Annotated in this window: 95 protein-coding genes, 1 tRNA gene and 1 riboswitch (1 of these 97 running past the window's edge); of the genes, 57 read left to right on the plus strand and 39 right to left on the minus strand. The window is 66.2% G+C overall.

The genetic code is table 11. The annotated features are described in order from the left end of the window. The 5 genes from AB0876_RS21650 to AB0876_RS21670 form a co-directional block, all read right to left on the minus strand. Nucleotides 1–201 carry the start of a FadR/GntR family transcriptional regulator gene (locus tag AB0876_RS21650; protein WP_526042918.1) on the minus strand. It extends 483 nt beyond the left edge of the window, so 201 of the gene's 684 nt are visible here — the first part of the coding sequence; it begins with the start codon at nt 199–201; its stop codon lies beyond the left edge, outside the window. Between the two features lie 82 nt (nt 202–283). After that, the gene (locus tag AB0876_RS21655) at nt 284–1,384 is read right to left on the minus strand and encodes a glycoside hydrolase family 76 protein (protein WP_526042919.1); all 1,101 of its coding nucleotides are present in this window, start codon (nt 1,382–1,384) and stop codon (nt 284–286) included. A 69-nt stretch (nt 1,385–1,453) separates the two neighbouring features. Further along, the gene (locus AB0876_RS21660) at nt 1,454–2,659 is read right to left on the minus strand and encodes an amidohydrolase family protein (protein WP_526042920.1); all 1,206 of its coding nucleotides are present in this window, start codon (nt 2,657–2,659) and stop codon (nt 1,454–1,456) included. Next, nucleotides 2,656–3,111, minus strand: coding sequence for a DoxX family protein (locus AB0876_RS21665; RefSeq protein WP_491837175.1), 456 nt, complete (start codon nt 3,109–3,111; stop codon nt 2,656–2,658). Before AB0876_RS21665 ends, AB0876_RS21660 begins: the two co-directional genes overlap by 4 nt. A gap of 27 nt (nt 3,112–3,138) precedes the next feature. Continuing rightward, nucleotides 3,139–3,840 carry an ankyrin repeat domain-containing protein gene (locus tag AB0876_RS21670; protein ID WP_526042921.1) on the minus strand — a complete coding sequence of 234 codons (702 nt, stop codon included), beginning with the start codon at nt 3,838–3,840 and terminating at the stop codon, nt 3,139–3,141. 83 nt (nt 3,841–3,923) lie between these two features. Between AB0876_RS21670 and cynR the strand changes: the two genes are divergently transcribed. The 3 genes from cynR to AB0876_RS21685 all read left to right on the plus strand — a co-directional run bounded on the left by cynR (nt 3,924) and on the right by AB0876_RS21685 (nt 5,932). Then, nucleotides 3,924–4,814 carry a transcriptional regulator CynR gene (gene cynR / locus AB0876_RS21675; protein WP_491837177.1) on the plus strand — a complete coding sequence of 297 codons (891 nt, stop codon included), beginning with the start codon at nt 3,924–3,926 and terminating at the stop codon, nt 4,812–4,814. Between the two features lie 115 nt (nt 4,815–4,929). Then, nucleotides 4,930–5,397 (plus strand): cyanase, encoded by a 468-nt coding sequence (gene cynS, locus AB0876_RS21680; RefSeq protein WP_491837178.1) that lies wholly within the window; start codon nt 4,930–4,932, stop codon nt 5,395–5,397. 25 nt (nt 5,398–5,422) lie between these two features. Then, nucleotides 5,423–5,932, plus strand: a complete 510-nt coding sequence (locus AB0876_RS21685; protein WP_491837179.1) for a nucleoside deaminase — start codon at nt 5,423–5,425, stop codon at nt 5,930–5,932. Here AB0876_RS21685 and AB0876_RS21690 read toward each other — a convergent pair. From AB0876_RS21690 to AB0876_RS21710, 5 genes are read right to left on the minus strand one after another with little or no spacing between them, the layout of a single operon-like run. After that, the gene (locus AB0876_RS21690) at nt 5,916–6,569 is read right to left on the minus strand and encodes a TrmH family RNA methyltransferase (RefSeq protein ID WP_526042922.1); all 654 of its coding nucleotides are present in this window, start codon (nt 6,567–6,569) and stop codon (nt 5,916–5,918) included. The two genes, AB0876_RS21685 and AB0876_RS21690, sit on opposite strands and share 17 nt — an antisense overlap. After that, entirely contained in the window at nt 6,562–7,452 is an 891-nt protein-coding gene (locus tag AB0876_RS21695; protein ID WP_491837218.1) for a hypothetical protein, read from the minus strand. Before AB0876_RS21695 ends, AB0876_RS21690 begins: the two co-directional genes overlap by 8 nt. 18 nt (nt 7,453–7,470) lie before the next feature. Continuing rightward, a complete protein-coding gene (locus AB0876_RS21700; RefSeq protein WP_526042923.1) occupies nt 7,471–8,247 on the minus strand; it encodes an SDR family NAD(P)-dependent oxidoreductase in 777 nt (258 codons plus the stop codon). Between the two features lie 35 nt (nt 8,248–8,282). After that, on the minus strand, nt 8,283–9,149 hold the full coding sequence (gene ttfA, locus AB0876_RS21705; protein WP_055110682.1) for a trehalose monomycolate transport factor TtfA: 867 nt from the start codon (nt 9,147–9,149) through the stop codon (nt 8,283–8,285). Between the two features lie 59 nt (nt 9,150–9,208). Further along, nucleotides 9,209–9,853 carry a TetR/AcrR family transcriptional regulator gene (locus AB0876_RS21710; protein ID WP_526042924.1) on the minus strand — a complete coding sequence of 215 codons (645 nt, stop codon included), beginning with the start codon at nt 9,851–9,853 and terminating at the stop codon, nt 9,209–9,211. Nucleotides 9,854–9,922: 69 nt separating this feature from the next. On the opposite strand from AB0876_RS21710, the gene AB0876_RS21715 reads away from it, so the two are divergent. Then, nucleotides 9,923–10,954, plus strand: a complete 1,032-nt coding sequence (locus tag AB0876_RS21715; RefSeq protein WP_526042925.1) for a Rieske 2Fe-2S domain-containing protein — start codon at nt 9,923–9,925, stop codon at nt 10,952–10,954. Then, on the plus strand, nt 10,951–12,030 hold the full coding sequence (locus AB0876_RS21720; RefSeq protein WP_526042926.1) for an NAD(P)H-dependent amine dehydrogenase family protein: 1,080 nt from the start codon (nt 10,951–10,953) through the stop codon (nt 12,028–12,030). Before AB0876_RS21715 ends, AB0876_RS21720 begins: the two co-directional genes overlap by 4 nt. On the opposite strand, the gene AB0876_RS21725 is transcribed toward AB0876_RS21720, so the two are convergent. Continuing rightward, on the minus strand, nt 12,020–13,357 hold the full coding sequence (locus AB0876_RS21725) for an alpha/beta hydrolase domain-containing protein (protein ID WP_491837219.1): 1,338 nt from the start codon (nt 13,355–13,357) through the stop codon (nt 12,020–12,022). The two genes, AB0876_RS21720 and AB0876_RS21725, sit on opposite strands and share 11 nt — an antisense overlap. Before the next feature lie 88 nt (nt 13,358–13,445). Beyond that, on the minus strand, nt 13,446–15,992 hold the full coding sequence (gene clpB / locus AB0876_RS21730) for an ATP-dependent chaperone ClpB (protein ID WP_526042927.1): 2,547 nt from the start codon (nt 15,990–15,992) through the stop codon (nt 13,446–13,448). A gap of 109 nt (nt 15,993–16,101) precedes the next feature. Between clpB and AB0876_RS21735 the strand changes: the two genes are divergently transcribed. The 8 genes from AB0876_RS21735 (at nt 16,102) to AB0876_RS21770 (ending at nt 22,405) form a co-directional block, all read left to right on the plus strand. Beyond that, on the plus strand, nt 16,102–17,274 hold the full coding sequence (locus AB0876_RS21735) for a macrolide family glycosyltransferase (protein WP_526042928.1): 1,173 nt from the start codon (nt 16,102–16,104) through the stop codon (nt 17,272–17,274). A gap of 67 nt (nt 17,275–17,341) precedes the next feature. After that, nucleotides 17,342–18,010 carry a GAP family protein gene (locus AB0876_RS21740; protein ID WP_491837187.1) on the plus strand — a complete coding sequence of 223 codons (669 nt, stop codon included), beginning with the start codon at nt 17,342–17,344 and terminating at the stop codon, nt 18,008–18,010. Nucleotides 18,011–18,047: 37 nt separating this feature from the next. After that, the gene (locus AB0876_RS21745; protein WP_491837188.1) at nt 18,048–18,671 is read left to right on the plus strand and encodes a CYTH domain-containing protein; all 624 of its coding nucleotides are present in this window, start codon (nt 18,048–18,050) and stop codon (nt 18,669–18,671) included. A gap of 82 nt (nt 18,672–18,753) precedes the next feature. Then, on the plus strand, nt 18,754–19,572 hold the full coding sequence (locus AB0876_RS21750; RefSeq protein ID WP_491837189.1) for a DUF2510 domain-containing protein: 819 nt from the start codon (nt 18,754–18,756) through the stop codon (nt 19,570–19,572). Nucleotides 19,573–19,707: 135 nt separating this feature from the next. Continuing rightward, nucleotides 19,708–20,025 (plus strand): ESX-1 secretion-associated protein, encoded by a 318-nt coding sequence (locus AB0876_RS21755; protein WP_491837190.1) that lies wholly within the window; start codon nt 19,708–19,710, stop codon nt 20,023–20,025. A gap of 100 nt (nt 20,026–20,125) precedes the next feature. After that, complete coding sequence (locus AB0876_RS21760; protein ID WP_491837191.1) at nt 20,126–20,713, plus strand: hypothetical protein; 588 nt, start codon at nt 20,126–20,128, stop codon at nt 20,711–20,713. Between the two features lie 25 nt (nt 20,714–20,738). After that, on the plus strand, nt 20,739–21,536 hold the full coding sequence (locus tag AB0876_RS21765) for a DUF2510 domain-containing protein (RefSeq protein ID WP_491837192.1): 798 nt from the start codon (nt 20,739–20,741) through the stop codon (nt 21,534–21,536). A 149-nt stretch (nt 21,537–21,685) separates the two neighbouring features. Continuing rightward, entirely contained in the window at nt 21,686–22,405 is a 720-nt protein-coding gene (locus AB0876_RS21770; RefSeq protein ID WP_491837193.1) for an EspA/EspE family type VII secretion system effector, read from the plus strand. A gap of 2 nt (nt 22,406–22,407) precedes the next feature. Here AB0876_RS21770 and AB0876_RS21775 read toward each other — a convergent pair whose 3' ends face one another. Further along, a complete protein-coding gene (locus AB0876_RS21775; protein WP_491837194.1) occupies nt 22,408–23,037 on the minus strand; it encodes a TetR/AcrR family transcriptional regulator in 630 nt (209 codons plus the stop codon). A 99-nt stretch (nt 23,038–23,136) separates the two neighbouring features. On the opposite strand from AB0876_RS21775, the gene AB0876_RS21780 reads away from it, so the two are divergent. From AB0876_RS21780 to AB0876_RS21790, 3 genes are read left to right on the plus strand one after another with little or no spacing between them, the layout of a single operon-like run. Further along, nucleotides 23,137–24,171 (plus strand): ABC transporter permease, encoded by a 1,035-nt coding sequence (locus AB0876_RS21780; protein WP_491837195.1) that lies wholly within the window; start codon nt 23,137–23,139, stop codon nt 24,169–24,171. After that, nucleotides 24,158–25,324 (plus strand): FAD-binding oxidoreductase, encoded by a 1,167-nt coding sequence (locus tag AB0876_RS21785; protein WP_491837196.1) that lies wholly within the window; start codon nt 24,158–24,160, stop codon nt 25,322–25,324. Before AB0876_RS21780 ends, AB0876_RS21785 begins: the two co-directional genes overlap by 14 nt. A gap of 19 nt (nt 25,325–25,343) precedes the next feature. Continuing rightward, the gene (locus tag AB0876_RS21790) at nt 25,344–26,246 is read left to right on the plus strand and encodes an aldose 1-epimerase (protein WP_526042929.1); all 903 of its coding nucleotides are present in this window, start codon (nt 25,344–25,346) and stop codon (nt 26,244–26,246) included. On the opposite strand, the gene AB0876_RS21795 is transcribed toward AB0876_RS21790, so the two are convergent. The 5 genes from AB0876_RS21795 to AB0876_RS21815 all read right to left on the minus strand — a co-directional run bounded on the left by AB0876_RS21795 (nt 26,243) and on the right by AB0876_RS21815 (nt 31,872). Continuing rightward, the gene (locus AB0876_RS21795) at nt 26,243–26,617 is read right to left on the minus strand and encodes a heat shock protein transcriptional repressor HspR (protein WP_055110692.1); all 375 of its coding nucleotides are present in this window, start codon (nt 26,615–26,617) and stop codon (nt 26,243–26,245) included. The two genes, AB0876_RS21790 and AB0876_RS21795, sit on opposite strands and share 4 nt — an antisense overlap. Beyond that, a complete protein-coding gene (gene dnaJ / locus AB0876_RS21800; protein ID WP_055110693.1) occupies nt 26,614–27,780 on the minus strand; it encodes a molecular chaperone DnaJ in 1,167 nt (388 codons plus the stop codon). The genes AB0876_RS21795 and dnaJ overlap by 4 nt, the downstream gene beginning before the upstream one ends. 37 nt (nt 27,781–27,817) lie before the next feature. Further along, nucleotides 27,818–28,459 carry a nucleotide exchange factor GrpE gene (gene grpE, locus AB0876_RS21805; protein ID WP_491837198.1) on the minus strand — a complete coding sequence of 214 codons (642 nt, stop codon included), beginning with the start codon at nt 28,457–28,459 and terminating at the stop codon, nt 27,818–27,820. Beyond that, nucleotides 28,456–30,309 (minus strand): molecular chaperone DnaK, encoded by a 1,854-nt coding sequence (gene dnaK / locus AB0876_RS21810; protein ID WP_491837199.1) that lies wholly within the window; start codon nt 30,307–30,309, stop codon nt 28,456–28,458. Before dnaK ends, grpE begins: the two co-directional genes overlap by 4 nt. Before the next feature lie 177 nt (nt 30,310–30,486). Beyond that, nucleotides 30,487–31,872, minus strand: coding sequence for an L-serine ammonia-lyase (locus AB0876_RS21815; RefSeq protein ID WP_526042930.1), 1,386 nt, complete (start codon nt 31,870–31,872; stop codon nt 30,487–30,489). Between the two features lie 53 nt (nt 31,873–31,925). Next, nucleotides 31,926–32,025, minus strand: a riboswitch (glycine riboswitch). A gap of 171 nt (nt 32,026–32,196) precedes the next feature. Here AB0876_RS21815 and AB0876_RS21820 point away from each other — a divergent pair. The 5 genes from AB0876_RS21820 to AB0876_RS21840 all read left to right on the plus strand — a co-directional run bounded on the left by AB0876_RS21820 (nt 32,197) and on the right by AB0876_RS21840 (nt 36,282). Continuing rightward, nucleotides 32,197–32,409: a TOBE domain-containing protein gene (locus AB0876_RS21820; protein WP_491837201.1), complete on the plus strand. Its 213-nt coding sequence runs from the start codon at nt 32,197–32,199 to the stop codon at nt 32,407–32,409. Nucleotides 32,410–32,535: 126 nt separating this feature from the next. Further along, nucleotides 32,536–33,381: an SDR family oxidoreductase gene (locus AB0876_RS21825; RefSeq protein ID WP_526042931.1), complete on the plus strand. Its 846-nt coding sequence runs from the start codon at nt 32,536–32,538 to the stop codon at nt 33,379–33,381. Then, nucleotides 33,365–33,991, plus strand: coding sequence for a TetR/AcrR family transcriptional regulator (locus AB0876_RS21830; protein WP_526042932.1), 627 nt, complete (start codon nt 33,365–33,367; stop codon nt 33,989–33,991). Before AB0876_RS21825 ends, AB0876_RS21830 begins: the two co-directional genes overlap by 17 nt. A 106-nt stretch (nt 33,992–34,097) precedes the next feature. Next, nucleotides 34,098–34,928 (plus strand): Abi-alpha family protein, encoded by an 831-nt coding sequence (locus AB0876_RS21835; RefSeq protein WP_491837204.1) that lies wholly within the window; start codon nt 34,098–34,100, stop codon nt 34,926–34,928. 31 nt (nt 34,929–34,959) lie between these two features. Further along, nucleotides 34,960–36,282, plus strand: coding sequence for a DUF445 domain-containing protein (locus tag AB0876_RS21840; RefSeq protein ID WP_491837205.1), 1,323 nt, complete (start codon nt 34,960–34,962; stop codon nt 36,280–36,282). On the opposite strand, the gene AB0876_RS21845 is transcribed toward AB0876_RS21840, so the two are convergent. Further along, nucleotides 36,279–37,286 carry a LacI family DNA-binding transcriptional regulator gene (locus tag AB0876_RS21845; protein WP_526042933.1) on the minus strand — a complete coding sequence of 336 codons (1,008 nt, stop codon included), beginning with the start codon at nt 37,284–37,286 and terminating at the stop codon, nt 36,279–36,281. The genes AB0876_RS21840 and AB0876_RS21845 overlap by 4 nt on opposite strands. A gap of 158 nt (nt 37,287–37,444) precedes the next feature. Here AB0876_RS21845 and AB0876_RS21850 point away from each other — a divergent pair, with 158 nt between their 5' ends. From AB0876_RS21850 to AB0876_RS21865, 4 genes are read left to right on the plus strand one after another with little or no spacing between them, the layout of a single operon-like run. Then, a complete protein-coding gene (locus AB0876_RS21850) occupies nt 37,445–38,770 on the plus strand; it encodes an aryl-sulfate sulfotransferase (protein ID WP_491837207.1) in 1,326 nt (441 codons plus the stop codon). Next, on the plus strand, nt 38,767–39,606 hold the full coding sequence (locus tag AB0876_RS21855; RefSeq protein WP_491837208.1) for an ABC transporter permease: 840 nt from the start codon (nt 38,767–38,769) through the stop codon (nt 39,604–39,606). Before AB0876_RS21850 ends, AB0876_RS21855 begins: the two co-directional genes overlap by 4 nt. A 1-nt stretch (nt 39,607) precedes the next feature. Then, on the plus strand, nt 39,608–40,366 hold the full coding sequence (locus tag AB0876_RS21860; RefSeq protein WP_526042934.1) for an ABC transporter ATP-binding protein: 759 nt from the start codon (nt 39,608–39,610) through the stop codon (nt 40,364–40,366). Nucleotides 40,367–40,392: 26 nt separating this feature from the next. Further along, nucleotides 40,393–41,364, plus strand: a complete 972-nt coding sequence (locus tag AB0876_RS21865; protein ID WP_491837210.1) for an ABC transporter substrate-binding protein — start codon at nt 40,393–40,395, stop codon at nt 41,362–41,364. 3 nt (nt 41,365–41,367) lie between these two features. On the opposite strand, the gene AB0876_RS21870 is transcribed toward AB0876_RS21865, so the two are convergent. Beyond that, a complete protein-coding gene (locus AB0876_RS21870) occupies nt 41,368–42,147 on the minus strand; it encodes a DUF3159 domain-containing protein (RefSeq protein ID WP_491837211.1) in 780 nt (259 codons plus the stop codon). Nucleotides 42,148–42,229: 82 nt separating this feature from the next. Between AB0876_RS21870 and AB0876_RS21875 the strand changes: the two genes are divergently transcribed. The 7 genes from AB0876_RS21875 (at nt 42,230) to AB0876_RS21905 (ending at nt 53,738) form a co-directional block, all read left to right on the plus strand. Next, nucleotides 42,230–42,949 carry an oxygen-binding di-iron domain-containing protein gene (locus AB0876_RS21875; protein ID WP_526043047.1) on the plus strand — a complete coding sequence of 240 codons (720 nt, stop codon included), beginning with the start codon at nt 42,230–42,232 and terminating at the stop codon, nt 42,947–42,949. 19 nt (nt 42,950–42,968) lie between these two features. After that, nucleotides 42,969–43,535 (plus strand): hypothetical protein, encoded by a 567-nt coding sequence (locus AB0876_RS21880; RefSeq protein ID WP_491837212.1) that lies wholly within the window; start codon nt 42,969–42,971, stop codon nt 43,533–43,535. A gap of 10 nt (nt 43,536–43,545) precedes the next feature. Beyond that, nucleotides 43,546–44,169 carry a TIGR03085 family metal-binding protein gene (locus AB0876_RS21885; protein ID WP_491837213.1) on the plus strand — a complete coding sequence of 208 codons (624 nt, stop codon included), beginning with the start codon at nt 43,546–43,548 and terminating at the stop codon, nt 44,167–44,169. An 87-nt stretch (nt 44,170–44,256) separates the two neighbouring features. Next, the gene (locus tag AB0876_RS21890) at nt 44,257–51,768 is read left to right on the plus strand and encodes an ATP-binding protein (RefSeq protein ID WP_526043048.1); all 7,512 of its coding nucleotides are present in this window, start codon (nt 44,257–44,259) and stop codon (nt 51,766–51,768) included. A 22-nt stretch (nt 51,769–51,790) separates the two neighbouring features. Continuing rightward, nucleotides 51,791–52,720 (plus strand): LLM class F420-dependent oxidoreductase, encoded by a 930-nt coding sequence (locus tag AB0876_RS21895; protein WP_491837214.1) that lies wholly within the window; start codon nt 51,791–51,793, stop codon nt 52,718–52,720. Between the two features lie 39 nt (nt 52,721–52,759). Further along, nucleotides 52,760–53,242: a hypothetical protein gene (locus AB0876_RS21900; protein WP_491837215.1), complete on the plus strand. Its 483-nt coding sequence runs from the start codon at nt 52,760–52,762 to the stop codon at nt 53,240–53,242. Nucleotides 53,243–53,261: 19 nt separating this feature from the next. Beyond that, the gene (locus AB0876_RS21905; RefSeq protein WP_526042935.1) at nt 53,262–53,738 is read left to right on the plus strand and encodes a hypothetical protein; all 477 of its coding nucleotides are present in this window, start codon (nt 53,262–53,264) and stop codon (nt 53,736–53,738) included. 65 nt (nt 53,739–53,803) lie between these two features. Here the strand turns inward: AB0876_RS21905 and AB0876_RS21910 are convergent, their stop codons facing one another. Next, nucleotides 53,804–55,669, minus strand: coding sequence for an Hsp70 family protein (locus AB0876_RS21910; protein WP_526042936.1), 1,866 nt, complete (start codon nt 55,667–55,669; stop codon nt 53,804–53,806). Nucleotides 55,670–55,723: 54 nt separating this feature from the next. Further along, complete coding sequence (locus AB0876_RS21915) at nt 55,724–57,214, minus strand: dynamin family protein (RefSeq protein ID WP_526042937.1); 1,491 nt, start codon at nt 57,212–57,214, stop codon at nt 55,724–55,726. A 126-nt stretch (nt 57,215–57,340) separates the two neighbouring features. Between AB0876_RS21915 and AB0876_RS21920 the strand changes: the two genes are divergently transcribed. Then, nucleotides 57,341–57,655 carry a hypothetical protein gene (locus tag AB0876_RS21920; RefSeq protein ID WP_491842024.1) on the plus strand — a complete coding sequence of 105 codons (315 nt, stop codon included), beginning with the start codon at nt 57,341–57,343 and terminating at the stop codon, nt 57,653–57,655. Then, nucleotides 57,652–57,942 (plus strand): hypothetical protein, encoded by a 291-nt coding sequence (locus tag AB0876_RS21925; RefSeq protein ID WP_526042938.1) that lies wholly within the window; start codon nt 57,652–57,654, stop codon nt 57,940–57,942. Before AB0876_RS21920 ends, AB0876_RS21925 begins: the two co-directional genes overlap by 4 nt. On the opposite strand, the gene iniA is transcribed toward AB0876_RS21925, so the two are convergent. The 3 genes from iniA to AB0876_RS21940 form a co-directional block, all read right to left on the minus strand. Continuing rightward, entirely contained in the window at nt 57,939–59,789 is a 1,851-nt protein-coding gene (iniA, locus tag AB0876_RS21930) for an isoniazid-induced dynamin-like GTPase IniA (RefSeq protein ID WP_526042939.1), read from the minus strand. The genes AB0876_RS21925 and iniA overlap by 4 nt on opposite strands. A gap of 91 nt (nt 59,790–59,880) precedes the next feature. Further along, nucleotides 59,881–61,002: an IniB N-terminal domain-containing protein gene (locus tag AB0876_RS21935; protein WP_055110714.1), complete on the minus strand. Its 1,122-nt coding sequence runs from the start codon at nt 61,000–61,002 to the stop codon at nt 59,881–59,883. A gap of 284 nt (nt 61,003–61,286) precedes the next feature. Beyond that, the gene (locus tag AB0876_RS21940) at nt 61,287–61,835 is read right to left on the minus strand and encodes an Rv0340 family IniB-related protein (protein ID WP_491842027.1); all 549 of its coding nucleotides are present in this window, start codon (nt 61,833–61,835) and stop codon (nt 61,287–61,289) included. Nucleotides 61,836–62,032: 197 nt separating this feature from the next. Between AB0876_RS21940 and AB0876_RS21945 the strand changes: the two genes are divergently transcribed. The 8 genes from AB0876_RS21945 (at nt 62,033) to AB0876_RS21980 (ending at nt 75,863) form a co-directional block, all read left to right on the plus strand. Beyond that, the gene (locus AB0876_RS21945; RefSeq protein ID WP_526042940.1) at nt 62,033–63,820 is read left to right on the plus strand and encodes an Hsp70 family protein; all 1,788 of its coding nucleotides are present in this window, start codon (nt 62,033–62,035) and stop codon (nt 63,818–63,820) included. 10 nt (nt 63,821–63,830) lie between these two features. Then, on the plus strand, nt 63,831–66,323 hold the full coding sequence (gene iniR, locus AB0876_RS21950; protein ID WP_491842029.1) for an isoniazid response ATPase/transcriptional regulator IniR: 2,493 nt from the start codon (nt 63,831–63,833) through the stop codon (nt 66,321–66,323). 175 nt (nt 66,324–66,498) lie between these two features. Next, the gene (locus AB0876_RS21955; RefSeq protein ID WP_526042941.1) at nt 66,499–69,486 is read left to right on the plus strand and encodes a (Fe-S)-binding protein; all 2,988 of its coding nucleotides are present in this window, start codon (nt 66,499–66,501) and stop codon (nt 69,484–69,486) included. Between the two features lie 158 nt (nt 69,487–69,644). After that, entirely contained in the window at nt 69,645–70,934 is a 1,290-nt protein-coding gene (locus AB0876_RS21960; protein WP_055110719.1) for a pyridoxal phosphate-dependent aminotransferase, read from the plus strand. 41 nt (nt 70,935–70,975) lie between these two features. Further along, entirely contained in the window at nt 70,976–72,205 is a 1,230-nt protein-coding gene (locus AB0876_RS21965; protein ID WP_135361921.1) for a YibE/F family protein, read from the plus strand. A gap of 42 nt (nt 72,206–72,247) precedes the next feature. After that, on the plus strand, nt 72,248–72,772 hold the full coding sequence (locus AB0876_RS21970; protein ID WP_526042942.1) for a (2Fe-2S)-binding protein: 525 nt from the start codon (nt 72,248–72,250) through the stop codon (nt 72,770–72,772). Continuing rightward, nucleotides 72,769–73,764 (plus strand): FAD binding domain-containing protein, encoded by a 996-nt coding sequence (locus AB0876_RS21975; protein ID WP_526042943.1) that lies wholly within the window; start codon nt 72,769–72,771, stop codon nt 73,762–73,764. Before AB0876_RS21970 ends, AB0876_RS21975 begins: the two co-directional genes overlap by 4 nt. Further along, nucleotides 73,761–75,863 carry a xanthine dehydrogenase family protein molybdopterin-binding subunit gene (locus AB0876_RS21980; protein ID WP_526042944.1) on the plus strand — a complete coding sequence of 701 codons (2,103 nt, stop codon included), beginning with the start codon at nt 73,761–73,763 and terminating at the stop codon, nt 75,861–75,863. Before AB0876_RS21975 ends, AB0876_RS21980 begins: the two co-directional genes overlap by 4 nt. A gap of 9 nt (nt 75,864–75,872) precedes the next feature. Here the strand turns inward: AB0876_RS21980 and AB0876_RS21985 are convergent, their stop codons facing one another. The 8 genes from AB0876_RS21985 to AB0876_RS22020 form a co-directional block, all read right to left on the minus strand. Beyond that, nucleotides 75,873–76,241, minus strand: coding sequence for a nuclear transport factor 2 family protein (locus AB0876_RS21985; protein ID WP_166908455.1), 369 nt, complete (start codon nt 76,239–76,241; stop codon nt 75,873–75,875). A gap of 18 nt (nt 76,242–76,259) precedes the next feature. Beyond that, nucleotides 76,260–77,012 (minus strand): maleylpyruvate isomerase family mycothiol-dependent enzyme, encoded by a 753-nt coding sequence (locus tag AB0876_RS21990; protein WP_526042945.1) that lies wholly within the window; start codon nt 77,010–77,012, stop codon nt 76,260–76,262. 1 nt (nt 77,013) lies between these two features. Next, on the minus strand, nt 77,014–78,330 hold the full coding sequence (locus AB0876_RS21995; RefSeq protein WP_491842035.1) for a cytochrome P450: 1,317 nt from the start codon (nt 78,328–78,330) through the stop codon (nt 77,014–77,016). Nucleotides 78,331–78,368: 38 nt separating this feature from the next. Next, complete coding sequence (locus AB0876_RS22000; RefSeq protein ID WP_491842036.1) at nt 78,369–79,700, minus strand: UDP-glucose dehydrogenase family protein; 1,332 nt, start codon at nt 79,698–79,700, stop codon at nt 78,369–78,371. Nucleotides 79,701–79,865: 165 nt separating this feature from the next. Further along, nucleotides 79,866–81,473: a DUF7159 family protein gene (locus AB0876_RS22005; RefSeq protein WP_491842037.1), complete on the minus strand. Its 1,608-nt coding sequence runs from the start codon at nt 81,471–81,473 to the stop codon at nt 79,866–79,868. A gap of 220 nt (nt 81,474–81,693) precedes the next feature. Then, entirely contained in the window at nt 81,694–83,037 is a 1,344-nt protein-coding gene (locus tag AB0876_RS22010) for an ammonium transporter (protein WP_526042946.1), read from the minus strand. A 350-nt stretch (nt 83,038–83,387) separates the two neighbouring features. Further along, on the minus strand, nt 83,388–83,957 hold the full coding sequence (gene dcd / locus AB0876_RS22015; RefSeq protein WP_491842039.1) for a dCTP deaminase: 570 nt from the start codon (nt 83,955–83,957) through the stop codon (nt 83,388–83,390). Between the two features lie 16 nt (nt 83,958–83,973). Continuing rightward, nucleotides 83,974–84,963: a DUF7159 family protein gene (locus tag AB0876_RS22020; RefSeq protein WP_526042947.1), complete on the minus strand. Its 990-nt coding sequence runs from the start codon at nt 84,961–84,963 to the stop codon at nt 83,974–83,976. Between the two features lie 361 nt (nt 84,964–85,324). On the opposite strand from AB0876_RS22020, the gene AB0876_RS22025 reads away from it, so the two are divergent. From AB0876_RS22025 to AB0876_RS22040, 4 genes are all read left to right on the plus strand, one after another. Then, nucleotides 85,325–85,398: transfer RNA gene (locus tag AB0876_RS22025), tRNA-Gly, on the plus strand. A 162-nt stretch (nt 85,399–85,560) separates the two neighbouring features. Beyond that, nucleotides 85,561–85,809, plus strand: coding sequence for a hypothetical protein (locus AB0876_RS22030; RefSeq protein WP_526042948.1), 249 nt, complete (start codon nt 85,561–85,563; stop codon nt 85,807–85,809). Nucleotides 85,810–86,066: 257 nt separating this feature from the next. Further along, a complete protein-coding gene (locus AB0876_RS22035) occupies nt 86,067–87,167 on the plus strand; it encodes a TIGR03857 family LLM class F420-dependent oxidoreductase (protein ID WP_491842042.1) in 1,101 nt (366 codons plus the stop codon). A gap of 44 nt (nt 87,168–87,211) precedes the next feature. After that, entirely contained in the window at nt 87,212–87,859 is a 648-nt protein-coding gene (locus tag AB0876_RS22040; protein WP_491842043.1) for a TetR/AcrR family transcriptional regulator, read from the plus strand. A gap of 51 nt (nt 87,860–87,910) precedes the next feature. Here AB0876_RS22040 and AB0876_RS22045 read toward each other — a convergent pair whose 3' ends face one another. Beyond that, nucleotides 87,911–88,699, minus strand: a complete 789-nt coding sequence (locus tag AB0876_RS22045; protein WP_491842044.1) for a rhomboid-like protein — start codon at nt 88,697–88,699, stop codon at nt 87,911–87,913. Between the two features lie 142 nt (nt 88,700–88,841). Here AB0876_RS22045 and AB0876_RS22050 point away from each other — a divergent pair, with 142 nt between their 5' ends. The 3 genes from AB0876_RS22050 (at nt 88,842) to AB0876_RS22060 (ending at nt 92,684) form a co-directional block, all read left to right on the plus strand. Further along, nucleotides 88,842–89,327 (plus strand): MarR family winged helix-turn-helix transcriptional regulator, encoded by a 486-nt coding sequence (locus AB0876_RS22050; RefSeq protein WP_491842045.1) that lies wholly within the window; start codon nt 88,842–88,844, stop codon nt 89,325–89,327. 112 nt (nt 89,328–89,439) lie between these two features. Then, nucleotides 89,440–91,959, plus strand: coding sequence for an arylsulfatase (locus tag AB0876_RS22055; protein ID WP_491842046.1), 2,520 nt, complete (start codon nt 89,440–89,442; stop codon nt 91,957–91,959). Between the two features lie 101 nt (nt 91,960–92,060). Continuing rightward, a complete protein-coding gene (locus AB0876_RS22060) occupies nt 92,061–92,684 on the plus strand; it encodes a maleylpyruvate isomerase family mycothiol-dependent enzyme (protein ID WP_491842047.1) in 624 nt (207 codons plus the stop codon). On the opposite strand, the gene AB0876_RS22065 is transcribed toward AB0876_RS22060, so the two are convergent. Genes AB0876_RS22065 through AB0876_RS22075 form a run of 3 tightly spaced genes read right to left on the minus strand, consistent with a single transcriptional unit; the run spans nt 92,681 to nt 96,176 of the window. Then, nucleotides 92,681–94,504, minus strand: a complete 1,824-nt coding sequence (locus AB0876_RS22065) for an ABC transporter ATP-binding protein (RefSeq protein ID WP_491842048.1) — start codon at nt 94,502–94,504, stop codon at nt 92,681–92,683. The genes AB0876_RS22060 and AB0876_RS22065 overlap by 4 nt on opposite strands. Before the next feature lie 25 nt (nt 94,505–94,529). Beyond that, nucleotides 94,530–95,444 (minus strand): hypothetical protein, encoded by a 915-nt coding sequence (locus AB0876_RS22070; protein WP_491842196.1) that lies wholly within the window; start codon nt 95,442–95,444, stop codon nt 94,530–94,532. A gap of 57 nt (nt 95,445–95,501) precedes the next feature. Next, nucleotides 95,502–96,176: a VldE C-terminal domain-containing protein gene (locus AB0876_RS22075; RefSeq protein ID WP_491842049.1), complete on the minus strand. Its 675-nt coding sequence runs from the start codon at nt 96,174–96,176 to the stop codon at nt 95,502–95,504. A gap of 306 nt (nt 96,177–96,482) precedes the next feature. Here AB0876_RS22075 and AB0876_RS22080 point away from each other — a divergent pair, with 306 nt between their 5' ends. Together AB0876_RS22080 and AB0876_RS22085 are read left to right on the plus strand one after the other, a co-directional pair. Beyond that, complete coding sequence (locus tag AB0876_RS22080; RefSeq protein ID WP_491842050.1) at nt 96,483–97,310, plus strand: helix-turn-helix transcriptional regulator; 828 nt, start codon at nt 96,483–96,485, stop codon at nt 97,308–97,310. A gap of 131 nt (nt 97,311–97,441) precedes the next feature. Beyond that, nucleotides 97,442–98,596 (plus strand): hypothetical protein, encoded by a 1,155-nt coding sequence (locus AB0876_RS22085; RefSeq protein WP_491842051.1) that lies wholly within the window; start codon nt 97,442–97,444, stop codon nt 98,594–98,596. A 50-nt stretch (nt 98,597–98,646) separates the two neighbouring features. Here AB0876_RS22085 and AB0876_RS22090 read toward each other — a convergent pair whose 3' ends face one another. After that, nucleotides 98,647–99,501: a helix-turn-helix domain-containing protein gene (locus AB0876_RS22090; protein WP_491842052.1), complete on the minus strand. Its 855-nt coding sequence runs from the start codon at nt 99,499–99,501 to the stop codon at nt 98,647–98,649. A gap of 186 nt (nt 99,502–99,687) precedes the next feature. Between AB0876_RS22090 and AB0876_RS22095 the strand changes: the two genes are divergently transcribed. Both AB0876_RS22095 and AB0876_RS22100 read left to right on the plus strand, forming a co-directional pair. Further along, the gene (locus tag AB0876_RS22095; protein ID WP_491842053.1) at nt 99,688–100,998 is read left to right on the plus strand and encodes a hypothetical protein; all 1,311 of its coding nucleotides are present in this window, start codon (nt 99,688–99,690) and stop codon (nt 100,996–100,998) included. Between the two features lie 413 nt (nt 100,999–101,411). Further along, the gene (locus AB0876_RS22100; protein WP_491842054.1) at nt 101,412–102,272 is read left to right on the plus strand and encodes an AraC family transcriptional regulator; all 861 of its coding nucleotides are present in this window, start codon (nt 101,412–101,414) and stop codon (nt 102,270–102,272) included. A 15-nt stretch (nt 102,273–102,287) separates the two neighbouring features. Here the strand turns inward: AB0876_RS22100 and AB0876_RS22105 are convergent, their stop codons facing one another. Beyond that, complete coding sequence (locus AB0876_RS22105; protein ID WP_463790444.1) at nt 102,288–103,004, minus strand: GntR family transcriptional regulator; 717 nt, start codon at nt 103,002–103,004, stop codon at nt 102,288–102,290. Between the two features lie 177 nt (nt 103,005–103,181). Between AB0876_RS22105 and AB0876_RS22110 the strand changes: the two genes are divergently transcribed. Genes AB0876_RS22110 through AB0876_RS22125 form a run of 4 tightly spaced genes read left to right on the plus strand, consistent with a single transcriptional unit; the run spans nt 103,182 to nt 107,558 of the window. Next, nucleotides 103,182–104,159 carry a phosphate/phosphite/phosphonate ABC transporter substrate-binding protein gene (locus tag AB0876_RS22110; RefSeq protein WP_491842055.1) on the plus strand — a complete coding sequence of 326 codons (978 nt, stop codon included), beginning with the start codon at nt 103,182–103,184 and terminating at the stop codon, nt 104,157–104,159. A 5-nt stretch (nt 104,160–104,164) separates the two neighbouring features. After that, a complete protein-coding gene (gene phnC, locus AB0876_RS22115; protein WP_491842056.1) occupies nt 104,165–104,977 on the plus strand; it encodes a phosphonate ABC transporter ATP-binding protein in 813 nt (270 codons plus the stop codon). After that, the gene (gene phnE, locus AB0876_RS22120; RefSeq protein WP_491842057.1) at nt 104,974–106,569 is read left to right on the plus strand and encodes a phosphonate ABC transporter, permease protein PhnE; all 1,596 of its coding nucleotides are present in this window, start codon (nt 104,974–104,976) and stop codon (nt 106,567–106,569) included. Before phnC ends, phnE begins: the two co-directional genes overlap by 4 nt. Continuing rightward, nucleotides 106,545–107,558 (plus strand): zinc-binding dehydrogenase, encoded by a 1,014-nt coding sequence (locus AB0876_RS22125; protein WP_491842058.1) that lies wholly within the window; start codon nt 106,545–106,547, stop codon nt 107,556–107,558. Before phnE ends, AB0876_RS22125 begins: the two co-directional genes overlap by 25 nt. Nucleotides 107,559–107,674: the final 116 nt, after the last annotated feature.

The following is a 107,674-nucleotide window of genomic DNA, read 5'->3' on the forward strand; positions in this document are numbered from 1 at the left end:
GCCCTGTCGCGATTCGAGCAAGCCGAGCTGGACGAGCGACCGCACCGCCTCGCGGACCGATGGGCGGCTCACCCCCAGTGCCTCAACAAGTTTCGCCTCGGTAGGGATCTTGCACCCGACCGGCCAACTGCCCTTGCGAATCTCGTCGCGCAATCTGTCGACGACGACGTCGACTATGGAGGTCCGTGCGACCCGTTCCATCTACAACTCACCTACTTCACTGTGCGCACACCATTGTTGTCTGACAAATTGCCCGATGGCGCGCAGATCTCGATGAGCGAGACTACTCGGACAGGGTGTGCGCTGCTTCCATCAACATCCACCCCGAAACCTGAACTGACAGATCACGTTCCGGGATCGCCGACGCGTTCACCGCGCCGTCGACAAACTGCGCTTCCTGACCTTCGGCCCCGGGCACCTCAGCGGTGCGGTCCCAGAACGGTCCGAACAACGGGAGTCCGTCGACGTTCTGGCGATTGTCCCATGCCGCCTGTGCGGACTTGAGCACGAGCGACCGGGACGTATCACGCGCGGACTGATCTTGCGCATCCTCCCCCGGCAACATGGTGGCCACCAGCGCCAGGTACCGCGCCAGGATGCTGTTGAACAACCCACCGTCGCCCCCGCCGGCGCCCTTGATGACACCGTCGGTGGCCATTTCCTTGTCCACCGCCGTCACCAGACGACGGACCCGCTCGGCGTGCCGGGTGTCGCCGGTCCGCACCGCCAGTTCGACCTCCAGGCCGAGCACCACGCCCTGGCAGTAGGTGTACTGCGCACGCACCATCGAGCCGGCCTTGATGCCGTCGAACACCAGGTGGGTCTCCGGATCGATCAGGGTGTCGTCGATCCAGTCCGCCATCTGCTGGGCCCGGCGCAGGCGGTCGTCATAACGCGCCAGGAAGATACCCGCCGGGCCATTGGCCGGGGCGTTGAAGAACTGGTCCTGCTTGCGCCATGGGATGCCGCCGCCGTCCTCGGGCACCCAGGCATCGACGAACTGCGCGCACAGCTTCCTGAGCGCATGGGCTTTTTCCACCCCGACCAGGCGACCGGCCCGCTCCAGGGCCAATGCCAGCCAGGCCATGTCGTCGTAGTAACTGTTGGTCCAGGACAGGTTGTTGCGCATCCAGTGTCCCCGGATCTGCCGCTCGATACGGGTTTTCCGCTCGGGCTGCGGATCCCGCACCTGCGCGTCGACCAGGGTGTCCAGCAGATGCGCCTGCCACCAGTAGTGCCAGGTTCCGAACTTTCGGTACTTCTTGGTCGCCGGCCAGGCCACCACTCCGAGTTGGGTACCCGGCAGACCCCAGAGCTTCGTCAGGTGTCGCTGGGTGATCGCAGCTTCGGCGCTGGCCGCACGGTTAGCCCATAGCTGATCCATGTTGACGATCCTGCCTTACCCGGCCTTCGAATTGTCGGCATGTCGAGCAGTTTCCGGGCCTGCGTCAGGTCAGGATGGGTGGTCCGCCGAGCGCACCACCCGGCCATCGTGCAGGACCAGCAGCCGCTCGGGATGACCGGCCACCGCCTCGGCCGGGTTTGCCGCGGCGATCACGACCAGGTCAGCTCGGCTGCCGGCTTGCACGCCGTAATCAGCGAGCCCGAGTGCGCCGGCTGCCGAGTCGGTGACCAGTGACGCCGCGTACTCGAGTTCGCCGTCGGTCATCAGGCCGCCTTCCAGACCGATAATCGTGGCTCGTTCGAGCATGTCGCCGGTGCCGTACGACCACCACGCGTCACGGATGTTGTCCGACCCGGCGAATACCACTACGCCGTGGTCACGCAGCCGTAGGACTGGTGGCATGGTCCCGGCCGGACCGTTCGTCATCAGCGATACCCCGGCGGTGGCCAGCGCCGTCGCGGTCCGGTCGACGGCGGCCTCGTCGACCTGGCCCAGGCAATATGCGTGACTGACCGTCACTTTGCCGCCGAGCCCAAGGGTTTTCGTCCGCTCGGCGATCGCGTGGAGTTGTCGGGTGCCGAGTTCGCCACCATCGTGGAGGTGGATGTCGATACCTGCCCCGTGCCGTTCGGCCAAACCGAACACCACGTCGAGTTGGCCGTCGACATCGCCGTCGAACCCGGCGGGATCGAGACCGCCGATCAGATCGGCCCCCTCGGACAAGGCCGCGTCGAGCAGGTCGGGCACACCGGGGGCGGTGACGACACCGCTCTGCGGAAACGCCACCAGTTGGATACTCAGCTTGTCTCGCAACGATTCACGGACTTCGAGCAGCTGATGCAGCCCGTCGAGATTCGCATCGGGATCGATGTCGACGTGCGATCGGACGTGCCCGGTACCCAGCGACACCATGTGCTCGGCCAACGCGGTCGCGCGGGCGGTCACGGGCACCCCGATCCGGGCGCGCAGTTCACGTTCGTTGGCAATGCGTTCCCGCAACGACCCCGATGCGACGTGCGGCTGCCACGGCGCTCCCCAGAAGGTCTTGTCCAGATGGCAGTGCCCGTCGACGAATGCGGGCATCACCAGGGCGCCGCCGCAGTCGACGACGTGCCGACCGGATCGCGCCGGTGTCGAATCGGGTTGTCCTCGATCGACGATCGCCTCGATTCGTCCGTCTCGCAGCGTGATATCGACCCGACGGCCGTCGGGCAGTGTGACGTCGACGAGCGCGTCGAGCGCCGGGCCGGTCATGACGGCTCCGAAGTGAGCGGTTGCGGGTTCGCGAAAATGCCTCGGTTCCACGGCAATCGGGTACCGAGCAGGCCGTCGACACTGAATCGGCCGGCACCGGTGACGATTAGCAGCAGCATCGGGGCTGCCAGGGCGAGCACCAGCTCGAATCCGCCCTTGGCGACGAACAGCCCGTGGCCCGTGTGTGCGATCAGGAACGCGCCGACCATGGTGGCGAACAGCAGGGCCGCCCAGACCGGTGTGGCCAGGCCGATGATCAACCCGATGCCACCCGCCAATTCGATGGTGGCGGCAACCACTGCCGACAGCTCAGGGGCCGGGGCGCCCATGGCCGCGAAACCCTGCTGGGTCGCGGCGATCCCGTTGGTGACGAACTTCTGCCACCCGTGGGCCACGAAGATGGCACCGAGCCCCACGCGGGCCAACAAGATCAGTACATTGCGGACGGTCATTCTGAAAGTGCTCCGTTTCTTGGGTTTTCATCGTGAGCGCAGGATGGCGGCGACCTGAAGCTGGCCGAGTCGCTCGGCGTTGTCAAGCGTGGTGCGCCCCGAGCCGTCTCGAATCGACTGATCGGCCCCGGCGTCCAGCAGCGCGCGCACCACCTGCTGGTACTTGACGGACCCGTCGCCGTACACGATGGCCTCGTGCATCGCTGTCCATTGCGGCTTGTTGACATGGTTCACGTCGACACCGGCGGCGATCAGTCGTTGCACCGTGCTCACATGGCCGTGTTCACTCGCGGGAATCAGCGCGGTCCCGCCGTAGCGGTTGACGCTGCGCACGTCGGCACCGTGAGACAACGTCAGTTCGAGGATGTCGTCGAGACCTTCGGCTCCGGCGTACAGATACGCCGAATCCTGTAGATCGTCTTTCGCGTTCACGTCGGCGCCGGCCTCGATCAGTGCCCGCGCAGCATCAGTGGCGCCGTTCTTGGTGGCCGCGACGAGCGGGGTGCGTCCGCGTTCGTCGCGCACCTCGAGGTCGGCACCGCGCCCGATCAGCTCGTGCACCCGAGCTGCGTCGTTGTTCGTTGCCGCAGTGAGCAGGTCGCTGCCGGGCACGGGCGCCACCGTGGTGGCGACGGTCGCGATGTCAGGAGTGGCGCAGCCTGCGGCGGTCGCGGCGATCACGGCAAGCGCGGCCGCGGCACCGCTGAAGATGCGAGGGGAATCAGGCATGGTTCCAACCTGCCTCGTGGGAGCCATAGTGTCCAAGACGCATTTCTCATCGCGGCAATAGACGTCACCTATACATTGGGCCGATGGAGTTGCGTCACCTCCGGTACCTACTGGCCGTCGCCGACCACGGCAACTTCACCCGCGCCGCCGAGGCCCTGCACGTGTCGCAACCCACCTTGTCGCAGCAGATCAAGCAGCTCGAACGGGAAGTGGGAGTCCCCCTGCTCGACCGCTCGGGACGCACCGTCCGGCTCACCGATGCCGGCGAGGCCTACGCCCAGCACGGACGACTGGCCCTGCAGGATCTGGACGCCGCCGAGCGGGCGGTCCACGATGTCCACGACCTGAGCAGGGGCCACCTGCGGATCGCGATGACACCGACCATCACCGCTTATCTCATCGGTCCGCTCGTGCGCCAGTTCCATGCCGAGCATCCCGGCGTCACCCTCACCGTCATCGAGACCACTCAGGACCTGATCGAAGCCGACCTGATCGCCGACCGTATCGACCTGGGCATCGCCTTCGCCGGCAACCACGCCGCGGGTGTGGCCACATCGGCGCTCTTCACCGAGACCCTCAGCCTGGTCGTGGGCGCCGCTCATCCCCTCCACCCGCGCGCCACGACGTTCGCGATCGCAGACCTGCCCACCCAACCGTTGGCGTTGCTCAGCCGAGACTTTGCGACACGCAACTACATCGACGAGTTCTTCGCCGCCCAGAACGTGAAGCCCCACATCGCGATCGAGGCGAACTCCATCAGCGCGCTGATCGAGTTCGTGCGCCTCGGCACGCTCGCCACGGTATTGCCGGACGCGATCACGCAGGCGCAGGCCGACCTTCACCCGATCCGGCCCGATCCACCGCTACCATCACGCGAGGTCGTGCTCCTACACCGGTCAGCGGGATATCAGTCGGCCGCAGCGCGGGCGTTCAGCGCGATTGCGGTGCACTACTCCAACCAGTACAAGTCATAGATGCCAGCTATCACTCCAATGGAAACTAAGTATTGGACGCTATAGCAATTCGCGCGCAGGGTGGTTGATACACCGCCAGTCACCCACGGCCGGCTCCCATCGAAGGGATGAACCCATGCACGCGCAGTTCGACCCGACCGCCCGACAGGCCCTGGCCATCGCAGCGGTCGAGGCCAAGACCCGCAAGGATCTCACCTGGCAGCAGATCGCCGACGCTGCCGAGCTCTCAACGGCATTCGTGACCGCTGCCGTCCTCGGTCAGCACGCGCTGCCTGCCGAGTCGGCCGTCGCGGTTGCCGCATTACTGGGTCTCGACGACGACGCGGCAATGCTGCTGCAGACCATCCCGACCCGCGGTTCGATCCCCGGCGGTGTCCCCACCGATCCGACGATCTACCGCTTCTACGAGATGCTTCAGGTCTACGGCACGACGCTCAAGGCGTTGGTTCACGAACAGTTCGGCGACGGCATCATCAGCGCGATCAACTTCAAGCTCGATGTGCGTAAGGTCGCCGATCCGGAGGGCGGGGAACGCGCCGTGATCACGCTCGACGGCAAATACCTTCCCACCAAACCTTTTTGATCGAGTCCGATATCGAGGAGGTCTCATGGACTTCGCACAACACACCATCGACATCGCGCGCCGGAACGTCGCCGAGGGCGGCCGTCCGTTCGCAACCGTCATCGTCAGAGACGGTGAGATCCTGGCCGAGAGCCCGAACCTGGTTGCCCAGACCCATGATCCCACCGCCCACGCGGAGATCCTCGCGATCCGCAAGGCGTGCACGAAGCTGGGCACCGAGCACCTGACAGGTGCCACGATCTATGTCCTGGCCCAGCCCTGCCCGATGTGCCTGGGATCGCTCTACTACTGCTCGCCGGACGAAGTCGTGTTCCTGACCACCCGGGACGCGTACGAACCACATTACGTCGACGATCGAAAGTACTTCGAGCTGAACACGTTCTACGACGAGTTCGCCAAGCCGTGGAATGAGCGGCGCCTGCCGATGCGCTACGAACCGCGCGATGCCGCGGTCGATGTCTACAAGCTCTGGCAGGAGCGCAACGGTGGCGAACGCCGGGTGGCCGGAGCTCCCACCCCTACCAGGCCTGCGTAAAATCCGCGTGGCGAGTGATCCACGCGTGCATGGCAATTCCCGCAGCGACACCGGCGTTGATGCTGCGGGTCGAGCCGAACTGGGCGATCGAGACCGTGACGGCCGCCCCGCCCTGCGCCTCCGGCGTGATGCCCGGACCTTCCTGACCGAAGATCAGCAGGCAGTCGCGGGGTAATTCGGTCTGCTCCAGCCGCACGGCGCCGGGCACGTTGTCCACCGCGACGACGGTCAGCCCGGCGTCGGCGGCGAACGCCAGCAGTTCGGCGGTGCTGTCGTGGTGACACAACCGCTGATAGCGGTCAGTGACCATGGCTCCCCGCCGGTTCCAACGGCGCTTGCCCACGATGTGCACGGTGTCGACCGCGAAGGCGTTGGCGGTGCGAACCACCGCACCGATGTTGGCGTCGTTACCGAAGTTCTCGATCGCGATGTGCAGCCGATGCCGCCGCCGGTCGATGTCGGCGATGATCGCCTCCCGGGTCCAATACCGGTAGGCATCAACGACATTGCGGGTATCGCCGTCGCGCAGCAGGTCCGGATCGTAACGCGCGGCCTCATCCCCGGCGGGCAGAGCGCCCGTCCAGGGGCCCACGCCCGGGCTCACGCCCCACTCGGTCGGGCCGACGGCGTCAGCCACCGGTGGTCCACAGGGCCGCGTGCGTGCCGATCACCGAAACCGACGCGTAGAGCAGCGCCGCCGTCATCTCCCCCTGGGTGCACAGCGAAGCCCGGACGTTGACCGCCTCACGGCTGGCTTCCGGCAGGAGCAGCACCGACGAGCCGTACACCGAGCAGAGATGACTGAGTCCCGGCGGCGGCAGCGTAGGGCCGGCCACCACCATCAACGGCCCGCCACGTCCCGCCGAATCCTCCGCGTAACGCTTTGCCGCACCGGCGATTTCAAGGCCGAGCAGCATGTAGCCCTTGCCGCTGAAAGCCGTGGGGTCACCGATCGCCGTCGGTGCCAATTGCCCGCCGTCGGCACTGAACCCGTCCACGCTGGAGGTCTTGACGGTGATGCCGGTGTCGTTGACATCAGTAGGCAGCATTCCCACCGGGAAGGCCGCCGGGTAGGCCACGGTGGTCTTGGGGATGCGCTCGCGCGGCGAGTACACGTAGACCCCGCGTACCTGGCTCTGGTCGCGTTGCGGCCCCAGACAGACTGTGCCGCTGAGCTTGTCAGGAGCGGAAGCGGACAGCGGCCGGATGCCCAGGTTGGTCATCGCGTCGCAGCCGTGGAGTGCGTCGGCCTCGATCGGATGCGCCAGGGCACCGTACAGACCGAACCGGATGTCCTCGGGTTTGGCGTGGGCGTCGCCGGCAGCCGAACCCTCGACGTCGACCAGCACGTGGTCAGAGTCGAATCGAAGATTCGACACCGTCAGGTTCCAGCCGAGGATGTCGAGCGACTTGCCGAGCGCTGCAGTCGAAGCCTCGTACGTGCGTCCCGGTTCATCGGATGTGCAGCCCGCGGTGACGACGAGAAGTACCGCCATCACCGCCGCGATCAGCGCCCGCACTGCCACGTCAGTTCTGTCCTAAGTTCTCCCACGACCTTTTCCCACTGCTTTTGTCATGGCGCGCACCAGGTTTCGCGGAGCCATCCGGCCCCCGGTGGTGAGCACCTTGTACTGCAGGCCGGGCACGATGACCACTTTGCCTGCGGCCACGTCGGCCAGGCATTCGCGCACCACGTCCTCGACCTGCAGCCACAGGAACGACGGTGTGCCCGCCATGTCGATGCCCGCACGGGCATGAAACTCGGTGTGGACGAACCCCGGGCACAGGGCATGCACCCCGACCCCGGTACCGCCGAGCCCGTTGGCCAGCCCCTCCGTGAACGAGACGACCCAGGCCTTCGACGCCGAGTAGGTCGACCCGCGCCCCGGCACCAGACCGGCGACGCTGGCCACATTGATGACGGTGCCGCGCCCGGCCTCGATCATCGACGGCAGCGCGGCATGCGTCAATTCCATCACCGCGGTGACGTTGACATCCAATTGAGCCTGGAGCTTGGCGAGGTCGGCGGTCCAGAATTCACCCGAGGTGCCGAAGCCGGCGTTGTTGACCAAGACCTGCACCCCGGCACGCAGCCGGTCGGCGACCTTGGCCCGGTCCGCGGCGGACGCCAGGTCCGCGGGGAGTACTTCGACGTCTACGCCGACCTCGTCGCGCAGTTCGGCGGCGAGTTGTTCCAGCCGTGCCGCGTCACGGGCCACGAGGACGAGGTCATAACCGTCGCGCGCGTACCGGCGGGCGAATCCGGCGCCGAGCCCGGAGGTCGGTCCGGTGATCAGCGCGAGGGGACGAGGCACGACCTAGAGGGTACTTATCTGCTCTGTTACGCCGGCTAGCGCTGGTAGTGCGGTGCGTGGCGCCCGTTGCGGGCCGGCGGCGGGGTGCGACGGATCGCATCCGGGCGGCCCGGCTCCTGCCGCGGCTGGGTGTAGCGGCTCACGTCGCCACGTCCGGGTGCCGCATCGGCCCGGCCCGGCGGCAGTTCGCGACGTCCGGCCGGGGTCGGCGCCAACGGGCGGCTGGGCGAGCTGGCGCGACGGGCCAGTGCAGCCTGGCTGCCCTGACCGGACTGTGGTGCCACGCCGTTCTGCGGAACCGGGGGCAGTACCCGCAGCAGGTCGTTGAACTGACGCACTGTGCGCAGACCCTCGTCCCACTGGGCACGGGTGCTCGTGACCGGCATGCTGACGAGCGTCCAGTTCTGCTCGTTCCACATGATCTCGGCACAGTCGGGAGCCGTGTGGGCGAACGTGACCATCCGGCGGTCGCACGCGCGACGGGCGGCATCGAGGTTGGTGGAGTACACCATCCGCGGACCGATCGCACCGAGCAGCCAGATGTCGCTCTCCCGGGGCTCCTTGATGCCCTTGAGCCGCAGATCGACGACGACGTTCGTGCCGACCTTGCGGTGCAGCGCTATCACTGTCGCGACTTCTTCGATGTCAAAGATGAACACCGCCTCGCCACGAATCTGGCCGAGGACGACGTTCTTGGCCGTGACGTCACCGACGGTCGACATCACCCCGCGCTTCCAGCGCTTGAGGATCTCGTGCGACTCGTGCTCGTAGTCGAAGCCATGCGACTTCGCCCACGACTTGCGGCGCCGTCCCAACCCACGCCGACGGTCGATGTCGACGTACAGCAATACGGCCGCACCCACGAAACAGAGTGCGGACAGCGTGAACCAGAGCGGGACCATCGGGCCTAGCCTACTTGTTGACGGCGGAAATGCCCCCACCTTGTGAGGTCACAACCCGGTTACTGGTGATCAGAGCGCTGTGACCGGCACTCTTCGAGGTAGGTCACGATGGCGTTCGTGAGCCCCCGCCGGGCCACATCGAGGTCGGTATAGGTGCCGAGTTGACGCTCGGAGGTGATGCCGCGCATTGCGCCGGGAATGAAGGATGCCACTTCACGGACCCGCTCGGGGTCCACGTCGAGGTCGGCGAAGGCCTGCTGACAGGTCTGCAACCAGCTCTGCCCCCACGACGAGAGTTCGCCGGCAGTCTTCGGGTAGAGCCGCTCGAGTTCGGCGTGGTCCCGCGGTAGGGCCGCGCGCAGGTTCTCGATCGCCCGCGAATCGCTGGCCGTCAGACCGTCATAGAGCAGGTCGATGATGCCGGCGACGCGCTGCCGCAGCGGCGCACCGTCGTCGCGCTGGCTCAGCATGCCTGCCCGGCGTTCAGCGGTGCGCTGCAGGACGGCCGCCCAGAAGCCGTCGATGTCGCCGAACTGGTACTTCACCGCGCCCCAGGTGGCACCGATCTCTTTGGCGATCCGGTTGGCCGACACCGCTCCCGGGTCGCCGGTGGCCAGCGCCTTGCGCGCGGCTTCCAGCATGTTCTCCCGCGTGGCCAGACCGCGTCGGTTGGTCCGCCGCGCACCCGCCTCGGTCTCGGTCATCTCGAGAGATTACCCCGTTTTCACAGAACCCTCTTCCAAAGTTTCACAGATCCTCCTACGATTCCGGTCATGGCTAAACCACCGTTGTCGATGAAACCGACGGGATGGTTCCAGGTCGCCTGGTCCGACCAGGTCGAAGTGGGTGCCGTGCATGCCATGAAGTACTTCGGCGAGGAGATGGTCGCCTGGCGCTCGGAAGCCGGGCAGGTGACCGTGATGAACGCCTACTGCGAGCACCTCGGGGCCCATCTCGGATTCGGCGGCCAGGTCGTCGGCGAGGTCATCCAATGCCCGTTCCACGGCTGGCAGTGGAATGCCGAGGGCCGTAACGTCTGCATCCCCTACCAGGACCGGCCCAACCGTGGCCGCCGGATGCGCACCTACCCCGTCACCGAGCGCAACGAGGCCATCTATATCTGGCACGACATCGAAGGGCGTGAGCCGTTCTTCGAGGCGCCCGACGTGTTCGCGTCGTTCGCCGACGGCAGCAGCGTCGCCGACTACTACCCCCAGCAGCGACTCGTTCGTGCCGGGCTCGAACTGCATCCGCAGTACGTGCTGGAGAACGGCGTCGACTTCGCCCACTTCAAATACGTTCACCAGACCCCGATCGTGCCGGTGTTCACCCGACACGACTTCGCCGCGCCGATCTCCTATGTCGACTTCACGATCACGTTCGAGGGCGATGACCAACAGTCGATCGACGATGTGCGCAGCGGTGTCGAGGCCATCAACGGCGGTCTGGGCATCGCGGTGACCAAGAGCTGGGGCATGATCGACAACCGCACCATTTCGGCGGTCACCCCTGTCGACGAGTCAACCTCCGACGTGCGATTCATGGTCTACATCGGCCGAACCCCCGGGAAAGATTCGGATCGTGCAGCCGAGCGCGCCGCCGAGTTCGGCGACGAGGTGATCCGCCAGTTCACCCAGGACATCCACATCTGGTCGCACCAGCGCTACTCCGATCCCCCGGCGCTGGCCACCGCCGAGTACGAGGGCTTCACCGCAATCCGCAAGTGGGCCATGCAGTTCTATCCGGACGGTCTGGGCGGATCCGCCGCAGACCTGGCAATTGTGAGGAAAAAGGACACCCTATGACTGAGAAGATCCGGGTTTTCCAGGTCGCCACCGGCAATGTCGGCACGGAGATGATCAAGCGCATCGGCAAGAGGCCCGATCTCGAACTGATCGGATTGCATTGCTACACACCGGAAAAGGTCGGGCGCGACGCCGGCGAGATCGCCGGCATCGATCCGATCGGGGTGACGGCCACCGGCTCGATCGACGAGATCATCGCGGCGCGTCCGGACGTGTTGACCTTTCACGGGGTCTTTCCCGACGAGGACCTCTACGTGAAAGTCCTTGAGGCCGGGATCGATATCGTCACCACCGCGGACTGGATCACCGGCTGGCACCGCGACACCAATCACCCGCACCCCTCCGGCAAGCCGGTGTCGCAGTTGCTCGCCGAGGCGTGCGAGAAGGGTGGGTCGACGTTCTATGGCACCGGTATGAACCCGGGCCTCAACCAGATCCTGGGCGTGGTGTGCTCGGCCGATGTCGCCGAGATCGAGAATGTCACCACCATCGAATCCGTCGACGTGTCATGCCATCACAGCAAGGACACCTGGATCGAGGTCGGCTACGGTCTGCCCGTCGACGACCCGTCGATCCCGGGCAAACTGCGCAAGTACACCGAGGTGTTCGCCGACAGCGTGTTGATGATGGCCGACTGCTTCGGATTGGAACTCGACGAGGTCAAGTTCACCTACGAGCTCGGCGCCTGCACCAAGGACGTCGACCTCGGCTGGTACACGCTGCCCAAGGGATCCCTCGGCGGCAACTACATCAAGTACCAGGGCATGGTCGACGGTGTCCCGCGCGTCGAGACCCATCTGGAATGGCAGATGACCCCGCACACCGATCCGAGCTGGGACATCAAGGGCTGCTACATCACTCAGATCAAGGGCGATCCCTGCGTCTACAACAAGCACATGATCTTCCCGAAACCCGGTGTGGACCTGTCCGATCCGGCCTCATTCGCGTCGATCGGCATGACCGTGACCGGGCTCCCCGCGCTCAACGCGATCGCGTCGGTGGTCAAGGCGCCGCCGGGGTTGTTGACGAGTGTCGACGTGCCGTTGCGCGGCTTCGCCGGCCGGTTCAACATCTAACTGCCGGGAACATCGCGGCGGCGAGCTCAAGGATCTCGGCGCGATCGGCGGACACGATGACGCCGGCCTCGATGGCCCGATCCAGGGCCGCGATGAATTGGTCCAGATACTCGGCGCTGCCTCCCGGGTAGAGCTCACCCAGCTTGGTGGCGTCGAACGGCTCACCTGATCCGAAGAGAAACGACATGGGGCTCTCGTCAGGGGCAAGACCCGACGTCCGGGCAATCGGGACATCGACCCATGGGGTGCGGACTCCGCCCACGGCAATACCGTTCGCGTCCAGCACGAAACGAGCCGGTTCGGCGTCGGTCAGCTCCAGTGGAGGCATTGGCGCGGGCGCCTCGCCCGCACGGACCCAGCGGGCGAGGCTCGCGACCGCGCCCTGCAGCACGTAGTGGTGTTGCGGGGCGAAATTTGTGAAGTACGACAACTCGACGCCCATCAACTCACTCGTGGGTGCATACGCCGCGACGATGTCTTCCAGCGCGGCTGACCCGTCATCGATGAAACCGACGCGCACGGTGTAATTGTCGGCGTGGGACGTTCCGGGAATCTCCCAGGCCCGAAAGTGCGCAGCGTCCGGACGGCGGGCACGGTGATAACCGGACAGATGGCCGTCCACCACGTCGGTTTCGGTGAGCACGGTGAGGACCGGGACCCGCGGATCGTTTCGGAACGGGGCCGGACGAGACGCATTGAGCGCAGTCGCTCCGCCGAGGGCGGCGGCAGGACCAAACCTTGAGTGCACCAGGAAACCGTCGAAGACCTCCGCGACGGGATCGACGTCATTCACGTACGTGGTCAGGAACATCGCCGATTGCGACTCCCCGACGGCCAGGGAGGTTTCGGGCCCAAGACCGTCGATGGCGCCGTCGCGCACGAGGAGGCCGACCTCGGTGAAGATGTCGTAAGCGAAGGCGTCGCCCGGATGATGCAGATCCGAATACCTTTCGGGTTCCTGCGTTTTCAGCGACATTTTGGCGCCGACGAGGCTGTCCCCGCCTTCGACACCCACGTATTGGGCCGACACCGCCACATATGCGTAGCCCGCCCGGACGATTTCGCGGTGTGCCATGAACCACACTGCAGGAGCGTCGATCCCACCACTGACGTTGAGCCACTCGACGAGTGCAACACCGTTGAAATGGGCGGCATCGGTCGGGCGCAGGACCACGATGCGTGTCGTGTAGTTCGCCGAGCCGGGTGGTTCATACGAGTGCGCTGTCCCGGAGACGAAGAACTCCTCGGCTCCGTATCCCAGGTTCGCCAAGTCGTAGGCTCCGAGTAGCAGATTGGGCTTGCCGGGGACCTTGGTGACAGAAGGGATCACCCGTTCATCTTTACGCCTACAGATACGAAACTGCCCATGCTCCGGGGGGAGCATGGGCAGTTTCAATGCCATTCAGCAGGTCGGGTCAGCCCAGGATCAGGCCTTCGCCGTCCGCGCTGACGTTTACGGGCACCACGTCGCCGTCGTGCACCTCTCCGGCCAACAACATCTTGGCCAGCTGGTCGCCGATGGCCTGCTGCACCAGGCGGCGCAGTGGGCGGGCACCGTAGAGCGGGTCGAAACCACGCTCGGCCAGCCACGTCTTGGCAGGCAGCGACACCTCGAGGGTGAGCCGGCGCTGTCCCAGCCGCTTCTGCAGCTGCTGCAACTGGATGTCGACGATCGACACCAGCTGCTCGGGATTCAGTGCGTCGAACAAGATCACGTCGTCGAGCCGGTTGATGAACTCCGGCTTGAACGCCGCCCGCACCGCCGCCATCACCTGCTCCTCGGTGCCACCGGCACCCAGGTTGGAGGTCAGGATCAGGATCGTGTTGCGGAAGTCGACCGTGCGGCCTTGTCCGTCGGTCAACCGTCCCTCGTCGAGCACCTGCAGCAGCACGTCGAACACGTCCGGGTGGGCCTTTTCGATCTCGTCGAACAGCACCACCGTGTACGGACGCCGCCGCACCGCTTCGGTCAGCTGACCACCCTGGTCGTAGCCGATGTATCCCGGGGGCGCACCGACCAGCCGAGCCACCGAGTGCTTCTCGCCGTATTCGCTCATGTCGATGCGGACCATGGCGCGCTCGTCGTCGAAGAGGAATTCCGCCAACGCTTTTGCCAGCTCGGTCTTACCGACACCGGTCGGGCCCAGGAACATGAACGAACCCGTCGGCCGGTTGGGATCGGCCACCCCGGCCCGGGTGCGGCGCACCGCATCCGACACCGCGGTCACCGCGGCCGTCTGGCCGATGACGCGCTTGCCCAGCTCCTCCTCCATGCGCAGCAGCTTGGCGCTCTCACCTTCGAGCATCCGGCCGGCCGGAATACCGGTCCACGCCTCGACCACCTCAGCGATGTCGTCGGGACCGACTTCCTCCTTGAGCATCACGTTCTCGCGTGCCTCGGCCACGGGAAGTGCGGCGTCGAGCTTCTTCTCGACCTCCGGGATGCGCCCGTAGCGCAGCTCGGCGGCCTTGGCCAGATCGCCGTCGCGCTCGGCCCGGTCGGCCTCACCGCGCAGGCTGTCCAACTGCTCCTTGAGCTCGCGGACGATGTCGATGGCGCCCTTCTCGTTCTGCCAACGGGTAGTCAGCTCGGCCAGCTTCTCCTTGTAATCGGCCAGCTCACCGCGCAGCTTCTCCAGGCGTTCCTTGGAAGCGTCGTCCTCTTCCTTCTCCAGCGCCATCTCCTCGATCTCGAGGCGACGGACGAGCCGCTCAACCTCGTCGATCTCGACGGGACGGGAGTCGATCTCCATACGCAGCCGGGATCCGGCCTCGTCGACCAGGTCGATGGCCTTGTCCGGCAGGAACCGCGAGGTGATGTAGCGATCGGAAAGCGTTGCGGCAGCCACCAATGCGGAGTCGGTGATGCGCACACCGTGGTGCACCTCGTAGCGGTCCTTGAGGCCGCGCAGGATGCCGACGGTGTCCTCGACGGACGGTTCGCCGACCAGTACCTGCTGGAACCGGCGCTCCAGGGCAGCGTCCTTCTCGATGTACTTGCGATACTCGTCGAGCGTGGTCGCACCGACCAGTCGCAACTCACCACGGGCCAGCATGGGCTTGATCATGTTGCCCGCATCCATCGCGGATTCACCGGTGGCACCGGCGCCGACGATGGTGTGCAGCTCGTCGATGAACGTGATGACCTGCCCGGCAGACTCTTTGATGTCGTCGAGCACAGCCTTGAGCCGTTCCTCGAACTCACCGCGGTACTTCGCACCGGCCACCATGGACCCGAGGTCCAGAGAGATGACGGTCTTGTCGCGCAGGCTTTCCGGAACGTCGCCGGCGACGATGCGCTGGGCCAGGCCCTCGACGATCGCGGTCTTGCCGACACCGGGCTCACCGATGAGCACCGGGTTGTTCTTCGTGCGCCTCGAGAGCACCTGCACGACGCGACGGATCTCGTTGTCGCGCCCGATGACCGGGTCGAGCTTGCCTTCCCGGGCGCGGGCGGTCAGATCGGTGGAGTACTTCTCCAACGCCTGGTAGCTGCCCTCGGGATCGGGGCTGGTGACCCTGGCGCTACCGCGCACCTTGGTGAAGGCCTCGCGAAGCGCCTCGGGTGAGGCGCCCTGCCCGGTCAGCAGTTTGGCGACCTCCGAGTCGCCGGTGGCCAGGCCGACCATCAGATGTTCGGTGGAGACGTACTCGTCGTCCATCTCGGTGGCCAGCCCCTGGGCCGTGGTGATCGCGGCGAGCGATTCCCGGCTCAGTTGGGGTTGACTGCTTGCGCCGCTGGCGCTGGGCAACTGGTCGAGCAGTCGTTGCGCCCCCGCGCGAATCGTCGCGGGGTCCACGCCGACGGCCTCGAGCAGGGGTGCGGCAATGCCCTCATTCTGAGTGAGCAGTGCCATCAAAAGATGGGCGGGACGGATCTCCGGATTGCCTGCGGAACTGGCCGCCTGCAACGCCGAGGTCAGCGCCGCCTGAGTCTTGGTCGTCGGGTTGAACGAGTCCACGACACCTCCCTTTTTCGATAGAGAAAATGCTTGTCGTGATCTACAACGTAGTCAAGGTTGAGTCTGTTCCGCTCAACTTTGAAAATTTTCGGTGGGCAGACTCGGTGACGTGCACATCGCCGTCGTCGCCGCCTCCGCCCCCAGCCATATGTACCCGCATTTGGCGGTGGTTCACGAGTTGGCGCGCCGCGGCCATCGGGTGAGCTACCTGGTCGGCGGCCATCTGGCCGGCCTGGTGACCCCGACCGGGGCGGACGTCATCTCCTGCACCTCGGTGCTACCGGGCGCGCTCGGAGCACCGACGAGCTTCGACGATGCCGACCCCGTGGCCGGCATGCAGATGTTCCTCGACGAGGCCATCCACGTGCTGCCCCAGCTTCACGCCGCGCTGGATGACGATCGGCCCAACCTCGTGCTCTACGACATCGGCGGCATGGCCGGTCCGGTGGCTGCCGAGCAGTGGGGTGTACCGGCCGCACAGTTGTCGCCCAGCGAAGTGGCATGGGAGGGCTACCACGAGGACATGGCCGAGATCCTCGGTCCGATCCTCGGCAGTCCCAGCGGCCTGGCCTACCGCCAGACGTTCGACGACTGGCTGACCGATTCGCGATCAGGTTTGACGTTCGACGAGGTGACCGGGGTACCGCGACGTTGCCTGGCACTGCTCCCCCGCGTGATGCAGCGCAACGCCGACCGGGTCGGTGATCGCTACCGGTTCGTGGGACCGTGCATCGATCCGCGCCGCGAGGATCCGGGCGACTGGAGCCCGCCGGACGGCGACGGTCCACTGGCCCTGCTGGCCTTCGGCACGGCCTACACCGACCGAGCCGACGTCTACCGCAACGTGATCGGGGCGCTGGACGGGCAGGGCTGGCGCCTGGTGCTGGCCGCCGGCCGCGCCGACGTCGGTCCAGTCCCGCCATGGGTTCAGGTGCACGAGTCCGTTCCACAGCCGGCGGTGTTGCAACAGGCGGACTGCTTCATCACCCACGCCGGAATGGGCTCGTGCACCGAAGGTTTGTGGTTCGGGGTACCGATGGTGGCGATGCCCCAGGCCGTCGATCAGCCGGCCAACGCCGCCCACTTGGAGGCGATCGGCGTCGGCCGTCACCTTCCGGATGATCTACCCGGCACGACGGAGATCCGCGACGCAGTACTCGGCGTCGCGAACGACCAGCAAATCCGGGTGAACCTCGACGCGATTCGCGACGAGATCCGTTCCCATGGCGGGCCCGGACACGCCGCCGATGCCGTAGAGGACGTTGCGACCGGACGTTGGTGAGCACTCAACTCCGAGGCGAGTCGATGCTTGCTAGGTTTTGCTCGGGGACTGCATCGAGAGGGCAGCAATGACAGAAAGCTGGGGTTCGGTGCTTACCGAACTCATCCCGCTGGCACTGGTGGTGGCGCTCTCACCGCTGTCGATCATTCCCGCAGTGCTGGTGCTGCACACCCCTCACCCCCGGCCAGCCGGCCTGGCGTTCCTCACCGGTTGGCTCGTCGGACTGGCCGCGCTGACCACGATCTTCGTCGGCGTCTCCAGCATGCTCGGCGGGCTCAACGCAGCCCCGACCTGGGCCTCGTGGTTACGCATCGTGGTGGGCGCTGCCCTCATCGTCTTCGGCGTCTACCGCTTCCTCACCCGGGCCAAATCCGAACACATGCCGGGCTGGATGACCAAGCTCAGCACGCTCACGCCGGTCAAGGCAGGAGCTGCCGGAGCGGTGCTCACCGTGGTGAATCCCAAGGTGCTGTTCATCTGCGCGGCAGCAGGATTGGCCATCGGTAGCGCCGGCCTGGGGCAACCCGGAGTGTGGGCAGCAGGGCTCTATTACGTGCTGGTGGCCGGATCGACCGTCGCGCTGCCGATCCTCGCGTATGCGGTGTCGGGAGAGCGCTTGGATCCCGCGCTGGTCCGGCTCAAAGACTGGATGGAACGCAACCACGCCGTGTTGGTTGCCGCCATTCTCGTGGTGATCGGCCTGCTCGTGCTCTACAAGGGAATTCACGCACTATAGGCGACGTATTCGGCGCAGGAGACGCTACGGTGTGCGCATGTCCGAATCCGGTTTCGGTGATTTCGAATTCGAGCGGAAGTTCTTTGTCCGCGAATTGCCCGCAGTGGCAGCATCGGATCCCGCACCTGCACTGATCGTCCAGGCATATCTGTTCGCTTCCGACGGATATGCCGTCCGCGTTCGCGTCCAGGGCCCCGCGCCCGCAGAATTGGGCGGCGCTCCCGCCGAACTCGTCGCGACGTTGGGGGACGAATCGCTCGGGACGATGACGGCGAAAGGTCCCGCCGTCGGCGGCACCCGATACGAGGCCGAACGCGAACTCGATCCATTGATCGCGGCGCAGATCGTCGGTCGATCCGAACATGTGATTGCCAAGGTTCGCTATTCGATGTGGCTCGGCGAGGACGGCTGGATCATCGACCAGTTCCTGGGCCGGAACGCACCCCTATTGCTCTCCGAAGTCGAGCGCGGCGGGCCGGTTGTCGATCTGGCCATTCCATCATTCTGCGTTTCCGAGGTTTCCGAGGACGACCGGTTCCGCAATGAATACCTGGCGCACAAGCCATTCGGCACCTGGGCCGACGAATACCGAGATGAACTCGACCGCCGCGGCCCTACCTTCGTGGATACCTTGGGCCAGAATCAGTTCGAGGGCAGCTGAGCAACGAGCCTTCTACCTTCCGCGGCAAGTGAATCCACACCACGGATAGCATCGGCGAAACTGGTGCGGCCGATCTTGGCAGATGCGAAGGAGTCGAATCATCGACAACAGCATTCCACCGGCCGGGCCGCCTGGTTGGTTCGACGATCCATGGAAGCCACGGCAGCGCCGCTACTTTGACGGCCAACAGTGGTCTCCCCACACCGCACCCGCCCCGGTGCCGCCCCCGGACTACGCCGGGGATACCGGCTACCCGTTCGGGGAGCAGGTTCTGGTCCTTCGCACCATCGCGACCGAATACGACGCCAGCATCACCTGCGGGGTAGAGAACGTACGCGGCGAGCAGATCGGGCTAATTCAACCCCGAGCGAGAATTCCGTGGACTACCCGCGCGACCGCCGACCTGCATTTCGTCATGGCTCGCCCTGACGGAACACCGTTGCTGTACTTGACGCGTTACGGAGGGTACAGCGGACATGTCATCCAGGTGAATGATGCCACTGGACACGACTTCGGCTGTTTGCGGCAAGCCGGCTCACGCTGGCGGGTTCTCCGCTTGACAATGGCGTTGGAGTTCAACGGACAGCGTCTCGGGCAGTCCAACATCGCCACCAGCGTGTTGCAGATGAACAAGAAGGTCAGCGAACCCATCTACGGTGCGGCTGACGCGGTGCTCGGCCACGTCGAACGTCGATGGCTGCCGAACTTTGGCTCACGCAACCCGCACTACGACTACACCCTGGACTGCTCGGCGCCAACACCACATCCACTCCCTGCGCTGATGCTGGCTACCGCATTCGCGCACTACATGTATGACCGAATCCAGATGGGCGGCCCACTCGGCGCCGGGGGCCGCACCGGCCGCAAGCAAACAACCAAGCGGCAAACGACTACACGGTGACCGTGTACCGAAATTGGTGCGACGAAGTGCCTCAGCGCGCTGTTAGGGTCTCCTCCAAGACCTGAGTGAATGCCTGCAGATGTGGCACTGGGACCGCGGTCGCCACCAACTGCGAACACGCACAAGGAGAAAAGCATGTCCGGCGAACTGCGAGTGATTACCTCACACGTGCTCGAACTTGCGCAAATGCAGGCTACCGCCGCGGAACAGATTCTCGCGGCTGCCTCTGCATCTCACGGTGTCAGCACGTCAATGGTGGTCAATCACGGTGTGGTCTGCTCAGCGGCCAACGCGGCTGTCGCGGCGGCAGAAGCAGCACGCGCTGCCGCCTGCGCCGGTTTGAACTCCGTCTCGACCAGCCTGTCGAGCAGGCTGGGGGTGGCAGCGTCACGTTACGACCAGTCCGATGCACAAGGGGCTGGCAAACTCGGTAAAGAGATGCATCCACGCTGAGACCACTACCAGCCGGCAACTTCGTCAGCGGTAACGTACGGATCAAAGCCATTTGTCTCGGCTCGCGCCGGCCGTCGATCAGAATCGGGACTTCAGATACGTGACCACACACGATCCGGACGATGAGTTCTTCCACTCCGACGACACGGGTTTGGATGCACTCGACTTCGACACACCACCCCAACCCGACGATGGTGGGTCGGGAATTGACGCACTGCCGGACTACTCCGTAGGTGAAATCGACCAGGGAACCCGCCTCGATGGTGTCGACGACTTCACCAGCGCTGACGTCGAAGACGATGAGGACGACATTTTCGGCGCGGTCGAGACCGACGCGGCTACCGCAGATGAGGCACAGGGCCCCGTGGTCCAGGCGATCAACCCGCCGGGCACCGTCTCGGTGACGGCCTATCTCGGCGGGTCGGTCGCCCAGGTCGATCTGGATCCAAAGGTAACCACCTTGACCGAATCCCAACTGGCTGAAGAGATCCGGTTCGTGGCAAGCGTGGCGGCCACAAAAGCTACGGCTGCCGTGCATGTCGGCGTGGTGAACATGCTCGTCGAGCAGGGCATGGATCTGCGCGACGCGCGGGATTTCGTGGAGACCAACATGCCGTTCGCCACACCGGAACAGGCCCACGAGGCCGACATCGCGCTCATCGCACGCCACACCGAGCGCGAAGACTGACCGAGGGGCGACCATCAACGAAAGCGTGCCACCACCGCCGCAGGCGGGATGGTTTACCGACCCGTGGAACATTCAGCAGATCCGGTACTTCGACGGCCGACAATGGACACCCCACGTGGCAGCTGGTTCGCCGACACGGCCGGCGACCGCGACCCAGGCCCCTGCCCCGCCGCTGATTTCGGGAGGGTACCCATTCGGGGAGCCCACCCTGTTTCTGCAGCCAATCCGCGGTGGATCGGGCTCCGATATCCGTTGCTCGATTACGAACCCGCGCGGGCAACTACTCGCGTTGATCCAACCACTTAAAGCACCCCCCCTGGCGGCTGAGGCAATAAGCGAACTCGTATTCGAGGTCGTTCGGCCCGATGGAACCCAACTGCTGCAGTTCATCCGATCCGTTGGATTCGCGGGTCGTGGCAAACATCGTCTGCACGTTCACGACCCCGACGGCCGTGAACTCGGTTGCCTTCGGCAGACCAGCTCGTATTGGCAATACTTCCGAACCCCCAAAATTTCGTTCGAGCTCGAGTATCAGGACCAATCGCTAGGCGCCACCAAAGTACGTTCCTATATCCCCAAGTTCACCAAGTTGGAACTCGACGAACCGATCTACGACACCAGTGCAGAGATCGGGCGGGTACATAGTCAACGGAACCAATCCAAGCTCGAAGCCATGTTCATGTACGCGACCTTCGATTACCGGCTCGACTGTGCGCATCCCACGTCCCCACCAATTCCTACGCTGCTGCTGGCGACCACTTTTGCACATTTTCTGTATGACCAGCTCGATTCGCTAGCGCCGTTCTCGCGGTGGGCCCGATGAGTGTGCCGTCAGCCTGGGCACCAGCCGTCAGTGCATCCAGTGTTGCCCCAGAGAACGCCAAAGGCGCGTTCGGAACACCCAAAATTGGTGCATAGCAACATGTTGAGACGCTGTTAGGCTCACCTCAACGAAGGAAGGACCAGCCAAGAATGAGCTTTTGGGATGCCGCGGAGAAGGTCAGCAAAACTCTCGGCAAGAGCGACGAGTTGGGCGATCTCGGGGATGCCAACACTCTGTGGTCCACGAAGTCTCATGCCGATGCCGGGGACAAGCTCGGGCTAGGTTCCGACGCAATTGGGCTCGTGCAGATGCTCATCGGGAAATCTGTCGCAACTCCCATCATCAATGTCGGCCTGTTGGGCATCCAAGGTATGACTCTCACTTGCGGAATCGGCAATCCGGATACTGGCGACAGGTTCGGGCAGGGCGCAGAGCAGTTGGGCCAAGTCCATGACACCCTGGAATCGGCGAAGCCGACCTCCGGATGGCAAGGCGACGCCTCGCAGGCCTACACAGGCCAAGACGCGAAACAACAGGAACGTGCGCGCACGATCGCAGAAGCGGACAAGGCCTTGGAAGCAATCGTGAGCAAACAGGCGAGTCAAATCAATCAGACCCGCTCGTTCCTCGGTACCTGCGCGACTGTGCTCGGCTATGCGATCCTGCCCGCAATGATTGCGAAGGTCTCCGGTCCGCAGGGTCCTGCTGTCGCAATGGCGATCGAGATAGGCGCGGTGGCCGGCTCAGTGCCTCTCGCTGCCGGCCGGACGTCCATGATGAACGCCAACTCGATGGCGAACGCCGTGGAGATCGGCCAGGCCATGGGGAAATACGCCAAGGTGGCCGCAAGCGCGACATTCGGCAAGTAGCACTACAGCTCCGGCAACCCCAGCTCGTCCGCATCCGCGGTGAGGTAGCGGGTCACCGTCGGCGCGAGTAGCCGCACGATCTCTTCGCCGGGCAGTGTCGCCATCGGTGGCACGGCCATCACATACCGCAGCATCGCGGTTCCGACAAGATTCGATGCGGCGAGCATGGCCCGCAATCGAGCCTGCTCGCCGCCACCCAGCACCCCCGACACCGCGGCGAGCACATAGTCCTGCATGAACGTTCGAAATGCCACGTGCGCATCGGAATTCGATGTCGCAGACTGCAGCATGACCCGCATGCTGGCTGCGGTGTCGGGTGATTCCCACATCTTCAGGTAGGTGCGGACCATCCGTTCGCCGATCTCCGCCTCGGGCCCTTCCAGGGCGGCCACCAGCACGTCGGGATCGAGGATCAGCCGCAGCGACTCCCGGAACAGATCGGCCTTCGAGCCGAACAGATAAAGCACCATCGACGCGTCGACGTGGGCGTCCGAAGCGATGGCGCGGAGCGTCGTCTTCTCGTACCCCTCGGCCGCGAAGCGCTGCTTGGCCGCCGCGAGCACCGCGTCGCGGGACACCGGGTCGCCCTGACGGCGCCCCCGACGCGTGACAGTTTTCCCTGGTGAAGCCATACATCGACACTATCATTTCAATGACTGTTGAAAACATTCGAACCGAGCGTTACCCTCACATCAACCGATTAATTCAACGTCGGATGAAAAGAGGGAATGATGCTCTCGACCCAGGCCACGGCACCCGTCCACCACGCAGCGCCCGAACACGACCCGCCCGCCGCGCTGCGCGCCATGGGTATCGTCGCCGCCCTGACCGTCGCGATCGCCATCGTGGCCATCGCGTTCGCCCTGCCCGCCTCACGCTCCAAGCCCCAAGAGATCCCGATCGGTGCGGCGGGCCCCCAGGCCGCCACCAGCCAGATCGCCGAAAAACTCGAACAGCAGGCCCCCGGTGCGTTCAAGGTCACCTACTACCCCGGCGAGAACACGTTGCGGGAGGCGATCCTCAACCGAAACGTCTACGGCGGCATCGCCTTCGGCCCCGATGGCCCGACCATGCTGACCGCGACCGGAGGCAGCCCGGCCGTCGCACAGCTGCTCACCCAGATCGGTGGCGGTATCGCGGCCCACTCGGGACTGACCCTGCACACCGAAGACCTGGCCCCGCCGACCGCCCAGGATCCGCGCGGGACCGGGCTGGCCGCCTCTGCCCTGCCGATCACACTGGCCGGGATGCTGCCTGCTGTCGCATTGACCCTGGCACTGCGCCGTGAGGTGTGGACCCGCCTGACGGCGACCATCGTGTTCTCCGCACTCGCCGGCGTCACGGTGGCAGCCCTGCTGCGTTACGTGTTCGGCTCCATCGACTCGAACTTGTGGGGGGTGGCCGCCGGCCTGACCTTGGGAATCGCTGCCGCCGGATTGTTCATGCTTGGCTTGGGATCGATGTTCGGCAAAGTCGGTTTGGGCGTGGGTGCGGCGCTGGCCCTGCTGCTCGGCAACCCGCTGTCCGGGCTGACCGCGGCGCCGGAGATGCTGCCGTCCGGCTGGGGCCAACTCGGCCAGCTGCTGCCACAGGGAGCCACCGCGACGCTACTGCGGTCCACCGCCTACTTCGACGGAGCCGGGGCCGACTCGGCGATCATCGTGCTCGGTTGCTGGGTCATCGTCGGCCTGTCATTGGTGATCATGGCCGCTTTACGGCGCCCGAGCCGCTCCGCGCCTATGATGCAGCTCCGTGGGCCTCGATGACCGTGCAGCACTGGAGACACTCCAGAACGCCGTCGACCTCGCGCAGGGCTCAGAGCCGCTGATCCGCGATTTCTACACCCGTTGGTTCGCCACCGACCTCTCGGCCCGCGATCTGTTTCCCCCCGACATGGACAGCCAGCGCAAGGTCTTCGCCCGCGCCCTGACCTGGCTGTTCGGGGAGTTGATCGCTCAGCGCGCCGAGGAGCCGGTGGCGTTCCTGGCTCAGCTCGGCAGGGACCACCGCAAATACGGTGTGACGCAGAGTCATTACGACTCGATGCAGGAAGCACTGTTCAACGCGCTGCACGACCACCTCGAGGCCGATTGGGACGACGCCCTGGCCGAGACCACCCGCGACGCGGTGGCCCTGATCATCGGGGTGATGCGCGGGGCTGCCGACGCCGAGGACTCCCCGGCCTACTGCGACGGAACGGTTATCGAGCACCATCGGGTCACCCGCGACGTCTCGGTGATCCGGCTGCAGCTCGACCAGGCGCTCTTCTACCACCCCGGCCAATACGTCACGGTCCAGGTGCCCCAGTGGCCGCGGCGCTGGCGCTACCTGAGCCCCGCCATACCCTCGGACCGCTCGGGGGCCATCGAGTTCCACGTCCGGTCCGTCCCCGGCGGCATGGTGAGCACCGCCGTCGTCGCCGAAACCAAGGTCGGCGACCGCTGGCGCCTGTCCAGCCCGCACGGCGGCCTGCAGGTCGACCGCGATGGCGAAGATGTGCTGATGGTGGCGGGCAGCACGGGCCTGGCCCCGCTCCGCACCATCATCATGGACATGACGCTGCACGGCGAAAACCCCCGCGTGCACCTGTTCTTCGGTGGCCGCTATCCGTGCGACCTGTACGACCTGAAGACGCTGTGGCACATCGCCTCGACCAATCCGTGGCTGTCGGTGACCCCGGTGTCGGAGTACAGCACCGATCCCCCGTGGGCCGGCCAGTATCCCGACGTCCGGCCGCCGCGCGGGCTGCACGTGCGCCAGACCGGCACGCTGGCCGAGGTGGTGACGAAATTCGGCAACTGGGGTGACCGGCAGATCCTCATCTGCGGTGGACCGGACATGGTGACCGCGACGAAAACCGCGCTGGTTGAGCGAGGCGCACCGGCCGAGCGCATCCAGCACGACCCGCTGACGCGCTGACGCGTGCCAGACTGGCGGCATGGCCGAGGTTCAACCAGTCACCTTGTCTGACCCGTCGTCGTCACTGACGGCCACCTATGTGCCGGGCGCGGGGATGATCTGCACGTCGTTGGCCGACGGCACCACCGAGTATCTGGGCCAGCGGCGCGGGCTGCAGGCCTACCTCGACGACGGCAAGACGATGGGCATCCCGATCCTCTATCCGTGGGCAAATCGACTGAGCGCCAACGAGTACCGCGTCGACGGCACCACTGTGAACGTGACACCGGGGGTCAACGGTGTGCGCGCCGACGCACACGGGGCGCCGATGCACGGTGTGCTGGCCGCCAATCCGGGCTGGCAGGTGATCGAAAAAACCAAGAACGTACTGGTGGCGGCATTGGACTGGAGTGCCCGGCCAGGCTTACTGGCGACGTTCCCGTTCCCCCACCGCCTCACGATGTCGGTGACGCTGGCCGACCGGACCCTCACGGTGGCCACCACCGTGACACCAACCGCCGAGCAACACGTCCCGCTGTGCTACGGCTATCACCCGTATGTGACGATTCCCGGTGTGCCGCGCGAGGATTGGCAGTTGCAGTCCCCCGCCATGCGGCACCTGCTCGTGGATGAGCGGGGTCTACCCACCGGCGAATCACGGCCGTGGCCGGGTGGGACGCAACGCCTCGGTACCACCGAACTAGACGACGGATTCGACGACGTCGGGCCGGGTGCCGTGTTCACACTGTCCGGTGGTGATCGCCGCGTGAAGGTCACCTTCGACGCGGGCTACTCCGCAGCGCAGCTGTTCGCGCCGGGCAGCGACGGCGTGGTGGGCATCGAGCCGATGACCGCACCGACCGACGCACTACACCGCGGAAATTACAAAATGGCCGCCCCCGGAAGTCCGGAGACGGCCACCTTTTCGATCAATATCGGCTAGCGTGCGCCCCTGCGCGGTTGCCACAGGACCACCGCTTTCGACGCCACCGAAACGTCGCGCCGCTGGTCGGTGAGTTGGTCGACCTGTTGGGTCAACTCGGCAACCCGCGTGCGCAGCGCGTCAACCTGATTGGTCAGTTCGATGATGCGCTTGATCCCGGCGAGGTTGACGCCCTCGTCCTGCGACAGCCGCTGCACCTCACGGAGCAGGTCGACGTCACGTTCGGAGTAGCGACGCCCGCCGCCGGAACTGCGCTGCGGGCTGACCAGGCCGAGCCGGTCGTATGTGCGCAGGGTCTGCGCGTGCATACCGGCCAGCTCGGCGGCCACCGAGATCAGGAACGTACGGGCTTCCTCTTTCCGCTGGCTCATATGTTGCCTGCCCATCCGGCCCGCGGGTCGAAACCACTGGCCCGTTCGGCTTTCGCATATGCCTCCAACGCCTCTGCCGCTTCACCTTCCAGGTTCGGCGGCACTGCGACCTTCACCGTGACCAGCAGGTCACCGTGGCCGCCGGAGCGCTTGGGCACCCCGCGCCCGCGCACCCGCAGGATCCGGCCGTCGGAGGTGCCCTTGGGCACCCGCACACCGACCTTGCCTTCCAGGGTGGGAACGGAAAGCGTTGTCCCTAGAGCCAATTCGTGGAAACTGACCGGAACGCTCACCGTCAGGTCGTCGCCGTCACGCCCGAACACCTTGTCGGGACGCACGTGCACGGTGACGTAGAGGTCACCCGAGGGAGCACCCCGTAGCCCGGCCTCACCCTGGCCGGCCAGCCGAATCCGCTGACCGTCCTCGACACCCGGTGGGATCCGCACGTTGATCGTGCGGGTCCGGGTGGTGACGCCGGTGCCCTGACATTCGGCACACGGGTGCTCGATGATCGAACCGCTGCCCCGGCATTCGGTGCACGGCTCGGAGAACCCGAACGCCCCTTGGTTGCGGTTGACCACACCGGAGCCGTTGCAGTTGGGGCATACCTTGGGGCTGGTTCCCGGCCGCGCACCGCTGCCGTGGCAGTTGGTGCACGGTGCCGGGCTGGTCAGCCGCAGCGGCATGGCCACGCCCTTGGTGGCTTCCAGGAAGGACAGCTCGGTTTCGGTTTCCAGGTCATTGCCCCGGCGGGGCCGGCTCGGCCGCGGTTGTGCACCGCGCCCGAACAGCCCGCCGAAGAGGTCACCGATGTTGGCGCCGCCGCTCTGGCCGGCCGCGTCGAACAGGTCGCCCAGGTTGAATTCGGCTCCGTCGGAACCGAATCCGCCACTGAAGTTCCCGCCCTGGTTGAACCGACGCCCACCCCCGGCGAACAGCCGGCGAGTCTCGTCATACTCCTTGCGCTTCGCGGGGTCCGACAGAACACTGTTCGCCTCGGAAACCGCCTTGAACCGCTCTGCCGCTCCCGCATCGGGATTGCGGTCAGGATGCAGTTCGGAGGCCAGTTTCCGGTAGGCCTTCTTGATCTCGTCGGCGCTGGCGTCAGAGGAGACGCCGAGTTCTTTATAGAAGTCCTTCTCGACCCACTCGCGTTGGGCCATGCGCCACCTCCTTACCTCTTCTCTCTAGTTGGATGGACTAATTGTCTGATTCTGCGGCCTGACCGCCTGCGGCGTCAGCGTTATCCGCTGTCCCCGACGGGGAATCACCGCTGGAGTCGGCCTCGGGCACCGTGTCGACCACGCCGACGAGGGCGTGCCTGACCACCTGGTCACCGATCTTGTAGCCGCGGCGCATCACAGTTCCGACGACGGGGTGGGTGCCCTCGCCCTCGTGCTGCACGGCTTCGTGCAGCGACGGGTCGAACTCGTCACCCTCCGCGCCGAACGCGGAAAGACCCTGCCCCTCAAGGGCACCGACGAGCTTGTCGGCAACCGACTTGAGCGGCCCGGATTCCAGGTCACCGTGGCTACGGGCCCGGTCCAGGTCGTCGAGCACACCCAGCAGCTGGCTGATGACGGTGGCCTTGGCCCGGTCGGCGGTGACCTGCTGATCACGCAGTGACCGCTTGCGGTAGTTGTCGTATTCGGCCTTGACGCGTTGCAGCGTGGACTTGAGCTCGGCAACCTCGTCGCTGTCGCTCGCCGGCGCACCGGCATCGGAGGCGGCGGACGCCGGCCCACCAGGGGCCGGCGCCTGCTCACGAACCTCACCGGTGTCGGGATCGATGCGCCGTTTGTCGGTGATGGTCACCGGCTCGTGCGAATCGTTCTCGCTCACTTGGTCTCCTGATCATCGTCGACAACCTCGGCGTCCACCACGTTGTCATCCGCGGCGCCGGCCGAATCTGCTCCGCCGGCGCTCTGCTCGGCCTGGGTGGCCTCGTAGATCGCCTGGCCCAGACCCTGTGACTCGACGCCGAGCTTCTCCATCGCCGCCTTGATCGCGGAGATGTCGGTGCCTTCCAGCGCCGACTTGGCCTCGGCGATCGCACCATCGACCTTGGTCAAGGTGTCCTCGGGAACCTTGGACCCGCCTTCGGCCTCACGCTGCTCCTTGACGAACTTCTCCGTCTGGTAGACCAGCGACTCGGCCTGGTTGCGGACATCGGCCTCTTCGCGACGCTTCTTGTCCTCGTCCGCGTGCGCCTCGGCGTCCTTGATCATCCGGTCGATCTCTTCCTTGGAAAGGCCGGAGCCTTCCTGGATCTTGATCGTGTTTTCCTTGCCGGTGCCCTTGTCCTTGGCGGTGACGTGCACGATGCCGTTGGCGTCGATGTCGAAGGTGACCTCGATCTGCGGCACGCCGCGGGGGGCCGGCGGGATACCGGTCAGCTCGAAGGAGCCGAGCAGCTTGTTGTGCGAAGCGATTTCGCGCTCACCCTGGAAGACCTGGATCTGCACCGACGGCTGGTTGTCGTCTGCGGTGGTGAAGGTCTCCGACCGCTTGGTCGGGATGGTGGTGTTGCGCTCGATCAACTTGGTCATCACGCCACCCTTGGTTTCGATACCGAGGGACAGCGGGGTGACGTCAAGCAGCAGAACGTCTTTCACCTCGCCCTTGAGCACGCCGGCCTGCAGCGCAGCGCCCACCGCGACAACCTCGTCGGGGTTGACGCCCTTGTTGGGCTCCTTGCCGCCGGTCAGTTCCTTGACCAGGTCGGTGACCGCGGGCATACGCGTCGAGCCACCCACCAGGACCACGTGATCGATCTCGCCGACCGAGATGCCGGCGTCCTTGATCACCGACTGGAACGGCTGACGGGTGCGGTCCAGCAGATCCTGAGTGATCTTCTGGAACTCGGCGCGGGTCAGCTGCTCGTCGAGGAACAGCGGGTTCTTGTCGGCGTCGACGGTGATGTAGGGCAGGTTGATCGAGGTGCTCTGCGAGGAGCTCAGTTCAATTTTTGCCTTCTCGGCGGCTTCACGCAGCCGCTGCATCGCCATCTTGTCCTTGGTCAGGTCGATGCCGCTGGTGGCCTTGAACTTGTCGACCAGCCACTCGACGATCCGGTCGTCCCAGTCGTCGCCACCGAGGTGGTTGTCGCCGGAGGTGGCACGCACCTCGACGACACCGTCGCCGATTTCCAGCAGCGAGACGTCAAACGTGCCGCCACCGAGGTCGAAGACCAGGATGGTCTGTTCCTTGCTGCCCTTGTCCAGGCCGTAGGCCAGGGCGGCCGCGGTGGGCTCGTTGACGATGCGCAGGACGTTCATGCCGGCGATCTGGCCGGCTTCCTTGGTGGCCTGACGCTGGGCGTCGTTGAAGTACGCGGGCACGGTGATGACGGCGTCGGTGATGTCCTCACCGAGGTAGGCCTCGGCGTCGCGCTTCAGCTTCTGCAGCGTACGCGCGCTGATCTCCTGCGCCGTGTAGTTCTTGCCGTCGATCTCGACGGTCCAATCGGTGCCCATGTGACGCTTGACCGAACGGATGGTCCGGTCGACGTTGGTCACTGCCTGGTTCTTGGCGGGCTGGCCGACCAGCACCTCACCGTTGCGCGCGAACGCGACGACGGACGGGGTGGTCCGGGAGCCTTCAGAGTTTGCGACGACGACGGGGTCGCCGCCTTCCAGGACCGCCACGCATGAGTTGGTGGTCCCGAGGTCGATACCGACCGCACGAGCCATGGTGTTGCCTCCTGATAGAGATAGGGGTCTGAGCGGACTGCGCTCAAGCTTGCTCCGGGCGACCCTTGCTTGTCAACCCAGACTTGAGTCTGTCGCACTCAACTTGCTGTCGATGTGGTCAACGGGGGTTTTGGCGGTTTTGTTCCCGGGATTCCGGGAAATTTTTCTCGACCGGGCTCAGCATTCGACGACGTTGACGGCAACGTTGACCGCCAGACCACCCATGGATGTCTCCTTGTACTTCGCGCTCATGTCCAGTCCGGTGGCACGCATCGTCTCGATCACCTGATCCAGGCTCACCCGGTGGGTGCCGTCGCCGCGCAGTGCCATGCGGGCCGCGTTGATCGCCTTACCCGCCGAGATGGCGTTGCGTTCGATGCACGGGATCTGCACCAAGCCGCCGATCGGATCACAGGTCAGTCCGAGGCTGTGTTCCATCGCGATCTCGGCGGCGTTTTCGACCTGCCGCGGTGTGCCGCCCAGGATCTCGGCCAGCCCTCCGGCAGCCATGGACGCCGCGGAGCCGACCTCCCCCTGGCACCCGACCTCGGCACCCGAGATCGAGGCCCGCTCCTTGTACAGCGACCCGATGGCGCCGGCCGTGAGCAGGAAGCGGACGGTCACGTCGTCCGGATCGGCAATTCCGGCCGGGGTGTAGCGCAACGCATAGTGCAGCACCGCCGGGATGATCCCGGCGGCACCGTTGGTGGGCGCGGTCACGATTCGGCCGCCCGAGGCATTCTCCTCGTTGACCGCGAGTGCCACCAGGTTCACCCAGTCCTCGGCGAAGGCCGGATCACGCTGTGGGTCTTCGGCATTGAGCCTGACGTACCAGTCCTTGGCTCGACGCCGGACCATCAGGTTGCCGGGCAGGTAGCCGTCCCGGGACATGCCGTTGACCTGACACGAGACCATGACGTCACGGATCCGCAGGAGACGGTCGCGCACTTCGGCTTCGCTTCGGGCCAGACATTCGTGGCGCATCATCACCTGGCTCACCGACAGTCCGTCGCGTTCGGTCAGGGCGACCAATTCGGCAGCGGTGCGGAAGGAGCCGTCGGCGTCTGGTCCAGCGGTCTCACGCCGGACCGGTTCGGATTCGGCGACGACGAAGCCGCCGCCCACCGAGAAGTAGGTCTCCGCGTAGACCGTGTCACCGCCGGATGAGAATGCCGTCAATGCCATGGCATTCGGATGCTGGGCGAGGCGGCGGCCCGGCTGCAGATGCATGTCGGATTCGGTCAGTCCGATGATGATTCGGCCGGCCAACAGGATCTTGCCCTCGGCGCGAATGGTCGCAAGGCGCCGTTCCATCTCGTCGGTCTCGATCGTCTCGGGCCGGCACCCCGCGAGACCCAGCAGGATGGCCGGCATCGTGCCGTGGCCGGCGCCGGTCGCCGCCAGCGAGCCGAACAGGTCCACCCTGACCGAGGCGACCTGGTCAACCACATTGCGACCGACGAGTTCGTCGACGAACATGCCCGCCGCCCGCATCGGGCCGACAGTGTGCGAGCTCGACGGACCGATCCCGATCGAGAACAGGTCGAAGACACTGACCGCCATGAGATGACTCCAATCCCGGGCATCGCAGCTACGTGATGCATCGTGTGGTGACACCTCCCCGCTCTGTCCTGAAACCTGAGAGTTTTCAGCGCTTGGCGCCTGTTCCCCTTCGGTACGCGCACGGTACGTACGCAGTTCTCCAGAGTTGCCTCGGCACTGCGGTATTGGGGCCTGAGAGTTTCCGGAGAGGATTTGCACCTACGGCACTCCGATATCGGAGGTTCTCCCACAATGCGTCATCGACGTCTTGAGTTGTGTAACGGATGCTACTCCGACCACATGCGGCTAACGTCGAACCAAATCCACCGATCGACGGAGGTTCCGATGCGCCTGTCCACTCGCAACCAGCTCACCGGGACCGTGACGGAGGTGTCCATCGGCGCGGTCATGGCCACCGTCAAGGTAAAGCTCGACGGCGGTGAGCAGATCGTCACGGCGTCGATCACCAAGGAAGCGGTGGAGGAGCTCGGGCTGACGCCGGGTACCCCGACGACGGTCCTCGTCAAGTCCACCGAAGTGATGTTGGGCGTCGACTGACGGCGCTTTTCTCTGCAATCTGAGCGCTGTGGAATACCCGCGCCCATCGCGCAGTTACACCGACCGTCCCACAAAACTAAACTGGCCGTACAGTTCAGTTCCCCTCCAGAATAGGTGGTCAAAGACATGAGCGTTTGGTTCATCACCGGAGCTTCCCGCGGATTCGGCTTGCAGATCGCCCGCGACGCACTGGGCCGCGGCCATCAGGTGGTCGCGACTGCGCGTGACGCGTCCGCCGTCACCGCCGCCCTCGGCGAGAACGACAACGTGCTGGCGGTGGCGCTGGACGTCACCAACGAGGAGCAGGCACAACAGGCCGCGCAGGCGGCCGTGGATCGCTTCGGCCGCATCGATGTCCTGATCAACAACGCCGGACGTGGGCTGCTGGGAGCTGTCGAGGAGGCCACCGACGCCGAAGTGCGGGCCGTGTACGACACCAACGTATTCGGGCTGCTGACCGTCACCCGCGCGGTCACCCCGGTGCTGCGGGCACAACGGTCGGGCACCATCGTCAACATCTCCTCGGTCGGCGGATTCGTCGGCTCACCCGGCTGGGGTGTCTACGCATCGACCAAGTTCGCAGTCGAGGCGATCTCCGAGGCCCTCAACGCCGAACTGAAACCGCTCGGCGTGCACGTCATGGTGGTCGAGCCCGGCTACTTCCGCACCGACTTCCTCGATTCATCGAGCCTGCAGACTCAGCGCAATATCATCGACGACTACGCCGACGGGCCCGCCGGACAGATGCGCGTCGCCGCCGGTGAGCGCAACCACGACCAGCCCGGCGATCCGGTGAAGGCTTCCGGCGCCATCATCGATGTCGTCGAATCCTCGCAGCCGCCGCTGCGCCTGCTGCTGGGCAACGACACCATCGCGGCCGTCGAGGCCAAGATCGCCCACGTCCAGGGCGAGCTGGCCCAGTGGCGAAGTGTCTCGGAATCAACGGATTTCGACGATGTCAGCCAGGACTGACGTACCGGCCAGTGGGGCGGGCGAGTTCGTCCGCCCCACCGGCGCACGCAGCGACCGAATCCACCAGGCCATCCGGGTCGCCACGGCCGAGCTGCTCGACGAGGGTGGATTCCCGGCAGCCACCATGGACGCGATCGCGGCGCGATCCGGCGCCAGCAAGGCCACCCTCTACAAACACTGGCCATCACGGACCGCCGTCGCGGCCGAGGCGTTCGGCACCACGATGGCCGAAGCGCTGCCCTTGCCCGATACGGGCAGCACGGCAGGCGATCTCACCGAACAGGTGGTCCGGGTCTCGTCGTTCTACGCCAGCCCCCGAGGCGAGGTGTTCGCCCAACTGCTCGCCGCCTGCGTCGAAGATGCAATGGGCGCAGCGTATTTCCGGGAGTACTTCCTGAGCGGTCGGCGCGCGGCCATCACCGAGCTGTGGCAGCGCGGAGTGGATCGCGGCGACGCCGACGCCGACACAGCCATCGACGATGTGATCGACATACTGTTCGGTCCGCTCATCTTCCGCCGGATGACGGGCCACTACGCGCTGACCGAGGAGCATGCCCGCCAACTGGCGACGACGGCGTTGCGCGGATTACTCCCCAACACCACCTCCTAGCTCACAAACCCCACCAACCACCTGCGACTTCGGCACCTCACAAGGCGACCAGGTACGGTGCCCACAGCTCGGGGACAGCGGTAGGTGGGGAGGCGATCGATCAGTCATGTCAGAAGAACTGTCGAAGAGGGGTCCGGACGACACGGCGTCCGATGACGCTCCGGCACGCCGCAAGAATATGCAGCGGCGGGCGTTCAAGTTCGCCACACCCGTCGGCGAGATCGCCATCGCGATCCGCACCCCACGCAACGAACGCCCACTTCTGCCGAAGCGCTACGACCCGTTCGGGATCGCCGATCGTGCGCTCGACGCCGCCAAGACCAGCATGAAGCTGGCGGCCTGGGGTGAAGAGCAACTGGCCACACTGGTGAAGAACCGGCTGGAGGCCATCGATTCGGCGGCGCCCCGACCGGTGACCATCGCCACGCCGGAGGAGCCGACGCCCGAATCGCTCAACACCAAGATGGACCGCCTGCTGGACCGGGCCCTGGATCAGAGCACGTCGGGCAGTCAGGTGGAGCTGTACCACCGGCTGCTCGACCAGCTGGTGGCCGACGAGGCGCGGATCCTCGGCGCGCTCTCCGAAGGTGACGCCTCGCCGCTGGTCAACATCCACACCTGGACCCGATCACGCACCCCAGGTCAGGCAGTGCTGGAGAACGCCTGCCTGATCGGCCGCACCGCCAATGTGGCGTTGCCCGCCATGGTCCCGCAGTACGTCGGTCATCTGCTGTCACTGGGTCTGGTCGAGACCGGTCCCGAGGACCCGTCGCAGAAGGCCGAGTACGAGGTGCTCCTGGCGGAGCCGATGGTGTTGCAGGCGATCAAGAACGGATCCCGCGGTCCCCTGGCCGCGCGGGTGGAGAAGCTGACCCTGTCGCTGTCGGGGCTCGGGCGCGGTTTGTGGGAGTCCGCGGTGCAACGGAACGGTTTGTGACGCCCAGCGAGAAGCCGAAGGCGGATCGCGCATGAGCACAACGGAGACAATCCTCGCCGTCCAGACCTGGCAGGAGATCAAGGCCGATTTCAGCGTCAACTGGCTGATCTACCTGTCCATGCCGTTCGTCGCTGCGTTCGTCGGCTGGAGCACCAAGATCGTCGCGCTGGAGATGATCTACCGGCCGATGGAGTTCAAGGGCGTCGGCCCGTTCGGCTGGCAGGGCATCGTGCCACGCCGGGCAGGCAAGGTGGGCTCGAAGACCATCGAGCTACTCACCCAGAACCTCCTCAAGCCGGAGGAACTGCTCGAAAGGGTCGACGCGAAGGAAGCTGTCAACGCGCTGCGCGAGCCGCTGACCCAGGTGGTCGACGAGATCTCCCGCGACCTCGCCGAGCAGATCCGCCCCGGGCTGTGGGACTCACTGCCCGATGCGGCGCGCAACGCGATCCAGGCCCGCATCCATGACCAGACCCCCAAAGTCGTGGAGAAGATGCTCAACGAGATGCGGGCGGACCTCAACAGGTTCGTCGACATCCAGTTCCTGGCCGTGACGACGCTGGTCCGCAACAAGGACAAGCTGAACAAGCTGATGCGCGGACTCGGTGACAACGCCATGGCGTTTGTCCGGCGCAGCGGCATCTACTTCGGCCTGGTGATCGGCGTGGTCCAGATGGTGGCCTGGGCGCTGTTCCAGAACCCGTGGATCATGCCGGCATTCGGTTTCGGAGTCGGCTTCATCAGCGACTACATCGCACTCAACATGTTGTTCCGGCCCGTCCACCCGACGAAGTATCTCGGCTTCATCCCCTTCCAGGGGTTGCTGCACGCTCAGCGCGACATCATCACCAAGGACTATGCGCGAATCCTGGCCGAGGACCTGTTCTCCCCCGAGATCCTGTTCGACGGCGTGCTGCGCGGTCCGGGTGCCGACAAACTGTTCTCACTCGTCGGCAAGGAGGTCGAGGCGGCCATCGACGCGCAGACCGGCATCGCCACCCCGCTGGTGAAGTTCGCGGTCGGCACGCAGCGCTACAACGCGTTCAAGGACAACCTGGTGCAGATGGTGCTGGAACGTCTCCCCACCACATTGGTCGATGCGCAGGACTACGCCATGGGCGCCCTCGATCTCGAACAGACCATCATCGACAAGATGGGCCAGCTCACCAATGAGGAGTACGAGTCGATTTTGCGGCCCGTGTTCAAGGACGACGAGCCGACCATGATCGCCGTCGGCGCCGTCCTGGGCGGTGTGGTCGGCGAGATCCAGGTGCAGGTCATCGAGCACTTCGGGCACGACCCCGAGTCGGCCAACGCGCTTCCTGATCTCGTCCGTACCGTCTTGCACCACTAGGCACAACCGCAGGTCTCCCCCACCTTCAGCGTCGGCGCGAAACCATCGTCGGGGAGCGGGGAATCGCCCAGTAACCGGCCGAGAGCCTGATGGGCCAGGGCGTCGACCGGTTGCTGCACGGTGGTGAGCCGCAGCCGTCCGTAGTCGGCAGCGCTGCCGTCGAACCCGACCACCCGGATGTCGTCGGGGATCCGCAGGCCCGCATCGGCGACCGCGCGGATCGTGGCGGCGGTCTGGCCGTAAGTTCCGACGACGAGCGCCCGGGGCGCCCGTGCACCACCACTCAGAAACGCGCTGACCGCACCGTAGGCGCCGGACGGGGTGAGATCCGTGCGGATGATCGGTAGATCCTGGTCGACGACGGAGGCGACACCTTCGAATCGCTGCTGCACGGTCTCCCGGTCGCCGTGGCACACATCGGCTTCGGTGAAACCGCCGACGAAAGCGAGGTCGCGGCAACGGTGAACGTCGAGCAGGTGCCGGGCGATGAGTTCGCCGGCATGGACGTGATCGATTCCCACGATGTCCGCCTCGACCGCACCCCGGATGTTGTGCATCCACACGACCGGAATGTGTTCTCGCCGACAGAGATTCGCTGTGCGCGGGGCGTTTGCCGCCCCGACCACCAGCAGCCCGTCGACACCGACCTCGGCGAACGCGGTGGCGAACTCGAGCTCACGCTCGGGGTCGTATCCGGTGTTGCCGATCAGGGTCAGGTGATCGCGCGCCCGGGCTTCCACTTCGATGCGCCCCACGAACTCACCGAACAGGGGCAACGTGAGGTCGGGAACCAGCAGTCCGATCTGCCGCCAGCGCCGGGGCCGACGCAACGCGCGGGCACGCCCATCCGGCCGGTAGTTCAGATCGTCGATCGCACGAAGCACCTTGGCCCGTAACAACTCTGATACTGGACGTGGCCCGTTGTTGAGGACATAGCTCACCACCGCCGTCGAGGTGCCGGCGCGGTTGGCCACGTCGGCCAGGGTCGGACGTTTACCACTCACAACGGCTGGAGCCTCCGCTCGTCGGTGACCGCTCGAAAGAGTTCGAATCACCACGATTGTGACGGTTCCATCCAGGTTTCGCCTGCCTCACGCTAATCGATTAGAACCGTAACGAGGAGGACCCGTGGTTGTAACCGGACGTTGGTGGAGTAACTGACATGGCATTCGTACGACTCACCGGAGTCACCTATCTCGACCCCGAACTCGCCTACGACAGCTACGTCCTGTTCACCGGTGCCGACGGGGTCACCCGACTGATCGACCTCAACGGCACCGTGGTGCACGAGTGGCCGTATGCCGGTGTGCCGCCCCGCATCCTGGATCCGGCTCTCAACGGCGGGCGCCTGGGCGACGTCGGGGTGCAACTGTCCGACAGCGACGACGCCCGCGGCGGCATCTACGCGAACGGCACCATCGGCCAACTCGACTGGGAGGGTGAGACCGTCTGGGAGTGGGGCACCCAGGCCCCCGGCGGCGCGGCCCGCCAGAACCACGACTGGGAGTTGCTAGCCAACGGCAACCGCCTGATCCTGACGACCGTTCCCCGGGTGGTACCCGGTCTCGGTGACCACACCGTCGGAGATCAGGGGCTCTACGAGGTGACGCCCGAGGGCGACGTCGTCTGGCAGTGGCTGGCCGGCAATCACCTCGACGAGTTCGGATTCTCCGAGGCAGGTTGGGATGCGTTGCGCCAGGCCGTGGCTCGCGATCCCGACGATCCGTGGGGCTATCTGGAGATGAACAGCGCCAAGACGCTCGGACCCAACCGGTGGCATGTCGACGATCCGTCGTCCGTGTTCCACCCCGACAACATCCTGATCAGCTTCCGCAAGGCCAACATCATCGCGCTGATCGACAAAGCCTCCGGGGCAATCGCCTGGAAGCTCGGGCCCTACCACGACACCGAGTTCGGCGCTCAGCATCAGCGTATCAACGTGCACAAGGTGCCACGCCCGGTCGATCAGACGTCCGGCCAGCACAACCCGCACATGATCGCCGCGGGCCTGCCCGGGGCGGGCAACGTCCTGGTGTTCGACAACCAGGGCGGCGCCGGATACCCGGCCGCTCCGCTGGGTATCTACGCCGGGTCCCGGGTACTCGAAATCGACCCGGCCACCAGGGAAATCGTGTGGCAGTACACCGCTGAGGACTCGGGTCTGCCGTCGTGGACCTTCTTCAGTTCGTTCGTGAGCAACGCGCAGCGTCTGCCCAACGGCAACACCTTGATCACCGAGGGGATGCAGGGACGGTTGTTCCAGGTCACCCCGGATGGTGACGTGGCGTGGGAGTACCACAGCCCTTATCAGGGCTACGGGGTGGCCGGTGAGCCCGAGGTCAAGCAGACCAGGGTGCCCGGGGTCGACCGCCTGACCCGCACGGCGCTGGTGTACCGGTCGCAGGCCGTGCCGTTCGACTGGGTGCCGGCGGGCACCCCGCGCGAACCGCTGCGGACCGTCCGGCCGGATCCGGAACTCCTTCCGTGACAGCCGGTTTAGCGGTCCGCACGCCCGCGGTAGGCCGCGCTCACCGAACACGTCCGGCCCGACTGCGGTCGGCGTTCGCTCGACTGGGAGTTCTCGGCTGGACGCTCGCCGGGTTGGGGATCGCCGCGGCTCTGTGGTCGTTGATCGTGGCGACCGGGCGGTTCCCGCGACAGCTGTTCCCGAGCGTGCCCGAGATCCTCGCCGCCGGTCACACCCTGTGGACCGAGGGTCTGCTGGCCGCCGACATTCTCGCCAGCCTGCAAAGGGCAGCAGTCGGTTTCGCCCTCGGCGCCGGTATCGGCATCATCGTCGCGATACTCACCGCGACGACAACTGCCGGCCGCAACCTGCTGCAACCGGTGCTGCGGGTGTTCTCGCCGATCCCCACGATCGGTCTCGTCCCGCTGGCGATCCTGTGGTTCGGGCTGGGCGAGAACAGCAAGCTCCTGGTCATCGCGCTCGGAGTGTTCGTCCCGGTGTGGATCAACAGCCACTCCGGGTTGGCGAGCACCCCGGTCGACTATCTGAAGGCCGCTCGCTGCCTGGGGGCCGGCCGTTGGCAGACCCTGTCGCGGGTGGTGCTGCCCGAGGCGGCTCCCGACATCGCGTCGGGACTGCGAGTGGGTGCAGCGATGGCATTCGTGCTCATCGTGGTGGCCGAGATGACGGGCACCACATCGGGTATCGGGTACCGGATCTCTCAGGCGCAGTTGTTCTCGCAGGCCGATCGGCTGATCTTCTGCCTGATCATCCTGGGCATCGTCGGTGCCCTGTGTGACCTGCTGGTCGCCTCGGCCACGTCCCCGTTCACCCGTTGGGCCCGAGAGGAGCGCTGAGATGGCCATCCAGACCCATGACCTCGTGGTGCGGTTCCCCGGCAAGCAGGAGCCGACCCTCAAGGGCATTTCGCTGACCGTCCCGGACGGCTCTTTCTCGGTTCTCGTCGGCGCCTCCGGCAGCGGCAAATCGACTCTGCTGCACTGTCTTGCCGGCCTCATCACCGCGACCTCGGGTTCGGTGACCGACAACGGTGAGACAGTCAGCGCACCGCATCCTCGTCGGGGCGTCGCCTTCCAGCGCGACGTGCTGTTCCCGTGGATGACCGTCGCGGACAACATCGACTTCGCCCTGACGGCCCGACGATTGCCGAAATCGCAGCGCCGGGACACCATTCACGAGTTGCTCGAGTTGGTGGGCCTGCGTGACGAGGTGGCCGCACAACGTCCCGGTGAGCTGTCCGGCGGCATGCGGCAGCGGGTCAGCATCGCCCGCGTGCTGGCCGGGGAGCCGACCGTCATGTTGATGGACGAACCGTTCGCGGCGCTCGACGCACTGACCCGGCTGCGCATGCAGGATCTGCTGATCGATCTGTGGACGCGGCTGAACCGCACGATCGTGTTCGTCACGCACGACATCGACGAGGCGATCCGGCTCGGAGACACCGTCAGTGTGCTGCGCGACGGGCAGATCGCCGATCAGATCACCAACCCGCTCAGCCGCCCCCGGCCGGCCGATGCGCTGGCAGACCAGGCCGGCTACAGCGAGATCCGCAAGACCCTGCACCACCAGCTCGGCATCGACCACGCAATGCGCTGACGTCCACCCACGAAGGAACCCATAACGTGAAGATCCCTTTCCGGCGCATCGTCGCCGCTGCAGTCGCCGCTGCCGCCCTCGCTGTGACAAGCACCGCCTGCACCGACCCGGGCACCGCGAACGCCGATCAACTCACCGTCGGGTTCGTCGTCGACCCGTCCTGGGCGCAGGTCCCTGTCGCCGCCGACACCGGCCTGTTCGGCAAGCACAACGTCAACGTCAAAGTGGTGAACTTCCAATCCGGTGTCGAGGCGCTGCAGGCCGCGGCCGCCGGACAGGTCGACATCACCACCGCGGCCGACGTACCCACCTCGGCCGCGCTGACCCGCACACCCACGCTGCGGGTGATCGCCGACGGATCCCGTTGGGAAGGCTCACGGATCGTCGCCCGGCGCAGCGCGGGCATCAACACCGTCGCGGATCTGGCCGGCAAGTCTATCGGCACTCCGCTGGGCACCAGTGCCGCCTACTACGTGTCGAATGCCCTGGCGCAGAACAACATCAACGCTGAGCTGGTGCAGGTCGCACCGTCGGCGATCGTCACTGCCGCCACCCAGCGCAATGTCGACGCGGTGTCGATCTTCCAGCCCTACCAGGCGCAGACCATCAAGGCTCTCGGCGACGACGCGGTGGCACTGAGCGGTGGAACCTACAACCAGCACAGCCTGTTCGTCGCGACCGAATCCGCCGTCGCAACCAAGGGCAAAGCGATCACCGCGTTCCTCACCGCCCTCGGTGACGCCGGCGCCGCCCTGTCCCGGCACGACAAGGCCGCCACCGACGCCGTAGCCAAAGCCACCCAGCTGGACCCTGAGCTGCTCGGCACCGTACTCGGCGAGTTCGACTTCACCCTGCAGCTGAATCCGGACCTGGCCGACAAGCTGGCCGAACTCGGGGCGTGGGCCAAAACCCAGAAGTCCATCGACCCCGGCACGCAACTGCCCGACTACGCGAAGTTCCTCGACAACCAGTTCCTGCCGCAGCTGAGCAAGTCCTGACAGCTAGGTGGCCCGAGCCCGCACGTCGCGTCGTCGCAACAGCGCCGTTCCGAATGCGCCGATCACCACCAGGTCAGCAGCCACCCCGCTGCTGACCGCGGCCAGCAGCCAGCCTGCGACACCGGTGGCCAGCACGAACGGCGGCAGCCACTCGAACACCCGCGACCATGACGGCACCGGATGCAGCGCATGTGCTGCATCCTTCGCGCGGGCGTAGTCGGGATAGAACTCGGTGACGGCCACCGCGAAGAACAGTGCCGCCAGCTGCAGAATCCAGCCGGTCCAGAAATTGTCGGTGCTGCCGAAGAACACATCCCCGAAGAAACCGACCGACGCCGAGAAGCCGAACGCGGCCGCCCACACCGCGGTCACCACCATGTTGGTGCGCTTGAACAGCGGCGTGTCCCAGCGGTCCGGCGGGGTGATGTCGCGTGCGTACGCCGTCGTGTACGGCCGGCCGATCATCAGGCTGGACAGGGCGAAAATCGCCAACGAGGCGTTCGTGATCTCCCCCGACCACATCTCCAGCCACGTCTTCTGCCCACGGGAGGCCACCAGGCCGACGGCGGCCAGCACCACGAAGAAGGAGACGCCGAGCACCTCCAGCACGTGTACCGGAATATTGCGGCGACGGTCCAGCGCCAGGACCAGCAGCGAGAAACCGAGCGCACCCCACACTGCGATCTCGTAGCGGCCCGGCCCGGCCAGAATCGCCATCAACGCCCACGGCACGATCCCGGACAACGGGGAGTCCAGAAACGCATCGAGGGCCTTGCCGAGCACGCGACGACGGTAGGTGACCCAGCTGGGAAAATCCCAAGACGTCGGGTTCCCGGGGGCGGACCATGGAGTTATGGCCTCCGACCTGGGAACCCGCGTCGACGAGATCGCCCCGGACATCTACCGGCTGTCCACCTGGATACCGGGGATCACCGAGCACGGCTTCACCTTCAATCAGTTCCTGCTGACCGGGGACGAGCCGTTTCTGTTCCACACCGGCCATCGGTTCCTGTTTCCGCAGGTGTCAGCGACCATCGAGCGAGTCCTGCCGCTGACCCGACTGCGCTGGATCTCCTTTGGCCACCTAGAGGCCGACGAGTGCGGCGCGGTCAACCAGTTCCTGGCGGCCGCACCGCACGCCGAGGTGATCCACGGTCCGCTCGCGATCATGCTGTCGCTGAACGACATGTGCGACCGTCCGCCGGTCGCCGCACCTGCCGAGGCCGCGCACGACATCGGTGGACATCGGCTGCACTTCATCGCCACCCCGCATGTGCCGCACAACTGGGAAGCGGGACTGTGGTTCGACGAGACCACGTCCACGCTGCTGGCCGGTGACCTGTTCACGCACACCGGCCAATGTCCGGCGCTCACTGAATCCGATTGCGTGGCACCGGCGTTGGAGGCCGAATCACTGTTTCACGCCACCGGCCTGACCACCAACCTGCTTCCCACCCTGGCCCAACTCGCCGAGCTGAACCCCACCACCTTGGCCCTGATGCACGGCGCGTCGTTCCGCGGTGACGGCGCCGGGCAGTTGCGGGAGCTGTCCGACGGTTACGCGGGGTTGTTCGGCGCGTCATAGCCGGCCGTGACCATGCGCGATGCGTAGCCTTGGCGCCGTGAAGGCGTGGCAAATCGTGAGCGCCCTACTGGCCGCCGGCGTCCTGCTGTCCGGCTGCCAATCGAGCATCGAAGGCACCCCGGCCACCAGTCCCCAGTCACCGACCGAGCCGAGCTTCCCGACCGCGCGGCCCACCCGGTCCAGCCCGGCACCCCCGCCGAGCACCACGGCTGCGGCTCCACCCAGCACCTCCCGCGCGCCGTCCGGCGCCACCCCACTGGAGCCCGAGAACGGGTACGTGTTCATCGAGACCAAATCGGGGAAAACGCGTTGCCAGCTGTCCAAGCAGGACGTCGGGTGCGAATCCGACTTCGCCGACGCCCCGGTGGTCGACGGTGAGCACGCCAACGGCGTCAGACTCACCGCCGACGGCCAGCTCAAGTGGGTGCTGGGGAACCTCGGCGACATTCCGGTGGTCACCCTCGACTATCGCAAGTACAGCGCGGTGGGCTGGACCATCGATGCGAGTGAAGACGGCACCCGGATCAGCAACGACGGCACCGGTCACGGGATGACCATCGCTGTCGAAGGCGTGAAAACCTTCTAGAGTCGAACTTATGACTGTCGCTCGGCGCGAACGTGCCGCACTGGTCGAGTCCATGCGTGCCGCGGGTCCTGATGCGCCAACCCTCTGCGAGGGCTGGACTGCCCGCGATCTGGCCGCCCATCTGGTGGTGCGCGAGCGGCGCCTCGATGCCGCTCCCGGCATCCTGGTACCTCAGCTCGCCGGCTACACCGAGCGCGTGCAGCAGAAGGTCACCGAGAGCACCGAATGGGACGACCTGGTCGATCAGATCGAGGCCGGTCCGCCGCTGTACTCACCGTTCAAGCTGCTGGACCCGCTGGTCAATGTGGCCGAGATGTTCATCCACAACGAGGATGTGCGCCGGGCTCAACCCGGCTGGGAGCCAAGAGATCTCGATGACGCCACGGTGTCCGCACTGTCCCGCGGCATCGGTGCGATGGCCCGCATGACGATGGGCAAATCCCCCGCCCGGGTGACCTTGACGACGCCGCAGGGCAAGACGCTGGCCACCGTCGGCTCCGGCCCGGAGGTCACGGTGACCGGCGATCCGGGCGAGTTGCTGATGTTCGCCGCCGGGCGCGAGCAGGCCCGGGTGACGTTCTCCGGCGACGACGACGCCGTCGCCGCACTGCGTGCCGCCGGCCGCGGACTGTAGAAACGCAGGTCATCCGCAGCTTTACCCGTTCTTGACCGTGCGTTGAATCGCCACCCTGACGATCAGCGCGTGAGTACGCTTTTATCGGTGGAGCTGGGGGTTTTGGGACCTCTTCAGGTCCGATTGGACGGTGCGCCCGTCGCAGTGCCGGGCGCGAAGCCGCGCGCCATCCTCACGATGCTGGGTCTGCACGGCGGTTCGGTGGTGCCGGCCGATGTGCTCATGGAGTTGCTCTGGGGCGACGATCCACCACGCACTGCCGCCAAGGCGCTACAGACTCACATCTCCTCACTTCGTCACACCCTCGGCGACGGCTTCGTGCTGACCGAAGGGACCGGCTGGCGCCTGAACACGGCCGAGACCGATGCCGCGCGGTTTCAGTCGCTCACGAAAGCGGGCCGGGACGCCCTGGCCGCGGGAGACACCAGCGCTGCGCTCATCCGGTTCGATGAGGCGGCGAGTTTGTGGCGAGGCGTCCCGGAACTTCCCGACGGACGGCGGGGTGTGTCCGAGAAGACCCGGTGGATCGAGGCCCATGCGGCACTGGTCGAGGACCGGGCCGACGCGCTCCTCGCGACCGGCCGTGCCGCGGAGGTCGTCGGCGACCTCGAGGCAGCGGTGGCGGATGCGCCGTTGCGCGAGCGACGTTGGGGTCAGCTGATGCTCGCGCTCTATCGGGCAGGCAGGCAGGGTGAGGCGCTCGGTGCGTACCGACGGGCCCGGTCGCTGCTGGCTGATGAGCTCGGTGTCGACCCGGGACCGGAGCTCCGGCGGCTGGAGGCCGCCATCGTCGCACAGGATACCGAACTCGATATCCCTGCGATCCAACATGTTCCGTCAGTGACGCGTGCCGTGACGTTCCTGTTGACCGACATCGAGGGGTCCACTGCCGCGTGGGAGGCCGACGCCGACGCCATGGCTGTGGCACTCGCCCGCCACGACGAACTCGTCGAACAGATCGTCACCTCTCGCGGAGGTCGGCTGATCAAGACGCGCGGGGAGGGCGACGCCACCTTCTCGGTCTTCGACCGCCCGTCCGCCGCCGCGGCTGCCGCGATCGAGTTGCAGGATGCCATCTTTCACGAGCCGTGGGCGCCGGCCGACCCCATGCGTATCCGGGTCGCATTGCACACCGGGGAAGCCGAGCTTCGCGACGGCGACTATTTCGGTCGGGCCGTCAACCGCGCCGCCCGACTGCGCTCGCTCGCTTCCGGTGGCCAGACCTTGTGCTCGGGCGGGACGGCCGAGCTGGTGATCGACTCCCTGCCCGACGACGTCGCGCTCGCCGACCTCGGCATGCGGCAGCTGAAGAACCTGACGCGCCCTGAGCATGTTTTCGAACTCCGTCTACAGACCGACGAAAATCCGCCGCCGGCAGGCGATACCACGATCGATCGGCCGATGATGCCCACAGTGCTCGGCGGACCCGGTCCTTTCGTCGGACGTAATCACGAGCTCGCAGAGCTTGTCGCCGCATGGCAATCGGCGCTTACCGGCGGCACCCGCGCGGTCCTGATCGCGGGCGAACCCGGGGTGGGCAAAACCCGTCTAGCCGGCGAATGGGGCCGGCAGGCCTACGAGCAGGGTGCGGTAGTGCTGTACGGACGTTCTGACGAGGACCTCGGCGCTCCGTATCAACCCTTCGCGGAAGCCCTGCGCACGCTCGTGCCCTGCATCGGTACCGCCCGCCTGCGCGGGCTGCGCGGCGTCGAGGCATTACTACCGCTGGTTCCGGGTTTGTCCGACGTTCTCCCCGATCTCGCGGCACCGCCGCGCGGCGATCCCGACACCGAACGCTATGCGCTGTTCGACGCGGTCGTCGCACTGTTGGGTCTCGCCTCGGTAGACGTGCCCATCGTCCTGGTACTCGACGACCTTCACTGGGCGGCCAAACCCACGCTCCTGCTCCTACGCCATCTTCTGCGCTTCGGCGAGCACGCCCGCGTCCAGATCATCGGGACGTATCGAAGTACCGACCTCGACCGGTCGCACCCCTTGGCGGCGATGCTGGCCCACCTTCACCGCGACGGCAGTGCTAATCGCATTGCCCTGGGCGGCCTCGACGAGGACGACGTCAGCGCGTTCGTCGCCGAGGCCGGATACGACGACGAAGAGTTGGCCCGCGCGTTGGCATCGGTCACGGGTGGCAACCCGTTCTTCCTCATCGAGGCATTGCGCCACGTGGAGGAAAGCGGTGGACACTGGGACCCGAGCACGCTGCCGCAGGGGGTCCGGGAAGCCGTGAGCCGCAGACTTTCTCGGCTCCCTGCGGAGACCAACAAGGCACTGGCCGCGGCTGCGGTGGTCGGAAGTCAGTTCTCCCTCGACCTGGTTGAGCACGTGATCGGCCAGGATCTCGTCGATGCGTTCGACGAGGCTTGCCAGGCTGGCATCGTCATCGAGGAACCCGGTGGTCTCTACCGCTTCAACCACGCCATCGTCCGGCAATCTCTGCTCGCTGAACTCGCCTCCGTACGTCGCATGCGGCTACACCAGCGGATCGCCACGACGTTGGAGACGATGCCGGGCGCCGACGCCGAGCTCTTGTCTGAGCTGGCTCACCACTACTTCGAATGTGCCTGGGCGGGAAACGCACTCAAGGCCGTCGAATACTGCCGCCGTGCCGCGGACCAGGCTATGGCACGACTGGCGTACGAAGGCGCCGCCGACCTCTACGACCATGCCCTGCACGCGCTGGACGAACTGGACGACGAGCTGCCCGACCGCGACGACCAGCGCGTCGAACTCCTGGTGGCGCGGTGCGAGGCGCTGCTGGCCGCGGGCGATGTGTCCTCGGCGACTAGTGCGGTATCGCAACTGAAAGAGGGCACACGCCATTCAGCGCGTCTCGCTGCATGGGCGACGTGCTTCGAGGGTCAGCTCTCGATGCTCGTCGACCCCGAACGCCTGGACGAAATCGAATGCGCGGTGGCTGAGGCTGCCGTCAGGCTGGCCGAATTACATGACGCCGCAGGGGAAGCGAAGGCGCACACCGTGCGGGCGGGATGCCTGGCGCGCCTCGGACATGTCGCCGACTGCGAGCTGGCTTTGGACAACGCGCTCACGGCGGCGCGCCAGGCACGTGAACACCGGCTGGTGAACGCGGTGCTGGCGGGTGCCCCTCTGGCGGCACTGTGGGGACCCAATCCCGTTCCGCGTGCAGGCGGACGATGTCTTGACGTAGTACGACTGCTACGGATTACAACCGATTCTCCTGCGGTCGAAGCAACGTCGACACGCTGCCAGGCTGTGTTGGAGGCGTTCCGTGGCCGGGCCGCAGCAGCTCGACGGATGATCGACTCCGCGGCGCGCACCGTGACCGACCTGGGCTTGCGCCACGCTCTCCTTGAAGTCGACCACTTCGCCGGCATCGTAGAACTGGTGCTCGGCGATCCCGCTGCAGCCGAGCTGCATCTTCGCCTGGCCTACAACGGCTTCCGCCGGATGGGCCTGGACGCCGACACGGCGGAGTCGGCCGCTCTGTTGGCACGCGCCTGCCTCTGGCTGGACCGGGACGTCGAGGCCGACGAATTGTGTTCGGAGAGTGAGCGACTTGCCGGGCACGCACTGAAGGCGTCGATCGCGTGGCGGACTGTTCGGGCACAGCTGCTTTCCCGCGCGGGCGCCCATGCAGAGGCCCGACGAGTAGCCGAAGAGGCCGTGGCCATTGCCGAACGCACCGACGCCTTGGTCGATCACGGTGACGCATGCCTGGCTTTGGCGACGGTGCTGGGCGACGCCGGCGACGTTGCGGGAGCACGGGCTGCAGCGGAGCGGGCGGCGGATCTGTACGGACGCAAAGGCGCTGTGGCGCTTGTGGAGAAGGCATGCCGTATTTTCGGGCACCAGGTTTCGCCGGCTTGGGACACTGCAGTTGAAGCTCCTGTCGCCGAACGGGACAACCAATGTTTGCGAGTGATCAGTCGGTTGCACGATGCTGTTGCACGCGGAGCCTGGGCAGAGGTCGAGCCGATGCTCGCACCCAACGTCACCGTTGAGAACCGGCGGCGGATAGTCGGGTTTGAGCGCGTCGACTGTCCACCCGGTGTGTGGGTACGGTCGGCACAAGGTTACCTTGACGCGGGTGTGGCTCGTATCGATCGCGTGGTGCTCGCTGTCCGAGGAGAACGGCTGGCACTCTTTCGATTGACGTTGGGCACGGTAGACGGCAGCCCCGGAGCACCGCAAGACGAGCTGCTTCGGCTGATGGGGATCGATGAGGACGACCGAGTATGTCTGCACATTTCGTTTGACCTCGACGACATCGATGCCGCAATGGCCGAACTCGACGCCCAGCACGCGCGATTCGAGGCGCTGCAACTAAACGCTAAGTCGCAAGTGCCCCAACGGTATTTGGATACTTCCTGCACACAGGCAAGCGGACGAGCGGTGGCCGCTATCGATGCCGAGGCGTGGGACGAATTTGAGGAGGTGTTCGCCCCCGAAGGCTACATCGAGAGTAGGCGCAAGCTCGTCGGCTTCAAGCGGACCGAGTTCGCACCGCGCGACGTGGTGCACCAGACGAGGTGCGATCTCGAGAACGGAGTCATGCGCGCGAGCCATGTCATTATCGCCGTACGAGGAGAACGCCTGGCTCTCGCACGGCTCACCTTGGGCACTGTCGATGAAAGCCCCGGCGCACCACGGGACGAACTGCTCCAGGTGTACAGCATCGATGAGGGCGGCCGAATCGCCGCGCAAACATGGTTCGACGTCGACGACATGGACGCGGCGCTCGCCGAACTCGATGCTCGATATCTTGCAGGTGATGCGGCGCCGTATTCCGAAACATGGTCCGTCATCTCGCGCGCGTTCGCCACACTGAACAGGCGCGAGGTTCCACCGATATCGCCGGATTGGGTCAACATCGATCACCGGCGCGGAACAGGTTTCGCAACCGGTGACCAGATTGCCTACATCCAAGCCTCCTGGCAAGACACACCCGATATCCGTATCCACCCCACCGTCGTGCATCGGCTGACAAAATCGGGAGCGGTCGTGGCGAGCATCGCGCGGGGCACATCAGACGACGGGTTCGACGCTGAGTGGAAGGGCGTGGAGCTTTTGATGGTCGACGGCGAGCTCATCACCCGCTGCGAAATCTTCGACGAGTCGGACCTCGACGCTGCATTGGCCAGGTTCGACGAACTCGGCCGGCGACCGGAGAACACAGCAAGTCGCGTGTACCGGAACATCTTGGCGAACTTCGCCGTTCGAAATTGGAACGCTATTCGGGAGATCCTGGCGGAGGACATTTCAACCGAGGATCGTCGTCGAGTGGTGAACGCCGGCCGCCAACAGGGACGTGACGCGGTGATCGCCGAGATTTCGAGCATTGCCGATGTCGGGGTCACGAAACTCCAGTTAGAAATCATCGCAACCCGTGGCGGACACCTCGCGTTGAGTCGGTGCCGTGCATCGGCGACAGACCAGCGATCCGAGTCCTTCCGCAGCGACCTTCTAGACATCATCGAGGTGAACGCCGACAACCAAGTTCTGGCACGTATTGTTTTTGATCCCGACGACTTCGACGCCGCGTTCGAAGAACTCGACGCGCGGTACCTCGCCGGTGAGGCGGCGGCGTGCGCACAAATGTGGTCGGTCATCGCCCGGAATGTGGCGGCTTTCAACCGGCGTGAGCCGTTGATGACGACACAGAGCTTGGTAACTATCGATCACCGGCGCGCGACAGCATTCGAACCCGGTGACATCACCCCGTACATCCATGCGACATGGGATGTCGCGCCGGACATCAACCTCTATATCGAGGCTGTACATCGGCACAGTGATTCCGGAGCGCTCTTTACCCAAGTGTTGAAAGGCACCTCGCAAGAGGGCTTCGACGCCGAGTGGCGGGACGTCATCATCCTCACCGTCGATGGCGAGCAGCTCAGCAGCTTGGAGGTCTTCGACGAGGCAGACCTCGATTCTGCGCTCGCACGGTTCAACGAACTCAGTCGCCCGGCACAGCCAAGCAACGCGGCGAGCCGCACGTACGAGCGCTTGCAGAAGTGTTTTATTGAACCGGATCTGGATGCGATGGAGGCCATGCTGGCCGACAACATGGTCAGTGAGGACCGCCGACACATCGTAAGCACCGGAATCCGTCGCGGTCGGGATGCCGCCCTCGAAGATGCCCGCGCGGTCGCTGGGCTCGGCGTCAGGAACACAGCGGCAACCGTCATTGCGACGCGCGGTGAGCGCCTCGCACTCAGGCGCTCCCGATATGCAAACCGCGATGAGCAGGTCGACGGGTTCCATGTGGAAATTCTCGAGATCATTGCGTTGGACGACCACGGGCTCATCGCCGCCGTCGTCACCTTCGACTCCGACGACTTCGACGCCGCACTCAAAGAACTCGATGCCCGCTACCTCGCAGGTGAGGCCGCGACCCATACGCAGACGTGGTCGACGACCATAAGCACATACGCTGCGCTGAATCGGCATCAGCTTCCCGCGGCCACACCAAATTGGACGGATGTCGACCACCGGCGAACAGTCGCTATCGCGGCCGGTGGTCTGGGAGCGTCACTCCGCGCGATCTGGGACATCACGACACAAGCCACCATCTACGTCGAGGCGGTTCATCGGCTCAGTGACGTCGGAGTGGTCGTCACTCATATGGCGACAGCAACCTCTCAAGAGGGTTTCGATGCCGAGTGGCGGGACGTTTGCATTTTGACCGTGGAAGGCGACCGAATCAGGCTCGGCGAAGTGTTCGACGAGGCAGACCTCGACGCTGCACTCGCGAGGTTTGATGAACTTATCCAGCCAGTGCCACGGCTGTGCAACTCGGCATCCCGCATATTCGAACGTATCCACAACAATTACGCCGCAGGTGACTGGGAGGCTGTGTCCGAAGCGCTGTACCGTGATGCCGCGATCGACGATCGCCGCCGGTTTGTGGGTGACGGTTCGCGGCACGGCCGTGACGCCGTGATCGCACACGGCCATGCCGTCGTCGACGTCGGACTGAAAACCGACGACGTCACAACCATCGCGATCCGTGGAGATCACCTCGCTCTCACTCGTGTTCAGGTGAGTAAGTCCGGAAGCGAGCCGGATCGATTCAGCATCGACGACTTGCAGGTGGTCGAGATCGACGCGAATGAGCGAATTTTGGCGATCGTCGTGTTCGACCTAGACGACATCGACTCTGCCCTCGCCGAGTTGGATGCCCGCTACCTCGCTGGCGAGGCTTCGGCCTATGCGCATACCTGGTCAGTGATCACACGAACCATCGCCGCGGCCAACCGTCACGAACTACCCTCGACCACGCCCGACTGGGTGAATATCGACCACCACCGAGCGACCTCCTTCGAGCCCGGTGGCCTGAACGCATACATCCGTTCTTCGTGGGACGACATGCCCGAAGGTCGCATCTACGTCGAATCCGTACACCGGTTGAGCGGCTGCGGCGCGGTCATCACTCATGCGGCGGAAGGGGCCACGCCCGAGGGCTTCGAGGCCGATTGGCGGGGGATCGACATCATGATGGTCGAAGGCGATCTGATCAGTCGCAGCGAGCTATTCGAAGAGTCGGACCGCGATGCGGCGCTCGCGAGGTTTGACGAACTCAGTCAGCAGCCGCCCACTTGAGATCGCCGATAGGCTGGCATCCGTGGATTTCCGTGTGTTCGTCGAACCCCAGCAAGGCGCTACCTACTCCGATCAGCTCGCGGTGGCCCGCGCCGCCGAAGCGCTCGGCTACTCGGCGTTCTTCAGGTCTGACCACTACCTGGCGATGAGTGGCGACGGGCTGCCCGGGCCGACCGACTCCTGGGTGACGCTGGCCGGCATCGCCCGCGAGACCTCGACGATCCGGCTTGGCACCATGGTCACCTCGGCCACCTTCCGCCACCCTGGACCATTGGCCATCTCGGTGGCACAGGTCGACGAAATGAGTGGTGGCCGTGTCGAACTGGGCCTCGGTGCCGGCTGGTTCGAGGCCGAGCACCAGGCCTACGCCATCCCGTTCCCGCCCCTGGGCGAGCGATTCGACCGGCTCGAAGAACAGCTGCGCATCCTGACCGGCCTGTGGGGAACGCCCGTCGGCGAGACGTTCGACTTCACCGGCAAGCACTACACAGTCGTCGACTCACCGGCCCTGCCCAAGCCCACGCAGTCGTCCGTTCCGATCATCATCGGCGGCATGGGCGCCAAGCGCACACCGGCGCTGGCTGCCGAGTTCGCGGCGGAATTCAACATCCCGTTCGTGCCGCTGGACACCCTCAAGACGCAGTTCGCGCGGGTGGCCGACGCGGTGGTCGCGGCCGGACGAGCCGCGGACTCCCTGACCTACTCGGCGGCGTTCGTGCTGTGCGCGGGCCGCGACGAGGCGCAGATTGCCGAACGCGCCGCGGCGATCAACCGCGAGGTCGACGAGCTGCGCAGCAATTCACCGCTGGTCGGTACGCCCGCCGAGATCGTCGACAAGCTGGGCCCCTTCCTGGAGGCCGGTGTGCAGCGGGTTTACCTGCAAATGCTCGACCAGTCGGATCTGGATCATCTCGAGCTCTTCGCCGGTGATGTCATCCGTCAGTTGAGCTGACCGAAGCCCGCTTCAGGGCCGGGCATAGTATCGGTGCCCGTGGCCGGTGACGAGGACGATCAGGGGCAGCCTCCCGAGGCGCCCTGGCATCACTCGACGCCGGCAGTCGCGGGGGCCAGCGCTGCAGCCCTCGCCGTGATCGGCTTGGTGCTGTGGGCGGTGATCTCGCTGACCAGCTCCGGAGGACCCGAGGACGCTCCCATCGATTTCGTCCCGCCCACCTATACGTCGACCTCGAAGACCACGAAGTCCACCACGACCCGGACCACCACCTCCCGCCTGCCGGTGACCACCGAGTTCGTCGTGCCGTCCGATACCACGACCACCACGCCGTCGGAGACGACCGAGACCTCGCCCACCACGTCGTCCGAGACCACCACTACGACGACAACGACGACCACCACGACAACGACCTCGCCGTCGTACACGCAGCCGGGCGCCGACTACGGCGAGTACCCCACGACGCACTACCGGCCGCGCACCAACGTGACACGCACGCTGTATCCCCCGCCGGGCGGCTGACCGCGCCTACCATCGGCGCGTGTCGAATTATTACGACGACGACGAGCCCACCCAGTACGCGCCCAGCTACGGCGAGTATTCCGAAGCGCCCGCGCCGCCCACTCCCGAGCCCGTCCCGTGGTACCGCAAGCCCGCCGCGCTGATCGGCATGGGCGCTGGGGGTGCAGTCATCGCCGCGCTGGTCATCTATGCCCTGGTGCAGCTGTTCTCGTCCGATTCCCCGTCGACGACCACCACTACCACCACGTCGACCACGTCGACCACGGCAACCACCACGACATCGGTCGCCACCTCGGCCCCGGTGGTTCCGGCGCCGACTCACACCGTCACCGAGACGGTCGTACCGACCACCACTGTCGAGGAAACCACCGCCACGACCACGACTACTGAGCCCGTCACGACGACCGAGACCACGACCACGACGACGGCCCCGCCGACGACAACCACGACTGCGCCGGTGACGACGACAACGGCGCCGCCCGCAGGCAACCCCTAGCTGGCTCGGCACTCAGTGCGGCGGATTGCAGTCACTATCAAGCAGCAATCCGCCACGTAAGCGGTTCAGGGCGCGGGCGCAGCTGAGGTGGGCGTGGCTGCGGGCGTGGGCTCGGGTGCCTTGGTGGGCTCCGGCGTGTGCGTGGGCTCGGGCGAATGCGACGGCTCCGGCGTATGTGTGGGCTCAGGCGTCGGCTCCGGCGTATGTGTCGGCTCTGGCGTCGGTGAAGGAGTCGGCGACGGGCTGGGCGCAGGCACCGGCGGCGTGAACGTCGGGATCGGCAACTGCGGAAGCGTGACGGGCGGAAATACCAACGGCGGCATCGGAATCGGCGGCAGTGCTACCGGAGGCGCAGGCAGCGGCGCGGGTGCCGGAGCGGCCGGCGGTGGCAGAGGTGCCTGCGGCGCGGGAACCACTCGCTGCGGAACAGGTGGACTCTGTGCGCTCTGCACCATCCGTGGCGCGGCCGCCGGGCGCGGCGCAGCCTGTGCGGGCTCACCACGACCAGTACCAGTCCCAGTGCCAGTGCCAGGACCTGGCCAGGATGGATCACGCACCACCACGGTCCGAGTCGGCGGTGCGGGCGCGGACTGGGCCAGCGGGGACTCAGCCGGATCCGTCTGCGGCGCCGTCAGTCCGGATACCGCGGAGTCGAGGCGGTCGGCGCGAGCCGACAACACCATGCCGACGGTGCCGACAACGGCCAGGAACACCGCCGCATAGGCCACCACGCCGCCGCGCCGGTACCAGGCAACACGCGCCGGAGCGGGCGCCACAGGTGGTTCGGAGAACACGAATTCGGGGCGGGCCGAATCCTCGGTCACCGATTCGGGAATGAACTCGGCGACCTCAGCCGCCGAATCTTCCACCGACCAGGCCAGGGCGGACGCGGCCACCGTGCCGGTCGCCGAAGCCCAAGCCGAGACAGCAGACGCAGCCACAGGAGCAGCCACCGGCCCAACCGCCACCTGCGTCGCGGTCTCGTCGACCCCGCGTCGGGCCAGCAGGCCGGCTCCGACCGCAGCGATCACCTGGGCCTGCGGCACGGTGGTGACCGGAAGCCGGAAAGCCGATGAAAGCCGTTGGGTGACAAGTGGTATCCGCGCTCCGCCGCCGACGGTGACCAACGCCGCAAGCTGTGCGGGGTGAATACCGTTGCGGCGCAGCAGGTCCAGCAGGACTTCGATAACGCCACTCAAAGGTCCGTCCACGACCGCGTCGAGCTCGGCACGGGTGAGCCTCATCGCGCTGCGAACTCCGGCCAGGCTGGTGGCGCTCTGATCGCTCAACCGTTCCTTGGCGTCGCGGCACTCATCCCGCAGCCGGGCCAGTGTGGTCACCGCTGCGGTACCGGCGGGTTCGGCCTCCAGATTGCGCAGGACGAGTCGCAGCAGTTCCTGGTCGATCAAATCGCCGGAAAACTCGTCGAACCGCACCGTCTGGCCGATGGTCGCGAATCCCGCGGCAGCGTCGGCCAAGGTCAGGCTGGTGCCGGTCCCGCCGAAGTCGCACAGGGCGACCGCGCCACGGGCGGGCAGACCCGGGTACGACTGAATGGCCGTCAACGCTGCGACGGAATCGGGAACCACCCGGACGCCGGGCATCGCCCGTCGCGCAGAATCGAAGGCCGCCGAGTTCCAATGCGCGGGCACCGCCACCACCGACGCATCCGGACGGTGCGCGGGGCTGACCTCACGCGTCAGCGCCTCGATCGCCGAGGCCAACAACTGCTCCGCGCGATGGGTCGAGCCGTCGGCGGCGACCAGCGGCACCGGATCGCCGACCCGTCCCACGAAATCGGTCAACACCAGCTCGCCATCGGCCGAGGACGGCGCACCGATCACCGGCCCACGATGCCCGGACACGGTGAGCACCGCCCGCCGCACCAACGGCGTGTGGTCGGCGATCGCCACCAGATTGGTCGCCCCCACGGACAACCCCAGGCAATCACGCATACCTCTATGTCGGCGGCGGGGCCCGATTCGTTAGTGCCGCGCCGAGTACTCGGCCACCAGCGCCTCGGCGCTGCGCACTGCGGCCCGACAGGCCCGCGTGGTGAAGGGGTCGTTGAGGGGATGCTCGGCACGCCGCCGCCAGCGCTGCGCCGCCGCGAAAGCCGCGCGGGGACCGTCGAACGGCGCATCGGGCTGCAGCCCGAGCCGGCTGGCCGCATCGGTGCCCGAGCCACCGATGATGCGGCGCAGCGACGCCATCTCGTCCTCGTTCAGCGTCGTGGGGCGCGAGCGCAACAGGCTGAGCAACCGCAGCTCTTCGAAGGCGTGCGTGTCGGCGAGCAGCGGGTCGATGTCGGCGAGGATGTAGGGCGTCGCGTAGATCGGGTTGTGCTGCACGAACTGCCGCAACGACAGCAGCGCCGTGTGCGCCTTGAGCAGCTCCGAACGTTGCGCGAACTGCTGGTCGATGACGTCGCGCAGGGCGATCAGGCCGCTGCGTTCCAGCAGTTCGTCGGCCAGGGCCACGGAGTCGGACACCCCGGCGTGCATCACCGCGATCGAGATCCGGATGCCGAACATGCCGAACCGGTCCAGCAGCGCCGCGCGGGTGGCTGCGTCGACCGGCAGCGAGCTGTCCTCACGCACGAACCGGTCCACCGAAAGCATGGCCTTCGTCAGCTGGGCCGGCTCGATGCCCGCGAGCTTCTGCAGCGCGACGAACTCGCTTTGCCGCAGGGTGCGGGCGGTCAGCGCCAGCAGGCCGGACACCGGGACCACGGCCTGGCAGATCCCGGTCTTGTCCATCTCCTCGGTGAACCGCTTGGCCACGTCCTTGGCCGACATCATCGCGTCAATGCGCCCGGCACCGATCTCGTCGGCGCGCGACGCCACCCCGATGACGCCGAGCGCACCGGACGACCCGCCGACGAGTTCGCCGATCTGTTTGAGCAGGGCGATGTCGGCGGCGTTGAGGGTGCGCAGCAGGAACACCACGGCATCGACGCGGGGCACGCCGTCCTCGGGCACCAGGAGCCGGTGGGTCCGCATCGACACGTCTCGCGACAGCGACGAGGTTCCCGGGGTGTCGATGATCGTGGTGTCGATGAGCTCGGCGGCCGGCCACTCGACGTCGAGATCGACTACGTCCTCGGGGTTCAGCCCGGCGAAGCTGAAGGTGAGACCGCGATCGTGCGGGTCCCGCGCGATCGGCACATTGGCGCGCCGCCCGCCGCGGTGGTTGGCGGTCACCTTGGGTGTGGGCCCATGCCGGAACCAGGTGACGATGCGGGTCGCCTCGGTGGCGTCGGTGGGCGCGATGTCCTCCCCGACCAGGGCGTTGACGAGCGTCGACTTACCCGCCTTGAGCGTGCCGGCCAACGCGATGCGGATCGGCTGGTTGAGCCTGCGCCCGATGCGGTCGAGCTCGTTGTGTACATCGGGCCGATTGCGGTAGGCCGGATCGCCCCGGTACGCCTTGATGGTGCCGCCCAGAATCGAGCGCACCTGATCGGCCGTGCTCACGCTGCGGGGTCCAACCTTTCGACGCTGGGTAACCCTTCGAGCTTAAATCGTGCCCAACACGCTTGAATATTCACCGAGGCGATCGCGCGGTCAGCCTCTCGGTCCGCCGGCACGGAGGTGCAGAACATGGAATCTGCGAGCAGCGTCAGTTCCGACACCTGGCGGACCGCCACCTGGTCGGTACCGCTGGTTTTCCAGTTGGTGATGGCCCTCTTCCTGTCGACCACCTGGGCGGCAGGAAAGTGGGTGTTTGACGGCGCCACATTCCGGACGACGATGTCGGCCGGGGCCGCGACGTCAACCGTGATCGCCCTCGTGATCAGCATCGTGCTCCTCAAAGACCGGTCATCCCGTTGGCGCGGCGTCGGTCTGGCTGTCGCCGGTTCGGCTGCAGCCGTGTTGATCGGCTGGATGGTCGCCGCATTCTGGATCTACGGATGACGGACAACCCCGCGCCGACCAAGTTCGGTCCTCTCAGCTTCGCGGCGGCTCTGGTCACCAGCCTCATATTCGAATTCGCCGCGGTGACAATGGGATACTTCGTGATCTTCCTGCTCTACTTCGTGTTGCCCGCGCTGCTGATCGCGGTCGCGATCGGAGGCCTGCTCTACTTCTCGGGCGGCAAGGCGACACAGGTCGGTCTCGGAGTGCTGATCGGTTGTCTGGCGGCTCCGTTGACCGCGGCGATTGCGGTGATCGTCATCGCTGTCTCCTACGCCGGAGCCTAGGCGCCCTCGCCCGCGAGATTCGTGGCGTGGTGGACGACCTGTTTGAGGATGTTCTGCTGACGTTCCAGTTCCGCGACGCGGGTATTGCGTTCGTTCTCCTCGACCTTCGCCGCCATTAGGGTGGCCTGCAGCGATTCGTTGAGTGAGCGCGTGGTCTGGTTGGCGATTCCGCGGTAGTGGTCTCGCAGTTGACGTTGGATGCCTTTGAGCCGGTCCCGGGATTCCTTGCCGACGACGAACGCAACGTCGTCGACGAATTTGCGGGTGTTGGTCTTGGCCTCCCCACGGACCCGCAGCATCCGGTTCTCCATGTCCTCCTTGTAGGCCTTGCGGCCCAGCACCAGGCCGGCGCCCAGGGACAGCGGGTTGAACATGCCCAACCCGGCGAAGGAGGTGAGCATGCCGAACATCAGCACACCGCCGTAGGAGCCGCGCATACCGGTGATCACCTTGTGCCCGGCCTTGATCGGCTTGGCCTCCAGCCGCGCCAGCGATTTCATCTCACCGAATCCCGCACCCATGTCGCGGGCGTCGATCTGCGGCAGCTGCACGGCCTCCAAACCGGCTTCGGTGAAGGTGCGGGCCACCTCGGCCGCGAGCGCCTCGGCCCGCTGGTACGCCCACACGAAGTTGTCGCCGACCGCGGTGGCCACCGCTTCTTCCAGTTCGGCGCCGATCTCGGCCCAGTGCAAGGTCGGGTCGCCGGAGTCGATGACCTTCTCGGTGTGCGCGGTGATGTTGCGGAACCGGTGGCGCAGATCGTGATCGACGTCGGCGGTCAGGTCGGCGATACCATCGTTGAGCACCTGCTGCCACAGGGCGGTCTGCTGCAGTGCCTCCTGAGCTTCCTCCTTGCGCCGTTCCAGGTCGGCGGTCAGCCGCTCCCGTTCACCGGGATCGTTGAACGCCGAGAGTTCGGAATCGACTGCCAGCAGAAGATGTTCTGCAGCCGAATGGATTTCGGCCACCACCTCATCGCGGACCCGGTCGTTCTCACGGGAGAGCACACGGTCGGACAGGAACTTCACGATCGCCGGGAAGTTCGACTCCTCGTTGAGTTCCTTGTCGTTGAGCTGGATCGCATGGCTGCGCAGTATTGAGGAGACTGGAGTAACCGGGGTCGATATACCGGCCCGTTGCAGGTGGCCGACATTGGCGCCGACGATTTGCCGCCAATGCGGGTACAGGTCGGTCTTGGTCGCGACAATCGTTGCCACCGGGCAGATTTCGATCGCCTGCCGGATGAAGATCATCTCCGGCTCGGTGAACTCCTGGCTGGTGTCGCTGACCATCAGCAGGGCATCCGCATCGGGCAGCAGGCCGAGGGTGGAGGACAGATGCGGTTGCCCATGGCCACCCACGCCCGGGGTGTCGATGAATGCCAGTCCGCCTTTGAGCAGCGGGCTGGGCGCGGTCACCTCGACGCGCAGCACTTCGCGTCCACCGGCTTCGGGCGCCCGGCGCAGATCCTTGGTCAGGTCCGAGGGCGGTATGGCGATCCGCTCGGGTTCCGCGCCGTCGGGCCGGGCCACCACCAGGTGCGCGGTGGGCTGGTCCCCGTAAGAGACGACGGTGGCCAGCACGGTGCTCTCGTCGTCGCCGACGCGCGCCACGGGGACGTTGAGCAGTGAGTTGAGCAGCTGGCTCTTGCCCTGTTTGAGCTGACCGGCGATGACCACGCGGATCTGCGGATCGTTGATCCGCACATTGGCCACTTTCAGCCGTTCCACCAGGTCACCGCGGTCCCGCGCGGCGGCGATCTTGGTGGTGTGGTCGATGAGCTCGACGATCACCTTGACCTTGCGCGGGTCACCCGGTTGCGTCGGCTGAGTTGTCGGTTGGGTCATTGAACGTTCCCTCCTGCGGAGTCCACCGTAGGCGCACGAACGGGGCGGAGACCCCCTGATGGGGTCTCCGCCCGTTGCGATGCAGTGCGGATCAGAAGGCGTCGAACCCGGTTTCGATCGGGTTGTGCGACGCCACGTCGGTGTGGGACTGCGAGTGCGAGTCGTAGCTGTTGCCCGAGCCGAGCGCGGTGTGCGACTCGTTGCCCGACCCGAACGCGGTGTGAGTCTCGTTGCCCGACCCGAGAGCGGTGTGAGACTCGTTGCCCGAGGCGATGTTCGACGAGTAGCTGGACGAGTTGTCCTCGACACTGTGCGTGGTCGACGTCGAGGTCGAGCTGTGCACCGACGAGTCGATCACGCTGCTATTACCGCTGCCCACGTCGTGACCGGCGGTGGTCTGGTTACCGCCAACAGCATGGTTGGAGCTGTCGCTGATCACGATGCTGCCCGCGTTGCCGCCGTCACCACCGCTGGCGTGTCCGCCACCGATGCCGAGCAGGCCGCCGCCACCGCTGGCGCTGGCGCCCCCGCCGTGTCCGCCGCTCATGTCGACATCGCTGATCACCGGGCCGTCGTTGCCGGAGATGACGTTGCCGCCTGCGTGCTGCGAGCTGTCCTCGATGGCGTTGCCCTCACCCACGTTGACGTGCGAGCCGGAGCCGGCCCAGACATCACCGTTGTTGACGGTGTTGCCGTGGCCGAGCACCGCACCGTCGCCGGTGACGATGGGCCCGTCGGCGTGGCCGGTGTTCACGACCGCACCGTTGGTGGCGGTGTTGGAGGTCTTGTCCCCCAGCGTGATGTCCCCGAAGCCCAGGTTGAACGCACCCTGCTGAGCGTTGGCGCCCGCGTCCTGGTTGGGGCTCATGACCGGCACGTTGTTGTGGCTGGCCAGATCGGTGGAGTTACCGCTCATGAAATCGGTGTTGGTCTCCGGTGCGAACGTCGGCTGCGAGGTGAAGGCCGTCTGCGGGGAGAACGGGGAGGCGATGCTGTGGTAGTCCGCCACGGCCCGCTGCAGTCCGTAGACCGGGTCGCCGTTGCCCAGCGCGATGCCGGCCGGGGCAGCCGATGCCGCCACGGAGGCGAGCTGGGCGGCCGACACGTTGGGCAGTCCCGCGTCCCGCAGTGCACCCTCGGGGTTGGCGACGTAGGACGCCGCGGCGGCCGGGCTGCGGAAGAGCTCGAGGATGAAGTCGATCAGAGTGGTCATTGCTCCAACCTTTCGGATGTTTCTGTGGAGTGTCTGGTGACTCCCCGTGCCGGGCTCTCCGGCGATCTGGAGACAACGTTATGGGCGCGCCGCAACACCGGAAACGGGGTCGATTCCCCTCCCCGCATCGCCCCCACCCGGGGTGCAGGGGGTTCCCCCAATAGGGGCATAGGGGATTGGTAGGGGCATAGGCCGGCGGCCCCAAATCTATTGACGTTTCCGCTGGTAAACGCAATAAGCGCGCGACCACATGGGTCGCGCGCTTATTGGTAGGTCGGCTGGTTTCAGTCGAAGATATCGAAGCCGCCTGGGTCGTCGGTGTGATGCTCGGTGTCGACGACGTGGTGATCCCACACCGCATCCGATACCGGATCGACGACGGGCACGTCCTCGATGACCGGCTCGTTGAGCTGCAGCGATACGTCGTCGAGCGGCTGTTGAAGGACGCCGACGTCGTCGATGACCGGCCCGGAGGACACCAGATGGTCCAGGGAGTCCGACTGGTCGATCACCTGACCCGCCGTCGTATCCCAGGCGTGGTTGGGGGCATCGACCGGTACGTGATCGCCGAAGGCGTCGAACGCCGCCGTGGCCGCGCCACTGGCCCAGACGTTGCCGCCCGGGTCGGCGGCACCCAGGTCGCCGAAGGCACCGCCACCGCCGGCAGTCGACAGCGACTCCGACACGACGGGAATCAGATTGTTGACGTCCGCGCTGGTCACATCGGTCAGATGCGCGTCGGCGATGGCCTGTGCCGGATCGGCGGCATAGTGGGCAGCAGCGTCAGGGTCGCGTACCAGCGACATCACAAAGTCCAACAATGTGTTCGCCATGCTCCACCTCCTCAACGGTTCGCTTCGAATGCTAGCCAGCTGTGAGGACGCTGGGATCGGTGCCGAACCCACCCCTGCCCGCCCACCATTAGGGGGGCGGACATTAGGGGATTGACGCCACTAGGGGAACAATGCCGGGCCCTGGATGCCTCAGCGGTTAGGGTGAGGGTCGGCCGAGACAACAGGAGTGACGCCTGATGACCGACTCACTGGGGTTGTCGATCGGGATGACCAATCTGGTGGCAGCCCGCGAAGGCCGCCAACCGGTGATCCGCCGATCGATTTTCACGCTGCACAGCGACCGCGCGCCGGACGTTGGCGAGTACACCGGCAGCGGGTTGCCGTTGGCCGGCTTCGTGGAACGCGTCGGCGACCCGGTCCCCCTAGTCGCCGCAGACGGGTCCCAGCACCGCGGTGAACTGGTACTGGCCGAGGCCCTGGACGTCATGGCCCGCACCGCCGGCGGTGGTGCGCCCGTGGTGATCGCGGTACCCGCGCACTGGGGTCCCAGCACCGTGGGCGCCTTGCGTGGCGCACTGCGCAACAAGCCCGCGCTGTCACCGGCCGGTGTGCCGCCGGGACTGGTGCCCGACTCCTTGACCGCGCTGGCGGCGCTGCAGGCCGATCCGGGATTACCCGCCGACGGCGTCGTGGTGTTGTGCGATTTCGGCGGCAGCGGGACGAGCCTGACGCTGGCCGACGCCGGCGCCAATTTCGCCACCATCGCACCGACTTTCCGTTATCCCGACTTCTCGGGCGATCAGATCGACCAGGCGCTGCTCAACCACGTGCTCAGCGGGATCGCGACCGCCAACGATGCCGACCCGGCGGGTACCGCGGCGGTCGGTTCTCTGGCGAAGCTGCGGGCCGAATGCCGTCAGGCCAAGGAGCGGTTGTCTGCCGACACCGCGACGGCGATTCCCACAGAACTGCCGGGCTTCAACTCCGATGTCCGGGTGACCCGCCCAGAACTAGAGCAACTCATGTCCGCGCCACTGGCGGGCCTGTTGGATGCCGTTGAAGACACCTTGCAGCGCAACAACATTGCGTTGTCGAGTGTGACCGCAGTCGCCACCGTCGGCGGCGGAGCAGCGATCCCACTGGTGACCCAGCGACTGTCCGAGCGGTTGCGCGCCCCCGTGGTGACAACCCAGCGACCACAACTCGACGTGGCCCTCGGCGCCGCTCTGGTCGCCGAGCGCGTCATCGACGCCGCTGCACCGACCGGCATGGCCCCCGAGGTGGCGGCTGCAGATGCTCCCACCGGCATGGCCCCCACCAGCCTCGGTCCGGCTGCCTGGGCGGCGGGTGCCACCATGGCGCAACCGTCGGCCAACGACGGGGATGCAGGGAGCGCCCTGGCCTGGTCGCAGGACGATGCACCTGGAAATGAACCGGTGCCCTATGCGGGCGGCGAGTACGAAACCGCTCCGGGCACGACCGCGGCGCGGCCACCCGTCCAGTTCAGCCATGACGAGGAGATGTTCGACGCCGCACCGGCGCCGCTGCCCTGGTACAAGCGCCCGGGGATCCTGTTCGGGGCTGCGGCCGCGGCTGTGCTGCTGGCCGCGGGCGGCCTCGCGGTGACGTTGACCAGTTCCGAGGGGGATTCCACCCCGCTCACCGAGACCAGCACCACCTACTCGATGGGTCCGTCCCCGGAAGGGCCGCCGCCCGAGCCGATCACGACCGTGACCGAGGGGCCCGACGGGGTCAAGACCACCACCGTCGTCGTCCCGCCACCACCGCCACCGCCGGAGACGACGACGTCTGCGCCGGAAACCACCACAACGACCAGTCCGACCACAACCACCACGACAACGACGACCACCACAACGACCACGACGCCGCCGACGACAACGACAACTACGACGCAACCGCCGACGACGACCACGCAGCCTCCGACGACGACGAAGCCGCCGACCACCACCCAGCCGCCGGTTACCACGACTGCGGCGGCGGAGGCCCCAGGCGGCGGAGCCTAGGTCGGCGCTGATGACCGCCCCGGCACCGGAACCCGTTCCGGAGCTTCCGTTGGCTGCCCGGTCGGCGATCGGTGCGGTACTGGCCGACCCGGCTGCGCCGGTGAAGCTGCTCCTGTCTGGCGGCATCGGAACCGGCAAGAGCACGGTGCTCGCCGAGATCCGTAGCGCACTGCGCGAGGCCGGCCGTACCGTGCTGACCCGCGCTCCGCGACCTGGCGATGCCGCCGAGGCGGCATTCGTCGTCGACGACGCAGACCAGCTGAGCGACGACGAAATTGACTGTCTTGCAGAGAAAGTCGCAGATTCGTCGGCGACGGTGGTGGCGGCGTGTGAGCCGTTGACCCACCGCCCGCCGTTGCATGCGTTGGCCACCGCGCTGGAGCGGGAGAACCCGGTACTGCGGCTCGGCCCCCTGCCGGCAGCCGAGGTGGGCCGGGTGCTGACCGCGGCGCTGGGATCACCGGCCACCGCGGAAACCGTGAGATCGGTGCTGGCCGCGACCGCCGGACTGCCGTTTCTGTTGCGGGCAGCAGCGGAAGCGGTCGAAGCCCCGGCCGACGCGGCAAAGTTCGCACTGCTGCACCGATTACGCCTGGTTGACGACGCCACCCGTGATGCGCTGCTGATCCTGTCGCTCAGCCACGATCTCGGCCCCGACGACGTCGCCGCGGCACTGCGGCTGACCGGCGCCGAGGCGTCGGCACTGGTGGATCGGGCTCGCGCCGGCGGCTTGGTGGAGCCGTCCCACGACCGGCGGTTCGTCCGGTTGGTACACGAATCGCTCGCCCAGATCGCTGGCGCCGCCCGCCACCACGACATCGAAACCTCCCTGCTCACTTCGCAACTCGAACTGTCGACCTTGTCTGCCGACCTCGCGGTACGCCTGGCCGAGCACGGACTGCGCGATGACCGGCTGGCCGAGGCGCTGGCCGAGCACGCCGCCCACAATCGGGCCCGGCCGGCGCGGGCGGCCCGGCTCTACCGCGCCGCGGTCACGGCCGGTGCTGCCGCGGTGAGCACGCGACTGGCCGACGCACTGGCGTTGGCCGGAGACTGCACCACCGCAGCCCGCATGGCCGATGAGTTGCTCGGCTCCGAGGACCCCTCCGAACGCGCCACCGCGGTGCGGGTCGCGGCCAGCGTCGCCATGCACGACGGCGGTGCAGCCCAGGCCGCCGACCTGTTCCGGTGGCTCGGCCCGTATCCGGACACCTTGATCAGCTCAGCCGCCGCGACCTCCTTCCTTGCCGCCGGTGACGCCGATGCGGCGCGGGCGTCGTCGAACTCGGAGGCGGCCGGACCACCCACCTCGACGGCGCGGGCAGCACGCAGCCTGGCCGAAGGTCTGGTGCTGTCACTGGATCAGCCGTTCGCCGTGACCGTGGCCCGGCTGGGACAGGCGGTCACGGCGGAATATCAGGCCGGCAGCGTCGCCCCTGATACCCCGGCGGCCCTGGTGACGTTGGCCGCCCTGCACGGCGGTGACTCGGTGCGGGCACGCAGCGTGATCAGCCGGGCGGTGCGGGCCGGCAGCGGCGATGAGGCGTTCAGCGCGGCTCGACACCGGCTGCTGTTGGGCTGGGTGAAGATGCAGGACGGCCAGCTCGGCGCGGCCGCCGCGGATGCTGCCGCCGCCGAAGTGGGTGAGGATCTGCACCGTCGCGACGCGTTGTGGGCGGCGGCGTTGCGTACCGCGATCGCCCGGCGAAGCGGAGACAGCGGCGCCGTCCAGAAGCACTGGTATGCCGCGGTCGAGGTGCTCGCCGAGTATTCGATCGACCTGTTCTCGCTGCTGCCGCTCGGTGAGCTGTGGGTGGCCGGCGCCAGAATGCGTCAGGTCGACCGCCTGGAACACACACTGTCCGAGGCGTGGAGCCTGCTCGCGGCGCTCGGTAATCCGGTGTTGTGGTCGGTGCCGCTGCACTGGGCCGGCGTGCACGCCGGGATCCTGGCCAATTCGCCCGGAGCCGTCGCCCCGCACGGACAGGCACTGACCGCGGCGGCCGGTGAGAGCGCGTTCGCCCGCGCGCTGGCCAATGCGGGGCGCATCTGGCTGCGGGTGCTGGCCAATCACGTCGACACCGATGAGGTCACGATCGCGGCCCGTGGGCTGTCGCAGTTCGGCCTGACCTGGGACGGCACCCGGCTGGCCAGCCAGGCCGCACTGCAGACCCCGGATCCCCGGGTGTCCCAGGCGATGCTGCAACTGGCCCGCGACCTCAAGCAGACCAGCGCGGTCGAGGAGGTCGAAGTCGTCTCGGCCCCGCCGCACGGCGCCGCTCCGCAGGCACCGGCTCCTTCGTCGACCAAGCTGTCCGACCGCGAACGTGAGGTGGCCGAACTGCTGCTGCTCGGCATGCCCTATCGCGACATCGGCAGCCAGTTGTTCATCTCGGCGAAGACCGTCGAGCACCATGTGGCCCGCATCCGACGGCGTCTGGGAGCCGAATCCCGCACCGAGATGTTGTCGATGCTGAGGGCGATGCTGGCGCCGCAGGGCTGAGATCCATACCACAGTGACCTCAAAGTTAGGTAAGCCTCGGTAGCGGCAAGAAACACCTAAATGTCACTATGAGCTGAAGGAAGCTAAGTTACTGACGGGTAACTATGCCCAAGTTACTCACGGGTAACATCCGAATGGAGGCGTTTCTGTGGAGAGTCTCGAACACACACTGGTTGTGTCGCGACTGATTCTCGGTGTGCTCGCAACGCTCGTCGTGCTGGTGTTCGCCGGCAAGCGCGTGCTGTGGCTGACCAAGCTGATCAGCTCGGGACAGAAGGTCGGCGACGAGCGTGGCCGCAAGGACCATCTCGTCCAGCGCTTCCTGAACCAGAACAAGGAAGTCTTCGCACAGTCGAAGCTGCTGAAGTGGTCCATCCCCGGCCTTGCGCACTTCTTCACCATGTGGGGCTTCTTCGTCCTGGCCACGGTGTATCTCGAGGCCTACGGCGTGCTGTTCAACCCCGAGTTCCACATCCCGTTCGTCGGCCGCTGGGCCATCCTGGGCTTCCTGCAGGACTTCTTCGCCGTCGCCGTGCTGGCCGGCATCATCGTGTTCGCGATCATCCGCATCCGCAAGAACCCCGAGCAGCTGGGCCGCGAGTCCCGCTTCTACGGTTCGCACAACGGTGGCGCCTGGACGATTCTGATCATGATCTTCCTGGTCATCGCGACCTACGCGGTGTTCCGCGGTGCCGCCGTCAACGTCCTGGGCGAGAACTTCCCGTACCAGTCCGGCGCCTTCTTCTCCGACGGCATGGCCGCTCTGCTGGCTCCGCTGGGCCACACCGCCAACGTCTGGCTCGAGACCATCGCGCTGCTCGCCCACCTGGGCGTCATGCTGGCCTTCCTGCTGATCGTGCTGCACTCCAAGCACCTGCACATCGGCCTGGCCCCGATCAACGTCACCTTCAAGCGTCTGCCCGACGGCCTCGGCCCGCTGCTGCCGATGGAGTACAAGGGCGACAAGATCGACTTCGAGGACCCCGCTGAAGACGCGGTGTTCGGCAAGGGCCGCATCGAGGACTTCACCTGGAAGGCCAACCTCGACATGGCGACCTGCACCGAGTGCGGTCGCTGCCAGTCGCAGTGCCCGGCCTGGAATACGGGTAAGCCACTGTCGCCCAAGCTCGTGATGATGAACCTGCGCGATCACCTGTTCGCGAAGGCCCCCTACATCATCGAGGGCAAGCCGCTGCCCGAAGAGGGTTCGGTCGACTTCGCCAAGCTGGGCGACAGCCTGCACGGACACGGCGTGCCCGAAGACGGCTTCGCCCGCATCGAAGGTTCCGGCCCCGAGCAGGCGCTGCGCCCGCTGGTCGGCACCGCCGAGCAGGGTGGCGTCATCGATCCCGACGTGCTCTGGTCCTGCACCAACTGTGGCGCCTGCGTCGAGCAGTGCCCCGTCGACATCGAGCACATCGACCACATCGTCGACATGCGCCGCTACCAGGTCATGGTCGAGTCGGAGTTCCCCGGTGAGCTCGGCGTGCTGTTCAAGAACCTGGAGACCAAGGGCAACCCCTGGGGCCAGAACGCCAAGGACCGCACCAACTGGATCGACGAGGTCGACTTCGACGTGCCGGTCTACGGCGAGGATGTCGAGAGCTTCGACGGCTTCGAGTACCTGTTCTGGGTCGGTTGCGCCGGCGCCTACGAGGACCGCGCCAAGAAGACCACCAAGGCCGTCGCAGAGCTGCTGGCCGCCTCGGGCGTGAAGTTTCTGGTGCTGGGCACCGGCGAGACCTGTACCGGTGACTCGGCCCGCCGCTCCGGTAACGAGTTCCTGTTCCAGCAGTTGGCCGCGCAGAACGTCGAGACCATCAACGAGCTGTTCGAGGGTGTCGAGACGGTCGACCGCAAGATCATCGTCACCTGCCCGCACTGCTTCAACACGATCGGCCGCGAGTACCCGCAGTTGGGTGCCAACTACACCGTCGTGCACCACACGCAGCTGCTGAACCGCCTCGTCCGGGACAAGAAGCTGGTGCCGGTCAAGTCCACCGGCGGCCCCGAGGTCACCTACCACGACCCGTGCTTCCTGGGTCGCCACAACAAGGTCTACGAGGCTCCGCGTGAGCTGGTCGAGGCCTCGGGCGTGACGCTCAAGGAAATGCCCCGCCACGCCGACCGCGGCCTGTGCTGTGGTGCCGGTGGCGCGCGCATGTGGATGGAAGAGCACATCGGCAAGCGCGTCAACGTGGAGCGCACCGAAGAGGCGATGGACACCGCCTCGACCATCGCGACCGGTTGCCCGTTCTGCCGCGTGATGATCACCGACGGTGTCGACGACGTGGCCGCTGCCCGCAACGTCGAGAAGGCCGAAGTGCTCGACGTGGCTCAGCTGCTGCTGAACTCGCTGGACAAGAGCGGCATCAAGCTGCCCGAAAAGGGCACGGCGGCAAAGGAATCCGAGAAGCGGGCCGAGGCACGCGCCGAAGCCGAGGCCAAGGCGGCAGCCGCGGCACCGGCTCCGGCACCCGTGGTCGAGGAAGCCCCGGCGGCTGAGGCGGCACCCGCTGCCGAAGCTCCGGCAGCCCCGGCCGCAGCTGCGGCCCCGGTCAAGGGTCTGGGCATGGCCGGTGGCGCCAAGCGTCCAGGTGCCAAGAAGACCGCGGCTCCTGCCGCCTCCGCTGCTCCGGCTGAGGCACCCGCCGCTCCGGCTGCTCCGGTCAAGGGTCTGGGTATCGCCGGTGGCGCCAAGCGTCCAGGTGCCAAGAAGACCGCGGCTCCTGCCGCCTCTGCTGCCCCGGCCGCCGAGGCGCCCGCCGCCCCGGCCGCACCCGCGGCGCCGGTGAAGGGTCTGGGCATGGCGGCCGGCGCGAAGCGTCCGGGCGCCAAGAAGGCTGCGGCCCCTGCTGCGTCGGCTGCACCGGCCGCTCCCGCCGCTGCGGCACCGGCTGCCGCTCCTGCGGCCGCCGAGCCGGCCAAACCGGAACCGCCGGTCGTGGGTCTGGGCATCGCCGCAGGCGCGCGTCGTCCGGGTGCCAAGAAGGCCGCTCCGGCTGCCCCGGCACCGGCTGCGCCTGCCGCACCCGCTGCCGAACAGGCACCGGAACCGGCAGCTGAGAAGCCCGCCGAGGCGCCTGCCGAGCCTGCGAAGCCGGAACCCCCGGTCGTGGGCCTTGGCATCAAGCCGGGCGCCAAGCGCCCCGGTAAGCGCTGAGCACGTCCGTAACGCACCGAACGGCCATCTCCGCAACGGAGGTGGCCGTTCGGCGTATCGGGGGCACGGTGCGATCGATATCGGGCCCGAAAGCCGGCGCGCCGTGACCCGCCGAGTGTGGCGGTGGCCACCTACCACATGGGCAAATTCCAAAATCAGTGGACGGTGATGAGACCATGGTGAGCGTGACTACCCATCAGTTGCCGTGGCAGACCGGTCAGCACCCGAAGCCGCGTACGTTCGCCCAGTCCACGAAGCTGCAGGACGTCCTGTACGAGATCCGCGGACCGGTACACGAGCACGCCTCACGGCTGGAAGCTGAAGGGCACCGCATCCTCAAGCTGAACATCGGCAACCCCGCGCCGTTCGGCTTCGAGGCGCCCGACGTGATCATGCGCGACATGATCCAGGCGCTGCCGAACGCGCAGGGCTATTCCGACTCGAAAGGCATCGCCAGCGCACGCCGCGCGGTGTTCACCCGGTACGAGCTGGTCGAGGGTTTCCCCAAGTTCGACATCGAAGACGTATACCTGGGCAACGGCGTCTCCGAGCTCATCACCATGACCCTGCAGGCGCTGCTGGACAACGGCGACCAGGTGCTCATCCCCGCACCGGACTACCCGCTGTGGACGGCCTCGACCGCGCTCGCGGGCGGCACCCCGGTGCATTACATGTGCGACGAGACCCAGGGCTGGAATCCCGACGTCGCCGATATCGAATCCAAGATCACCGAGCGCACCAAGGCGCTCGTCGTGATCAACCCGAACAACCCCACAGGCGCGGTGTACAGCCGCGAAACCCTGGAACAGATGGTGGAGCTGGCCCGCAAGCACCAGCTCCTGCTGCTGGCCGACGAGATCTACGACAAGATCCTCTACGACGACGCCAAGCACATCTCGCTGGCCACGCTGGCGCCTGACCTGCTGACCTTGACGTTCAACGGGCTGTCCAAGGCCTATCGAGTGGCGGGTTACCGCTCCGGCTGGCTGGTCATCACCGGCCCCAAGGAGCACGCGACCAGCTTCATCGAGGGCATCAGCCTGCTGTCGAACATGCGGCTGTGCCCGAATGTGCCTGCCCAGCATGCGATCCAGGTGGCCCTCGGCGGTCATCAGAGCATCGACGACCTGGTGTTGCCGGGCGGCCGGCTGCTCGAGCAGCGTGACACCGCGTGGACCAAGCTCAACGAGATCCCGGGAGTTTCATGCGTGAAACCGTCGGGTGCGCTGTACGCGTTCCCGCGCCTGGATCCTGAGGTGCACGACATCCACGACGACGAGCAGCTGGTGCTCGATCTGTTGCTGCAGGAGAAGATCCTGTTGACCCAGGGCACGGGATTCAACTGGCCCACACCGGATCACCTGCGCATCGTCACCCTGCCGTGGTCGCGCGACCTGGCCCAGGCCATCGAGCGCCTCGGTAACTTCCTGGCCAGTTACCGCCAGTAGCACCGCCGCCAACACTCAGCCACCCGCTCTACGCTGTCCGGGTGGCGCACACGCATTCCCACTCTCATTCCCTGGCCGGCCCGTCTCCCCTGGGTCCGCTGGCCGCCCGCATCGTCGTCGGCCTGTTGGTTGCCATCGGGCTCGCGATGCTCATTGGCGCCGCGGTGCTGTGGCCCAGCCACCAGAAGGTCGACATTCCGCTGCCCTTCCAGAACGCTGCGGGCGGCGCCGTCACCACCGAGGCCGGGCACGTCACATCCAGCACCCTGGCCGATTGCGGCAGCCCGTCGGCCGGAGGCGTGCTGACGTCGGCACCGAGACCCGCCGAACCCGGCGGCGGTACCTGCGTGCAGAACCTGGTGGCCATCGATTCCGGGCCCAACAAGGGCGCCAAGACGCTACTGGAATTCACCACCGGCCCCGGACAGCCGAATCTTGCTGCCGGAGACAGCATTCGGGTGAGCCGGCAGGTGGATGAGGCCGGCACGACAACCTATGCGTTCTTCGATTTCGAGCGCACCTGGCCGCTCATCGCTCTCGCGGTGGCGTTCGCGGTGGTGATCGTGGCAGTGGCGCGCTGGCGCGGACTGCGGGCCATCGTCGGCATCGTCGTGGCGTTCGCGGTGCTGATGATCTTCCTGCTGCCTGCCCTACGTGATGGCGCCCCGGCCATCCCGGTGGCCCTGGTGGCGTCGGCGGCCATTCTCTATGCGGTGATCTACCTGGCCCACGGCGTCAGCCTGCGCACGAGCGCGGCCCTGCTGGGCACCCTGACCTCACTGCTGCTGGCGGCGATACTGTCCTGGGCGGCAATCGAATTGGCCCATCTGACGGGACTGTCCGAGGACCAGAACAACGAGGTCGCGGCGTATATGGGCAACGTATCCATCACCGGACTGCTGCTGGCCGGGTTCATCATCGGCTCACTCGGTGTACTCAACGACGTGACCATCACCCAGGCCTCGGCCGTGTTCGAGCTCGCCGAGCACGGTGGCAGCCGGCGCTCGATCTTCGTGGGCGCCATGCGGGTGGGTAGCGATCACATCGCCAGCACGGTCTACACGCTGGTGCTGGCCTATGCCGGCAGCGCCCTGCCGCTGCTGCTGTTGTTCAGCGTGGCCAACCGGTCACTGGGCGACGTGCTGACGGGTGAGAGTGTGGCGATCGAGATCGCCCGCTCCGCGGTGGGTGGCATCGCCCTGGCGCTGTCGGTCCCGTTGACCACGGGGATTGCCGCGGTTCTGGCGACGCCGCAGACCAGCAGGCACTGAGCCGTCAGTTTTGGCCACCACCGGCCGGGGTACCCGGCGACGGTGAGCCAGCCCGATCACCATCACAGCGAGTTGACCCTCCAGGTCGACGGAACCCGTCGTGACCTGACGGTCGACAACCGCATGACGCTACTGGACGCCCTGCGTGAACGGCTGGGCGTCACGGCACCCAAGAAGGGTTGCGATCACGGCCAGTGCGGCTCGTGCACTGTGCTACTCGACGGACGGCGCGTCACCACCTGCCTGACGTTCGCCGTTGCCGCCGATGGGGCACAGATCACCACGGCGGCGGGCCTCGAGCAGAACGGTCAACTGCACCCGGTGGCGCAGTCGTTCTACGAAGAGGACGCCTTCCAGTGCGGCTACTGCACGCCCGGCCAGATCTGTTCTGCGGTCGGCATGTTGGACGAGGCCAAGGCCGGCGCTCCCAGCTTCGTCACCGACGATGTCGAACTCAGCCCGGCGCTCACCGACGAGGAGATCCGGGAACGGATGAGCGGCAACCTCTGCCGGTGCGCGGCGTATCCGAACATCGTCGCCGCGATCGGGCGGGCGGCGGCCCAATGAAGCCGTTCGACTACCACCGCGCGACGAGTCCCGCCGATGCGGTGGCCGTGCTGGCCGAGCACCCTCGTGGCGCCTATCTGGCCGGAGGGACAAATCTGGTCGATCACATGAAACTCGGTGTCGCACAACCTGATCTACTCGTCGACGTCAGCCGGCTGGATCTGACCGAGACCGTTCACACCGCAGACGGTGGCGTACGCATCGGCGCAAATGTCCGCAACAGCGATCTGGCGGCCGATCCGGTGATCCGCGCGCGATATCCGATGCTGGCCCGGGCCTTGTTGTCCGGTGCGTCCGGACAGTTGCGCAACGCTGCCACCACGGCCGGTAACCTGCTGCAGCGAACCAGATGCGTGTACTTCCAAGATGTCACGACGCCATGCAACAAGCGATCTCCCGGCACCGGTTGCTCGGCGCTCGACGGCTACGTGCGCTACCACGCCATCCTCGGAGCGTCCCCGCACTGCGTGGCCGTGCACCCTTCGGACATGGCCGTGGCGATGTGTGCCCTCGATGCGCACGTGGTGGTGCAGGCCCGAGATGGCGAGCGCCGGATACCGATCGACGAGTTCTACCGGCTGCCCGGAGACGAGCCAGACCGTGACACCGTGCTGCGGCACGGCGAGCTGATCACCGCGGTCGAGTTGCCCGCGCCACCGAACGGGGCGGCGTCGGACTACCGCAAGGTCCGCGACCGCGCATCCTATGCCTTCGCGCTGGTGTCGGTCGCCGCCGAGCTGACCTTCACGCCGACGTTCCAGATCAGTTCGGCGCGAGTCGCATTGGGCGGAGTGGCGCACAAGCCATGGCGGGCGTGGCGAGCCGAGCAGGTTCTCACCGGCGATCAGCCCTCTGCGGAGACATTCGCCGCTGCCGCCGACGCCGAACTCAGGCAGGCACAACCCCTGCCGGGCAACGAGTTCAAGGTGGACCTGGCCCGCCGCACGCTGATGGCGCAGTTGCGCATGCTCACGGAACGGAGGCGGCCGTGACTCTGGTCGAACCACACGCAATCGGAGAGCCATTGGCCCGCGCCGACGGCCGAGCCAAGGTCACCGGTACCGCCCGCTACGCATTCGAGCAGCAGGTCGAGCATCCGGCGTATCTGCATCCGATCCAGGCCACCATCGCCCGTGGCCGGGTCGCGGCCATGGATACCACCGCGGCCGTCGCCATGGCGGGTGTCCTCGACGTGCTGACCGTGTTCGACGCCCCGACGCTGGCCGATACCTCCGATGGTGAGCTGGCGATCCTGCAGGACGACCGGGTGCACTTCCGCGGGCAGATCATCGGCGGTGTGGTGGCCGAGACGGCTGAGATCGCCCGGGAGGCAAGTGCTCTGGTGCGGGTCGACTACCACCGAGAACCGCACGACGCGGAACTGACCGCGGACCACCCTGCCCTCTACACCCCCGAGTCGGTCAACCCGTCATTTCCTGCCGACACCGACGAAGGGGACGTCGAGGCGGCGCTGGCGGCGGCCGAGGTGACCGTCGACGCGACGTATCAGACTCCGATAGAGCACAACAACCCGATGGAACCGCACGCATGTATCGCGCACTGGGCGATGCGCGATGGCCGCCCGGCGGTGACGCTGTACGACTCGACCCAAGGTGTTCACGTCGTGCGCAAGACACTGGCACCGATGCTGGGCCTGCAGCCCGAGCAACTGCGGGTGGTGGCACCGCATGTGGGTGGTGGATTCGGGTCGAAAGGCGCGCCCCATGCCCACGACGTCCTGGCCCTGTTGGCCGCCCAACGGTCCGGCGGCCGTCCGGTGAAGCTGGCGCTCACCCGACAGCAGATGTTCGCCCTCGTCGGCTATCGCACACCGACCATCCAACGGCTGCGGCTCGGCGCGGACAAGAGCGGCAGACTGACCGCACTGGTGCACGACGTGATCGAACAGACCTCGGCCGTCAAAGAATTCGCCGAACAGACTGCCGTCACCTCCCGCAAGATGTACGCCAGCCCCAACCGGCGCACGACGCACCGCCTGGCCGCGCTCGACGTTGCCGTTCCGTTCTGGATGCGGGCACCGGGTGAGTGCCCTGGCACGTTCGCCGCGGAGGTGGCGATGGACGAGCTCGCGGTCGCCTGCCATCTGGATCCGATCGAGCTCCGCTTACGCAACGAACCCGACGTCGATCCCGAATCCGGCAAGCCCTGGTCGGGCCGTCACCTCGTCGAGTGCCTGAATCTCGGTGCGGAGCGGTTCGGCTGGGCTCCGCGGGATCCCCGACCCGCCAAACGCCTGGCCGGGCATTGGTTCATCGGAACCGGGGTGGCAGCTGCGACGTACCCCGGGATGGCAATGGACGGCAACACCGCCCGGGTCACGCACACCGGACAGGGCCGCTACACGGTCCAGATCGGTGCCGCCGACATCGGTACCGGCACGTGGACGGCCCTGGCCCAGATCGCCGCCGACGCGCTGGGTTGTGGCGTCGCGGCAGTCGATCTGCAGATCGGTGACTCCGATCTGCCGCAGGCGTCGGTGGCGGGCGGCTCGTCGGGCATCACGTCGTGGGGTTCGGCAATCGTCGCCGCGGCCAAGCAGTTTCGCCGGGAGCACGGGGATCACCCGCACATCGGTGTGACGGCGGAGGCCGACGCGCCGCAAAACCCCGACGCGGAGAAGTACACCGTGCAGTCGTTCGGAGCGCACTTCGTCGAGGCCCACGTCAATTCCGACACCGGCGAGATCCGGATCCCACGCATGCTCGGCGTTTTCTCGGTGGGCCGGGCCATCAACGCGCTCACCCTGCGTTCCCAGCTGATCGGCGGGATGACCATGGGCCTGTCCATGGCTTTGCACGAGGAGAGTGTGCGCGACTTCCGGTTCGGCCATGTCGTCACGCAGGATCTCGCGTCCTATCACTTCAGCGCCCACGCGGATGTGACTGGTATCGAAGCGATCTGGCTCGACGAGGTCGAGGAGCATCTCAACCCGATGGGGTCCCGCGGTGCCGGTGAGATCGGCATCGTCGGCGCCGCAGCCGCAGTGGTCAACGCCGTCCACCATGCAACCGGAGTCCGGGTTCGCGAGCTCCCGGTGACCCTCGACAAGGTGTTGCCGGGGCTGCCGTGAGCCGTCGGATCAGCCGACGAGATCCTTTTCGGTGAGCTCGGTGGCGGCCAGGGCGGCGGCCAGGGTGTCGTGGCGGAACGCCGACGTGACGTGATCGTGCACCACCCGGAACGCCGCGGCACCGGTGCGGGTGGTCCCGTCGGCCGCCATGATGGTCTGTTCGACGACGACCACGCCGTCGTGCACGAACATCCGCCCCGGCGTCACCGTGTCCCCACCGGATGCGGCCCATTCACGTAGGGCGGCGTGCCCTTGGGCGGCACCGTTGGCATCGCCCACCTCGATGTCATCGCTGGACAGTGCGATCAAGGTGTCGATGTCGTCTTCGTCCAGCGCGTCGTGCCAGGCCAGAACCGTGGCGATCTCGGATGTGGTCATGAACGAAACGTACGCCTCTCAGAACGGTGTGCGGTCGAGCCACGCATCCCAGGTTGCGGTGTCGCCGAACACTTCCAGTCCGAGGTCGGCAGCTGTGCCCCGCCGCGTGACCGCCATCAGCAGCTTCTGGGCCGGGCCCTTGAGCGCGACGGTGCCCTTGCCGTGGCTGTGGGACCACCCGAGCCCGTCCTCGTCGTGCTCGACGGTCCACTCCCCCGTCGGCCCCAGACCGTCCTCAGTCGCGTGCAGGTGGATGCTGGCACCCATCGGCAGCGGTTCTCCGTGGCGTTTCTTGGCCATGGCGGTGGCGATCTCCAGCCATTCACTGACCGCGTCGGCGGCAAGGTCGGCCGGCAGCACGAACTCGGTTCCCACGGCCAGCGCAGCGTCGGCGTGGTGTACCGCCGCCTCGTGGACGCGTCGCCGCACCCACCAACCCGCGGGTTTGGGGCCCAGGAAGGTCCAGATCCTGGCATCGGTACCGATCTGGTCCACGGACTTGAGGACCTGGGCCGCGCCCGCGTTGAGCCACTCGATGGCGGCGTCGGAATCGTCGGGCGGCTTCCCGTCATGGACCTCACGTGGATCGAGCGGTGAGACCCGGCGCTCGGAGATAATCTGTGCCGCCCAACGGTTTCCGCGCCCGACATGGCGGAACAGTTGTTTGAGCGTCCAGTCCGGGCACGTCGGCACCGGCGTCTCGGGATCGCTGGAGGCGATCAGCTCCCCGAAGCTCCGGGTCTGGTCGAGCAGAGCGGCTCGGAAGTCCACGTCACGAACCTACCGCTGTGCGTGCCTTTCCGAGTGTGATCGGCAGAGTCGACCAGCCGCGCAGGATTCGGGTGTCGCGGCGACTGCCTTCGCCGGCGGCCCGCGCGTCGGGGAAGCGGTCGAAGAAGGTCTGCAGACCCACCTGGCCCTCGGCTCTGGCCAGAGCCGCGCCGAGGCAGAAGTGACGGCCGCCGGAGAACGACAGGTGGCGTCCGGCGTTGTCGCGTTCGATGTCGAAGCGGTGCGGGTCGGTGAACACCGCGGGGTCACGGTTGGCGCCGGCCAGGTGAATGATGACGAGTTCGCCGGCCTGCACCGCGGTACCGGCCACCTCGGTGTCGCGCAGGGCAACCCGCGCACTCATCAGCACCGGTGAGTCCAGCCGCAGGATCTCTTCCACCGTGTTCGGCCACAGCTCGGGGCGCGCCGCCAGGGTGTGCAGATGCTCCGGATGGTCGAGCAGCATCCGGATGCCATTGCCCAGCAGGTTGACCGTGGTCTCGAATCCGGCGGCCAGCACCAGCCCGGCCAGCGCCCGCAGTTCGGACTCGTCGAGCGGTTCTCCGGCTGCGCCGGCATCGGAGGCGGCGATGATCTGGCTGAGCAGGTCGTCACCCGGGTTGCGCCGCAGGTGGCGCAGATGATCGGTCAGCCAGGTCTCGAATCCGTGGATGCCGGAGTTCACCTGCTGGTACTGCTGCCAGCTCAGTCCGATGTCGAGACTCGGCGCGCCGAGCTCACCGAAGCGCAGGACCTGGGGCCGATCGGCGTCGGGGACACCCAGGATGTCGCTGATCACCGCGACGGGCAGTTGCGCGCAGTAGCGGTCCACGATGTTGACCACTCCGGCGTCGCCGTCCATCGAGTCCAGCAGGGCGTTCGCGGTTTCCTGGACGCCTTCCCGCAGCCGGGCCACCGCGCGGGTGGTGAACACCGAGGAGACCAGCTTGCGGTAGCGGGTGTGATCGGGCGGCTCCGTCGCGAGCAGCGACGGCGGCAGCAGCGGGTGCAGCATCCCGGTGTCGGTCTTGTCGGCCACCCAGCGCAACGGCTTCGGCAGGTTGCCGCCGAGCCGCGACACCCGGAAGTCGTCGGAGCGCAGCAGGTCGGTGGCCACGTCGTGGTCGAAGGTCATCAGGAGGGCGCGGCCGCGCACAAGCGGTCCGTGCCGGCGCATCTCGTCGGCGAAAGGCGCCGGGTCGGCCCGCACCGCTGGGTCGGCGATCAACCGAGCCTGCGGATCCCCGCGACGTATGCCGACCGCAGAAATGCCTCTAACCACCCCGTGCAGGGCCATCCATCGGATTCGTTCCCGCATGGCCCGAGCCTACGACCGCGGAAATTGTTCTACAAGCGTCAAACAGTGGCGACGGGGCGTCCCAGCGCGTAGACCCGCCACCCGGCTGCCCGCCACCGCTCCGCATCCAGGCAATTGCGGCCGTCCACAACGACTTTGACCCGCACCGTGTCGGCCAGCTCGGCCGGGTCCAGGTCGACGAACTCGGCCCACTCGGTGAGCACCAGCACCGCGTCGGCCCGATCGCAGGCTTCGATGACCGAGGTGGAGTAGTTCAGCGTGGGGAACACCCGCTGCGAGTTGTCCATGGCCTTGGGGTCGTACACGTTGACCGCGGCCCCGTTCAGCTGCAGCATGCCGGCGACGTTGAGGGCGGGCGAATCGCGCACATCGTCGGACTCGGGTTTGAATGCCGCGCCGAGGACGGCGATGTTGGCGCCCAGCAGCGATCCACCACAGGCCCGGGTGGTCAGTTCCACCATGGCGGTGCGCCGACGCATATTGATGCTGTCGACCTCGCGCAGGAAGGTCAGCGCGTGGTTGGCGCCCAGTTCACCGGCGCGGGCCATGAAGGCGCGGATGTCCTTGGGCAGGCAGCCGCCACCGAAACCCAAGCCCGCGTTGAGGAATCGCCGCCCGATGCGTGGGTCGTAGCCCAGCGCGTCGGCCAGCAGCGTCACGTCCGCACCCGCGGCCTCACACACCTCGGAGATCGCGTTGATGAAGGAGATCTTGGTGGCCAGGAACGCGTTGGCCGACACCTTGACCAGCTCGGCGGTCTGCAGATCGGTGACCAGGAACGGCACGCCGTCCTCGATCAACGGCGCGTAGAGTTCGCGCACCGCGGCCTCGGCACGCAGCGAATCGTGCTGCACCCCAACCACAATGCGATCCGGGTGCAGAGTGTCGTGCACGGCGTAGCCCTCGCGGAGGAACTCCGGGTTCCAGGCCACCTCGACGTCGACGCCCGCCGGAGCGAGTCGGCGCGCCCGCTCGGCCAGGTCGGCGGATGTGCCGACCGGGACGGTCGACTTGCCGACGATCACCGCGTTGCGGCGCAGGCGTGGCACCAGGGTGTCGATGACGGCGTGCACGTGGCGCAGGTCGGCGCTGTATTCGCCCTTCTTCTGCGGGGTCCCGACGCCGAGGAAGTGCACATCGGCGAAGTCGGCGGCCTCGTCATAGTCGGTGGTGAAGCGCAACCGTCCCGCATTCAGGTTGTCGTTGAGCACCTTGCGCAGGCCGGGCTCGTAGAACGGGATGTCCCCGGCGGCGAGTTTGGCCACCTTGCCCGGGTCGATGTCGACCCCGATCACCTCGTGGCCGAGCTCGGCCATCCCCGCCGCATGTGTCGCGCCCAGATAGCCGGTACCGAATACGGTGCATCGCATACTGCCTGGATAGGCCGCGAGTATGAGCTAGCTGCTACGTGACACTGAGCGGCAGGCCAACGTCAGGTGACGGTTGGAGGAGGGGCCCTAGATCCACGAGATCAACGCCATGGTTGTGGTCGCGCGCTACGAACAACCATGCCGTTGCATTCGACGCGATTGGCGTCAGTGGCCGCCGAACGACGGGAACGGCCATAGCCCTCCGCCGTCACCGCCACTGCGCGAACCACCGGACCGGCCTGGGTTCCAATCGCCGGATCCCGAGCCACCCGGGTTCCAGTCGCCCGAGCCCCGGCCCGGGTTCCAGTCGCCGGACCCACCGGACCGGCCGGGATTCCAATCGCCCGACCCGCGGCCGGGGTTCCAGTCACCCGAGCCTGAGCCCGGCCACTGCGGGGTTTCGGGTTCGTGACGCGATGGCGGATCCCACGGCCGCTGACGCTGCGGCGGGTCCCACGGGGGACGGAAGATGTTCGGCAGCCGCGGCGCAGGCGGCAGCACGACCAGCGGCGGGATGTACGGCGCCGGCGGGTTGTAGATCGGGGCCGGCGGCGGCGCCACAGGCTCCGGGGCCGGCGGCGGAGCCTCGGGGGCCGGAGCGGGCGCCTCGGGCGCCGGAGCCGGAACAGCGGCGGGCTGCTCGACGTAGACCGTGCGCGGTGGCGCCTGCGGCGCCGGTGCCGGAGCCTCCTGGACCACCGGGATCGGGGCCTTGATGGTCTCGGGCGGCGGAGCCGGTGGTGGGGGTACCGCCGCTTCCGGCGGCGGTGCGGGTGCCGGGAGTTTGGCCGGAGCGCTGGGCGCCACGGCACCTTGAGCCGGGGAGGGCCGTTGATCGACCGTCGGCCGGATGCTCACCGCAAGCGAAATAACCAGGGCCACAACGCCAACCACGAACACAGAGGTCAACGCGGAACCGACGAGCAGGAACGGTTTGCGCTCACCTTCCATCGGCATCTCGTCGTTGACGAGCTCCACGACCGGCTCATCGCCCAGCGGGGCCATCTCGGTAGCCAGACCGGCCAGCGCGTAGGCGCTGCCCGCGGTGGTGCCGTCGGGATCCTGCGAATAGGCCAGCCCGACCGTGGTCGCCTCGAACGCGGGCGCATTGGCCGAGGCCAGCGCGGCGCCGCGGGCCAGCGCCATCTCCGGCTCGTCGGGGGCGCTGACCGGCAGCGACACCAGGTTCTCCAGATGCGCCTTCACCGAGGCGACATCGACACCTGAGCCCAGCACGAACATGCCCTGCGGCGCGGAGTCGGAAGCCTCGACCGCGGCGGCCATCTCGGAGAGGACGGCCATGGCGTCGGTGCTGTGCAACGACTGGGCCAGCACCTTGACCACCGAGCCGTCGTCGGTCTTCACCACCGACAAGGTCGCGGCGTCACGGTCGATGAACAGCAGCGCCGTGGTGTCGTAGCCGACCGCGCGGCCGACCGCCTGGGCCAGTGCCGCGGCGGCGTGACTTTCGGAGACCAGCATGACGTCGTCGATGCCGTGCGCAGACAGTGTGTCGCGCAGCGCCGCGGCGTCGGAATGGTCCGTCCAGGTGACGCCGATCGACTTCAGATGGTGCCCGCCCGAAGTGGCGCTCTCCTGGGTTCCGAGGATGGCCGCGACCACCTGATCGGACGCAGTGGTGGTTGCCGAATCATCACCGGCGGTGACATCGAAGACGTCGTGATCAACTGTGACCCCGTCGGCCTTCTCCCCCTCGACCAGCACCATGCGGACCGTCGTAGGTGCCATCGCCACACCCAATACGATGTCCACCAAGCCCTCCAATGTGTTTGCTGCACTGCTTTTGTCGCCATTGCGCACACATTCCGCACGAACCGACAACTAGAACCTTTTTCGGCGTAACCAGGTCGATCGTTACACCTGCCCGCATTAGCTGCGCCGCTAGATTCTGGTCGGACCGCGACGGCATGCTGCGCGCCGGCGCCGGTTAGTTAGACCCTACTCGGCATTACGACAAACAGCGCCGCCCGGTTCATCCCGCGCTGTCTTCCTCGGCGGGATCGGGGCGCTGCGTCAGGCCGCCGGGCTGGCCCAACTGGCCCAGGGTTCCACCGAACAAACCGGGCCGACGCTGGGGCAGATGCCCGTGCACACCTTCGGCGTAGGCGGACTCGGCGTGCTGGGTGAAATCGACGCCGGTGGTCTCGTCCTCGGGGCTGAGCCGGAAGCCCATGAACCGGTCGATGGCCTTGGCCAACAGGTAGGACATGGTGAAGGCGTAGGCCGCCACGACGACCGCAGCGAGCAGCTGCTTACCCAGCTGTGTCAGCCCGCCGCCGTAGAAGAGGCCCTGCGGACCCTGGGTCATCACCTCGGTGGCGAGGAATCCGATCAGCAGCACGCCGACCACGCCGCCGACGAAGTGCACGCCGACGACGTCGAGCGAGTCGTCGTACCCGAAGCGGAACTTCAGGCCGATTGCAAAGGAACACACCACACCGGCGGCCAGGCCGACGACGACCGCGCCGAGGGTGTTCACGGTGCCGCACGAGGGGGTGATCGCCACCAGGCCGGCCACCACGCCGGAGGCCGCGCCGAAGGTGGTGGGCTTGCCGTCGCGGACCTGCTCGACCGTCAGCCAGCCGAGCATGCCCAGGCAGCCTGCGACCAGGGTGTTGAGGAAGATCGCGGCGGCGGTGCCGTTGGCGGCCAGCGCCGAGCCCGCGTTGAAGCCGAACCAGCCGAACCACAGCAGGCCGACGCCGAGCAGCACGAAGGGCAGGTTGTGCGGGCGCATCGCGTCCTGCTTGAAGCCGATGCGGGGGCCGAGCACCAGGGCCAGCGCGAGGGCAGAGGACCCGGAGACGATCTCGACGACGAGGCCGCCCGCGTAGTCGAGGACGCCGAGGCCGGCCAGCCAGCCGCCGGGACCCCAGACCCAGTGCGCGACGACGGCGTACACCGCGACCGCCCACAGCGGGACGAACAGCATCCAGGCGGCGAACTTGGCCCGGTCTGCGATGGCCCCGCTGACCAGGGCGGCAGTGATGATGGCAAAGGTCAGCTGGAACGTGGCGAACAATAGCTCGGGTACCGCGCCGTGGGCAGTACTGGGCGTGATGCCGAGCATCCCGAAGTGCTGCAGGCCGCCGATCAGGCCGCCACCCGCGTCATCGGAGAACGCCAGGGTGTAGCCCACCAGCAGCCAGGCCACCGTGACCAGCGGGATCGAGATGAAGCTCATCATGATCATGTTGAGCACGCCGGTGGTGCGGACCATGCCGCCGTAGAAGATGGCGAGGCCGGGGGTCATCAACAGGACCAGCGCGGTGCTGGCCAGCAGCCAGGCAGTGGCAGCCGGATCGATCTCGTGCACGTCGGGCTCCTTCGGTTCCGACGAGAATGTCCGGCGCGCGTTTCAGGTGCGCGGCGAGCGTGTTTCCGGCGTGTTTCGTGTTGCGGTGTGGTTACTGAAAGTTCACCGGGCTATGTGTTGGGCGGGCTTCAGCGCGCTGAGCCTCGGCGCGGCCCGCTTCCACTGAGCCTCGACGCCGCTTTCCACACCTGGGCTGTTGATCGGCAAAATTCCACGACCCCCACGTAGAAAACGACGCACGCGGTGGGAGGGCTGGCCTCGCCCATCACGCCCAGCGGCCACTTATGGCACGCGGATCACCGGTCTGCGTGTCATAGGTGGCCGCTCGGCGGCACAGGCTCAGGCGCGGCCTAGGACTTGATGAAGTTCAAATGCGAGCGTGACGGCGTCGGACCACGCTGGCCTTGATATTTCGAGCCGACCTTGTCGCTGCCGTACGGGTGCTCGGCCGGGCTGGTGAGCCGCAGCAGGCACAGCTGGCCGATCTTCATGCCGGGCCACAGCGTGATGGGCAGGTTGGCGACGTTCGACAGCTCAAGGGTGATGTGCCCAGAGAATCCCGGGTCGATGAACCCGGCCGTCGAGTGCGTCAACAATCCGAGACGGCCCAGAGAGGACTTGCCTTCCAGTCGTCCGGCCAGGTCATCGGGCAGCGTGCACACCTCGAGCGTGGAACCGAGCACGAACTCGCCGGGGTGCAGCACGAACGGCTCGTCTTCGGCGGGTTCGACCAGGGTGGTCAGCTCGTCCTGCTGTTTGGCGGGGTCGATATGGGTGTATCGGGTGTTGTTGAACACCCGGAACAGGGTGTCCAGGCGGACATCGACGCTCGACGGTTGCACCAGGGCATCGTCGAACGGCTCGATGGCCAGGCGTTTCGCGGCGATCTCGGCCCGGATGTCCCTATCGGAGAGCAGCACCCGACGAGCGTATCGGTTAGCGACGGACCACCCCCGTCAACGGCGGCACAACGCTGTCGGCGTAGGGCGCGGCCAACGATTTCTCAGCCGCCCGACCGGCCAGGGGCACCACCTTGCGTACGACGACGTGCACGGGCGGCTCGGTCGGCGGGACCGGCGCCGCGTGTTCGGCCGGCGTCGACGCCTGCGGCGGAGGGCTGCCGTCCTTCCCGTGGACCGTGAGCGCCAGGAACACCGCACCCGCCACGATCAGCACTGCCGTGGTCAGGATCATGGTCAGGGTTCGCATCACCGGGTCGTACTTCGGAGCAGATGCCGCCTCGTCCCGAAACTCGGAGCTGGCGAGCAGCGCACCGCGCGCCAGCAGCAGCGCCGCGTCGTCGCCCAGCACGACGGGCCGCGACATCACTGAATTCACCTCTTCGACAAGGCTTTCCGCGTCTGGTGCGGATCCGGCGATGGCAACTTCGGCGATCGGCTCGGGGAAGCTCTCGCAGATGCCGCGCAGCGCCAGCACCGCCGTCGCCTCGTCAGCCCCGTCCAGGCGGCGGAAACGCAATCGGCGTGTGCCGTCCTCTTGCTCGTCGCCGATCACGGCCAGCATGGTCTCCTCGGGTTCCACCACGCACAGCGCGATGGAGTCACAGTCCGCCACCTGCACGGTGTATTCGGCGGCGGCTTCGAGCGCGTCGGTCGTGGAGACCACTGCCACGTTGGCGATGCCTTGCTCCGCGAGGGCGTCGAGCACAAGTTTGGCGTGAGCGTCGGCGGCGTCAGTCCAGGTCAGCGTGACGCGGGTGACGGTGTAGCCGTTCGCCGGCGCGTCGGCGTAGGTATCGAGCACCGCCTTGACGACGTACTCGTGAAAGCCAGGGTGCTCGACGCCGATGCGCGTGTCCGTGTCGAGCGAGTCGTGGTCGATCACCGCGCCGTCGCCATGAGTGCCCTCAACCAGGAGAAGCCGGGCGTCGCGCGAGGTCATGGCAATACCGATAACAACATCCATGGGTAGAACCCCTTGATTGGTTCGGCCCGTCGTGCGGACCTGTTCGCTCCATTCAGCGCCGGATGGAGCCCACGACTACCGACGGTAGAGGGGGCTCCTGAGAGCGACGGCCCGAGGTTTTACGTGACTCTCAGGGTCGGGCATGAACAGCAATCATGTTCTGGGGTCATATGTTTCGCCACACCGTCCGAGACTCAAGATCCACACTGGGCAGCCGCGCGTCGACTGCGCCTGCGACCTTCGCCAGTCGCCGACGATCACCCTCGGCGTGCACTGGCGTCAATTTCTTAGACTCACCGAGACGATGCCCGCCCGCCTTACCCACAACCCGGGTCGGGTTGCTATCCTTCGTCAGCACCACGCCGATGTAGTTCAATGGCAGAACATCAGCTTCCCAAGCTGAATACGCGGGTTCGATTCCCGTCATCGGCTCCATACATGCAGGTCAGCGACGCAGCTGCGCATCCAGACCCCGAACGCGGGCAATTGAACATTTCCACCGCACCTGGCTAATCCGGTGCGCGATCATCGGAAACGACCTGGACCACACGAGTAGCATTGGCACTTGTCGGGGGCCATCGGCCGGAGGTACCGATCATGTTCGACGCGACCCGCTTACTCGTCGTTTCTGCCGCAGCAACACTGACGCTGAGCTTCGGCGCCGCCGTCGCCAATGCCGACCCGCCGGCACCCGGCTCCCCCTGCGGCCCTGACAAGGTGATCACGTCCGTCAACACCTGCGAGCCGCTCAACTCATCGTGCACAGGGTATGACGGCATGGTGATCGGGCGGGTGGCCGCCGACGGCCGGTGCGTGATTCCGGGGCTCGACGGCACCCGGTGGTAAGCCGGACCGGTAGCGGGCGAGCCGTCACCGACTGGCGGTAATTGTCGCTGCTCCAGCACCAGGCGACCACGAGAGTGGTTGCAGCGCATTACTTCAACGAACGACTGCGGACGGCGTTCTTCACCGTCGTGCAGTTGCTTGATCTTGCCAGCGCCCGGCTCATGCCCCATCACCCTCCCATTCATTGAGAACCCTCATTGACAATTGCCCTCGCCGGGCTGACAGTGCTAGACGTCCGCGGAACGAAAGGCACGTCATTGAGCACGAACCAGCCCGAAGACCAGCTCAACGAGCTCGGCTACTACGCCGTGACCCGCCACCCCGCGGATGTCCGGGTGGTCCTGCCCGAAGCCCGGACCGCGGATGCGCTTGGCCTCGGCTCCTGCCACATAGGTGAACGCTTCACGGTGAAGGACCCGGCGGTCCTCTCGGGAGCGGTCGCGGGCGCCAGCACCACGCTGGGCATCGCGCCGTCGACGAATTACCACACGCGCCATCCCACGGTCACCGCGACGATCGGCTCGACGATGCACGCCCTCACCGAGGGCCGCTTCGCCATGGCGTTCGGCCGGGGAATGGCGGCGTACTGGCAGGCGATCGGTCTGCCGGTGGTGACCGAGGCCCGGCTGCGCGACTTCTTCGGCATCCTGCGCCGGCTCTGGGCCGGCGAGATGATCCTGGATCACGACGGCCCGGCCGGGAAGTGGCCGTTCCTGCGCCACGCCAGCGGCCTGCCCGACGGACCTCCGATCGGCCTGGTGGCCGTCGGCCCCAAGACGATGGAGCTCGCCGGCGAGATCGCCGATTTCGTTGTGCTCCACACTTTTTTCTCCGACGAGGCGACGACGTCATCCGTCGAGGCGGTGCGCCGGGGTGCGGAACGCGCCGGCCGGGACCCTGACAGCGTCCGCATCTGGGCGTGCCTTGCCACCGTCCCCGACGCGTTGTCGCCGGAGGATCAGATGCGCCGCGGGGTCGGGCGGCTCGCCACGTACCTGCAGGCGTACGCGGACGTGTTGGTATCGGCCAACGGCTGGGATCCCGCGGCGTGGGAGCGGATCAAGCAGACCGAACTGTTCGCCGAAGCGGCCGCCGCGGGGCCGATCGACGCCACTGCCTCGTTCGAGACGCTGCAGCGGATCGCCGACCTGATTCCCGCCGACTGGCTGGACTCGGTGGCCAAGGGATCGCCGCAGGACTGCGCGAAAACCATTGCCCGGCAGTATGACCTGGGCACTCACTCGGTCATCATGCATGGCGCGAGTCCGCACGAACTCGCGCCCGTCGTGCAGGCCTACCGGGACAACCGGCCGACGCTACGGCGCGCAGTCGCGGCGAACCCCGGGCGGTTCGCCTGAACTCCCACGAATCCCCGCAGGCCACCCGCGCCCGGGAGCAGTGGGTGGCGGCGGTCCCGTCTGCGGCCATCCAGTCGGCCGCCGGCACCCGGCTGAACAAGCGCGGCCTGGAAACCCGGGCACGCCTACTCGACGTCGCCATCCACTGCCTGGCCGACAGCGGCGGCGAGCCGGTGTCGGCCAATCGCATCGCCAAAGACGCGGGCGTCACCTGGGGCACGGTGCAGCATCAGTTCGGCGACCTGGACGGGCTGTGGGTAGCGGTGATCACCGAAATCCATTCCCGCAGTTGGTCACCCAATGCAGACAGGCCGGCGCGCACCGGCACCTTGCGCGAGCGGGTGACAGCAGCCATCGACTCGGTCTGGACATACCTGGACACCACCGAAGGTCGGGCACTCACAGCATTGCGCACCTCACTGCCCGCACGCCGTTCCGATATCGCCGCCGAGTATCCCTTGACGGCAGCAGCTTTCGCGGCGCGCGAACTCGACTGGATTCAAGGGTTCGACTACCTGATGGACGGACTCGATCTCGACCCGAACCAACTGTACCGGGTTCGGTGCCTGTTGCCCGCTGCGATCCGGGGACTGAGCAACGAGCGCCAGATCGGCTTTACCTCGGACCTGGAGATCGCCCGCGTGACATTGGCCGACGCGATCGTGGCTTTGTTGACCCAACAGCGGTCTTGATGCGCCCACCCCGGCACGGTTTTCCACACCCGGGCTGTTGACCGGCGGCGACTACGACCCTGCGGTAGAAACCGGCGCCGACGCAGGCCCCCGCCCCGCCCGAGCACCCCTCCGCGTGAGCGGATAACAGCACAGCCCGATCAGCAGCGCCGCCATATGTCCGATCGCGGTGAAGTTGATATTGCTGACCAGCGCGGCGCCGAAGTACACAAACGCCGCGCCGAGGTACACCCAGCGCCACGGGCGCGGCATGCGGTAGGCCAACACCGCCCCTACCCCGGCGAGAAAGTAACTAACCCCGACGTCGCGGACATGGACGAGCCGTTCGGGTGCGACGTGGTCGTGGATCGCCAGGAATAGCAGACCTTCGCTGATGTAGGTTGCCAGCACGTGCGCGATCAAACCGACTGTCAACCAACGGATCTGGCCGAGCCAGCGCTCTGCCGGGGCAAGTATCAGGCTAAACAGCACCAGGTAGGGCGTCCAATAGCGGCCGTCGATCCACAACAGGCTGGTGACCAACACGTAGAGCGGATCCGTGCCCAGGTGGTGAATATTGGTCGATCTCTCGACCAACAGAGCATGAAGCTCACGCCCGTGCATTTGGTGCTGAATAATCGTGGTGACCAGCAGCGCGGCCAGCCAGGCATAGGTCAGCGGGGCGCTGCGAACATATCTCCACACCGCCGCCGGCCATGCCCTCGGGCGCACGACATTCAGTATGTGCGCCAAACCTGGGCGTGCGCCGAGATTATGCAGTCCTGGATGGGCGGCGCCCCGTGGCAGCACCTCGCCCGGCGCCCGAAACCCAAAAGCGACCACAATCGTGAGCCGATTCATGTTTACGAATTAACAAGGCGCGCAATAATTTTGATCGATTCATGATGAACCGACCGGAATGCATTGAATGTATAGGCCAGAACATCAGGCCTCCACAGCAGACTCACAACCACCAGGCCCGTTCACATGGGATACTCCCTGGATGGGCAGCGCGCCGCAGCACGAGATGACCCGAACTCCGGTCGATGAACTATCGGCATTCGAAGTCGCAACCCGAGATCTGGTAGGCGTGGCGCTGCGCAGCGTCGACCAACTGGAGATCTCACTGCCGCAGTGCCGACTACTGCTCGTGCTCCAGGCGCGCGGGAAGTCGACATCGACGGAGTGCGCGCAGGCGCTCGGGGTCGTCGGGTCGACGGTGACGCGGTTGGCCGACCGGCTGGATGCCTCCGGCCATCTGACGCGCGGCTCCGACCCGAGCAACCGCAGTGTCGTCACACTGTCGCTGACCGACCGTGGCCGCAAACTGGTCCGGCAGGTGAACACCCGCCGCCGGCGGGAACTCAGCAAGGTACTCGATCGGCTCGATCCAGCCGAGCGGGCGGCCTGCGCATCGGCATTGCGCAGTTTCCATGAGCTACTCGCCGACGATGACGCCGACGATTTGAATCGTCCGATTCCACTGTAGGAATATCACCCATAATGGGTGATCTCTTGGCCCACAATGCAAATCAACTGTTAGCAACTCGTGCCGTCAGTTATCCGGACAATCTGTTCAATCGGGCATAGTGTCAGCGGACATGGAATCGAATACCGATGACATGGCCCAGTCCGAGGACAATAAGCGCGGCAAACTGTCGAGACGTTCGATGCTGGGGGGCATCGCTGCCACCGGAGTCGGAGTAGCCGCTGCCGGAGCGTTCGTCGCCGGATGCGATGACAACTCTGGAAAGCCGGGCGCCAGTACCAAAGCCGGCCCTCCCGACTACGGAACGGGCATCAACGAAGGCTTCGACGGCAAGATCGAACTGGATGTTCGTGACTCAAAGCCGGATTGGAAACCCTTCGAACTCAAGCATGCCCCGGAGGGCGCACCCAACGTCCTGGTGGTGCTCTTCGACGACACCGGTATGGCCTCGTGGTCGCCGTACGGCGGCCGGATCAACATGCCGACGTTGCAGAAGCTGGCAGACAACGGGCTCACCTATTCGCAGTGGCACACCACGGCGCTGTGTTCGCCCACCCGGTCCTGCATGTTGACCGGCCGTAATCACCACGTCAACCGGTTCGCGACCATCACCGAGGGTTCCGACGGCTTCCCAGGCGCGGCGGCACGACTGCCCGCGCAGTGCGCGACGGTCGGGCAGGTGCTGCAGGACAACGGTTACAGCACCTTCTGGGTGGGCAAAGACCACAACGTGCCCGAAGAGGACGTCTCCAGCGGCGGTAGCAAATCGGAATGGCCGCTGCAGAAGGGCTTCGACCGGTTCTACGGGTTCCTCGGCGGTGAAACCAACCAGTGGTATCCCGACCTGTCCGAGGACAATCGGTTCATCGATCAGCCGTACCCCCCTGAACAGGGCTACCACCTGTCGAAAGACCTTGCGGATCAAGCTATTCGGATGCTGCGTGACCAGCGCTCCAGTAACCCGTCCAAGCCTTGGTATATGTGGTTCTGCCCCGGCGCGAACCACGCTCCGCATCACAGCCCCGAGGAGTACTCCGCGAAGTACAAGGGCAAGTTCGACGATGGCTACGAGGCCTACCGGGAGTGGGTACTGGGCCGGATGATCGACAAGGGCATCATGCCCAAGGGCACCGAGCTGACCCCCATCAACCCGTTGCCGGCCGACGTGGCTTCGGAGGCCGATGCGGTGCGGCCGTGGGATTCACTCAATCCCGACGAGAAGAAGTTGTTCAGCCGGATGGCCGAGGTGTTCGCCGGTTTCTCCGAGTACACCGATGCCCAGGTCGGCCGGGTCGTCGACTACCTGGAGCAGACGGGGCAGCTGGACAACACCGTCATCTTCTACTGCGCCGACAACGGCGCGTCCGGTGAGGGTTCGCCGAACGGGTCGGTCAACGAGAACAAGTTCTTCAACGGCTACCCCGATGACCTCGCCGAGAACATGAAGATGCTCGACAAGCTCGGCACCCCCGACACCTACAACCACTACCCGACGGGCTGGGCGGTGGCATTCTCCACACCGTTCCAGATGTTCAAGCGGTACTCGCAGTTCTCGGGCGGCACCTGCGATCCGATGGTGATCCACTGGCCCAAGGGCATCAAGGCCAGGGGCGAGGTGCGTCACCAGTACCACCACGCCACCGATGTCGTCCCGACGATCCTCGACGTCGCGGGGATCGAGATGCCCGAGGAGTACCGCGGCATCAAGCAGTACCCGGTCAACGGGGTGTCGATGCGGTACAGCTTCGACGGCGCCGATGCCCCCACCACGAAGAAGCGGCAGTACTACGCGATGCTGGGTACCCGCGGTATCTGGCAGGACGGCTGGAAGGCCTCGGCACTGCACGCACCCATCAGCGGTAAGGGCCATTTCGATCAGGACAAGTGGGAGCTCTTCCACGTCGACGAGGATCGCTCCGAGGCCAAGAACGTCGCCGATCAGAATCCGGACAAGCTCAAGGAGCTCATCGACGTGTGGAACGAGGAGGCCAAGAACAACTACGTCCTGCCCCTCGACGACCGCACCGCCGTCGACCTGATCACCATTCAACGGCCCCAGTTCGAACCGCCTCGCACCCGCTACCTCTACTACCCGGACACCGCGCCGGTGCCCGAGGGCGTGGCGGTCAACATCCGTGGCCGGTCCTACAAGATCATCGCCGACGTGGATATGACCAAGGATGCCCAGGGCGTGCTGTTCGCGCACGGTTCCCGCTTCGGCGGGCACTCCTTGTTCATCAAGGACAACAAACTGCATTACGTCTACAACTTCCTCGGTATCAAACCCGAGCAGGTGTTCGTCTCCGGTCCGCTGCCGGAAGGCAAGCATGCACTGGGCATGGAGTTCGTCTGGGAGAAGAAGGGCGAACATGGTGAATCCCTGGGAACCACAATCCTTTACGTAGACGGCAAAGAGGCCGCGAAGGGACCGATGCGGGCCCAGACCGGCAAGTTCACCCTCGCCGGTGACGGGCTCTGCGTCGGATTCGACAGTGGCGACAACGTGTCCGATCTGTACCAGAACCCGGGACGGTTCACCGGCGGCACCATCAAGGGCGTCGCGGTCGACGTGAGCGAGGAGAAATACCTCGACCTCAACAGGGAGGCGCAGGCCGCGTTCGCGACCGACTGATCCACGGAGCCGACACTCTGGCCCAGCACCCGGTGCTGGGCCAGAGTGCTGTTTGCAGGCCCGACTAGTTTGTTCAGAGAACCCTGACGATAGGAGCGGCCATGGACTCCGACACGATCTGGCGCAATGTCGATGAACAGCGCGGACACCTCGCTGATCTCCTCGACACTCTCGAACCGCAACAGTGGGCCACCCAGTCACTGTGCGCGGGTTGGACGGTGCGCGAGGTGGCCATCCACATCACGCAGTCCCACGCGAGCATCGGCGAGATGTTGCCGGCGGCGCTCAAGTCGGGCTTCCGGTTCGACGCGATGGTCCGCCGGGCGGCGCTGGAGGACCCATCCGACCCGGCCGCTATCACTGCACGACTGCGCGCCATGGCCGGGTCGCGTAAACGCCCGCCGCTGACCAAAGAGGTCGATCCGCTGCTGGACATCCTGATTCACACGCAAGATATCTGCATCCCGCTCGGGATCGACCGGCCGATGCCCCCAGACGCCGCCGTCGCCGTCGCAGACCGCCTGTGGCACATGAAGTTTCCGTTCGCCCCGCAACGGGACCTACCGGGCTACCGGTTCGTCGCCACCGATGCCGACTACGCCGTCGGCCCGGAATGGGGCGGCCGGCGCGAGGTGCCGATCCGAGACATGGTGCTGATGTTCGCGCGACGACGCGACGTGCCCGACGCAGAACCCGAGGCCGACGACGAGACCCCAACCGACTAGCTCCCGTTCTGCACCTCGTGCAGCCGCTTGTACAGGCCGTCCTGGGCCATCAACTCTCGATGGTCGCCGCTCTGTGAGATGCACCCGTCCTCGAGTACCAGGATCCGGTCGGCTACCGCGGCAATGAAATCCAGATCGTGGCTGATCACCAGGCAGGTGCGCTCGCTGGCATAGCCGCGGATCACCCCGATCATGCGGGCCCGCTCATCGGCGTCGAGATTCTCGGTCGGCTCGTCGAGCAGCAGCACCTCGGGACGGCGCAGCAGACAGCGCGCGAGGGCGATCAGGCGTTTCTGCCCACCGGAAGGGATCTGGACATCGACCACGGTGTCGTAGCCGTCGTGCATCTTGGTCTCGATGACCGCATGGATATGGGCCTCGGTGCAGGCCTCTTCGATCTCGGCGTCGGTGGCCTGTGGGCGGGCCAACCGGATGTTCTCCCGGATGGTGTCCTTGGTGAAGAACGGGAACTGGGCGAGTTTGGACACCTGGTCGCGCAGTGAGACAAGCGTGACGGTCGAAATATCCTTGCCGTCCAATAGGATCCGCCCACGCTGCGGGTCGCGGAATCTCAGGAGCAGGTTGAAGACCGTCGACTTTCCTGACCCGATTCCGCCGACCAGTCCCACCGTCTCGCCCTCAGCGACCGTGAACGACAACCCGTCCAGTACGTTCTCGCCGGCGACATAGCCGAAGGTCACGTCCTCGAATACCAGGTTGCCGTGCACCTCGCCGAGCGCCACCGCGTCCTCGGCTTCGCGCACCGAAGGCTTGGTGTCGAGCAGCTCGTAGGTGGACATCACGTTCGGAGCCAACGACTGGTAGGTGGTGTAGGCGCCCAGGACTCGTTGCGCGGCACCGAACATCGCCGGAACCACACCCGCGAACACCAGCAGCCCGGCGAACGTCAGCCCGAAGTGCCCGCTGAGCCCGACACCGACCAGCAGCACGACGACGGTGCTGAGGGCGACGAAGATCTGCGAGCCATTGACGGTGGCCTGCATCCAGACCACCGAGGCCGCCGATCCCTTGGCGGCCTCCTCTGACACGGCATGAAACCGCTTGCTGCGGACTGGTTGCGCGTTGAACGTCTGAATCTCGGCGATCCCGCTGATCGTCTGCTCGACCTCGGCGGCCATCGCCCGCTCGGCGTTCATCACCCGCCTCATCACCTCCTGCACGTGGCGGCCGGCGAATTTGAGGGTGAGCAGAGCCAGGGGTGTCAGCACCAGCGCGGCCACGGTCATCTGCCACGAGATGGCCAACAGGTAGCTGATCACCACCACGAGCACCACCGCGTCGATCAACGGGGGCAACAGGCAGTCGGTCAGAAGTCGCTGCACACCAGCGGATTCCGTCATCACCCGGTGCATCAGCTCGCCGCTGCGCGAAGTCAGGAAGAAGTCCAGGGACAGCGACTGTAGGTGGTCGTGGACACGCTGGCGGATGTCGACCAGCAGGACCCGTTCGACCCTCGCTCCGATCCAGGCGTTGACGAAGTACATGAGCTGGGTCAGCACCAGGGAGGCCGCCCAGACCACGAGCAGCACCGCGAACGGCACCGGTCCGGCCAGCGCGTGCAGCAGGCCGTCCTGACGGGCGACCAGCGGTCCGCTCAGATCCCATACCCCGCTGAGGTTTCCGCTGTTGCCGGCCTCCGAGATGACCTGGACCATCGGCCCGAAGGCCGCCACGGTGACATAGGGCAGCGCCGAGGCGATCACCCCGATCACCAACAGTAGTGTCAGCACGCCCCGCACCGACCGCAGCATGCTCAGACTGCGCCGCACCAGATACAGCGACGATGCCACGTCGGCCACGCGCACCCCCTCTGTCCCGCGAAGGCTAACCTGCCGGGTCGTTGCTGTCGCGCGGACCGTCCGACGGAACGGGTGCTTGGTCGTCCTCGAAGAACCTGCGGATCGCGAGGAACCCGCCGCGCCGGTACGCCTCGTAGGCCCAGATCGCGGCGATGATCGGCAGTGGGCCGAACGCCACCCACCAGCGCGCTGAGGGCGGAACCAGTTCGGCGATCACCTGCGCGCTGGGTTGTCCGTCGACCTCGGCGGGCAGCCATTCGTGCAACAGGATGGTCAGCATCCGGGTGGCCTCGAATGGGCCTGCAACGGTGGACAGCACCCAGCTGAGCGAGGCGATGATCAGTGCCCACGGCCAGGCCAGCAGCAGGGACTGGTCATCGACGATGTCTGCGGCCGAGCGGATCGACTCGGCGATGAACGCAAAACCCAACGCCACCAACAGCACACCGATCTGCGCCGCCAGCAGGTCGTCGAGCACCGAATTGGCCAGTTCGTCCGCGGTCCGGGTCGGCAGACCGAACGCCAACGACAGCAGGCCGGCCAGCAGGGCCAGCAGCATCAGCGCCGAGGTGGAGTCGTCGATGCGCATGAAGGAGTCGGTCAGGATGCGCATCACCAGGCGCGAGGACGACGCCGGCCGGGTCCGGTAGAGGATCATCACCACCAACCCGGAGATGATGATCGAGATCAGCCAGGCCACCACGGCCACGCAGATGATCACCAGGGCCAGTGAGCCGATGACGGGGACCAGTTGCTCATTCGCGGTTTCCCCGTTGCGGACCACCAGGAGTGGCACCACACCGATGGCCACCACGCCCAGGGCACGCACCAGGATCGGCAGGGTGAAGCCGGCGATATCACCCGCGTCGAGGTCGGGGTCGCTGCGGCGGATCGCGCCGATCTCGGCGCTCATCACCGACCGCGCCCGGCGGAACGACATTCTGCGCGCCACGACGCGAATCTAAACGTCGTGCGCACCGGTGATCGGCCGACACGCTCAGCGCAGGTACTGCTCGCCGCCGGTCGGGTACCCGCCGCCCTTGGTGGTGAGGTGAACGTGGTCGTAATGCCCGTAGCCGCCGGCTTTCGCACCGCCGTCGGGCGTGTAATAGGTGCCGCGCCAGATCGCATCCTGCAGCGCGAACCGATCGGCGTTCTTCAGGGCATAGGCGACGATCCGGTTGCCGAGCGCAATGCCTTCAGAACTGCTCGGATTGGGGATCATCACGTCGAGCGCCAGGCCGTTGGGATGCCAGCGCAGCGCGTCCGGACGGACGCCGCCGATCTCGTGGATCTGAGGGAAATCGGCGTGGACGCTGCGGGCGGCCAGGATGGTTTTGACCTGCAGGCCACGCTCGGGTGCGATGCCGACGGGTAACAGCTGGGGAATGTTGAGGACGCGCCAGCGCGAGGCGGTGGCCGGCTGTGCCTGCGCCGCGCTCAACGAGAGAGTCTGTACCGAGGGAGCCGACGCGGACGCGGCCGATGCGGCCACGATCTCCATGCAGCACGGCGCAGCTTCAGAGGCCGCGGCGGGCTCGGCCACGTGCTCGACGGGATAGGGGTGGGCATCGCCGCCGGCGGCGAAGAACGCAGCGACCGGCGCAACGATCGCAGCCGCTACCGCCGGAAGTTTGCGCTGGCGGGGGCTGGCTAATGCATGTCGGCCCACACGGGCACCATACGGGTCGTTCTGTGACAACGCAGCAACCGCTCCCCGGATCTACGAGTTTCCTCAGAAACGTGTCAAGCATTTGCTCGGCGTGTTTTCGCAGGTCATTAGTCACAAATTGGTCACGGAATTAAGAGGTTTCTAAGACAACTTTGGTTGGCACGTACCGCGCTCCGATCGGTACTTCAAGGCGAAAACACCCACCCGCTCATCTCCGCATCGCTACGCTCCGAGCCGGATTGACGCAGCCGACAGCGCGCAGGAGGGACGCATGTGGCGATGAAGCCGTGGACCGGCGATCGGCCCATGACCCGACGTGTCGTGCTCGGTGAGCGGGCCGTCGCGACCCGCGGCTTGTCCATCCGGTACGCCACCGAGCAGATTCACGCGACGACCGATTGGTGCTGTTACGACGACGCCCGGCACCTGGTCTACGTCCACCGAGCCGGACAGCTGCGCTCGATGGAGACAGATCTCGATTGGGGCCCGTCGGGCCGGGCACTGCCCAGCGTGGGCGATATCTGGGTGGTGCCCGCCGGCGACAAGTGCGCGTCACTGGTCGTAGGCGACACAGCGGCGTACTGCGAGATCGCCATCCCCGATCAGCTGCTCGGCGAGACGACGTTGATTCCGCGCGTGAAGCACCGCGACCCGCTGATCCATCAGATGGTGGAGCGCATCTACGAAGTTGCCGATCGCGGCGATGCGCTCGCACGGCTGCTCACCGACTCCGTGAGCGAAACCTTGAGGCTGTTGCTCACCGACATGTACACGGCGGATCCACCGCGCCGGGTTGAGCGGAGGCCCGACACCCTGGATGCCGCCACCCGCTCGAAGATCATCGAGTTTCTCGAGGACGGCATGGACTCGGAGATCACTCTCGAAATGCTTGCGCAGCAAGCGAAGATGTCAGTCGGCGGCTTCATCAAGGCATTCCGGGCCGCATTCCACACCACGCCCTACCAGTACCTGCTTGATCGACGGATCGAACGCGCGAAATCGCTGCTGCTACATACCACTCGGACTGTCACCGAGATCAGCGCAATGGTGGGCTTCTCGACGCCCAATCATTTCGCCACAGCCTTCCGCCGCCGGGTCGGCATGTCACCCCGCAACTATCGCGCCCCTCGCTGATCAAGGGGAGCCACCCTCGCCGCGTCAACAATTCAAACGTCGAAAAGAATGCGAATGTTGTTCGGCGACTTTCCAGATACCTTCGCGCGGTCAGCAGTAGCTGGCATCCCGCTGTTGCGAAGGAGACCTTCTTGAACCTCGCTCTACGGCCATATATGACGGCCGGTGTCGCCTTGGTCGGCGCCGGCGTCATCGCAGTCACCCCGGTGGCCGCGCCCCCGCCCGAGATGCAATCCCACTCGATACAACTCAGTGCGGCGATCGATAACCCCATCGAGGTGTTCTCCCCGGTATTCACCAAGGCGAGCACCGTAATTCAGAATGCGATCCAGGCCGAGATCGACGACCCGTTCCCCATCATTGTCGGGCTGGCCGGCAAGCTCGCCGCGGACGGCAAAACGCTTGGCGATATTGCCAGTACCCTCGGTCAGTCCTATGCCGGGCTGGTGGCCGGGCTCCCAGGGGCATTGACCACCTACGCGCAGAAATTGGCGGCAGGCGATTTCACCGGAGCGGTCGGGGCGTTCATGCCCATCGCCATGGGACCGTTCATGACCACGTTCATGCAGCTGATGAACATCCAGAACTTCGTGAAGACCCAGTTCGATGTCGCGAGGGATCTGACCAACGCCGCAATCATGGGTGCCTGGTCCCTCGGCCCCGGACAGCTGCTGTCGGTGTACAGCGTCATCGGCGCGGTGACAGGCACCCTGGACAAACTCGTGAAGGCAGTGCCAACGGGTGATCCCGGCGAAATCGTCAACGTCATCCAGCATGGTGCCGCGAACATCGCAACCGCGGCCCTCGGTGTTGCCGACTTGTGGAGGTTCTCCCTCGACGACACACGTCAGAATTTCCGCGACATCCTGAACCCGCCGCCGCCAGACCCGGAGGAAGAGTTCCGGACCGCGAAACTGGTTCCCGATCTTGCAAAGTCACTGCCGGCCGCGCAAACAGTGCCAGTCGAGGCACCGTCGGTCGAAACACCGCAGGCGGAGCAGGAAACCAAGGCGGCGACTGAGGTCGTTTCGACCCCCGACGCGACGTCAGCGACAGAGGCGACGCCCGAGACGAAGCCTCTTGTTCGAGACAGTCTCGTCGCGGCGCCAGGGAAACCCGGCCTGAAAACGTTGAGGAACGCCCAGGCCCACAAGATTGCCTCAAGCGTGAGCGAACAAGTCTCGGCTACTGCCAACAAGATTGGCGAAGGGATCAAGTCAGCCCTTGGCAAGCCGGCCAAGAAGCCGGCAGGCGCATCGGGCGACAGTTCGGGGGATGCCAGGTAGTAGACGCCCCGTCCCCGCCCGGCCTCGGGCGGGGACGCTCGCTCAGGCACTCACGAACGCTGACGGTAACCGCTGGGTGAGACTCCCACCCGCCGCCGGAATGCCGTAGCGAAATGGCTCGGCGTCGAAAACCCCACTGACGAGCCGATTTCCGCGATCGTCTTCGAGGTGGTCAGCAGCAGCGTCTTGGCCCGATCGATCCGCAGATCCAACAGGAATTGGTAGGGCGTGGTGTGGAAGGCGCGACGGAAAGCACCGATGAATCCCTGGACCGGCATCCCGGTCAGCCGCGCCAGCGCGTCCAGGTGGATCTCGGAATCCAGGCTGTCGTTGAGGAACTCGACAAGCATCGCGCGAGTCGCGGTATCCAGGGTCCGGAGTTCGCGCTCCGCCGGCGGAGCCTCGGCATACTTGTCCCTGATCAGCAGCGCCATGGTCTCGGCCACAGAGTCGGTGAGCAACCGAGCGATCGCGTCGTCGCGGTCCGCGACGCTGTAGATCTCCTCGACCAAGTGGTGCATCAGCGGATCCCGGTATTTTATCCGGGGAAGCAGCGCGGTGTCGCCGATGATCCGGCGCGGCAATGCGATCTCGCAGTATCCTGCGATGCCTCCCTGGACCAAGGCCGCGCATGGGATGCCGGCGGGTTTCCACCAGACATCCCCCGCCGTCGGCAGCGTTTGCCCGGACGACCCCCAATCGAGGGCGGTCTGCATCGAATGCATTGCACCACCGCGGTATACGTACACCAGATGATGCGTGTCGCTGAAGCTGCACCAATCTGTCGGCTCGGATATCTGCTCAGTGCCGAAGGTGAATGCCAAGCCACGCGCCGCGACATCCTTCTGCTCCAACACAACGCGCGGGGTCAGCGGCCGGTCCCCATCCCATGGCTTCATACCCATCCGAGCAACCCCCAGGCAGCACCATCACGAACGGCGTCAGGGTACGCCCGCTGCCCGCCCCAGATCGACGATTTGGCCGGAGTAGCCACATCTCAACGGCGCCGGTCGGAATATTTCGAAAGCCAAAAAGAATGTGAATGCGCGTCCGCAGTCCAGTCCGTATTTTCGGCCGGTCAGTGATAGCTGATGCCCTCATCTGAACCGAAGGAGACCGAGTTGAACCTCGCTCTACGGCCGTATGCGACTGCGGGGATCGCCCTCGTCGGCGCCAGCGTCATCGCGGCCACGCCTCTCGCCCCACCCCCGGCAATCCACCCGCCTGCGCTGTCATCGCAGGCAGCGGTCGAACTCTCAGCATTCACAAACCCGCTGGACACGTGGGCCTCGGTACTGGCGGCGACAATAACCAACCTCGAAGTGCGCGGCCAGGTCATTATCAATAATCCAGCGCCGATCCTGCGCCAGGTGATCGCCAATCAGATGGCGAACGCAACCGCGCTGGCTGGTATCGGTCAGCAGGTGGCCACCAACATCGAGGGCCTGCTCGATCCCAGCAATCCGTACGGTTCAGTCGGCTGGCTGCAGAAAGCTGTCGACCAGGTTGCGGCAGGCGACGTCGGGAGCGCCATCGGAAGCATCTACCAAGCGCTCTGGTACTTGCCGGCCGCGAGCATCGGATTTCCTCTGCTCGGCGCTTTTAACATCGTGAACACGACGATGACGCACCTCCAGAAGTTCGTCGCGACGATACCGAACCTCATTGTCTCCGCCGGTCAGAACTTCGCCTTCGGCACAGGGGGCGCTGTCCAAGCGGCGCTATCGGACACTGCACAAGGACTCGTCGATGCGATTGAGGTGGGCGACGTCGAGACCGCAGCAAGCATCGCGCTCAATGCTCCTGCCGTGCTTGCGGGCGCCGTGCTGAATGGGTACGGCCCATACGGTCAGAGTGGGCTGCTCGGCGAATATGGCCCAGTCAAGTACGCCGTGAAGTGGCTGGAAACCGCAGCTGAGGCAATCGGGAAGCCTAAGCCGTCGATTACCTTCAATTTGCAGCCGGCCGAACTGCCCACTGTTCCGGATGCTGCCGCCGCAACCTCGGTAACCCTGGCGGCGGGACCGGCAGCCTCGGCGCCGAAAACTGACGCGGCACCAACAGCAGATCCTGTTGCACCAGAGGCCGATTCACTGGCAGCCGACGCCCCTGCGACCGCGAATGGGTCAACCGCGACAGAAGCCGTCACGCCTGCACCCGCCAAAGAGCCATCGATTCGCCTAGTTCGGGAGAGCCTCGTTGCGGTTCCCGGGAAGGGCAGCGCCACCACCAACAAACCTGCGGGCAAGTTGGCCTCCGATGTCCGTGACGGAATCTCGTCCACTGCCAACAAGATCGGCGAAGGACTGAAGAAGGCACTCACCAAACCCGCCAAACAAGCCAAGGCGGACAATTCGAGCAAGAGCGACGCCGGTTCCGGCAGTTCGGGGGACGCCAGGTAACACCGGCGCACGGGACCTGGCCGAGATCATCACTCGATCTCGGCCAGGTCGCAATCGGGCCGGCGGCTCCGCCCGACGAAAGCTGCTGTGACTGAATTACATATGGGCGCATCAGCTCGTGATAACGATCGAACGCCCACATCGCTGACCACGGCACCGCGCCGGTTCGAGCGATCCAATGTCGACAATCATTTGCATTCAACATTCACTGAGCTATCCCGCCAGGGGGGCCAGGGCCAATGGTGTCCCAACCGACTTCGCCGCGGAGTACGCCGCAACCCAGCCAGGAGGGCAAGGCGTTGCTGCAGACATTCACCCAATTTTTTTGAATCGAAATAGCCCGCAACATTGGCCCGGATCGATACCCTGTTGGCAAGATTGACGTAGCCGTTGATAACTCAGGAAGTTCACGCGTGGCAACGAAGCCGTGGAACGACGACCGACCTCAGTCCCGACGCCTCGTATTGAGCGAGACGCGCGTCGCCACCGGTGGCATGTCCGTCAGGTTCGCGACCGAGGAGATCCACTCCACGACCGAATGGTGCTGTCTCGACGAGAATCACCACCTGCTGTTCGTGCACCGCGCCGGGAAAGTGCGCTCCATGGAGACCGACTTGGATTGGGGCCCCTCGGGCCGAGTACTTCCCAAGGCCGGCGACATCTGGGTGGTGCCGGTCGGCGACGAGTGCGCGGCCCTGGTCGAAGGCGATACCGTCGACACCTGCGAGATCGCCATCCCCGATGTCCTGCTCGAGGCTCCGACGCTGGTTCCCCGTATCAAACACCGCAATCCGCTGATCCATGAAATGGTGGAGCGCATCTACGCCGTCGCCGATCGTGACGTCCCTGGCACCCGGCTTCTCACCGACTCGGTGGGCGAAACCCTACGGTTGGTGATCTCCAGGACCTGTGCAGAGAACCCACCGCCCCCGGCCGAGCGTAGGCCCGACACCCTGGACGCGACCACTCGCTCGAAGGTCATCGAGTTTCTCGAGGACAGCATCGATTCGGCAATCACACTCGAAACCCTTGCGGGGCAAGCCAACATGCCCGTGGCGGTATTCATCACCGCGTTCCGGGCCGCCTTCCACACCACCCCGTACCAGTATCTGCTGGATCTCCGATTCGAACGCGCCAAGCATCTACTCCGATATACCTCGCGGACGATTGCCGAAATCAGTGCACTCGTCGGATTTTCTCGGCCGAGCCACTTCTCCAGTGCCTTCCGACGCCGTGTAGGGGTATCACCCCGTGCCTACCGCGACCGCTGTTGAGCACACAGCGCTCCGCTACGGCGCGGTCATCACCGCGGTAAAGGTCATCCGGTCACCCCGATACAAGGAACGCCGCTGTTCGATCGGGATTCCGTGCTGGTCGTAGGACACCCGGTTGAGCAGGAACATCGGCGTCCGGGTGTCGACGGTGAGCAGGGCCGATTCGCGTGAGTCTGGCAGCGCCGTCTCGATAGTGTCGACCGTGCGCGCGAAATGCACCCCGCGGCTGCGGATCTCGGCGTAGAGCGAGTCGCGGTAGTCGAAGGTTTCCCGCAGGCCCGGGTAGCGGGCGGCGGGCAGCTTGGTAGTCTCCAGCCCAACCCGGATGCCGTCGGTGGTCAGGACTCGCTCGAGCTGCAAGATGGGTCCTCCGACGTCGATCGCGAGCTGGCCGGCCAGGATGTCGTCGGCGCTCAGATCGCTCCAGCCCACCAGGATGCGCCCACCGCTGCGGCCCTGTTCCTTGGCAGCCTCGGTGTAGGACCCCATGGACAGGGGTTGCAGGATCTTGGGCCGCGCGACGATGGTGGTGCGACCACGTCGTTCAATCCGACCGGCCAGCAACAACTCTCGCAACGCCTGCCGGACTGTCTCGCGGGCTACGTCGAACCGTTCCGCGATCTCCCGCTCTGCCGGAAACGGGTCTCCGACCTCCAGGTCGTCGAGCAGTCGCTCCAGTTGCGCACGGACAACCTGGTGCTTGAGAACCCTCGGTTCTGCACTCGCGGACACCTGCCCACAGTAGCAAGTCTTGGTATAGACCAAGACTTGCCGTGTTGTTAACCTCCTCGCCAACTTGGATGCACCCGCTGGTATAGACCAACCCACAGGGTGTGGGGCAGGGCAGTTGCGCACCCCCGCTCGCGCACTGCCCGTCAAACGTCCCCCGCCCGAAAGGTCCCGCGCGCCATGAAGTTCCGCACCGCCCGCACCTCAGCCCGCATCGCTGCCGTGGCAACCGCCAGCGCCGCCCTCGTCCTGTCCGGCTGTTCGAGCTCCGAGAACTCCGACGCCAAGACCGCTCAGGGCTTCCCCGAAACCCTCACCCTGGCCGCGATCCCGGCCGAGAACTCCACCGACCTCAAGGCCAGCTACCAGCCGCTGATCAAACTGCTGGAGAAGGAGACCGGCTCCAAGGTCGAGTTCGTCCAGGCCTCCGATTACGCCGGGGTGGTCGAGGGCATCATCGCCAACAACGTCGACCTCGCCTTCTTCGGCCCGTTCGCCTACGTGGTGGCCGGCGTCAACGGCGCGAAGGTCACCCCGGTTGGCGCCGTCATCCAGGAGCAAGGCGCCAAGCCCGGCTACCAGTCCTACGGCCTGGCCCGTGCCGACGAAGCGAACGTGAACGGCCTCAAGGATTTTGCCGGTAAGAAGGTCTGCTTCGTGGACCCGAGCTCGACGTCCGGCTTCCTGTACCCCACTGCCGGCCTGATCGAGGCCGGGGTGATCAAATCCGGTTCCGAGGGCGATCTCTCCGGAGCGATGTCCCCGATCTTCGCAGGTGGCCATGACTCCTCGGCGCTGGCGATCGCCAACGGTGACTGTGACGCGGGCTTCGCCTTCGACACCATGGTGGACAAGACCATGATCGCCAAAGGCGACCTCAAACCCGGTCAGCTCAAGACGGTCTGGAAGTCGGAGATGATCGCCGGGTCGGTGTTCGCCGCCAACGATTCCCTTGGTAGCGAGGCGATCGGCAAGCTCAAGACCCTCTTCGCTGACAAGGTCAACGTGCCCAACCTCGAGGCCGAAGGCTTCTGCCAGGGCGACGCCTGCCGGATCACCGACGAACGCGCCTGGGGATTCGTCCCCGTCGAGGACTCTGATTACAGCGGCGTGCGCCACGTCTGCGACGTCACCGGCTCCGAGAAGTGCAAGGGCTGAGATCCATGAGCGCCGACGGACCCCACCATTCCGTCGCGGGCGACGATCTTGTCGTCATCGCCCGCGACGTCACCAAACGCTTCGGTGACACCCTGGCCCTGGACCAGGTCAGCCTCGACGTCCGGCGCAGCGAGATGCTGGTGCTGCTCGGACTTTCCGGGTCGGGCAAGTCCACCCTGCTGCGCTGCCTCAACGGACTGCACCCGGTCAGCTCCGGCAGTGTCGAGGTCGGCGGCACCCACGTCGACACCGCCTCGGCCAAACAGTTGCGCGCACTGCGCCGCAACGTGGGGTTCGTCTTTCAGCATTTCAATCTGGTCGGGCGGCTGAGCTGCCTGGAGAACGTCCTGATCGGCGGTCTCGGACAGCTGCGGCTCACCCGTTACGGCGCCCTGACCTACCCCAAGACGATGCGCGTCGAAGCCCTGACCTACTTGGACCGCGTCGGTCTGGCCGACTACGCCGACCGCCGCGCCGACACTCTCTCCGGCGGCCAACAGCAACGAGTCGCCATCGCCCGCACCCTGATGCAGAAGCCGGGCCTGCTGCTGGCCGACGAGCCCGTCGCCTCACTGGATCCCGAAAACGCCGGTGTGGTCATGGATCTGCTGTTCCGGGTGTGCATCGAGGAGAAGCTGACCGTGGTGTGCACGCTGCACCAGGTGGACCTGGCCCTGGGCTGGGCCCACCGACTGGTCGGCCTGCGCAATGGCCAGAAGATCCTCGACCGGCCCGCCGTCGGCATGACCCGCGACGACGTCATGGAGATCTACCAACGCGTCGACCCCGCAGCCCGGTCGGCGGCCCGGCCGTCGTGAGTACCGACCTGACCGAACGCCCGACCCCGTCCGCGCCCCGGACGCCCCAGCGCCGGCCGCTACCGAACCTCCTGCACCTGGTCGGTGTCTCCGCGGTACTGGCCACCCTCGTCGCGGCCTGGTCGATCGACTTCGCCCCCGCGACGCTGCTGAACGGGTTCGACGAAGTGATCGCGTTGCTGCAGCGCATGATCCCGCCCCGGCTCGATGATCCGGGACGCATCGGCGGCCTCGCGGTCGAAACCCTGCTGATGGCCGTGCTGGGAACGGTGCTCGCCGCGATCGCCTCTGTGCCCCTGGCCTTCCTGGCCGCCCGCAACACCACGCCTCACCCGGCCGTACAGGCGGTGGCCCGGGGGATCATCACGTTCTGCCGCGCCATGCCGGACCTGTTGTTCGCGGTGCTGTTGGTCCGCGCGCTGGGAATCGGCGTGCTGCCCGGCATTCTCGCGCTGGCCATCCATTCCATCGGCATGCTCGGCAAGGTGTTCGCCGATGCGATCGAGCAGACCGACCCCGGCCCACGCGAGGCGGTGCGCAGCACCGGCGTCGGCTATTTCCGCGAGATGCTCAACGCTGTCGTTCCCCAGGTCATCCCGTCCTGGATCGCCACCTTCATCTACCGCATCGACATCAACCTGCGCATGTCGGTGGTACTCGGCTTCGTCGGCGCGGGCGGCATTGGCTTCGCCCTGCAGGATGCCTTGCGGGGCTTGATCTATCCGCGGGCCCTCGGCATCGCCTGTGTCATCCTGGCGATCATCGCCGCGATGGAGCTGCTGTCCATCCTGATCCGGCGGATGCTCCTGGATTCCGCGCAGTCCAACCCGGCACGCGAGCGCGCCGCCCGGTTCTTCTTCGGCGGTGCGCTGGTCGCAACCTGTCTCGCGGCCCTCATGGTGCTGAAGATCAATCCGCTGTCCCTGATCACCTGGGTGGGCCCGGCCGCCGAGGTGTTCACCCGGATGATCCCGCCCAACTTCTCGGCGCTGGGCGGTGAGTTGTTCGCGGCTGCAGGACAAACCGTCGCCATCGGGGTGGTGTCCACTGCCATCGGCGTGGTGTTGTCGATCCCGGTCGGCATCCTGGCGGCCCGCAACGTCACACCCCACCCGGCGGTCTACTGGCTGGCCCGGGCCTGGATCCTGCTGGTGCGGGCGGTACCCGAACTCATCCTGGCCGTGGTGTTCGTCGCCGCACTGGGGCTCGGGCCCATCGCCGGTACCTGCGCACTGGCCATCGGCTCGATCGGGTTCCTGGCCAAACTGGTCGCCGATGCGGTCGAGGAGATCGACCCAGGGCCGCTGGAGGCGGTGCGATCCGTCGGCGGCGGTTGGTGGAAGACCTTGTTCTCCGCCGTGATTCCGCAAGCCATGCCGGCCATGGTCGGATCGAGCCTCTACCTGTTCGACGTGAATGTGCGGACCTCGACCATCCTGGGCATCGTCGGTGCGGGCGGCGTCGGCTACCTGCTGTTCGAGTCGATCCGCACACTGAACTTCGACGTCGCCGGCGCGATCGTCCTCGTCATCTTCGTCATCGTCTACGCCATCGAAAGGTTGTCCGGATGGATCCGATCCCGCCTCGTGTGACGATGGCCGCCGTGTGGACCGGCGCCGACGTCGACGTACGGACGGTGCCGGTTCCCGCGCTCGGCGCCGGTGAGGTCCTGGTCCGGGTGCGACTGGCCACCGTGTGCGGCAGCGACCTGCACACCGTCACAGGCCGGCGTCCCGCGGCCTGCCCGTCGGTTCTCGGCCATGAGGCCGTCGGTGACGTCGTCGCCACCGGCTCGGGCACGGAAGTCGCGGTGGGCCAACGCGTTATCTGGTCGGTGACGGTGGCCTGTGGTGAGTGCCCGCGGTGCCGGTCGGGTCTGAGCGCCAAATGTCTGTCGGTGCGCAAGGTCGGCCATGAGCCATTCGACGGCGACTGGGCCCTGTCGGGTTCCTATGCCGTACATGTGGTCCTGCCGCGCGGCACCACCATCGCCGTCGTCCCCGACACGCTTTCCGATGCCGTCGCCGCACCTGCGGCCTGCGCGACCGCGACGGTGATGGCCACTCTGGAAGCGGCAGGCGAACTGACCGGCCGTCGGGTGCTGATCGGCGGGGCGGGCATGCTCGGGCTGACCGCAGTCGCGGCCTGTGCAGACGCCGGTACCGATGTGCAGGTGGTCGACCGCAACGCCGACCGCCTGGCGTTGGCGGCACAGTTCGGTGGCCGCTCCTCCGATGGTGGGCCGGTCGATGTCGCGATCGACTACACGGGTTCTTCGGCAGCCGTGGCAGATGCGTTGGCGCGCCTCGACATCGGCGGCACCCTGGTGCTGGCCGGATCGGTCACCCCCGGACCGCCGCTGACGGTGGATCCGGAAGCTGTTGTGCGGCAATGGCTGACCATCACCGGTGTGCACAACTATGAGCCTCGGCACCTGCACCGGGCCGTGGATTTCCTCGACCGCACCCGCAAGTGTCATCCATGGGACGCGCTCGTCGTCGCGCCGGTTCCGCTCAAGCAGATCGCATCGGCCCTGCGTCCGCCCCCGCCCGGCAAGCTCCGGACGGCAGTCTGCCCTTAGACGCGGTCCGGGTCGCCTTGCAGCGCCCAATGTCACGCTGGAGTGGGGGGGGGGGGGGGGGGGCCCCCCCCCCGGGGAAAACCCGGGGTAGGGGGGGGGGGGGGGGGAGTTTAAAA

Source organism: Mycobacterium sp. NPDC049093 (genome assembly GCF_040704635.1).
GTDB lineage: Bacteria > Actinomycetota > Actinomycetes > Mycobacteriales > Mycobacteriaceae > Mycobacterium.

Bases quoted from the DNA above. Each gene is read 5' to 3' on its own strand.
- AB0876_RS21655 (WP_526042919.1), bottom strand. From the start codon at position 1,384: ATGGATCAGCTATGGGCTAACCGTGCGGCCAGCGCCGAAGCTGCGATC.
- AB0876_RS21660 (WP_526042920.1), bottom strand. From the start codon at position 2,659: ATGACCGGCCCGGCGCTCGACGCGCTCGTCGACGTCACACTGCCCGAC.
- AB0876_RS21665 (WP_491837175.1), bottom strand. From the start codon at position 3,111: ATGACCGTCCGCAATGTACTGATCTTGTTGGCCCGCGTGGGGCTCGGT.
- AB0876_RS21670 (WP_526042921.1), bottom strand. From the start codon at position 3,840: ATGCCTGATTCCCCTCGCATCTTCAGCGGTGCCGCGGCCGCGCTTGCC.
- cynR (WP_491837177.1), top strand. From the start codon at position 3,924: ATGGAGTTGCGTCACCTCCGGTACCTACTGGCCGTCGCCGACCACGGC.
- cynS (WP_491837178.1), top strand. From the start codon at position 4,930: ATGCACGCGCAGTTCGACCCGACCGCCCGACAGGCCCTGGCCATCGCA.
- AB0876_RS21685 (WP_491837179.1), top strand. From the start codon at position 5,423: ATGGACTTCGCACAACACACCATCGACATCGCGCGCCGGAACGTCGCC.
- ttfA (WP_055110682.1), bottom strand. From the start codon at position 9,149: ATGGTCCCGCTCTGGTTCACGCTGTCCGCACTCTGTTTCGTGGGTGCG.
- AB0876_RS21710 (WP_526042924.1), bottom strand. From the start codon at position 9,853: ATGACCGAGACCGAGGCGGGTGCGCGGCGGACCAACCGACGCGGTCTG.
- AB0876_RS21715 (WP_526042925.1), top strand. From the start codon at position 9,923: ATGGCTAAACCACCGTTGTCGATGAAACCGACGGGATGGTTCCAGGTC.
- AB0876_RS21720 (WP_526042926.1), top strand. From the start codon at position 10,951: ATGACTGAGAAGATCCGGGTTTTCCAGGTCGCCACCGGCAATGTCGGC.
- AB0876_RS21740 (WP_491837187.1), top strand. From the start codon at position 17,342: ATGACAGAAAGCTGGGGTTCGGTGCTTACCGAACTCATCCCGCTGGCA.
- AB0876_RS21745 (WP_491837188.1), top strand. From the start codon at position 18,048: ATGTCCGAATCCGGTTTCGGTGATTTCGAATTCGAGCGGAAGTTCTTT.
- AB0876_RS21750 (WP_491837189.1), top strand. From the start codon at position 18,754: ATGCGAAGGAGTCGAATCATCGACAACAGCATTCCACCGGCCGGGCCG.
- AB0876_RS21755 (WP_491837190.1), top strand. From the start codon at position 19,708: ATGTCCGGCGAACTGCGAGTGATTACCTCACACGTGCTCGAACTTGCG.
- AB0876_RS21770 (WP_491837193.1), top strand. From the start codon at position 21,686: ATGAGCTTTTGGGATGCCGCGGAGAAGGTCAGCAAAACTCTCGGCAAG.
- AB0876_RS21775 (WP_491837194.1), bottom strand. From the start codon at position 23,037: ATGGCTTCACCAGGGAAAACTGTCACGCGTCGGGGGCGCCGTCAGGGC.
- AB0876_RS21780 (WP_491837195.1), top strand. From the start codon at position 23,137: ATGCTCTCGACCCAGGCCACGGCACCCGTCCACCACGCAGCGCCCGAA.
- AB0876_RS21790 (WP_526042929.1), top strand. From the start codon at position 25,344: ATGGCCGAGGTTCAACCAGTCACCTTGTCTGACCCGTCGTCGTCACTG.
- AB0876_RS21795 (WP_055110692.1), bottom strand. From the start codon at position 26,617: ATGAGCCAGCGGAAAGAGGAAGCCCGTACGTTCCTGATCTCGGTGGCC.
- dnaJ (WP_055110693.1), bottom strand. From the start codon at position 27,780: ATGGCCCAACGCGAGTGGGTCGAGAAGGACTTCTATAAAGAACTCGGC.
- dnaK (WP_491837199.1), bottom strand. From the start codon at position 30,309: ATGGCTCGTGCGGTCGGTATCGACCTCGGGACCACCAACTCATGCGTG.
- AB0876_RS21815 (WP_526042930.1), bottom strand. From the start codon at position 31,872: ATGGCGGTCAGTGTCTTCGACCTGTTCTCGATCGGGATCGGTCCGTCG.
- AB0876_RS21820 (WP_491837201.1), top strand. From the start codon at position 32,197: ATGCGCCTGTCCACTCGCAACCAGCTCACCGGGACCGTGACGGAGGTG.
- AB0876_RS21825 (WP_526042931.1), top strand. From the start codon at position 32,536: ATGAGCGTTTGGTTCATCACCGGAGCTTCCCGCGGATTCGGCTTGCAG.
- AB0876_RS21830 (WP_526042932.1), top strand. From the start codon at position 33,365: ATGTCAGCCAGGACTGACGTACCGGCCAGTGGGGCGGGCGAGTTCGTC.
- AB0876_RS21835 (WP_491837204.1), top strand. From the start codon at position 34,098: ATGTCAGAAGAACTGTCGAAGAGGGGTCCGGACGACACGGCGTCCGAT.
- AB0876_RS21840 (WP_491837205.1), top strand. From the start codon at position 34,960: ATGAGCACAACGGAGACAATCCTCGCCGTCCAGACCTGGCAGGAGATC.
- AB0876_RS21850 (WP_491837207.1), top strand. From the start codon at position 37,445: ATGGCATTCGTACGACTCACCGGAGTCACCTATCTCGACCCCGAACTC.
- AB0876_RS21860 (WP_526042934.1), top strand. From the start codon at position 39,608: ATGGCCATCCAGACCCATGACCTCGTGGTGCGGTTCCCCGGCAAGCAG.
- AB0876_RS21880 (WP_491837212.1), top strand. From the start codon at position 42,969: ATGCGTAGCCTTGGCGCCGTGAAGGCGTGGCAAATCGTGAGCGCCCTA.
- AB0876_RS21885 (WP_491837213.1), top strand. From the start codon at position 43,546: ATGACTGTCGCTCGGCGCGAACGTGCCGCACTGGTCGAGTCCATGCGT.
- AB0876_RS21920 (WP_491842024.1), top strand. From the start codon at position 57,341: ATGGAATCTGCGAGCAGCGTCAGTTCCGACACCTGGCGGACCGCCACC.
- AB0876_RS21925 (WP_526042938.1), top strand. From the start codon at position 57,652: ATGACGGACAACCCCGCGCCGACCAAGTTCGGTCCTCTCAGCTTCGCG.
- iniA (WP_526042939.1), bottom strand. From the start codon at position 59,789: ATGACCCAACCGACAACTCAGCCGACGCAACCGGGTGACCCGCGCAAG.
- AB0876_RS21935 (WP_055110714.1), bottom strand. From the start codon at position 61,002: ATGACCACTCTGATCGACTTCATCCTCGAGCTCTTCCGCAGCCCGGCC.
- AB0876_RS21940 (WP_491842027.1), bottom strand. From the start codon at position 61,835: ATGGCGAACACATTGTTGGACTTTGTGATGTCGCTGGTACGCGACCCT.
- AB0876_RS21945 (WP_526042940.1), top strand. From the start codon at position 62,033: ATGACCGACTCACTGGGGTTGTCGATCGGGATGACCAATCTGGTGGCA.
- iniR (WP_491842029.1), top strand. From the start codon at position 63,831: ATGACCGCCCCGGCACCGGAACCCGTTCCGGAGCTTCCGTTGGCTGCC.
- AB0876_RS21975 (WP_526042943.1), top strand. From the start codon at position 72,769: ATGAAGCCGTTCGACTACCACCGCGCGACGAGTCCCGCCGATGCGGTG.
- AB0876_RS21985 (WP_166908455.1), bottom strand. From the start codon at position 76,241: ATGACCACATCCGAGATCGCCACGGTTCTGGCCTGGCACGACGCGCTG.
- AB0876_RS21995 (WP_491842035.1), bottom strand. From the start codon at position 78,330: ATGCGGGAACGAATCCGATGGATGGCCCTGCACGGGGTGGTTAGAGGC.
- AB0876_RS22000 (WP_491842036.1), bottom strand. From the start codon at position 79,700: ATGCGATGCACCGTATTCGGTACCGGCTATCTGGGCGCGACACATGCG.
- AB0876_RS22020 (WP_526042947.1), bottom strand. From the start codon at position 84,963: ATGGATGTTGTTATCGGTATTGCCATGACCTCGCGCGACGCCCGGCTT.
- AB0876_RS22030 (WP_526042948.1), top strand. From the start codon at position 85,561: ATGTTCGACGCGACCCGCTTACTCGTCGTTTCTGCCGCAGCAACACTG.
- AB0876_RS22045 (WP_491842044.1), bottom strand. From the start codon at position 88,699: ATGAATCGGCTCACGATTGTGGTCGCTTTTGGGTTTCGGGCGCCGGGC.
- AB0876_RS22050 (WP_491842045.1), top strand. From the start codon at position 88,842: ATGGGCAGCGCGCCGCAGCACGAGATGACCCGAACTCCGGTCGATGAA.
- AB0876_RS22055 (WP_491842046.1), top strand. From the start codon at position 89,440: ATGGAATCGAATACCGATGACATGGCCCAGTCCGAGGACAATAAGCGC.
- AB0876_RS22060 (WP_491842047.1), top strand. From the start codon at position 92,061: ATGGACTCCGACACGATCTGGCGCAATGTCGATGAACAGCGCGGACAC.
- AB0876_RS22070 (WP_491842196.1), bottom strand. From the start codon at position 95,444: ATGTCGTTCCGCCGGGCGCGGTCGGTGATGAGCGCCGAGATCGGCGCG.
- AB0876_RS22080 (WP_491842050.1), top strand. From the start codon at position 96,483: ATGACCCGACGTGTCGTGCTCGGTGAGCGGGCCGTCGCGACCCGCGGC.
- AB0876_RS22090 (WP_491842052.1), bottom strand. From the start codon at position 99,501: ATGGGTATGAAGCCATGGGATGGGGACCGGCCGCTGACCCCGCGCGTT.
- AB0876_RS22095 (WP_491842053.1), top strand. From the start codon at position 99,688: ATGCCCTCATCTGAACCGAAGGAGACCGAGTTGAACCTCGCTCTACGG.
- AB0876_RS22110 (WP_491842055.1), top strand. From the start codon at position 103,182: ATGAAGTTCCGCACCGCCCGCACCTCAGCCCGCATCGCTGCCGTGGCA.
- phnC (WP_491842056.1), top strand. From the start codon at position 104,165: ATGAGCGCCGACGGACCCCACCATTCCGTCGCGGGCGACGATCTTGTC.
- AB0876_RS22125 (WP_491842058.1), top strand. From the start codon at position 106,545: ATGGATCCGATCCCGCCTCGTGTGACGATGGCCGCCGTGTGGACCGGC.